This window comes from Ornithinimicrobium sp., assembly GCF_035267225.1.
In the GTDB taxonomy this organism is placed as follows: domain Bacteria; phylum Actinomycetota; class Actinomycetes; order Actinomycetales; family Dermatophilaceae; genus Ornithinicoccus.
Map to the genome: position 1 here is coordinate 1 of NZ_DATFMA010000050.1, position 85,531 is coordinate 85,531.

The following is an 85,531-nucleotide window of genomic DNA, read 5'->3' on the forward strand; positions in this document are numbered from 1 at the left end:
TGGAAGCCGAACCAGGTTCCATCAAGGAGTACAGCTCCCTGGAGGGAGTCCCGATCACCGTGGCGGGGAAGAACTTCACCGAGCAGCTCATCCTGGGCAACCTCATGGCCACCGTGCTCAGCACCGCCGGTGCCGACGTGACCAACCAGAGCAACACCCCCGGCAGCAACGGGGTGCGCGAGGCGCTGCTCAACGGCAACGTCGACATGTCGTATGAGTACACCGGCACGGGCTGGTTGAGCTACCTCGGCCACGAGAAGCCGATCAAGGGTGAGCAGGCCCAGTTCGAGGCGGTGCGCGAGGAGGACAAAGAGAACGGTCTGACCTGGCTGCCCCCGGCACCGATGAACAACACCTACGCCTTCGCCATCCGCGAGGAGAAGGCGGAGGAGCTGGGCATCACCAAGCTCTCGCAGCTCACGAGCCTGGACAAGAGCGAGCTGACGTTCTGCGTGGAGAGCGAGTTCGCCAGCCGCAACGACGGGTTCCCGAACATGCTCAAGGCGTACGACCTGAGCAAGTCCGAGCTGGCCAACACGACCATCCTGGACACCGGCGTCGTCTACCAGGCGACCGCGGATGGGAACAAGTGCAACTTCGGTGAGGTCTTCACCACCGATGGACGGATCCTGGCCCTCGACCTGCGGGTGCTCGAGGACGACCGGGGCTTCTTCCCGCTCTACAACGTCACGCCGGTCATCCAGACCGAGCTGCTCGAGGAACAGCCCGAGCTGAAGGAGATCTTCGGTCAGATCAACCCCAAGATCACCAACGACGTCATGCTGGAGCTCAACGCCAAGGTGGACGTCGACGGCAAGGACCCCGCCGTGGTCGCCAAGGAATGGCTGATCTCGGAAGGCTTGCTCTCGGAGTAGCGGCGGGGCCCACGCACCACGCACTGACGTCCGCCGCAAGGTCGATCGTTGACATGTGACTAATTAGTCACCTAATCTCAACGCATGCAGGACGAGGTGTTCAAGGCGCTGGCCGACCCCACGCGGCGGCTGCTCCTGGATGCCCTGTTCGCCCGCGAGGGCCGCAGTCTGGGCGATCTGGAAGCGGTGGTCGCCGAGAACACCGAGATGACCCGCTTCGGGGTGTCCAAGCACCTGCGCCAGCTGGAGGCAGCCGGTCTCGTGCTCACCCGCAAGCAGGGCCGGGAGAAGCTGCACTACCTCAACCCGGTCCCCATCCAGCTGATCCACGACCGTTGGATCGGTAAGTACACCCAGCGCCAGAGCAGTGCGCTGACTGACCTGAAACGTCAGCTCGAGGAGGAGCCATGACCACGATGAACGAAGACCACAACCGGCCGGATGCCGCGCAGGACTCACCGGATCGCGCCCCGGCGGTCCAGATGTTCGCCATCTATATCGACGCCCCGGCCGAGAAGATCTGGGAGGCCATCACCAGCTCGGAGTTCACCAACCGGTTCGGCTACGGAGGTGACATCGAGATGGACCTCACCCCTGGCGGGGCGATGCGGGACCTCACCACGGCGGAGATGAAGGAGATGGGTATGGGCGACGTCGCCGCCACCGGCACCATCCTCGAGGTCGACCCCCCGCGCCGTCTGGTCCAGACGTGGTCGGCGGTCTGGCACGACGAACCGGAGACGACGTTGACCTACGAGATCACTGAGTACCCCGGCAACGCGTGCTGCCTGACCCTGACCCACGACTGCACCGGTGCACCGAACACCGCCCAAGATGTGCGAGGTGGCGGGGACGCCGGGGCGGGTGGGGGCGGCTGGCCCTGGGTGCTCTCGAGCCTCAAGACGCTGCTGGAGACCCACCGCGTGATGTCGGGTGCGGGGGCCTGAGGCGAATCCAGCGCCCCCCGCTCAGGCCCGAGTGATCGGAGGGTTCAGCCTCGCTGACTCGCCGCGACGGTACAGCTGAGCAGGTCGCCCTCCGTCGGTGGTGGTGCGGCCGGTAGGGCGCAGGAACCCCGGAGCCTGAGTCACCTTGCGGTGGAAGTTGCGAGGGTCCACCGGCCGGCCCCACACCGCCTCGTAGACCGCCCTCAGCTGCGCCACCGTGAACTCCGGGGGGCACAGGGTGGCACCCAGCGAGGTGTACTCCAGCTTGGACCGGGCCCGGTCGATCCCGTCGGCCACGATGCGAGCGTGGTCGAACGCCAGCTGTCCCCGGTCCACGTCGCTCACCGAGCGCCAGGACGCACCGGCGGCGTCACTACCGGCCACAGGGTCGCCGAGAGACGCGGCAAGACCGAGGAAGGCCACCGTCACGGTGGGCCCGCGCGGGTCCCTGCCCGGGGTTCCGTAGCTGCCGAGCTGCTCCAGATGCAGCCCCTCACCGATGGCGGTCTCCTCGGCCAGCTCGCGGTGGGCCGCGTCGACGAGGTCTTCGTCGGTCTCGACGAAACCTCCGGGCAGCGCCCACTGGCCCTGGAACGGCTCCGAGCCACGCTGTACCAGCAGGCAGCGCAGCGCCCGGTCGTGGATCGTCAGCACGACGAGGTCCACGGTCACGGCGAAGGCGGAGGGGCCCATGCGATCAGCGTAGGCCGCTTTTCGTCACTATGACACCGAAACGGAGACTATTGCCGCGCCGGCCGTTGGCATACCGTAGGAGAGGTAGTGACAACGGTGTTGCTTCATCTCTCAGGAGCCGACTATGAGCTCGATCGTCTTGGCCCTCATCGGGATCGCCATGATTCTGACGGGTTATCTGCTGTACTCGAGATACCTGGCCAACAAGGTCTACGTCCTGGAGTCGGCTGCGGTCACCCCCGCTCACGCGCTGAACGACGGCGTCGACTACGTGCCGACCAACAAGTACATCCTGTGGGGTCACCACTTCACCAGCGTCGCTGGTGCCGCGCCCATCGTCGGCCCGGCGATCGCGGTGATCTGGGGCTGGCTGCCGGCCTTCCTGTGGGTCACCCTCGGCACCGTCTTCTTCGCCGGAGCGCACGACATGGGTGCGTTGTGGGCCTCCAGCCGCAACAGGGGGCGCTCGATGGGTGCGTTGTCCGGGCGTTACATCGGCGCGCGGGGGAGCAACCTCTTCCTGGTCGTCATCTTCCTGTTGCTGTTGATGGTCAACGCGGCGTTCGCGGTGGTCATCTCCGGTCTGCTGGTCTCGACACCGTCCGCCGTGATCCCGACCTGGGGGGCGATCGCGGTGGCCCTGGTCATCGGCCAAGCGCTCTACCGCGGGTGGGCCAGCCTGCCTGTGGTCTCTGTGGTCGGGGTGGTCGCCCTGTACGCCCTGATCCTGCTCGGGGACCAGGTGCCCGTGTCGCTCCCGGAGACCGTTCTCGGTCTGCCCGCAGCCTCGGCGTGGATCGTCATCCTGTTCGTCTACGCCGGCGTCGCCTCGGTGCTGCCAGTATGGGTGCTGCTGCAGCCGCGCGACTACATCAACGGGCTACAGCTCTTCCTGGCCTTGGGCCTCATCTACGCCTCGGTCATCATCGCCGCGCCGGACATCGTGGCTCCGGCGGTCAACTCCGCGGTGCCCGAGGGAACTCCGGGCATGATCCCGCTGTTGTTCGTCACCATCGCGTGCGGTGCCATCTCTGGCTTCCACGGCATGGTGTCCTCGGGCACGAGCTCGAAACAGCTGGACAAGGAGACCGACGCGAGGTTCGTCGGCTACTTCGGGGCCGTGGGCGAGGGACTGTTGGCGTTGGGGGCCATCGTGGCCACCACGGCGGGGTTCGCCACCGTCAGTGCGTGGCGGGAGACCTACAACGAGTTCGGCGCCGGGAGCGTGGGTGCCTTCGTCAGCGGAGGCGGAGCCATCGTGCAGGAGGGCCTGGGCCTGCCCGAGACTCTCAGCGCCACCATCCTGGCGACCACGGCCATTCTCTTCGCCGCCACCACCATGGACACCGGGGTGCGCCTGCAGCGGTTCGTGGTGCAGGAGATCGGTGAGGTCATGGGCCTGACCCTGGGCAAGGGGCTTGCCACCGTCATTGCACTGGCCGTCGCGCTGGGTCTGACGTTCGGAGCCGGTGCAGACGGGTCCGGAGGGATGCTGATCTGGCCGCTGTTCGGCACCACCAACCAGCTCATGGCCGGGCTTACCTTGTCGATCGTGGCGATCATGTTGTTGCGCCGAGGCCGGAACGCGCTGGTCGTCATGGTGCCGCTGGTGTTCCTCCTCGCGATGACCGTCTACGCCCTCTTCGTACAGCTCGGCACCTTCTTCAGTGACGAGAACTGGCTGCTGTTCGGGCTGGACCTCGTCATCCTGGTCGCCGCCATCTGGGTGATCGTGGAGTCGGTCAGTGCCATGCGCAGCGCCAAGTCCGACGGCCCCGACCACGACTGGGCCACCGAGATCCAGCGTGAGCGCTCGTCGGCGGGGACGGAATCCTCCGGCACCGCCTCGTGACGCGGGAGCCCGAGGGCTGGGTCCCACCCGGGGCTGGGGCGGCGAACGCTGCCGCGCCCTTCCCGGGGGTGCGGGCGTGGCTGCACGAGGTCTTCGCCGGCCGCTACCGGCATACCTTCGCTCGCGCCCAGCAGGATGAAGAAGACGTTGTCCTCATGCTGGTGCTCAGCGAGTCCTTGGGCGTCCCCAACCCCATGAGCTTCTACGCCGTGGAGCTGATGCCCGTGGTCTACGACCGGTTCCACGCCTGGCACCGGCGCATCGGCCTGCACCGCTCACCGCTGGACCGCATCTCGTGCTGCTAGAGCTCATCGGTGGTCGCGAGGTCGTCTTCGTCGGCGGCAAGGGTGGGGTGGGCAAGACGTCCGTGGCGGGGGCTCTGGCCCTGTCCAGCGCGGAGCACGGCAGGCGTGTGCTCCTGGTCTCCACCGATCCCGCTCACAGTCTCGGTCACCTCTTCGGGATGCCGGTGGGCGACGGCTTCACCGAGGTCGTACCCGGCCTCGATGCCTGCGAGCTGGATCCCGAACGCACGATGGACATCCACCTCGACGCCGCTGAGCGCACCATGCGCCGCCTCATGCCCGAGCACCTCGGCGCGGAGGTCACCAAGCACCTCACACTGGCCCGCGAGGCTCCGGGGGCGGCCGAGGCGGCGGTGCTGGAGCGGCTAGCCGACGTCCTGGAGGGGGCACGGCAGGCCTATGACCGCGTCGTCGTCGACACGGCGCCCTCGGGGCACACCGTCCGACTGCTGGGCCTTCCACAGGTGGTGACCGCGTGGACCTCCGGGCTGCTAGGTCGCCAGCAACGCTCGGCCCGCTTCGCCGAAGCCATGTCCAACCTCGACCGCGGGCACACCGACGCCGACCCGGGTGCCGAGCTCGTGCCTCGTCGAGGTCGTCGCGGCGCCCGGGGACGGCCGAGCGGATCGCCCGAGCAGGAGGACCGGCAGGCCCGGGACGCGGAGATCCGCGACATCCTGCTTCGCCGACAGGCCCGCTTCACCCACCTGCGTTCCCTGGTCACCGACCCGAGCCGCTCGGCCTTCGTGGTGGTGCTGGCCGCCGAGCGGCTGCCCGTGCAGGAGACCGTCGAGCTGCACGAGCACCTCAGGCGCCTTGGGGCGAGCGTGGACGGTCTGGTGGTGAACAAGCGCTCGCCCCGCGGTCAGGGCGAGCTGCTGGATCGGCGTCGAGCCCAGGAGGAGGAGCACTTGAGCACCCTGACCGCCGCCCTGCCGCGGCTTCCCCTCACCCAGGTTCCGCTGCTCGCCGACGATGTCCACGGCGTGGCGAGCCTGCGCCGGCTCGGCGACCTGCTCTGAGAAGGCTCAGCCGAGCAGGGCGAGCAGCGCGAGACCGCCCGGTAGCGCCATCGCCATGATCACGACGATCGCCACCATCCGCTGCCGGTGGGCGCGACGCCGGCGCCACTGCTCCTCGGCGAGGTCATCTGTCCAGCTCACGATCGTGTACTCCCGGTGTCGTCCCGTCCCGGGGAACAGAGTACGGCCTGTGGCGGGTTGCCACGGAGGTGTCCCGCTCTCGCGCCCCGGTCCTGCTCCTCGTCGGAGCCGGTCACGCGCATCTGCACCTGCTCGTCCAGGCCGAGCGGCTCGCGCACGCCGGCTACGAGGTGCACCTGCTTGCGCCATCGGAGTTCCGCTACAGCGGGGTGGCCTCCGCCAGCGCCACGGGCGCCCTACCCGCCGACGCCGGCGCGGTCGACATTGCGGCGCTCGTGGCGTCCGGGCAGGTGCGCCATCACCCCGCCCGCCTCGTCGGGCTCGACCTGGCCGCGCGACGGGCCACGGCCAGTGACGGCAGCACGATCACCTGGGACGTGCTGTCGCTGAACGTGGGCAGCGTTGCCGGGGAGTCGGGGCTGGACGTGGCCGACGGCACCGTGCGCGTCAAGCCCCTGACCGAGCTGGCCGGCCTGGGTCGACGGATCGAGGACGCCGCGGTCGACAGCAGACCCGCCCGCGTGAGCGTGGTGGGGGCGGGTCCGTCGGGCTTGGAGCTGGCGGGCCACCTGTCCGCGCGAGGCGACGCGGAGGTCCTCCTCGTGGAGGCGGACCCGCGGACCCGGGCCGGGCTTCCGCACGGCGCCCACGCCGCGGTGGTCGCCCTGCTGAGAGGGCGGGGGGTCGCGGTGCGCACCGGTGTCGAGGTGGGTCGGGTCGAGAGCTTCCGGTTGGCCATGCGAGACGGAAGTGAGCACCGACACGACGTGGCCGTGCTCGCGACCGGGCTCGTCGCGCCGGCCTGGCTCGCTGACCTCGGGCTGAGCGACCCGGAATCCGCGAATGCCGGCGTTCCCGTCCGGGGCACGCTGCAGCACCGTGACCGGACGGACGTCTACGCCACCGGGGACTGCGCGGACTTCATGCCGCGCGCTCTGCCCAAGCTGGGGGTCTACGGCGTGCGGCAGGGCCCCGTGCTGCTGAGGAGTCTGCTCGCCCGGGCGGCGGGCGAACCGCTTCCCCAGTACACACCGCAACCCACGTCGCTGCAGGTGCTCGACCTCGGCGCCGACGTGGGGCTCGCCGTGCGCGGCAACCTGTGGTGGCTGGGGCGCCTCTCGCTCCGGCTCAAGCGGCACATCGACGGCCGGTGGCTGCGCCGGCTCCGCTGAGCCTCACCGGTTGGCGCGTGTCACGAGGTGCCCGACAACACCCGGAATCCAGCCGGTCTCGCCACGCATCCACCGGGCGGCAACCAGGTTCTCCGGGACGACCATGAACGTCGCCTGTGGCCCCTCGACCAGCCCCAGATCGGTGCCGAACAGGTCGGTGACCAGCGCCCAGCGAAGGTCGGTGTTGCGGTTCAGATGCTCGCCGATCCCGACCGCGTACCGCTGCACGATCTGACTGTGGTCCTCCTGGCGCCGGCTCGACCACTGCGCGTACGCCGCGTCGAGGCCTGCGCTCAACGAGCCGAGGTCGTCGATGTCGATCCCCTCCGCCACCAAGGTGTTCAAGTGCTTGGCCAGGTGGCCGTGTTCTTGTTGGCGCAGCGGCTGGACCGGCGTGGTGGGCAGCCCGTGCTCGTCCAGCTCGGCGGTCGGTGCCACGTTCGGCTCGCGAGGGTCCGCAGTGCTCGGGTCGGGCCTCTTACGGCGGAACAGAGCCATCACGCGAGCCTATGCGACGTCGGCCGGTCGAACGCGGCGGCGCAGCGCCGCGCCGATGGCCGATCCCACGAGTAGTCCGAGGGCGATCGCCACCACCACGCCGACCACGTCGACGCCCGCGGCAAGGACGTCGGGCCGCTCGGCAACCAGCTGGGTGACCCCCAGCAGGCCCAGGCTCCCCGGCACCAACAACCAGAAAGCCGGAAGGAAGAGCACCAGGCGGGCGAGCCGGGGGCGGAACAGCTCCACGGCCGTGGCGCCGAGGCTGGCGGCCACCGCTCCGAAGAAGCCTCCCAACGCGGCTGAGCCGAGAAGATGCCCCGCGGACTGGGCCGCGAAGGCGAGCACCAGCACCACCAGCACCCACGGTGCGGTCGGGGCCGGCACGTGCTCCATCAGGCTGATTCCCACGGTGATCAACAGCAGCCCTACCGGCGCAGCGACCCACCCGAGGGCATCCACCCTGACGTTCACCAGCTGCTCGTCCGGCACTCGCAGCACTGTCGTCGCGGCGAGGAGGCCCAGTGCGAAGAGGGCGAGCTCCACGATGCCGTAGACCAGCCTCGAGGCGCCGGCCTGCATGTGCCCTGCCGCGAGCTCGGACATTCCGGTCACGATGAGTGCGCCCGGCAGCAGCGCGGCCAACGGTGGCAGGACAGTCCTCAGGGGGCCCTCGACGAGCCCGGCATCGGCCAGAGCGAAGACGATCACCGTGACCACGAAGGCGGCGACGGTGGGCAGCAGCGTGCCCAGCGTGCGGAAACGCCGGGAAGCCGCCAGGAGGAAGGCGACCACCACGGCACAACCCCCGACGGCAGCCAGGTTGGCCCATCCCGGCTGCAGGATGAGGCCGATGCCCACCGCCACCACCACGTAGGCGGGCTGGGTCAGCCAACCGGGGTAGCGGGCCTGCCGGACGCGCAGACTCTCGAGCTCCTCCAGCGCCTGGTGGATGTCCAGCACCCCGAAAGCCACCTGGTGGCGGATGCGTCGCACATCCACGGCCTTCTCCAGGCTCAGGCCCCCCTCGACCCGTTGGAACGTCGAGGGCCCCCCGCGGGACAGGGAGAACGTCAGGCTGGTCGGGGCAGCGCCCACCTGAAGGTCCGGGTATCCCCACCGGCGGGCGACTTCGCCGAGCTCCTGCTCGATCTCGTGCACGGGCTGGCCCGTGCCCACCATGGCCGATCCGAGGCTCGCAATCAGCGCGCGCACGGCATTGTCGTCCGCTGTCGACTCCACGCGCTGCACCGGCTCAGTCTGGCAAAGGCAGTGCTCGAGCGACGGGACGAGCGAGGCGGCGACGGACCTGGCCGCGCGGGCTCAGGCGCGCTCGCCGAGCGCCACGATGTGCTCGGGCAGCCGCTCGTTGGAGCCGTAGAGGAAGTGGTTCTCCATGTGCTCGGAGAAGCGGCTCGCCTCGGTGGTCAGGCCGACCGCCTCAGCGACCTCCCGGATGAGCATGGGTGAGGCGCCGCAGCAGATGCCGAGATAGTGCACGCCCGCGGCGTAGGCCTCCTTCGCGAAGGCGCCGATCTCGTACCGGTTGGCCAGCAGCGGGTCCAAGGCGGTCGGGAAGGGTCGCCCATGCGGCGAGGGGACGCTGGCGCGCGGGTCGGTGAGGCTGAAGAAGGTCGGCTCGTCCTCGCTGGTGCGGTAGGGAATCGGCAGTGCGGCCACGTGACACTGCACGGCGGCGCGGATCTGGCTCAGGTAGGGCAGCATCGTCGCCGGACCGCGGAAGCAGTTCATGCCGACGACGTCCGCGCCGCCCTGCTCGAGGCGCTGGCAGGTCTCGACCACGCCGACTCCGTCCATCATCTCGTTGGACGCCATCGGAGCCACCGTGATCACGACCGGCAGCCCGCTGCTCTTGGCCACCTCCAACGCCGCCAGCGCTTCCTCGGCGTAGTAGAACGTCTCCCCGATGATGAGGTCCGCACCTTCCTCCACCGCCCAGCCCACCATCTCGGTGAACATGGCCCGCACCTCGTCCTGCCGGGCGGGGTCGCTGGGGTCCCAGACGTTGCTGTTGGAGATGTTGCCGGCCACGAGGTTGCCGGGCTTGCGGTCGGCCACCTCGCGAGCGATCTGCAGGGCCGCGCGGTTCAGCGGCTCCAGCAGCTCCTCCTTGCCGATGACGCGCATCTTCTCGCGGTGACCGTTGTAGGTGAACGCCTCGACGACATCGCAGCCCGCGCGCTGGAAGTCCAGGTGCAGCGCCCGCAGAGCCTCAGGGAACTCCAGGGCCACCTCGGGGACGAACTCGCCAGCGCTCAGGTAGCCACGTCGCTCCAGCTCGAAGAGGAAGCCCTCCGCGCAGATCACCGGGCCGGCGTCGAGCCTGCTGGTGAGGGACTGCCCGTTCGTGCTCATGTCTGTCTCCTTCGGAAGTCTCGGTGGCCGCCACGCTCGGCGTCACGGGACGAGATAGTCGGCGTCCCGCGCGTCGGTGACGAGCATGTGCCCGGGGGAATGGGTGATCGCCACTTCCGGACACGACTCTAGGACCATAGCCTGCGGGGTCACGCCACACGCCCAGAACACCGGCACATCGCCAGGCTGTAGGGCCGGCGCGTCACCGTAGTCGGGCTCGTCCCACGACTCGATGCCCAGTGCGGCAGGGTCACCCACGTGCACCGGCGCACCGTGCACCGCGGGGTAGCGGCTCGAGATGCGCACCGCATCCGCCACCCGGTCGGCCGGGATGCCCCGCATCGACACCACCAGGGGTCCGGCCAGGCGACCGGCCGACCGGCATCGCAGAGCGGTCCGGTACATCGGCACGTTGCGTCCCGCATCGAGGTGGCGCAGTGGGATGCCGGCGGCCAGCAGGGGGTGCTCGAAGGTGAACGAGCATCCGATGACGAAGGTCACCAGGTCCTCTCGCCATACCGGGCGGGCATCGTCCACCTCCTCGGCCAGCGTGCCCCTGCGGTAGACCCGGTAGCGCGGCAGGTCCGTTCGGATGTCGCTGCCGGGCGCGGAGAACACCGCCCCACCGGGGTCGGCCCGCACCTGCCCGGCGTCGATCACCTCCAGGACGGGGCACGGCTTCGGGTTGCGCTGAGCGAAGACCATCATGTCGAAGGCCAGCTCGCGGGGCAGGGCGATGACGTTGGCCTGCGCGTAGCCCTGGCACCACCCGGATGTCGCAGTCGCCCGGCCGCCGGCGAACCGTGCGCGGGCCGCGGCCGGGCTGAGGGTGGCGACGTCCTCGTCGGGGTCGGCCTGCGCACCGTCGGTCGTGCTCATGACCTCCACCTGAGCATGACCTCCTGGCCCGGGGTCAGCTGAGCAACGCGATCCATGTCGCGAGCAGTGACCACCGCGACCACGGGGTAGCCGCCGGTCACCGGGTGGTCGTTGCCGAAGATCACCGGCTGCCCACCGGAAGGCACCTGTACGCAGCCGCGCACCATCCCTTCGCTGGGGAGCTCGTCGTCGACCCGTCCTTCCACCCGCTTCAGAGCCTGCCCTTCCAGTCGCACCCCGATCCGGTTGCTGCGCTCGGAGACGGTCCACACCCGTTCCCGCAGGGCGTCTGCGGCGTCGAACCAGTCGGCGCGCGGCCCTGGAGTCACCTCCACGTCGAGGCGCCCGGTCGTCGGCACCGGCACCGGCGCGACATCGACGTTGGGGAACGGGCCGTCGTAGTCGGCCACCCCCAGCAGGTCACCGTCGTGGACGGGGGCCGGCCCGAGCCCGGACAGGGTGTCGCTCGAACGCGAGCCGAGCTCGGGCTCCACGTCGAAGCCACCGCGCACCGAGAGGTAGGTGCGCAGGCCCGCGGACGGCACACCGAGCCGCAGCTCCTGCCCGTCGTGCAGGTCCAGCGGGGCGGCATGGGGCACGGCCTGACCGTCCAGCGAGGCGGCAGCGTCGGCCCCGGTCAGGGCCAGGGTGAGCGAGCCGTGGACGCGAGCGACGAAGCCGCCCATCGTCACCTCGAGGGCCGCCCGGCCCGGTCCGTGCGCCACCAGGCGCGAACCCAGCTCGTAGGCCGTGACGTCCGACGCGCCGCAGCGGCCCACCCCGAGAGCGGAGTAGCCGAACCGGCCGTGGTCCTGCAGCAGAGACTGCGGGCCCGCCTGCACGACCTCCAGGCCGCTCACCGCTGCTCCTTGGCGACGAAGCGGACCCGACTGCCCTGGTGAAGGCGGGAAGGGGGGTCGGCGGTGGGGTCCCACATGATCTCCTCGGTGCGGCCGAGCAGCTGCCACCCCCCGGGGGACTCGCGCGGATACACCGCGCTGAACTCCCCGGCCAGGCCGACCGAGCCGGGGGGCACCGAGGTGCGCGGCTCGGAACGCCGGGGTACCTGCAGCGCCTCCTGGTTGCCGACCAGGTAGGCGAACCCGGGAGCGAACCCGAAGAAGGCCACGCTCCAGACGGTCTCGGTGTGTGCGGCGACGACCTCGGCCTCCGACAGGCCGGTGGCCTCGGCGATGTCGGCCAGGTCCTCTCCGTCGTAGATGACCTCGATCGTCACGACCTCCTCTGCGCCCTCACCGGCCGCCTGTGCAGCCGACCGCGGCTCCGGAATCTCGGCGGCCAGAGCCTGCGCCGCCTGGCCCAGGGCGACCAGGTCGACGTCCCCGGACGGCGGGCCGTCCTGGCTGGGGGCGGTTCCGGTCCGCAGCAGAATCGTCCGCGCCGCGGGCACCACGTCGCTCACCTGGCTCCAGCCGGGCTCACCTGCGTCCACCTGGTCCTGGATGGCGGCCGCCAACGCGATCACCCCTGCGAGGTCGTCGAGCTCGAGCAGGATCGCCTCCTCGCCCATGGGAAGCACCTGGGTCGAGATCACCGATCTTCCTCCACGAAGGGGACGAACGAGCTCACGGCGACCCCCGCCTCGCTCAGGGCGCGTGAGACGGCCCGCGCCATCTCCACCGCGCCGGGGGAGTCGCCGTGAGTGCAGATGGACTGCGCCCGCACCTCGACCTCCCCGCCTTCGACGTCGGTGACCACTCCCTCGGTGGCCAGACGCACCATCCGCTCAGCCACCTCCTGCGGGTCGTGAAGCAGCGCGCCGTCCTGGCCCCGCGGCACGAGCCGCCCCTGGGAGGTGTACCCGCGATCCGCGAACGCCTCGGTGATGACCCGCAGGCCGGCCTGCTCGGCAAGCCGCAGTGAGACCGCACCGGGCAGCCCCAGGATGGGCAGGTCGGCGTCGTAGGTCACCACGGCGTCCACCAGCGCCCGTGCCTGGTCCTCGTCCTCGTAGACCGCGTGGTAGAGCGCTCCATGAGGCTTCACGTATCGCACCCGGGTGTCCGCCACCCGGCACATGCCCTCCAGCGCGCCCAGCTGGTACAGGATGTCGGCTCGCAGCTCGGTCGGGTCCATCGCGATGTAGCGCCGACCGAAGCCCGCCAGGTCGCGGTAGCTCACCTGCGCGCCCACGACCACCCCCCGGTCCGCGGCCGCGGCACAGGTGCGTTGCAAGGTCAGGGCGTCGCCGGCGTGAAAGCCGCACGCCACGTTGGCGCTGGAGATGACGTCGAGCATCGCCTCGTCGTCGCCCAGTCGCCAGGTTCCGAAGGACTCTCCGAGGTCGGCGTTCAGGTCGACGGCTGCAGCGCTGTTCACCGCGCCAGTCTGGCACTGGCGGCTCGGCACTTCACCTGGAGAGGTAGGCCTGGTGCGATAACCTTCCTCATGGTCCTGCGAAGGTCAGCGTGAGACCACGGGGCCGGTCGGCCGACGCCGTCCGGTCGCCTCGCCGGGCCCCTCCGTCGGCGAGGCCTGAGCCAGGCTCCCGACTGGCTCGTGTCATAGCGAGTCTGGTGGACAGGCTCCGGCCCGACCAGGTGATCGACGACAAGACCAGCCTGCGCACCTACGAGTGCGACGGTCTCACCGGATACCGGGTGGTGCCAGCCCTGGTGGTGTTGCCCGAGAGCACCGAGGAGGTGGCGCTTGCCGTCCGGCTCTGTGCCGGCCAGGGGGTGCCGTACGTGGCCAGGGGAGCGGGCACCGGCTTGTCCGGAGGGGCCTTGCCGGTGGCCGACGGGATCGTGATCTGCCTGGCGAGGATGCGCGCGGTGCTGGAGGTGGACGTGGCGAACCAGCGCATGACGGTCCAGCCAGGGGTGACCAACGCCGAGATCAGCAAGGTTGTGGCCCAGCACCGGCTCTACTTCGCTCCCGACCCCTCTAGCCAGAGCGTATGCACGATCGGCGGCAACATCGCCGAGAACTCGGGCGGAGCCCACTGCCTGAAGTACGGCTTCACCACCCAGCACGTCTACGCCATGACCGTGGTCCTGCCCGACGGCTCGGTCGTCGAGGTGGGCGGGGGCTTCGCCGAGGGGGTGGGCCCTGACCTGCGGGGCGTGATCATCGGTTCCGAGGGCACGTTGGCGATCGCCACCGCCGTCACCGTCCGGTTGCTGCGCACCCCTGAGGCCGTGCGGACGCTCGTCGCCGACTTCGACAGCGCCGACAAAGCCGGGGAGGCGGTCAGCGCCATCATCGCCGCCGGCATCGTCCCGGCCGCGGCCGAGATGCTCGACGCCCTGTCCATCCAAGCCTGCGAGGCAGCAGTGGGTGCCGGCTTCTCCACCGATGCCGCCGCAGCTCTCCTGGTCGAGCTGGACGGCCCCGAAGCGGACTGTGAGGACGGCTACACCCAGGTGCAGCGCCGGTGCCGGGAGGCCGGCGCCACGCACGTGCGACTGGCCGACACCCCGCACGAGCGGGCCCGGGTCTGGGCAGGACGCAAGGCGGCCTTCGCGGCGATGGGCCGGATCAGCCCGGACTACTTCGTCCAGGACGGGGTGGTTCCCCGGACCCGTCTGGGCGAGATGCTGCGTCGGATGCAGCAGATGGCCGACGATGCGGGGCTGCGTGTGGCCAACGTCTTCCACGCCGGCGACGGGAACCTGCACCCGTTGGTGCTCTACAGCGCCGCGGCCCCCGGCGAGGCCGAACGAGGTGAGCAGCTGTCCACCGCGATCGCGGAGCTCTGCGTCGAGATGGGAGGCTCGATCACCGGGGAGCACGGCGTCGGCACCGACAAGGCGTGCTCGATGCCGAGCATGTTCTCCGAGGAGGACCTTCGCGTCATGCTCCGCGTCCGCACCGCCCTCGACCCCGACGGCATCAGCAACCCCGGCAAGATCTTCCCGACCCCTCGGCTGTGCGGTGAGAAGCCGGGCCCGTACCGACCCCACGCGCTGGAGACCGCCGGCGTCATCGAGAGGGTGTGAGCAGCCGGTGCGGCGTGTCGTGGTGCCGAGCACGCAGGCTCACGATCGTGGCGATCGGGTCGTACGACCGGCCGGCCTCGCCGAGACGGTCGACGCCGTGCGCACGAGCGCTGGATCGGTGCTGGTCCGCGGGGCGGGCACCAAGCAGGACTGGGGTGGCCGCGTCCGCGACCCGGAGCTGGTCCTCGACACCACCGGGATGGACCAGGTGCTCACCCACAACCCCGCAGACATGACGGTGTCCGTCCAGGCCGGCATCCCGCTGCGCCGTCTGCAAGAAGGGGTCGGGGCGCACGGGCAGTGGGTCGCGCTGGACCCAGCGTCGGCCAGAGACGGGGCCACCGTCGGCGGGCTGCTCGCTGCCGGTGACAGTGGGCCGTCGCGACAGCGGTACGGCGGTCTGCGCGACCTTGTCATCGGCGTCACGCTCGTCCTCGCGGACGGCTCCGTGGGGCGCTCGGGTGGCCACGTCATCAAGAATGTCGCCGGCTATGACCTGGCCAAGCTCGTGCACGGCTCGCTCGGGTCACTGGCCGTCATCGGTGAGGTCGTGCTGCGCCTGCACCCGATCGCGCCGAGCCTGATCACCGTGCAGGCGCCGGCTGAGGCGCGCGCGGCCACGGCCGCCGTGCTCGCCCTGGCGGCGGGGCCGTGCGAGCCCTCCCGGGTGGCCTGGGCCGGGGGCAGCGCGGAGGAGGGAAGACTCATGGTCGCAGTGGAGGGCACAGCCGCCGGAGCACCGGCCGCCGCCGAACGGGTCCGCTCGACCTTGGCCGACGCGCGTCTGGACGCAGAGGCTCTGTCGCCGGAGCAGGCCGCCCGCGCCTGGTCCGCACACGACGCCGACCGCAACGGCACCGAGGGCGAGACGGTGCTCGCCGTCAACGGCCTCCCCAGCGAGCTGGCCACGGTCGCGGAGAAGGTGCACCACAATGCCGACCAGGCCGGGGTCAGCGGCGCGCTGGTGTCCTGGGCCGGGGTGGGGATGCATGTGGTCCGGTTCGGCGGTGGCGAGCCAGACCAGCACGTCCGAGCGGTGCGCGCGATGCGTCAGTATGCCGACCGCGCCGGGTGCAGCACCATGCTGCGTCGGCGCCCGAGGCAGGTTGACGACCTCCTCGAGGTGATGGGCACCCCACCACCGTCGGTGGGCATGCTGCGGGCGCTGAAGAACCAGTTCGACCCCGAGCACCGCCTGGCGCCGGGTCGCTTCGGCGGCTGGCTGGGGCGGGACGGTACGCAGCCCCACGGGTCGGGAGGCGGGTCGTGAGCGGCCTCGGCTCCGCCCCCGAAGGCGAGACCGCCGGCGGGGCGGACAGTGGTCCTGTGACGGCAGGCCTGGCTGTCACGGGGGGCGCAGCCGGCCCCTACGCGCCCTTCGACGAGCGCCGGCCTCCTTCACCTGACCTGGTGGCGGACTGCGTGCACTGCGGGTTCTGCCTGCCGACCTGCCCGACGTACGTGCTGCACGGCAACGAGACGAACTCGCCGCGCGGCCGCCTCTACCTGATGAAGATGGCGGACGCCGGTGAGGTGCCCATGGACGAGGAGTTCGTCGCCAGCTTCGACGCCTGCCTGGGCTGCATGGCCTGCGTCTCCGCCTGTCCTTCCGGGGTCAAGTACGACCAGCTGATCGCGGCGGTCCGGCCTCAGATCGAACGCAACTGGGGGCGCAGTCCTGCCGACCGGGCCTTCCGCGCGATCCTGTTCCGTCTCTTCCCTCATCCGAACCGCCTCCGGCTGGTGGCTCTGGCCGCCGCCCTCTACCAGCAGTCCGGTGTGCAGCAGCTGCTGGCCCGCACGGGGCTGATGCGCCTGCTACCTGCCCGTGTGCAGGCGCTGGAGGCGCTCCTACCGCCGGTGGGGCTGAGGAGCGTGGCTGCGCGCCAGCCGGCCTTCACCGCCGCTCTCGGTGCGCGTCGGGCTCGGGTCGGGCTGGTGTCCGGGTGCGTCCAGCGCGTCTTCTTCGGCGACGTCAACGCGGCCACCACCCGGGTGCTCGCGGCCGAGGGCTGCGAGGTGGTGGCTCCGGTGGACCAGCGGTGTTGCGGTGCCCTGTCGAGCCACGCCGGCCGCGAGGACGAGGCCATCCGGGCGGCGCGCCGGCTCATCGATGTCTTCGACGCCGCGGCCGTGGACTACGTCGTCTCGAATGTCGCGGGCTGTGGGTCGGCGATGAAGGAGTACGCCGAGCTGCTGCGCGACGACCCGGCCTACGCCGCGCGGGCGTCGGCTCTCGCGGCCAGGACCCGCGATGTCTGTGAGCTTCTGGTCGAGCTCGGTCCGCGCGCGGAGCGCCAGCCACTTCCGGCGCGCGTCGCCTACCACGACGCCTGTCATCTGCGTCATGCCCAGGGCGTGGTGACCCAGCCTCGTGCGGTGCTCAGCCGGATCCCGCTGCTGGAGGTGAGGGACATCCCGGAGGCGGAGATCTGCTGCGGCTCTGCCGGCATCTACAACCTGGTGCAGCCTGAAGAGGCCCGGGAGCTCGGCAGGCGCAAGGTCGAGCACATCACCACCACGAGGCCAGACATCGTCGTGACCGCCAACGCCGGATGCCTGCTGCAGATCCGGCGCTACCTGACTGACGGTGTGCCTGTGATGCACCCCGTGCAGCTGGTGGACGCCTCCCTTCGCGGCGTCGCGCCGTGACCCGGGGTCATCGCCGGCACAGGATTGCGCGGCGAGAAGGTCAGGGGAGAATGCGGAGGTGACCATGCCCAGGGTGCTCATCGCGCCCGACAAGTTCAAGGGCTCGCTGTCGGGAGCCGAGGTGGCCGCGGCGATCGGGCGAGGACTCAGCCGCCATGGCGCGGCGAGGACCGTCGCTCTGCCGGTCGCCGACGGTGGCGACGGCACCGTTGCCGCGGCCGTCGCGTCGGGGTACCTCGAGGTCCCGGTCGAGGCCACCGGACCCACCGGGCAGCCGGTGGCCACGCACTACGCGCGCCGGGGTGACGTGGCGGTGGTCGAGATGGCTGCGGTCTCGGGTCTGGCACAGCTGCCCGGAGGCCGGCTCGCGCCCATGACGGCCACCAGCCGGGGCACGGGCGAGATCCTGCTGGCCGCCGTCGAGGACGGGTGTCGGGAGATCGTGCTCGGCATCGGAGGCAGCGCCACGACGGATGGTGGTGCGGGGATGGTCCGCGCGCTCGGGGCAGTGTTCACCGACGCGCACGAGCAGCCGCTGACCGACGGGGGCCAGGCCCTGGCGGGCCTGCACCACCTGGACGTCTCGGCGGTACGCGAGCGCATGGACGGTGTCTGCCTCGTCGTCGCCTGCGACGTGGACAACCCGTTGACCGGCCCCCACGGTGCTGCCGCCGTGTACGGGCCGCAGAAGGGAGCGGACGATCTCCAGGTGGCCGAGCTCGACGCGGCGCTCGGCCACTACGCCGACCTGGTCGCCGCCCAGGTCGGCCGGGACGAGCGCGAGGCCCCGGGGGCCGGGGCCGCAGGCGGCGTGGGTTTCGCCGGGCTGGCGCTGCTCGGCGCCCAGCTGCGCCCCGGCGTCGACGTCGTCTTCGACCTCATCGGTTTCGAGGAGGCCCTCGAAGGAGCCGACCTCGTCGTCATCGGGGAGGGCTCACTGGACGAGCAGACCCTCAACGGCAAGGCGCCGGCGGGCGTGGCGGCCGCAGCCGCGCTGCGAGGAGTACCCGTGGTGGCGGTGTGCGGCCGGAGCACGCTGAGCGCCGGGGACCTCCGGCGGGCGGGGATCACGGCGACCTACGCCCTGAGCGACCTCGAGCCCGACGTGGAGCGCTCGATGCGCGACGCCACGGCGTTGCTGGAGCACCTCGGGGAGCAGGTGTCGGAGGATCTCTTCGCCTCTGACAATCACTAGTACAATATTGCAGTCTTACTAGATAGTCGGATACTGCGCTCGAACCCGCCGCGACAGGGCCGATCGCCTCTGTCGAACTCCCGGTCTGCGCCGGCCCAGGCATTTGGAATACTGACCCCGTGGACGCACGCCTCATCGTCGCTCTGTCGATCGTCGGAGTCGTCGTGGTCTACGCGGTCCTGTCCCAGTACTGGACCTCGCGTTCGACCCAGTGGTACGCCTCCCTGCCTCGACCCGGCTGGCAGCCTCCGGACCTCGTCTTCGCGCTCATCTGGCCGCTCAACTTCCTGTTGCTCGCGGTTTCGGGCTGGGTGATGGGCTACACCCAGCCCCGGGTCGCCTCGATCACCTTCGGGGTGACGCTGACCGGCTCGGTGGTGTTCGCGCTGTCCTGGGCTTACCTGTTCTACGTGCCGCACCGCCTGGGCCTCGCGACCGCCTCGCTGACAACGGCCGCGGTCCTGGCGTGGGGCCTGGTGTCGGTAGCGTGGGTCACGGTCGTCTGGGCCGGGGTCATGGTGCTGCCGTACGCCCTGTGGATGACGGTGGCCTCGGCGCTGTCCCTCTCCTACGCCCGGACGGTGCCGGAGGAGATGAGGCAACACCGTCGCGCCCGGGTGCGGTAACCGATCTCGTCCGGCACCGTCAGCCTGGTCGCTCACCCTGCTGCCGTCTGTCAGAGGGTGCCTCGCGCTGAAGGACGTGGGTCAGGACCGGGAAGATCAGCACCGTGGTGGCGCCGGCGGCCACCAGGATGGAAGCGGTAGCGTCCGACATGAGCTCGGTGGACACAGCGACCTGGGTCACCGCGACGATCATAGGCAGCCCGGTGGCGGCGAACATCGCCAGCTGTGCCCGCTCCCGAGGTTGCTCGAGACCCGACCCGGTGTCGGTGAAGCGCTCCGCCAGCCATACCGGGACTCCCCGCACCGCAGCGATGAGCACCACGGCCGCCAGCAGGAACTGAGGCTGCTCGACCACGGCGCCGAGGGAGATCTCCATCCCGGAGACCACGAAGAAGAACGGGACGAAGAACCCGTAGGCCAGCGTCTCGAGCTTGTCCTCGAGATGAGTGTCGTAGCGGCCCTCACCGCTCAGCAACCGCAGGACCGCGCCGGCGGCGAAGGCCCCCAGAACCACGTCCAGCTCGAACGTCTCGGCCAGGGCCATGAACCCGATCAGCAGCAGCATCACGGCGCGCAGCACCAGCTGGCCTGTTCCGTGGCTGCGTTCTTGGAGAAGCCGGGCGAGCCACCTGGCCCGCGGCAGGGTGTGACGAGGCACGATGGCCACGGCGGCGATGGTGGCGAGATATACCAGGAGCAGCAGGACCGAGGCCGCGGGCTTGCGGCTGCTCAGCAGCACGACCATGGCCAGTACCGGAAGAAGCTCCCCGCTCGCACCGTGAGCGAGCACCGCTCTGCCGAGCGGTGTGCCCAGCAGCCCACGGTCCTTGAGGATGGGCAGCAAGGTGCCCAGCGCCGTGGAGCTCAACGCGATCGCGACCGCGACGGCCGCAGTGGCGTCTCTCACGGGCAACGCGAACCAGGCCAGGGCGAAGCCCATCCCGGCACAGACCACCCAGACGACCATCGCCGAGCGCCCGGTACGTGAGAAGAGGAGCTTCGGCTCCAGCTCGTAGCCGGCCAGCAGGAACAACAGCCCCAGACCGAGCTCGCTCACCAGCTCCACGCCGTACTCCACGGTGGCCAGGGAGGACAGGCTCGGGCCCAGCACGACCCCGAGCACCAGGAGCAGGACCACCTCGGGCACCAGGCCGCGGGTGAGCCGCGAGAGCAGTGGTGCCACGAAGAGGACCAGGAGGATCCAGAACGTGGAGAGGATCTGGGTGCTCGTCACCGAGTCCTGCAGGCTGGGTTGCAGCATCTGACGATTGTGACCGACCGCAGCCGCGTCGCGAGAGCATCGCGCGAGGGAGACGTCCACGAGGCGGTGTCGCCTCCCCTGCGCGACCGGTTGCTACGAGCGACAAGGCGGACGGCGGGCTGCTACGTTCGATCGCTATGAGCTCTGACGAGTTGAACCTGCGCCCGGACGCGGGCAAGGCTCAGTATCCCGAGGATGCCGCGGCGCCGCAGCAGGTCGTCGAGGCCGAGGCATTCGTGGCCCGTCACGCCGAGGTGCTGGGTTTCGGGTTGGGCGTGGCGGACGACGGTGACCCGTGCATGATCCTGTTCGCCGAGACCTTCGACGACGACAAGGTGCCCGAGACGCTGGACGGTCTGCCGGTTCGGGTGGAGAAGCCCGGGCCGTTCGCCGAAGGTACCTGAGCAGGCGCGGGCTCAGTCGGCTACGGCTTCGATCTCGCGCATCACTCGCAGGATGTTGCCGCTGGCGATCTTGCCGAGGTCCTCGTCGCTGAACCCTCGCCGGGCCAGGGCCTGCAGGAGGTTCGGATAGCCAGACACGTCTTCCAGCCCCTCGGGTTGCACCGCCACCCCGTCGTAGTCACCGCCGAGGCCGATGTGGTCGATCCCCGCCACCTCGCGCAGGTGCTCGATGTGCTGCACGACGTCGTTCAGCGAGGCTGTCGGCGGGGGGTGCTGCTCGGCGTATCCCTGTGTGAAGGGCTCGAAGCGCTCGAGGTCGGTAGCCTCGATGCCCTCCGCCCTCGCCGCCTGCGCGGCCTGCTGTCGCCAGGCCCAACAGGTGGGGGAGACGAATGCGGGCACGAACGTCGCCATGCAGATCCCGCCCCTGTCGGCCAGGCCGCTCAGCACGTCGTCCGGGACGTTGCGCGGCGACTCGCACACGGCCCGAGCGCCGGAGTGACTGAAGATCACCGGTGCGTGTGAGACCTCCAAGGCGTCGCGCATCGTCTCCGCTGAGACGTGAGACAGGTCCACGGCCATGCCGAGTCGGTTCATCTCCCGGACCGCTCGACGACCGAAGTCTGTCAGTCCCCCATGCAGCCGCTCGCCGGTCGCGGAGTCGGCCCACGGCGTGCTCGTGTTGTGGGTCAGCGTGAGGTAACGCACCCCGAGTCGGTGCAGCGTCCGCAGCACCGGCAGTGACTCGGCGATGCTGTGACCGCCCTCGGCGCCCAGCAGCGAAGCGATGCGACCGGCGGCCATCGCGCGCTCGACCTCGTCCGCGGTGTGCGCCAGCTGGAGGTCGGCGGCATAGCGGCGCACCATCGAGTGCACGGCGTCGATCTGCTCCAGGGTCGCGGCCACGATCCGCTCCGGGGGAAGCGTCGCCGGAACGTAGACCGACCAGAACTGTGCCCCCACCCGGCCGGCCCGCAGCCGGGGCAGGTCGGTCTGGGTCTGCGGGCAACCTCGAGCCAGGTCCAGCGTGTCCCAGTCGTAGGCCGCCAGCTGGCGGGCCTGCCAGAGGAGGTCGTTGTGGCCGTCGGCGACCGGATGGGTGGACAGGACCCGGCTCACCCGGTCACCGATCCCCTCACCCATCGGGCCATCATCGCCGAGGACCGTTCGAGATCGGTAAGGCCCGGGCGCAGGGGGCGGGGCTACGCTCGCTGGGGTGGTCACTGTCCTGGTCGCCGACGACGACGAGACGGTGCGCGAGGTCGTTGCGGCGTACCTGCACCGGGCCGGTCTGCCGACGGTCCAGGCCGGCGACGGGCTGGCTGCGGTGGCGGCGGTCCGCGACGCGGAGCCGGACCTCGTGGTGCTCGACATCATGCTCCCGGGCATCGACGGCCTCGAGGCGCTGCGACGGATGCGCGCCGAGCGTCCGGGCCTGCCCGTGCTTCTGCTCACTGCCCGGAGCACCGAGCAGGAGCGGGTCGCCGGGCTCGAGGTGGGGGCGGATGACTACGTCGTCAAGCCGTTCAGCGCCCGCGAGCTGGTGCTGAGGGTGCAGGCGCTGTTGCGCCGGGTCCAGGCTGGGCACTCCGGTGGGTCGCTGACCCCGGGCAGCGCGGTGCTGCGGGATGCCGACCTGGTCGTCGACCGGGCCGCGCGGACGGTGCTGCGCGGCGAGGAGATCCTGCCCCTGACCGGACGCGAGTTCGACCTCCTGGTCTACCTCATGTCGCACCCGGGGGTGGCCCTGAGCCGCGAGACCCTGATGCAGCAGGTGTGGGGGTGGGACTTCGGCGACAACAGCACGGTCACGGTGCACATCCGCCGGCTGCGATCGAAAGTGGAGCTGGACCCCGCGATGCCACGACGGATCACGACTGTGTGGGGGTCGGGCTACCGCTGGGACCGCAGGGCGTCGTGAAACCGGAGATCGAGGCCATCGCCATCGCGGCCGGAACGGCCGGACTGGTCGGTCTGGTCGGGGCCACGGGCACGCTCGCTCTGGCTCGGCGCTCGGTGCCGGCTGCCACCGCCGTCGGCCCCGCCGTCGTGGTGGCGAGCATGGCCGCGGGGGTCTGGGTCGCCGCCCGCGAGATGTTCCTGTCCGAGCAGGACCTCGCGCTCATCTCCTACATCCTCGGCATCTGCGTGCCGATCGCCCTCGTCTGCGGCTTCCTGCTCTACCGGGCGGTCCGCCGGGTGGACATCGAGGCCGGCCGTGCGCACGCCGCGCGAGAACGCGAGCAGTCGCTCGCCGCCAGCCGCCGCGAGATGATCTCGTGGGCCAGCCACGACCTTCGCTCCCCCCTGGCGGGGATCCGGATCATGTCCGAGGCCTTGGAAGACGGGCTGGCCGCCGACCCTGCGGACTACCACCGACGGATCCGACGCGAGAGCGACCGCATGACGCGAATGGTCGATGACCTGCTCGAGATGTCTCGGCTGAACCAGGGAGACGCGCTGGGAGTGCCCAGCCGGGTGGACCTGCTGGCCCTGACCCAGGATGTGGCGCGCAGCCAGCAGGTGGTTGCCGAGCAGCACGGCGTGCAGGTCCACGTGGAACCCGGAGCTCCCGCAGTCGTCGTCGTCGACCCCGCCTTGGTCGAACGTGCCGTCGCCAACGTGGTCCACAACGCCATCCTGTACACCGCAGCCGGCGGCGCCGTCACGGTCAGCGTGGGCAGGTCCGACGCCGGTGCCGACCCGGGGAGCGAGGGGGGCGCGCGCGCCGTCCTGGCGGTCGAGGACGAATGTGGCGGGGTCTCACCCGAGGAGCTCGAGCGCATGTTCGACCCCGGCTGGCGCGGAAGTACCCACCGCACCCCTCAGAGTACGGCCGGGATCGGGCTCGGGCTGACCATCGCCCGTGCGATCGTCGAGGAGGCGGGCGGCTCTGCCCGGTGCCAGCCTCTCGAGCAGGGGTGCCGCATCACCCTGGAGCTACCCCGAGCCGCAGCAGCGGGGAGCTAGCCGTCGGCCGAGGCTGTTCCATTCTCCGCGGCGCGAGCGATGGCCTCGGCGATCGGGGTGTCGCCGTCGTTGAAGCAGATCGTCCTGCCGGACGTGCGGTCGTCGCGCAGCACGGCGGCGATGGTCGCCGCCACATCGGCGCGAGAGACCTGCCCAGCCTCCTGCGCGCTGGTATCGATGGTGCCGGTTCCTTCGTCATCCGTCAGCGCACTCGGGCCCACGATGGTCCAGGACAAGCCCGGGCTGCCACGCAGGTACTCGTCGGCCGCAGCCTTGGCCTCGGCGTAGGGGAAGAAGGAGCTGTCGCTGGGCACCCCGTGGTCGGGGCCGGCACCGAAGTAGGACAGAAGGACGAACCGGCTCGCTCCGCTGGTACGCGCCGCGTCCGCGCAGGCGATGGCCGCGTCCCGGTCCACGGCGTAGGTGCGATCAGGATCGCCGCCGCCCGCACCCGCGGCGAAGACCACGGCCTGGTGGCCCGTGAACAGCTCGGCGACCTCCTCGGCGCTCATCGCCTCTACGTCGGCCATCTCAGGGGTGGCTCCCGCCGAGCGCACCTCGCTCTCGTGGTCGGGGTTGCGGATGAGAGCAGTCACGGCGTCGCCGCGCTCGGTGAGCAGGCGGGTCAGCTGGAGGGCGATCTTGCCGTGGCCGCCCACGACGGCCACGCGAAGGTTGGTCTCAGTCATCACTGCACCCTACGTGCCCGGGTCCTGCGCCGTGCGGTCAGCGCCGTCGGGACGAAGCGAGTCCAGGAGATCGGGACCCGCCTCGATGACCTGGATGTCGTCGGCCAGCGCGACACCTGCATCGGTGAACGCGGTGACCACCGCCGTGATGACCGCGTGTTGCGCCTCGCGCGTCTCGAGCTGGCGTGCGCCGGACCAGAACCGCAGCTCCAGGGTCAGCTCGCCCTTGTCGACGGTGGTCAGCAACGCCTGGGGCCCCGGATCGTCGGAGACATCGGGGACCGCGGACATGGCCTCGATCGCGACTCGCTGGGCACGGGCCGGGTCAGCGGCCGGGGCGACGCGCACCTCGACGCTGGTGCGCACCGTCTCGTAGCCGGTCTGCACGGTCACGAGGTCGGAGTGCATCACCTGGTTGGGGATGAGCACCTGCCTGCCGTCGAACGTGCGCACGATCGTGCTGTTGAGCGTGATGCCGGTCACCGTTCCCCGGATCTCCCGCACGCCGATCTGGTCTCCGACCCGGAAGCGGCCCTTGGACAGGATCATGATCCCGGCGAACATGTTGCCCAGCACGGTCTGGAAGGCGATGCCGGCAGCGATGGAGACGACGCCCAGCCCGCCGAGGATGTCCACCGGGCGGACGCTGGGAAAGACGACGGTCAGCGCCATCACCACCCCCAGTACGATGAACACCCACTGGAACAGCTGGCTGAAGACCGCGACCGCACTGGGTCCGCGGCCCCGCCAGCTCAGGTACCACGCGACGAGGACCCGCACCGCGAACCCGGCCAGGACGAACCCGGCGAGCAGGCCGAGGCCCACGCCGAGGCCGGTCCAGGACAGGTCGGCCAGGCCGAAGCGGTTGGAGACCTCAGCAGCCTCGTTGGCGGAGGGGGAGACCATCTGGCCGATGCTAGGTCACTCGGTAGAATCAGCGGGTGGTCGGCTCGAGGAGGAAGCCGTGGACCTGACGTGGCTCGTGTGGCTCATCTGCCCTGCCGTGCCCGCGGTCTTCTTCAGCGTGCGGCGTGTTGCTCGCTGGGTCGATGGGCGCCGGCCAGCGGCGCCACGGCCGCGAGCGCACCGGATGACCTCGGGTCTGCCCATGCTCACGCGCGACCAGCCGAGCCTCGAGCGGCTCGTCGGCGACCTGGCCCGGTTGGAGCGGGACTTCCGGCGCATCGAAGCCACGAACCCGCCGCACAAGATGCAGCGCCTGCAGATGGTCAGCCTCGCCTACGACGACGTGCTGTGCGAGTGCTGCCGCACCCTCGGACTACCCGAGCCCACCACGCGCCCGCTGGCCCCGGTGGACCGGATCCAGACCCAGTGCGAGCTCGCTCGACACGGCCTCACGTGGTGATCCGCCCTGTGATACCCATGAGGGATGAGTGATCACACACACCCGAGTCATGACGACTACGACCACGAAGGGCTGGACAAGGTCCGGTCGCTGATGGAGGACATGCCGTTGTGCATGCTGACCTCGGTCGACGCCGACGGCGGGCTGGTCAGCCGCCCGATGGTCGCCCAGGAGGTCGAGTTCGACGGCGACCTCTGGTTCTTCAGCGAGGGCAGCGCCCCGAAGGTCGCCAACGTCACGGCGAACCCGCACGTCAACGTGGCCTTCACCGGTGAGTCCATGTGGCTCTCGCTGAAGGGGCAGGCCGACATCGTACGGAACGTGGCGAAGAAGAAGGCCCTGTGGAGCGGTGGCGTGGCCGCGTGGTTCACCGACGGTCCCGAGGACGACAACATCGTGCTCATCCGGGTCCACGCTGAGTCGGCCGAGTACTGGGACTCCCCCGGCAAGGCCGTCACGGCCATTTCCATGCTGAAGAACCGGGTGACCGGGAGCACCCCGGACGTGGGAGAGAACAAGCTGGTCGACCTGGACTGAGCAGGATGGTCGACCCCGGCCCTCGGCGCGCCGAGCCGCAACCCGAGGCGGTCGATGCCCTCGTGCTGGCCGGCGGGCGTGGTCGCCGCCTCGGTGGTCAGGACAAGGCCGCGATCAGGATCGAGGGGCGCAGCCTGCTCGACCATGTGCTCGCTGGTGTGGCGCGGACGCCGGCCGTGACCCGAACGGTCGTGGTCGGCGACGTCGAGCTCCCGGCCGGAACGCCGGGTGCCGTGCGACAGCTGGTGGAGGACCCACCCGGCTCGGGGCCGGTGGCGGCGATCGACGCCGGGGTGCGCTGGCTCCGCGGTGCCGACTGTGCACCCTGGACGTTGGTACTGGCGGTGGACCAGCCCGGTGCCGGTGCTGTGGTGCCCGCTTTGATCCAGGCGACACGGACCTACGACACCGTGCCGCCGACCGTGGACGCTCTCGTGCCGCGGGACGACGCCGGGCGATGGCAGTGGCTCCTCGCGGTCTACCGCACGGAGTCGCTACGGCGGGCTCTCGACGGGTTGCCTCGCGCGCAGGACGCCGCGATGCGGCGGGTGTTCGGAGCCCTGCGGGTCGGGGACGTGAGCGTCGACACCTCACTCCTCGGGGACATCGACACCCCCGAGGACCTCGCCCGATGGAGCTCACAACCTCCCGCACCCCCAGCCCCGAAACCTGACTGACAGCCGCGAACTCGCGGCTGCCAGTCAGGTTCGGGGCTGGGGGTAGCGATCAGTGGTCGTAGCCGCGCAGCTGCGACAGCATGTGTGGCAGGACCGGCAGCAGGACGTCCATCCCCTCCTGCACCCCCGCCGGACGGCCGGGCAGGTTGACCAGCAGTGTGCCTCCCCGTCCGTCCTGATGGTCGATCACCCCCACCATTCCCCGCGATACGGCGGCATAGGGCGTCTGCTTCGCGCCCTCCCGGCGCAGCATCTCGGCCATCCCCGGAATGTCCCGGGTGATCAGCGTCCGGCTGGCCTCGGGCGTGAGGTCGTGTGGCGCGATGCCCGTCCCTCCGGTGGTCACCACCAGCAGCACCCCGTCGTCCACGGCGTTCTGCACCGCACCAGCCACGGTGTCGACGCCGTCGGGCACCACGACCGGGCCGGAGACCTCGAAGCCCGCTTGGGTGAGCAGCCGCGCCAAGAGCTCACCGGAGGTGTCCTCACGGGAGCCGTCCGAGGCGCGCTGGGAGACGGTGATGGCGCGGGCGCGGCCCATGTTCTGCACGGCAACGTCGGCCTCGCTCTGGTGGTGGTGCTCGTGCTCACCGTGCCCAGCGTGGTGCGCGCCGGTGCGGCCAGTATGGGCCCCCTCAGCCACGACGCATCACGCGCTCGCGTTCGGACCGGCGCAAGCGGGCGGCCCGCTCGGCAGACGGCCACGGTGTTCGGCGACCCACGCGTAGGCCGCGCCGGCCAAAGCGTCGAGCTGGGAGCACAACAACACCCGTCCCAGCGGCCGCCAGAGCGGCAACGAGTGCCGCAGTGCCTGGCCGATGGAGCGGTGCCCGGAGTAGACCGCGCCCGAGGCGGTGACGAACTGGGCCGCTGCGTCGCAGTCCGCTTCGGTCAACCCGTAGGCATGCAGGTCCAGGCGCTGGTACGGGGCGATCGCGTAGGTGACCTTCGGGTCGAACCAGCGGCGCAGCGCCCCGGCACTGCTGGTGCAGAAACCGCAGGCGCCGTCGAAGATGAAGACGGGGCGAGGGGCGCTGGAGCGGTCCGGCACGGCTCCACTGTCTCATGTGCAGGACGTACCCCAGCGGGCACCTAGGCCGGCGTCAGGCGGTGCCGCAGCACGGCGTACGCCGCCCGTACGCCGGTGGTGAGAGTGGGCTCGAGCACCGGGGCGTATCTCGGCGAGTGGTTGGAGGGCACCGGCCCTGCACTGTCCATCACCTCGTCGGCGGTTCCGCCGAAGTGCCAGTAGACCCCCGGAGCGTCGATGGCCTGCGGAAGGTGACCGAAGTCCTCGCTGCCCATCGAAGCGGGCACATACCCCACGCGGCCCTCTCCCAGCTCTGCCGTGAGCACCTCGACCGCCTGCGCCGTCAGTGCCTCGTCGTTGGCCAGCAGCGGGAAGACGTACAGCTCCTCGATGTCGGGCTCCGGCGCGCCGGAGGCCTCCGCTTCGGCGCGGATCACGCGTCGCAGCGCGGCCAGCACACGGTCTCGCACGTCGTCGTCGAGGGTGCGTACGTTGATCGTGAACTCCGCCGTGCCCGGGATGATGTTCTCCTTCAGGCCCGCTCGGACGGTGGCGACGGTGATCACGGCCGGGCTCTGTGCGGCGACCTCCCGGGACACGATCGACTGGATGCGCACGATCATGTACGCGGTGAGCACGACAGGGTCGATCGTGGTCTCGGGTCGGGACCCGTGGCCGCCCCGCCCGTGCACAGTGACCTTCCACGCGTCGGCGCGGGACATGGCCGGGCCGGGAGCGATGTCGATGGTGCCCGCACGGGCGGGCCAGACGTGCTGGCCGTACACCACCTCGGGCCGTCGACCGTCGGGCAGGGCCTTGTCCCAGACGCCGTCCTTCACCATCGCGGCCGCCCCCGCCGCGGTCTCCTCGGCCGGCTGGAAGAGGAAGACCACGCTGCCCCTCCATCCGTCGGTGTCCAGCGCGAGGAGGGTGGCCGCACCGATGGCACAGGTGATGTGCGTGTCGTGGCCGCAGGCATGCATGACCGGCACGTCGCTGCCGTCAGGCAGGGTCCCACGGTCGGTGCTCGCGTACGGCAGGCCGGTCTCCTCCGGTAGCGGCAGGGCGTCGATGTCGGCGCGGAAGGCCACCGCCGGCCCGTCGCCGCGCGTGAGGGTCGCGACCACCCCGGTGCCAGCGCAGGTGCGCACCGTGTAACCCAGGGCCCGCATCCGCTCGCTGACCAGCGCGGCCGTGGCGTACTCGCTGCCGGAGAGCTCCGGGTGGGCGTGCAGATGGCGGTACAGGTCGTGGAGGTCCTCGCGCAGGTCGTCGGGAAGCGGGTCCGGTGTGGTCATGCCCGCATTGTGCCGTCCGATGCCCACCGGGCGGCGGACGCCCAGGGCGGTTGGGCAGGATGGCTCCATGTTGCTCGGCCAGGTCATCGAGACTTCGGCCGCCGTGGCCGCGACTCGCTCGCGCACGGCCAAGGTGACGTTGCTGGCGCAGACGCTGCTGCACGCTGCGCGGGAGCCGGACGTGAGCGCTCGCACGGTCGAGGTGGTGGCGGACTACCTGGCGGGGACGCTGCCCCAGCGCAGGCTGGGGGTGAGCTGGCGCGGTCTGCAGGAGCTGCCGCCGGCCAGCGACGAAGCGCGCCTGACGGTCGAGCACACGGACGCGGCGTTCACGGCTCTGGCGGGCCTCTCCGGCGACGGCGTCGCCGCCCGCCGCCGCCACGCGGTGCACGACCTGTTCGCCCGCGCCACCGCTCAGGAGCAGCGATGGCTCAGCGGCGTGGTCACCGGCGAGCTGCGCCAGGGGGCCAGCGACGGAGTCCTGCTGCAGGCGGTCGCCCGGGCCGCCGAGGTGGACGAGGCCTCGGTGCGGGCGGCCGTGATGCGGGCCGGTGACACCGGCGTCGTCGCTCGGGTTGCGCTGTCGGCGGTTCACCCTCAGGAGGCCAAGGCGGCGCTGAGCGCGGTGTCGCTGCAGGTGGGGCGTCCGCTGCGGCCCATGCTCGCCGGCTCCAGCCCTACCGTGCCGGAGGCGATGAGAGCCGGGCAGAGCGTGGCCGTGGAGCGCAAGCTGGACGGCATCCGCGTCCAGGCGCACCTGTGGGGCGACGGTGAGGAGCGCCAGGTACGCCTCTACACCCGGACGCTGGAGGACATCACCGACCGGGTCCCCGAGGTCACCGAGGAGCTGGCTGCTCTGCCCGTGCGCACGGCGGTGCTCGACGGAGAGCTCATCGCGCTGCGCGCGGATGGCCGCCCGGAGCCCTTTCAGGTGACCGGTGCGCGGACCGCGAGCAGCGCCGACCCCGAGCACCTGCGAGCCACGGTGCCGTTGACCACGGTGCTGTTCGACGTCATGCACCGTGACGGTGAGGACCTGCTGGAGCGGCCCGCGGGCGAGCGCTGGGAGGCACTGATCTCGATCGCTGCGCACCTGACCGTGCCGAGGCTGGTCACGGCCGATCCTGGGGCTGCTCAGGCGTTCTTCGCCGCACAGGTCGCCGGCGGTCACGAGGGCGTGGTCGTCAAGTCCGTGCAGGCCCCGTATGCGGCAGGCCGCCGCGGTGAGGGGTGGGTGAAGGTCAAGCCCCGGCACACCTTCGACCTGGTGGTCCTCGCCGTGGAGTGGGGCAGCGGCCGGCGCACCGGGCTGTTGTCGAACATCCACCTCGCGGCGCGTGACGAGCGCAGTGGGGATCTGGTCATGCTGGGCAAGACGTTCAAGGGGATGACCGACGAGGTGCTGCGCTGGCAGACCGAGCGATTCCTCGCTCTACAGACCCACCGCAGCGGGCACGTCGTGCACGTGCGCCCGGAGCAGGTGGTCGAGGTCGCGGTCGATGGCATCCAGCGCTCGCGGCGCTATCCCGGCGGGATCGCGCTGCGCTTCGCCCGCGTGGTGGGCTACCGCGACGACAAGGGTGTGCAGGAGGCCGACAGTCTGCAGCACGTGATCGCGACCTGCGGGTCCGGGCTGTAGCCACCCGAGCGCTTCGCCGGGCCCACCTACGCTGGGACTCACCCCACGGGCAAGGAGTCCACGATGACCAACCTGGCGCACCACCTCGCCGACACCGCCGCCGCCGACCCGGACCAGCCGGCGGTGGTGCTCGACGAGCACACTGTGACCTACGCCGACCTCGCGCGGTCCGCGGCGCAGATGGCCACCTGGCTGACCGAGGCCGGGGTGGGTGAGGGCGACCGGGTGGCGCTCATGCTGCCCAACCTGCCCGCGTTCCCGGTGATCTACTACGGCGCCCTGCGGTGTGGGGCGGTCGTCGTGCCGATGAACCCGCTGTTCAAGCGCCGGGAGATCGAGCACTACCTCAGCGACTCGGGGGCTCGGCTGATCTTCGCCATGCCCGGAGAGGAGGTGCAGGCGGCTGCCGAAGCCACCGGAGCGACCGTGGTACCGGTCGGCCCTAAGGGCCTCGGCGCCCTGCTGGCCGAGGTCACCGAGCAGGGGGAGATCGTCGCGCGGGAGGATGACGACAGTGCCGTCATCCTGTACACCTCCGGCACCACCGGCCGCCCCAAGGGTGCCGCCCTCACCCACCGCAACCTGGACAGCAACCAGCGCACCACGGTCGAGACGTTGCTGCACCTGGACAGCCAGGACGTGGTGATGGGCTGTCTGCCGCTGTTCCACGTCTTCGGGATGACCTGTGGGATGAACGCCGCGGTAGCAACGGGAGCGACGCTGACCCTCGTTCCGCGCTTCGACCCCGCCACGGCGTTGCAGGTGATCGAGCGCGACCGGGTCACCGTGTTCGAGGGGGTGCCCACCATGTACGGCGCCATGCTCACGGCGGCGCGTCGAGCCGAGAGCCTGCCGGACCTGTCCAGTCTCCGCACGGCGGTCAGCGGTGGCTCCTCGATGCCGGTGGAGGTGCTGCGGACCTTCGAGGAGACGTTCTCGTGCGTGATCTTGGAGGGCTACGGCCTGTCCGAGACCAGCCCGGTCGCCTCGTTCAACCACCCGGACGCCGAGCGCAAGGCCGGCTCGATCGGCACGCCCATCCGCGGTGTGGAGATGATGCTCGTCTCCTCGGACGGAACCCCGACGGCGGAGGGAGAGATCGGTGAGATCGCCATCCGCGGGGAGAACATCATGGCGGGCTACTGGAACAACTCCCAGGCCACCGGCGAGGCGATCGTGGACGGGTGGTTCCGCTCCGGTGACCTGGCCACCCGCGACGAAGAGGGCTACTACACGATCGTGGACCGCAAGAAGGACATGATCATCCGTGGCGGGCTGAACATCTACCCGCGCGAGGTCGAGGAGGTGTTGTACGAGCACGAAGCCGTGGCCGAGGCGGCCGTGGTCGGCGTGCCGCATCGGCAGTACGGGGAGGAGGTGGCTGCCTACGTCGTCCTGCACGAGGGCGCCACCGCCACCGAGGACGAGCTGCGCCAGCATGTCAAGGCGCAGGTGGCGGCCTACAAGTACCCCCGCGAGGTGCACCTGGTGGCCGAGCTGCCCAAGGGCGCGACGGGCAAGATCCTCAAGCGCGAGCTCGGCCCCTCCTGACCCGCACCCCCAGCCACTTCTCTCTACTTCCAGCGTCGAACTTCGCGCTGGAGGTGAGTTTCGAGGCTGGGGGTCACCAGAGGTGTGTGTCGAGGCTCAGGTGGAGCAGATCGACGGGGTCGAGCAGAACGTCACAAACACATCATTCGTCACATCAGCCACACCTTGGGCCGCTCATGATCGGCAAATGATCTGGGCAAGGTAAAGGTTTTCCCTTCAACTAGGCCGCCTCGTGATTTCCCCTTTAGAGTCACCTCCTGTCCCAGCATTACCAAGGAGTTCAGTGTGACCGTAGGGGGTCACGGCATTCGCCGTGCATGTGGTCTGGCCCTAGCTTTGTCTCTGGTCGTCGCGCCATCTGCGCATGCCCAGAACGACGGAGAGCAACCGCCCGACGATCGCGGGTCCACGGGCTCGGCCGGCTCTGGCTCGGCGGGCTCCGCCGGCGAGAGCGGGCAGCCACAGGGCCCCTCGGGCGGTGGCACCACGGGGGACTCGGACAGCAGCGACGCGACGTCCGGCTCCAGCAAGCCGCCGAGGAGTGGCTACGGCGGGCGAGCCACGGGCCCATCGCCGTTACCCCTGCTGCCCGATGACCCCGCATACCCGGTGCCGGCGCCGCCGAAGTCCACTACTCTGCCGGACGAGGTCGACGCGGAGACGCCCTACCAGCGCAACGCCGTGTGCGACCCGGTGGACAAGCCCGGCCTCGAGGCCTTCGCCAACCTGATCGGTGAGCACTACAACCGTCCGGCCTACTCGACCTCCCGGGCGTGCATCGACCAGAAGTCCGACCACTACGACGGACGGGCTATCGACTGGACCCTGGACGCGGGCAACCCCGCGGACCGGCGCATCGGCGACGCGGTCGTGACCTGGCTGACCGACAACGACGGCGAGATGGCCCGGCGGTTCGGGATCCAGTCGATCATCTGGAACGCCCACTCCTGGCGACCCGGTGGTGGTGGATGGCAGGGGTATGTCGGTCAGTCCGCCCACACCGACCACGTGCACTTCTCCTTCACCTGGGACGGTGCCATGATGCGCACGTCCTGGTGGACCGGCGTGGCCGTGGAGGAGATCGACCACGGTCCCTGCTCGGTGGTCGCGGGGCAGTACGCCGCGGTACCCGTGGCGCCCAACCGTGAGCCTTGCCCCGCCACGGTGGTCTCGGCTCCGCAGACGGACTACGCCTCGGTGCGACCCGAGGAGTCCGGTCGGGGTGTCGGGCTGGTCCAACCGCTGCTGGAGGTGCCCCAGACCGGAACCCTCGACCATTCGACTCGCGAGGCGCTGATGCGGTGGCAGACCCAGGCAGGCATCCCGCAGACGGGAGTGCTCGACCAGCTGACCTACGCCGCCGCCCAGGGCCGGGAGCTGCCAGAGATCCCGCAGGCCGCCTTGGCGGTGCCGCGGGAGGACCACATGAGGACCGCCTACTCGCGGCACCACCGCGCGGTCCTGGCCGCCGGGAGCAGTGGGCCCGCCGTCGAAGTGCTTCAGCGGGGGCTCGGCATCGAGCCGGATGGGCAGTTCGGCCCTCAGACAGAGCAAGCGCTGAAGGATTTCACCACGGACCACCCGCTGCTCACCGAGAACACGGAGACCACGGCGCTGCTCTGGCACGTGCTGGAGCTCCGGGACCATCCGACGCTGGCCTACCGGCACCTCACGCTACGTACAGGCGACTCCGGTGCGCCGGTGGCGATGGTCCAGGAGCTGGTCGGCGCCGAGCCCGACGGGGAGTTCGGCAGCCAGACCGAGCAAGCGGTGCGACAGGCCCAGAGCGAGGCCGGGCTCGAGCCGACCGGCGTCGTCAACGGTCCGACGTGGGCGGCACTCGACCCGGGCCGCGAGAAGGTGGCCGCCATCCAGGACCTGCGCGGCGGCCGGATCGCCCCCTCGTCCGTGCGCGACTGACCCGCTCGTACGCGGCCCCCGTCTCGCGCGCTCTGAGCCACCCCTAGGCTGTCCGCCATGGCCCGCCCGCATTTCTCCGCCACCGTGGAGAACGCCTTCTACGCCCATGTCGAGGACGTGTTGCGAGCCCGGGGCTGGCAGGAGCGCCTGATCGGCTACACCGGCTACGGGACCAGCGGTCAGGCACGGGTCCTGGCCCGGGTGCTGCTGAGCCAGGAGCGCAGGGAGCCCGAGGACGCCGAGGCGAGCCCGGCCGCTGCCGCGATGTCGCGGCAGGAGCTGGAGGAGGCCGACCTGACCCGCCGGGGGTGGCGCGCCTTCGTGACGGCGCCGGCAATGAACACGCCGGTGCGGATCCAGGTCGGCGACGCCTCGGTCGTCGCCCGGACCGACCGCGGTGGGTACATCGACACGATGGTGCCCGGGCACGGGCTCGACCCCGGCTGGCACCACGCGGAGTTGAGCACCATCAACGGAGACCGCGTCCACGTCAGCTGTCACATCGTCGACCCCGAGGCCAGGCTCGGCGTGATCAGCGACATCGACGACACGGTGATGATCACCCACCTGCCGCGACCGCTGATCGCCGCCTGGAACACCTTCGTTCGCTCTGAGCAGCGCCGGGAGGAGGTGCCGGGGATGGCGAGCTTCTACCGCTCGCTGCTGGCCCAGGCGCCCGGCACCCCGATCTTCTACGTCTCCACGGGCGCCTGGAACACGGCACCGACCCTGACCAGGTTCCTGCGGCGTCACGACTTCCCCATGGGTCCGCTGCTGCTCACCGACTGGGGTCCGACGAACACGGGATGGTTCCGTAGCGGGCAGATGCACAAGAGCAGCCAGCTGCATCGGCTGGCCAGGGAGTTTCCGCAATGCCGGTGGATCATGGTCGGTGACGACGGCCAGCACGACCCGACACTGTACGGCGACTTCGCCCAAGCGCTCCCGGAGGCCGTCGAGGTCATCGCCATCCGCAAGCTCACGCCGGCTCAGCAGATCCTCTCGCACGGCCTGCCGGTGGCCACCGACGAGCTCGTCCCGAGCCGGTCCCCCACCCCGGTGCCGATGTTGCGGGCGGCGGACGGCTTCACGCTGCATACTCTGGTGCAGAGTGCACGCCAGCGGCTGGGACGCCTCAAGCCGTCTGCGTGGGTGCCTTCGTCCGGACACTGAGGAGGCCGCGATGCCGGAGCTGCCCGAGGTGCAGGCGTTGGTGGGCTTCCTGGCTCAACGGGCGGTGGAGCGTGTGGTCACCGACGTCGAGCTCGGCTCCGTCGCGGTGCTCAAGACCTTCGACCCACCGCCCGACGCGCTCGTGGGCCGACCCCTGGACGGGGTGCGGCGCCACGGAAAGTTCATCGACCTGGACGTCGACGGCACTCATCTGGTCTTCCACCTCGCCCGAGCCGGCTGGCTGCGCTGGTCGGAGGCGCTGTCGACGACGCGCATCCGGCCTGGACGCTCGCCGATCGCCCTGCGGGTGCGGCTCGACGACGGCTCCGGATTCGACCTGACCGAAGCCGGAACGCGCAAGGGGCTTGCCGCCTATCTGGTCGCCGAGCCGACGGAGGTTCCCGGGATCGCGTCGCTCGGCCCGGACCCACTGGCGCCGGGCTTCTCCCGCCAGGTGTTCGCGCAGCTGCTCGAGGGTCGGCGGACGCAGATCAAGGGCCTGCTTCGGGACCAGAAGGTCCTGGCCGGTGTGGGCAACGCCTACTCCGACGAGATCCTGCACGCGGCGAGGCTGTCGCCGTTCGCGCTGGCGACTGCCCTGAGCCCCCAGCAGGTCGACGAGCTGTACCAGGCGATGCAGCAGACCCTGGCCGAGGCGATCGATGTCGCCAGTGGCAAACCGGCGGCTGAGCTCAAGGACGCCAAGCGCTCGGGGATGCGGGTGCACGGGCGCACCGGCGAGCCGTGCCCGGTGTGCGCTGACCGTGTCCGGGAGGTGCGGTTCGCCGACTCGACGTTGCAGTACTGCGCCCGCTGTCAGACCAAGGGCAAGCCGCTGGCGGACCGGGGGATGTCTCGTTTGCTGAAATGAGGACCCCGGTTGCGCGAGGCCGCTCAACTGCCAGGATGGGCAGATGAGTGACGAAGAGAACAACACCCACGACTCCGACCGCAGCGACGACCACGACTCGCACGAGAGTTCAGAGCATGACTCCGGCGAGCGGGCCGAGCACCACGATGAGTCTGACGGCGGGCGGACCGAGCACCACGACAGTGAGCGCTCCGAGCACCACGATGAGTCTGACGGCGAGCGCTCCGAGCACCACGACGACTCCGACGACCACGACTCCGGTGATGAGGTGCCCACCGTCTCGGTCTCCGACCTCGACGACGACGCTCGCATGATCGACGTCCGGGAGCGCCACGAGTGGGAAGCCGGTCACGCACCCGGAGCACGTCTGTCGCCGCTGAAGGACCTCGGGACCAGCCTCGGCAACATTGACATCAACGAGAACATCCCGGTCATCTGCGCGAGCGGCGGACGTTCCAGCCAGGCGGTGGAGTTCCTGCGCAAGGAAGGGTATGACGCGGTGAGCGTGGAGGGCGGAATGAAGGCCTGGGCCGAGGCGGACAAGCCGATGGTCTCCGAGACCGACGAGGAGCCCCGCGTCGTCTGACCCTTCCCCGCGCCACCCCCAGCCACTCCCCGGCACCTCCAGCGCAGAGTTCGCGGCTGGAGGACGATCAGGGGGCTGGGGGTCAGCGGTGGCGGCGAGGAGGCGGAGGCGGAACCGGTTTGCCGGCGACGATCTTGCCTATCGGTATCGCGACCGATGAGCGAGCGGTCAGCACCGTGATCGTGGTCGCCGTTCGCGCTGTGAGCGTCCCGACAACGTCCGTGGCCCGGGCTCCGTCCTCGATGAGGTAGCGCACGACCACTCTGCTGCCCACGGCAGTGTGCGCCAGCCTCTCGAGGGTCACGCCTGCACTCTAGGCGGGTTCTTGGTCGTCCCGGTCAGGGTTGACTCGTCGGATCCCAACCGGTCCTCGTCCGGTGTCCCGGGCTCAGCGCCGGCACCAACCGGCCGCACCAGGGATGATGCGACCTCGGGATGCCGAGGGGCCGCGACGCCCACCACCACTGCGCTGACGGCGAGCGTCACGGCGGCGATGAGGAAGGCCAGGCCGATGGCGTCGACGAAGGACTGCTGGGCGGCGACGATGAGCTGCTCACCCGCGGGCCCCATGCGGCTCAGCTGCTGGGAACCCGCCTCGGTGAAAGCGATGGAGGACTGCACGCGCTCCGCCAGCTCCGGGCTCAGGCCCGCCACGGCCGGCTCCATGCCCTCGCGATAGCCGGCGGAGAGGGCGCTGCCCAGGACGGCGATGCCGAGGGCGCTGCCGAGCTCGCGGGAGACGTCGTTCATCGCCGAAGCCACGCCCTGCTTGTCCCGCGGCAGGGAGCCGGTGATCGCCGAGGTCGCCGGGGTTCCGGCTAGGCCCATCCCGGCGGCGAAGAGCACCAAGGCCGCCGCGAACTGCCAGTAAGCGAAGTCCACCCCGAGGAACGACATTCCCAGCAGGCCGGTGGCGCTCAACGTCAGCCCGAGAGCAGTGACACGGTTGGTGCCGAAGCGGTCGGCGATCCGTGGGGCATTGCGCGCCAACGGGATGAGGGTGAACGGCATCGGCAACATCGCGCAAGCCGCGAGCAACGGGCTGAGCCCGACGACGTACTGCAGGTACTGCAGGGCGATGAAGAAGAAGCCGAAGGCGCCGAAGAACTGCGCGGTCAGGGTCAGCGACCCCATCCCGAACCCGCGTACCCCGAACAGCCGAGGGTCCAACAGCGGCTCAGAGCGGCTCATCTCCCACAGCACGAACCCGACAAGGCCGGCTGCGGACAGCCCGAAGGCCACGACCGTCACCTGGTCGCTCCACCCTCGCTCGGCCCCCTCGATGATGCCCAGGACGAGCCCGACCAGGCCCACCATGGCGAGCAGGGCACCCACCACGTCGAGCCGCGGGGCCTGGTCGTCTCGCGAGGCCGGGACGACGGCCATGGTGCCGATCAGGGCCAGCGTCGCCAGCACCACGTTGAGCGCGAAGAAGGAGTTCCAGGCGAAGAACTCCAACAGGATGCCGGAGGCGAACAGGCCCAGAACGGCACCGCCACCGGCCACCCCGACCCAGACGCCCACGGCACGCCCTCGCTCCTCCTCGGGGAACGAGGTGGTGATGATGGACAGGGTCACCGGCATGACGGCCGCGGCTCCGACGCCCATGACGGCCCGGGTCGCGATGAGCGTGGTGGGGTCCGAGACGAACAGCGCGACCGCGGCGGCGCCGCCGAAGACCACAAGCCCTGCCATCAGGACGCCCTTGCGGCCGAACCGGTCGCCGATCGCCCCGGCGGGGAGCAACAGGGCCACGAAGGCCAGGGTGTAGGCGTCGACGATCCACGTGACCTGAGTCTGCGTGGCGCCCGTGTCGACGGCGAGGTCGGGCAGCGCGACGTTGAGGCCGCTGACCGCCGAGACCACCATCATCAGCGCGAGCGCGATGACTCCCAGCAGCAGCGGACGCTTCGAAGCGGGGCTGACGTCGTTCATGGCTCCTCCTGTATTTCAACGAGCGTGGAATAAGTAATTCTGCACACGTTGAGTTCTTGGTGTCAAGGGACTAGATTGAGGGCGAGGCGCGAAGGCCGTGCCGACGAGGAGGGTGGGTGAGCACATCACCTCGGCGACGCCCGGGTCGGCCAACGGGGTCGGATGGCAGCGCCCGCGCCGCGATCGCGTCCGCCGCCCGCCGGCAGTTCTCGGCGCACGGCTTCGACGGCCCGAGCCTGCGCGGCATCGCGGTCGAGGCGGGCGTCGACCCCTCGCTGGTCAAGCACCATTTCGGTGACAAGCAGCGGCTCTTCCTCACCGTCGTCGACCTCCCGGTCGACTACGAGGTGCTTCTCCCGCGGCTGCTCGATGGGCCCGACTCCGGCATCGGGGCTCGTCTGGCGAGCACGGTGGCCGGCCTGTTCAGCGACGAAGAGACGCGCAGCAGACTGCTGGGACTCCTGCGAGCGGCGTCCTCGCACGCTGAAGCGGCTGCGGTGCTGCGGGAACGCATCACGGACGGCCTGCTCGAGCCCTTGGCGGCTTCACTCGGGCGCGACGAGCCGCGCCTGCGTGCGGCGATGGTGATGTCACAGGTGGTCGGGATGGCGGTGGCGCGACACATCGTGGAGCTCGAGCCGCTGGCGGAGGCGGACGCCGAGGAGGTCGCTCGCCTGCTCGCGCCGGTGCTGCAGCACTACCTGACGGCCGACCTCTTCGCCGGGGCTGCCCCCACGGTCGCGAAACCGTAGGGGCAGCCGCGCTCGGATCCGCCGACACGCTGACCGTTTCTGGCGAGATATGCGACGAGCGCTAGAGAGGCACATACAGTGACATCGTGGATCCTGTGATGAACCCGTATGCGCCTGGCGCGGGGCAGCGGCCGCCCGAGCTGGCCGGACGCGACGAGCAGCTGAAGGCGTTCTCGGTCGTCCTGGAGCGTATCGCCCGCGGGCGCCCGGAGCGCTCGATGGTGCTGACCGGGCTGCGTGGGGTCGGCAAGACCGTCCTGCTCAACGCGCTGCGCTCGGCGGCCGTCCGGGCGAAGTGGGGCACCGGCAAGCTGGAGGCGCGGCCCGACCAACGGCTGCGCAGGCCGATGGCCGCCGCGCTGCACATGGCGGTGCGCGAGCTGGGCCACCCGCGCGGCGAGGAGCTCGACCACGTGCTCGGCGTGATCAAGGCCTTCGCCCAGCGCGAGGCGCCGGGGGCGAGGCTGCGCGACCGGTGGAACCCCGGCATCGACGCTCCCGCGGTGTCCGGCCGCGCGGACTCCGGCGACATCGAGATCGACCTGGTGGAGCTGCTCACCGACGTCGCCGGGTTGGCCGCCGATGTGGGCAAGGGCGTGGCCGTCTTCGTCGACGAGATGCAGGATCTCGGCACCGAGGATGTCTCCGCCTTGTGCGCCGCCTGCCACGAGCTGAGCCAGTCTGCCCAGCCGCTGATCGTGGTGGGTGCGGGCCTTCCGCACGTGCCAGCCGTGCTCTCGGCAAGCAAGTCGTACTCCGAACGCCTGTTCCGGTACTCGCGCATCGACCGCTTGGACCGGGCGCAGGCCGAGCGGGCGCTGCGGACTCCGGCTCAGGACGAGGGAGCGGATTTCGAGCCCGACGCGCTGGAGGCGATGTACTCCGCGACCGGCGGCTATCCCTACTTCATCCAGGCCTACGGCAAAGCGGTGTGGGACCTGGCCCCGCGCTCTCCCATCACCGCCGACGACGTGCGTGTGGGGGCCCCGGAGGCCGAGATCGAGCTGGCGGTCGGCTTTTTCGGATCACGGTTCGAGCGCGCGACCCCGGGCGAGCGAGAGTACCTGCGAGCGATGGCGCATCTCGGCGCACAGCCGCCGCCCGACGAGCACGAGGGGCGCTCGCGGGGAGGCGAAGCGGGCCACAGCGCCGACTCGGTGACCACGGCGGATGTCGCGGCCCACCTCGACCGCACGCCCCAGTCGCTGTCGCCGGCGCGCGACTCCCTACTGAAGAAGGGGCTGATCTACTCCGCCGAGCGGGGGCGGATCGCCTTTACGGTGCCGCACTTCGGGCGTTACCTGCGCGCTCGCTCGTAGTCGGCGCGGCCGAGGACACCCTTCTGCTCGTGCGGAGAACCATCCCAGTTGCGTTTGAGTCATGCAATATATCAACATCATTCATTTGAAGCATAGGTCGGCGGCGGCAACAATGAAGACATGAACGAAACGCAGAACACCACCCGCACCCACAGAGGCCCGGTGACCCGGATGACCCAGGCCGTCCGGGACCACGGCGGCATCATCAAGTCGCTCGATGCGGTCATCGTGCGCGCGCAGAGCTTGGGCCCGGCGATGTCTTCGGCCAACCACAAGGGCCTCCAGCGGCCCTGGACCGACACGCGCGGCCGCTGAGACAGGAGCGCGCGGTTGCCCTCGACCACGCCGCCCCTGCATCTCTCTCGGCTCTCTCTCGACCGGACTCATTGCGCAGCAACGCACGCCATCCCTTGACAGCCTGGTGAGGGACGACCACAGTTGTCCCATCGCTCACACGGCAGAACTCTTGCTCATCTGAGCGGTACGGTGGGTTTCCTCCCGCCGTGCAGGAGGAGACGGTGTGGTCTGACCATCGTCGCGCCCTGGGCCGCGACGAGGAGGTGCGTCGACGCCGTCTTCCACGGGTGACAGGCGGGAGTTGAGTCGATGCAAACCGTGCGCCGCGTGGTCGCTGCAGGATCGGCGTTGGCCGTTCTGGCGGGCACTGCTTCCTGTGGCGGTGGGGACAGCTCAGGGCAAGGTGACCAGACCCTGACCATCGCCGCGGTCAACAACGCCGACCTCGACCGGCTGCGCGACCTCAACCAGAACTTCCTGGACCAGCACTCGGGGGTGAACATCGAATGGGTGAGCCAGAGCGAGAACGAGCTGCGGGAGACGGTGTCGACCGATGTCGGGACCGAGGGTGGACGGTTCGACGTGGTCACGGTGGGGACCTTCGAGGCGCAGATCTGGGCCGAGGAGGGCCTGCTCGAGCCGCTCACGGACATGCCCGACGGCTTCGAGGCCGGCGCCTTCGTGCCCAGCATCCGCAAAGCCCTGACGCCCGAGGACGAGATGCTGGCCGCGCCCTTCTACGGGGAGTCCTCCTTCACCATGTACCGCACGGACCTCTTCAAGGAGGCCGGGGTGGAGATGCCGGACCAGCCGACGTGGAGCTTCATCATCGATGCGGCGAAGAAGATCTCGGAGGAGACGAGCGCGGACGGCATCTGCCTGCGAGGCAAGCCGGGCTGGGGCGAGAACATGGGCTTCGTCACGGCCATGGCGCACTCGTACAGCGCGCGCTGGTTCGACGAGGACTGGCGAGCGCAGCTGGACAGCGACGCCTGGCTGGAGGCCACGGCCGACTACCTGGAACTGGCCGAGTACGCCCCGTCCACGGTCACCCGCAACGGCTACCAGGAGAACCTCAAGCTCTTCCAGGACGGGGAGTGCGGCATCTGGGTGGACGCGACGATCGCGGCCTCCTCCGTGACGGACTCCGAGGAGTCCAGCGTGGCCGACTCCGTGGACTTCGCTCCCGCGCCCGGAGCAGGTGAGAACGGCTCGAGTAACTGGCTGTGGGCGTGGTCGCTGGCGATCCCCTCCGGATCGGAGCACAAGGACCTGGCCAAGGAGTATGTCGCCTGGGCCACGTCTGCGGAGTACATCGAGCTTGCCGCCTCGGAGTACGGCTGGGCGAACGTCCCCGCTGGAGCGCGATCTGACCTGTACGAGAACTCCAAGTACACCGACGCCGCGCCCTTCGCCGACCTCGTGCAGCAGTCGATCGACAGCGCCGACCCCACGAAGCCGACCTCAGAGCCCGTGCCCTACGAAGGCATCCAGTACGTGAACGTCGCCGCGTTCCAGAGCATCGGGAACGCGGTCGGGCAGCAGATGACCGACGCCATCTCCGGGGAGATCTCGGGGGAGCAGGCGCTCGAGAACTCGCAATGGGTCGCGGACCGCGTGATCGAGCGCGTCCGGTTGCTCGAGGACCAGCAGGGAAGCGACTGAAGGGACGGTCATGGCTAGATCAGTAGAGGAGATCGACCGGGAGATCAAGCAGACAGACGAGGAGCTGCTGCCGGTCGCTGACCACGAGCGTCATGGGGCGAAGCACTTCCTCGGGCTCTATACCGCCGAACACGTCGCCGGCACCGAGTTCGTCTTCGGCGCCACGTTCGTCATCCTGGGCGCCGGAATCTACGACATCCTCATCGGCCTGGTCATCGGCAACACTTTGGCCATTCTGAGTTTCTGGTTGATCACCACGCCGATCGCCCGAGGGGCCCGGGTGAGCCTGTACAGGTATCTGGACATGATCGGTGGAGATGCCGTGTCCAAGCTGTACAACGCCGCCAACACCATCATCTTCGGCGCCATCGCCGCCGCGATGATCACGGTCTCGGCCACCGCAGTTCGCCGGGTGGTCGGCTTCCCGGCGCAGACCGAGGGTTACCCGACCCACATCGGCTTCATCGTCCTGGCCGTCATCTTGGCCGCCGTCACCGTGCTTGTGGTCGCCTTCGGCTTCAACGCCCTCGCGGAGTTCGCCACCATCTGCGGGCCGTGGCTGATGGTCATGTTCACGGCGGGTGGACTCGTGCTGCTGCCCGCCCTCGCAGAGTCGGTCACCGGCGTCACCACCATCGACGGCTGGGGGGAGTTCGTCGACATCGCGGGCGCGACGGTGTTCACCGGCATCACCCCCGAGGGAGAGCCTGGGATCGGCTTGTGGGAGGTCGCGGGCTTCGCCTGGGCGGCGAACGTGTTGACCCACTTCGCCCTCATCGATATGGCGTGGCTGCGCTACGCGAAGAAGAACATCTACGGTCTGTGCACGGCCACCGGCATGATGTTCGGGCACTACGTCGCCTGGATCTCGGCCGGCTTCATGGGCGCCGCGACCGCCGCGATCACGCTGCAGAGCATCACCGTCCTGGCGCCGGGTGATGTGGCCTGGTACGCCCTCGGATGGGCCGGCTACATCACCGTCATCGTGGGTGGCTGGACGACGGCGAACGCCTGCCTGTACCGCGCGGGCCTGGCGGCGCAGGGCGTCTTCCCCTCCATGCCCCGTTGGAAGACCACCCTCATCGTGGGGATCGGGGTCATCGTCGCCGCCTGCTTCCCCTTCGTGTACAGGAACTTCCTGCCACTGGTGACCTACGCCGGGGTGGCCCTCGTGCCGATCGGTGGCGTCATCTTCGCCGAGCACCACCTGTTCCACCGCATGGGGCTCACCAAGTACTGGTCGCGGTTCAAGGGTGTCGTCAACTACCCGGCCATCATCACGTGGGGGCTCTCGTTGGCCTTCGCGGTCGGCATCGACACCCTGGGCTTCCCCTACTACTACCTCTTCCTGCCCACCTGGGCATTCTCCATCGGCGTGTATCTCTTCCTCGCCCGGCGGGCTGGGGCCGGCGGTGACTTCACTGAAGAGCAGAAGGAGGAGGACCTGTGGAACGAGCGGGCACTCTTGGCCAAGGAACGCGCGGCTGAGGAGCGGCCGCCGGTGGAGGTCAGGGATACGACGACACTGAGCCGCGCGCTCCGCGCGATCTGGATCGTGACCTGCTTGGTGATGCTGACCTACTCGTTCATCGTGCTGTTCGACAGCCCGGACATCTTCACGTATCTGCAGCATCGCGAGACCTGGTACACCATCGCCATCACGGGCACGGTGATCTACTTCGGCACTGCCTACTGGGAGCTGCAGCGCGGTAAGCAGATCGCCAAGAGGGCCGAGCGGGAGCACCGCGCGGAGGAGGGTCAGAAGGACGAGGACCAGAGCGAGGACGCGAAGGTGAACGCCTGACCGAGGGCGCTCACTCCTCGCGCAGCCCGCGCACCAGCCGGAGAGCCTCTTCGGCGCGAGAGAACGGCACGAAGAGATGGTCGTGGTGCCGTGCGGCCACGACGTTGGCGCTGATGCCGGCGTCGGCCAGCCGGGTGCTCATGGCCGCCGTCAGCCCGACGGCGTCCAGGGCCGAGTGCACGGTGAGGCTGATCCACGCGGTGACGAGCTCATAAGACAGGCCCTGGGCGTCGGCGTCCTCGCGTCGGACCACCGCGGACAGGCCCTCGCTCTCCTGGAAGGTGGCCAGCGCGGCGATGCCGGTGGGGAGGCCGTCCACGGTGACGAAGACCCACTCACCCTCCTCCAGGCGAGGCTGAAGGGTGCGCAGCAGCGTCGCGAGGTCGCGCTCTCCCCGCCCCCGCGGACTCACCGGTCCCGAGACGGCGGGTCCTCGTCCTCGTCCAGCAGCACCGAGCTGTCCCGTTCCTGGAGCTCCTCGCCGCTCACCTCACCCTTCATGTGCGCAGCGGTCAGCTTCGTGTGGCCTGGGTAGCGGACATCCTCGATCAGCTGCTGCATGACCGGGGAAGGCTTGGTGGTGAACTGGGAGACCACGATGGTGACGGCGAAGTTGATCAGCATGCCGACCGTGCCGAATCCGGTCTCCGGGATGCCGAAGATGCCGTCACTGTTGCCGTAGATGTCGATGGTCCAGATCTGGTAGGCCAGCGTGGTGCCCAGCCCGGCGACCATGCCCGCCGTGGCCCCGGCCGCGGTGCAGTTCTTCCAGAAGATGCCGAGCACGAGGATGGGGAAGAAGCTCGCCGCCGCCAACCCGAACGCCAGCGCCACCACCTGGGCCACGAACCCCGGCGGGTTGATGCCCAGGTAGCCGGCCAGCAGGATCGCGCCGGCCATGGCGATGCGCCCGACGAGCAGCTGCTCCTTGTCCGAGGCCCGAGGGTTGATCTTCTTGTAGTACACGTCGTTGGCGACCGAGGACGAGATCACCAGCAGCAGCCCCGAGGCGGTGGACAAGGCGGCGGCGAGGCCACCCGCGGCGACCAGGCCCACGATCGGAGCCGGCAGCCCGGCGATCTCGGGCGCGGCCAGCACCACGATGTCGTTGTTGATCACCAGCTCGTTGGCGGCGCTCCCGGCGGCGGCGATGTCGATGATGCCGTCACCGTTGGCATCGGTGAACTCGATCAAGCCCACGTCGCGCCATGTGGAGTACCAGCCCGGCGCCTGGGACTCCGGTGTACCGGAGAGCTGGTTGAGCACGTTGAACTTGCTGAACGCCCCGATGGCGGGGGCCGTGGTGTACAGCAGCGAGATGAAGAACAGCGCCCACAGCGCCGAGTAGCGCGCTGCCCGCACCGACTTCGCCGTGTAGAAGCGCACGATCACGTGCGGTAGCCCAGCGGTGCCGAACATGAGGGCGCCGGTGATGAGCACCATGTTCAGCCGGCTGGTCTGGGTGAAGGCCTCGGTGTAGGCCGCGATGCCGAGGTCGCGCTGCAGGCCGTCGAGCTGGTCCAGGATCTCGCCGAAGCCGATCTGGGGGAACGGGTTGCCGGTGAGCTGGTTGGAGATCGCCACCGCCGGGATGATGTAGGCGATGATCAGCACCGTGTACTGCGCCACCTGCGTCCAGGTGATCCCCTTCATCCCGCCGAGCACCGCGTAGAAGAACACGATCGTCATCCCGATGAGGATGCCGACCGTGTTGTTCACCTCGAGGAACCGCTGGAACACCACGCCGGCTCCGGCCATCTGGCCGGCGACGTAGACGAACGAGACGACGATGGCACACACCACGGCCACCATGCGCGCGCTCTCGGAGTACCGGTCGCCCACGAAGTCGGGCACCGTGTACTTGCCGAACTTGCGGAGGTACGGGGCCAGCAGCAGGGCCAGGAGCACGTAGCCGCCCGTCCACCCCATGAGGTAGACCGACCCTGCGTACCCGTTCTGGGAGAAGGCGACGATGCCGGCGAGGGAGATGAACGACGCGGCGCTCATCCAGTCGGCCGCGACCGCCGCCCCGTTGGCCGGGGCCGGGATGCCGCCGCTGGCCACGTAGAAGCCGGCGGTGTCGCTGACCCGGCTGGCGTAGGCGATGTAGATGTAGAGGGCGAAGGTGATGACGACGAAAACGGTGGTCCAGAGCTGGATGTCACTCATCAGTGGCGCACCTCGCTCTCGTACTCCTCGATGCCGTACTCCTTGTCCAGCCGGTCCATCCGCCACACGTACACCGCGATGAGCACCACGAAGGTGATGATCGAGCCCTGCTGGGCGAACCAGAAGCCGAGCGGGACTCCGAGGAACGAGACCTGGTTGAGCACGTCGACGAGGAGGATGCCGCACCCGAAGGAGACCAGTGCCCAGATGGTGAGCAGGACGGCCATGAGCCGCAGGTTCCGCCGCCAGTACTGCTGCCGTTGCTGGGAGTCCATCTGCTTGTCCTCCTGAGAGTTCGGGCTTTGCCTGTCGCGAACCTGAGTGTCTCCTGAATATGCCAGAAGCAGCGGGGACAGCAAAGAGTAGGGTCGCGTGTCGTGGGTAAGCGGGCGAGCGGCCAGCGCCGCCTGCTCGTGGCGTCCCTGCTGCTCGTCTTCGGAGGTTGGCTTCCGTGGCTGTATACCGGGGTCGGCACGGTCAGCGGAGCCCGGGGGGCCGGGCTCTGGGTCTTCTACGCCGGTCTGCTGGCCTTGGCCGGGGCTCTGCTGCCCCCACGCTTCTCGACCGCCTCGCTGGTCCAGGCGCTCGTCGTCGCCGCGGCGGGTATGGCGCTGCCGGCGTGGCAGGTGGCTCGGATGCTGGCTCTGGTCGGGATGCAGGGCTGGCTGCCGGGACCGGGTCTGGTGATGAGCTTCTTCGGCGGGGTGCTGTGCGCGCTCGCGGCCCGAGACCTGATGGAGGGTCGCTCGGCCCAGCGCGCCGGTCCCCCGTGAGCGCGGCCGAGCACACGACGGCGACCCCGGCGTGCGGTCGCCCCTGCCTACGATGACCTGGTGCACGAGTCAGCAACCGGCTCCGACAGCCGCCCGGCGATCATCCTCGTCTCCGAGCATCGCGGGGACTTCCTGCGCGACGAGTTCGACCGTTACGCCCGCGACTACTACCTGCGCACCGCCCGGACCTGCGCCGAGACGTGTGTCGTGCTGCGCGGGCTGCTGGAGGCCGACCGTCCGGTCGCGTTGTTCGTGACCGAGAGCCGGCTGCCCGACGCGAAGGTGCTGGACGCGTTGACCACCTGGCGTCAGCTGGTGCCCACGGCTCGCGGAATGATCGCCGCCCACCACGAGCACTTCCTGCGCGACGCCTCGGACCTCCGCGAGGGGATGGCCCTGGGCACCTACGACGCGTACCTGCTCATGCCGCGAGGCGTGCGCGACGAGGAGTTCCACACGGCCGTCGCCGAGCTGCTCTCGGACTGGGGGTCGACGGTCGCGGCCCCGGTGGTGGAGAGCGTGCGGATCGTCACCCCGGAGCCGGACGGGCTGGTGATGCAGATCCGGGACTTCCTCGACCGGATGGGCCTGCCGAACGGGGTCTACCCGCCCGACAGCGAGATCGGTGCCGAGATCCTGGCCCGCTGCACCGTCGCGAACAGGTTCCCGGTCGTGGACCCGGTGCGGGGCGACCCCTTCGTTCCGGCCACGGTCCGCGAGCTGGCAGCCACCGTGTTCGGCACTCCCGACCGCGTGAAGCTGGACCGCGTGCTCGACGTCGCCGTGGTGGGTGCCGGGCCGGCGGGCCTGGCCACGGCGGTCTACGCCGCCTCCGAAGGGCTGAGCACCGTCGTCGTCGAGGCCGAGGCCGTGGGTGGCCAGGCCGGAACGAGCTCGATGATCCGCAACTACCTCGGGTTTCCCCGGGGGGTCTCCGGCATGCGGCTGGCCCAGCGCGCCCGCAACCAGTCCCTACGGTTCGGCACCGAGTTCGTGACCGGGTGGGAGGTCACCTCGGTAGACGTCGGCGACGGCGACCAGCCGCACGTGCTGCATACCGACGGCGGTGACCTGCGCGCCCGGTCAGTGGTCATCGCGACGGGCGTGGCCTACCGCCGGCTGGGTGTATCCGCCCTCGAGGCGCTGATCGGCAACGGCGTCTACTACGGGGCGGCGATGACCGCGGCGCGAGAGATGGAAGGAGGCGACGTGTACGTCGTCGGCGGGGGCAACTCGGCCGGGCAGGCGGCGGTCCACGTCGCGAGGTTCGCCAGCACGGTGACCATCGTGGTCCGCCGGGACGGCCTGGCCGACACCATGTCGCAGTACTTGGTCGACGAGATCGAAGCCAACCCGAAGGTCACCGTCCTGCCTCACACGGTGGTGGCCGACGGTGGGGGAGAGGGCCGACTGGAATGGCTGGAGCTGCGCGACCGCGTCCATGGCTCTCCTTCGCGAGTGCCGGCTCGGGGGCTGTTCCTGCTCCTGGGAGCAGAGCCCCACTGCGAGTGGCTGCCGCCCGAGGTCAGGAACGACGATCGCGGGTTCGTGCTGACCGGACGGGACGTACCGCGAGAGGACTGGTCCGACGATGTGCCGCCGGCCAACCTGGAGACCAGCGCGCCCGGGGTGTTCGCCGTGGGCGACATCCGGTCCGGTTCGATGAAACGAGTCGCCGCGGCCACCGGCGAGGGAGCCTCGGTCGTGCCCCTCATCCACACGCACCTGGCTGGGCTGACCATGGGCCAGTGAGGCCTCAGGCGTGGGTGGCGGGCTCGTGCTCGGCGTGGCTGGGGGTCTCCAGCTGGAAGGTGCAGTGGGCCACGTCGAAGTGTCCATCCAGGCACGCGCGCAACCGGTCCAGGGTGGCGCACTCGACCTCCCAGTCGATGCGGTCGACGTCGAGGACGATGTGCGCCGAGAGCACGGGCACTCCGCTGGTGATCGTCCAGGCGTGCAGGTCGTGCACGCCGATGACGCCGGGGACAGCGAGCACGTGCCGCCGGACGGTCGGCAGGTCCACCCCCTGGGGTACGCCCTCCAGCAGCACGTGTACGACGTCACGCAGCAGCGAGACCGCACGCGGCAGGATCATCAGCCCGATGGCCAGTGACGCCAACGCGTCGGCCCGCACCCAGCCGGTGGTCAGGACGACCACCGCGGCCACGATGACGGCCAGGGAGCCCAGCAGGTCCCCCAGCACCTCCAGGTAGGCCCCCCGCATGTTCAGGCTCTCACCGCCGGCGCGGAAGAGGATCACCAGCGACACCCCGTTGGCCACGGCACCGACCACCGCGACCCAGAGCATCAGCCCACCGTCGATCTCGGGCTCCGAGCCCCACCGCGCCACACCCTCGCGCAGGACGAGCACCCCGACACACGCCAGGATGAGGGCGTTGACCAGCGCGGCCAGCACCTCTGCGCGCTGCCACCCGAAGGTCCGCTCGTCCGTGCTCGGCCGCATCGCCAGAGTCGCTGCCACGAGCGCGATCAACAGCCCGGCGGCGTCGGTCAGCATGTGGCCGGCGTCTGCGAGCAGAGCCAGCGACCCCGAGACCCAGGCCCCGACGGCTTGGAACACCATCACGCAGGCGGTGAGGGCGAGGACGAACACCAGACGCCGCCGATGGCGCCCGGTCGCCGTCTGGCCGGCCCCGTGGCTGTGTCCTCCACCTTTCCCGCGTCGGTGCCGCTCAGGGGTTCCGGGCAGGTGATCGTGAGGCTCGTGGGTCCCCCCGTGGCCGCCGTCCTGCGAGTCCATGCCTCCACCGTATGCCGAACCTCGGCGCCGGACGGGGCCACCTGACTGGCGCTGCAGCACGCGCAGCCCTCGGCCTGTGGCCGGATCGGTACTAGGTTTCGTGGTACATGCCCATCGACAGGAGGCGTTCATGCCGTTGACCCCCGGCCCGGAGCACAAGTTCTCCTTCGGCCTGTGGACCGTGGGTTGGACCGGCCAGGACCCCTTCGGCCCGCCGAGCCGGCCGGCGCTCGAGCCGGCCGAGTACGTGCAGGGGCTGGCGGACGCCGGCGCCTGGGGCGTCACCTTCCACGACGACGACGTCGTGCCGTTCGGCACGGGCGATGAGGACCGCGCGGCACGCATCCGCCGGCTCAGCGAGGCGGTGCAGCGCTGCGGTCTCGTCGTGGAGATGGTCACCACGAACACCTTCTCCCACCCTGTCTTCAAGGACGGGGCCCTCACCGCGAACGACCGTGGGGTGCGCCGCTTCGCGCTGCGCAAGGTGCTGCGCAACGTCGACCTCGCGGCCGAGCTCGGCGCCCGGATCTTCGTGATGTGGGGTGGACGCGAAGGGACCGAGTTCGACGGGTCCAAGGACCTGCACGCTGCGATGAGCCGCTACGCCGAGGGCATCGACACGGTGGCGAGCCACATCAAGGAACAGGGGTATGACCTGAGGATCGCGCTGGAACCGAAGCCGAACGAGCCTCGCGGCGACATCTTCCTGCCCACCGTGGGCCATGCGCTCGGGTTCATCGCCATGCTCGAGCACCAGGACATCGTGGGTCTCAACCCGGAGACGGGCCACGAGCAGATGGCCGGGCTCAACTTCACCCACGGCCTCGCCCAGGCGTTGTGGGCAGGGAAGCTCTTCCACATCGACCTGAACGGGCAGCGCTCCATCAAGTACGACCAGGACCTCGTGTTCGGCCACGGCGACCTCACCTCGGCGTTCTTCACCGTCGACCTGCTCGAGCACGGGTTCCCGGGGGGCGGCCCGCGCTACGAGGGGGCGCGGCACTTCGACTACAAGCCGGCCCGCACCGAGACGCTGAAGGGCGTGTGGGAGTCGGCGCGGGCGAACATGGAGTCCTACCTGATGCTCGCCGAGGCCAGTGCGTCCTACCGCAGTGACCCCGACGTGGCCGAGGCCTTCGCCCGTGCAGGCGTGTTGAGCCTGGGTGAGCCTACGCTGGGGCCACACGAGCGGGTGGGTGACCTGCTGGCCGACCGGTCCGCCTACGAGGACTACGACCCGGACGCGGCGGCCGAGCGCGATCCCGGCCTGGTCCATCTCAACCAACTGGCGTTACGCCACCTGATCGGAGGACGCAGATGAGCACACTGGTCGCCGGTATCGACTCCTCGACCCAGTCCTGCAAGGTCGTGATCCGCGACGCCGAGACCGGCGAGCTCGTGCGATCCGGGCAGGCATCACACCCCAACGGCACCGAAGTGCACCCGGACCACTGGTGGGACGCCTTGCGGGAAGCCGCCGAGAAGGCCGGCGGCCTGGGCGACGTCGAGGCGGTGGCGGTGGGCGGGCAGCAGCACGGCCTGGTCGCGTTGGACTCCTCCGGCGAGGTGATCCGCCCCGCGCTGCTGTGGAACGACACCCGCAGCGCCTCGGCAGCCGCACAGCTCACCGAGGAGCTCGAGGGCTCCGACGAGGAGGGGCGCTCGGTGTCCTGGGCCTCGGAGACGGGCTCGCTGTTGGTGCCCTCGATCACCGTGACCAAGCTGCGCTGGCTCGCGGACGAAGAGCCCGACCACGCCGCCGCCGTCGCCGCCGTGGCCCTGCCGCATGACTGGCTCACCTGGAAACTGCTCGGTGCCGGGAGCCTGGACGCCCTGGTGACGGACCGGTCCGACGCCTCCGGCACCGGGTACTTCGACCCCGCGGGCGGCGACTACCGCCGAGACCTGCTGGCCATGGCGCTGCGGCGCGACGATGCCAGCGACATCGTGCTGCCCAGGGTGCTCGGTCCGGCGGAGTCCGCCGGTCAGGCTGCCGCGGCCGGGCTGCCCTCCTCCGCGCTGGTCGGTCCCGGCGCCGGCGACAACGCCGCTGCCGCACTGGGGCTGGGGATGAAAGCTGGCGATCTCACGCTGTCGATCGGGACCTCGGCGGTGGTCTCCGCGGTGGCGGCCGAACCCGTGCAGGACCCCCAGGGCACCATCAACGGCTTCGCTGACGCCACCGGTCAGTTCCTCCCCTTGGTGGTCATGCTCAACGGCTCACGCGTGCTCGACGCCACGGCCGCAGCTCTGCAGGTCGGACACGAGGAGCTCGCCGACCTGGCCCTGAAGGCCGAGCCGGGAGCGGGCGGGCTGACGCTGGTGCCCTACCTCGACGGCGAACGCGTCCCCGACCTGCCCGAGGCCAGCGGCTCGCTGTGGGGTATCACCCGGGACAACCTCACCCCCGAGAATCTGGCTCGGGCCGCGGTGGAGGGCATCCTGTGTGGGCTCTCCCGCGGGATCGAGGCCCTGTCCGAGCACGGGGTGCCGGTGCAGACCCTGCACCTCGTCGGCGGCGGCGCCCGCTCCCGCGCCGTGCAGGAGGTCGCTCCGGTGGTGTTCGGCCGGCCGGTCAGCGTGCCACCGGCCGGCGAGTACGTCGCCGACGGTATGGCCCGTCAGTCGGCGTGGGTGCTGGCCGGGACGGACTCCCCTCCGCAGTGGTCGGAGCAGGAGCCGGCGCGCCACGTCGAGGGGGAGCACCATGAGCACATCCGCCAGACCTACGATGCGCGCGCTGCCGTGGTCGCCTCTGCGTGGTGAGCCGTCGCGGCGCCGGGGGCCGGTCGCAGCGGTGAAGGCCGAGGCGACGGGGTGGGTGACGTGTCGTACCTGCAGCTGAACCACGGCCGGTACACCGCCCGCGTCTCACCGAGCGGCGCCGCGTTGGCCGCGCTCACCTACGACGGCGCCGATATCGTGCTGCCCGTTCCGGACGGTGAGGTTGCGACCGGCTTTCAGGGCAAGACGCTGGCACCGTGGCCGAACCGCATCCACGGTGCCAGCTATCGCGTCTACGGCAGACGTGAGCGACTGGCCGTGACCGAACCCGAGACCGGCCACGCGCTGCACGGCCTGGTGTGCTGGCAGGAGTTCACGGTCATCGCGCACTCCCCTTCCCAGGCGCGGCTGGTCACCCGCATCCTCCCCCAGCCGGGCTACCCCTTCACGATGCGTCTGCTGGTCAGCTACACGCTGAACGACCGGGGCCTGCACGCCTCCGCATCTGTGATCAACCAGGGTGACCGCAGTACGCCGTACGGTATCGGCGCCCATCCCTACCTGCGGTGCGGACCGGCGCCCCCGGACCGCTGCCATCTCGAGCTGCCGGCCGGGGCACGGGTGCGCCTGGGCGCGGTCGAGGACGAGCTCGACGTGGCCTCGCTCGTGAGGGCCGAGGGCACGCCGGTGCTCCTGGACCGGAGTCGGGTGGACCACGCCTTCACGGGCATGGACCAGCACTGGAGCGTGCGGCTGCATGATCGACGGGCGGGGCTGTGGTCGCGACTGTCCGCCAACAGCAGGTGGATGCAGATCTACACCGGAGACCGACTGGGACGGGCCGGTGTGGCCGTGGAACCGATGACGTGCCCACCCAACGCCTTCAACACCGGTGTCGACCTGCTCTGGCTGCGCCCCTCCGGCTCGCACGTGTTCACCTGGAAGCTGGACGCCGGCTACAGCAAACGGGGATGAGCGGGAGAATGCCGCACATGGCTGGTCCGTCCCCGATCGTCCGCGACGCCGACCCGGTGTCCGACGCCGCGGCGTGCGCGCAGATCTACGCTCCGTACGTGCGCGAGACCGTCGTCACGTTCGAGGAGGTCGAACCGGAGGCCACCGACTTCACCACCCGCATCCGCACCGCCCAGCGCCAGCACGCCTGGCTGGTGGCCGAGCTCTCGGGCCGCGTCGTCGGATACACCTACGCCGGCCCCTACCGGCCCCGGGTCGCCTACCGGTTCTCCTGCGAGACCAGCGTCTACCTCGACCGTGCGGAACGAGGGAAGGGGCTCGGTCTCACGTTGTACGGGGCCCTGCTCGAGCGGCTCACCGCGATGGGCTACCGCACCGCCGTGGCCGGGGCCACGCTGCCCAACGCCGCCAGCGAGCGGCTGCACGAGACTCTGGGCTTCCAGCGGGTCGGCGTGTTCAACCGGGTGGGGTACAAGTTCGGCCGGTGGTGCGACGTGGCCTGGGTGCAGTGCGACCTCGGCGGGGACGTCGGCGCAGGCTCTGCATGATGTGAGCCGCCGGACCGTGCATGCGCCAGGTCCAGCCGGGTGCGCATGTGGGGCGCCACCGGTGAGGATGTCGCCGTCACTCCGGTCCGGTCTCCGGGCCGCAGCGGGGCTACGTACCTGACCCTGGCTCCGACCCAGGGCTGGCGAGGGTATCGGGGCGAGAAGAACGCCGGGGTGTGATGGACTACCCTGCGTGACGGCGCTCGGAGAGCACGACCTGCATCCCCCGGAGGTGCCCGGTCAGGCGGTCGAGACGGTGCGCGAGGTGCTGGCCGACCTTCCGGCGCACCGCCGACGGACCTTCTGGCTTCGCGTGCAGCGCTGGTGGCCCGAGCTTCTCGAGCCGCTCGACCTCTACCCCGACGCGCGTCAGGTGGCCGGGCGGGCCCTGGTGCTCGCCGCCACCGCCTTCGCCGGGCGCTCCGAGGACCTGCACCTGCTGGACGAGCGACGGACGTTGGAGCCGGACTGGCTGCAGCGGCCCTCGATGACCGGCTACGCCGCCTACGCTGAACGGTTCGCCGAGCCGGGGACCGGGCTGGCCGGAGTCGCCCAGCGGGTGGGGCACCTGCGTCACCTGGGTGTCACCTACCTGCATCTGATGCCGCTGTTGCTGCCCCGGCCCGCGCCCAACGACGGAGGGTACGCGGTCGCCGACTACCGTACGGTCCGGCCGGACCTGGGTACCGCCGAGGACCTGGGGGACCTGGCCACCGTGCTGCGCGACAACGGGGTCAGCCTGTGCCTGGACCTGGTGCTGAACCACGTGGCCCGCGAGCACCCGTGGGCCAGCGCCGCCCGAGCGGGGGACTCGCACTACCGGGACTACTTCCACGTCTTCGCCGACCGTCGCGAGCCCGATGCCTACGAGGAGACCCTGCCGGAGGTCTTCCCGACGTTCGCGCCGGGCAACTTCACCTACGACGAGGAGCTGTCGGGCTGGGTCTGGACGACCTTCAACGCCTGGCAGTGGGACCTGAACTGGGCCAACCCGGACGTGTTCTGCGAGATGGCCGACGTGATCCTCTACCTGGCGAACCTCGGCGTGGAGATCCTGCGCCTGGACGCCATCGCGTTCACCTGGAAACGCCAGGGCACCAACTGTCAGAACCAGCCGGAGGTGCACGCCCTCACCCAGGCCCTGCGCGCCGTGGCCCGCATCGCGGCCCCCGCGCTCGCCTTCAAGGCCGAGGCCATCGTGGGCCCGGACGACCTGGTCTCCTACCTCGGTCGTGGGGTGCGCCACGGAAAGGTCAGCGACCTGGCCTACCACAACGGGCTCATGGTGCACATCTGGTCGATGCTGGCCAGCCGGGACGTGGCCCTGGCCGCGCATGCCCTGTCCCGCATCCCGGCGATCCCGAGCTCGACGGCGTGGATCACCTACCTGCGGTGTCACGACGACATCGGCTGGGCGATCGACGACCGGGACGCGGCAGCGGTGCAGCTCAACGGTTTCGAGCACCGCAGCTTCCTGTCCGAGTTCTACGCCGGTGAGTTCGAGGGTTCCTTCGCCGACGGTCTGGTCTTCCAGCACAACCCCGACACCGGCGACCGGCGGATCAGCGGCTCGGCGGCCAGTCTGGCGGGTGTGGGCGCGGCAGCGCAGTCCGGGGAGTCCGTGCGGCTCAGCGACGCGGTCGGACGAGTCCTCGTCGGCTATGCGCTCATCCTGGGTTGGGGCGGCATCCCGGTGATCTGGTCCGGGGACGAGATCGCGACGCTCAACGACTCGGACTGGCAGCGGGTGCCTCAGCACGCCGACGACAACCGCTGGGCCCACCGGCCGGCGCTGGACTGGGACGTGGTCGCCTCGCTGGATGGCGCGCCCACCTCAGCGGCGGCGCGGGTCTTCGACGGGCTGCGCTCGATGATCCGGATCCGCTCCGGGCTGGTCCATTTCCACGCCGCGGTGCGGGCGCGGCCTCTGCCGACGTCCGCCCCGGGTGTGCTGGGCGTGACACGACGACATCCGGTCGGCCCCCTGGTCGGTCTGTACAACATGACCGAGTACGAGCGCTACGTGCCCGGCTGGTGGCTGCGCGAGCAGGGGCTGGACCCGTACCAGGTGACCGACCATCTCGGTGGGGGATCGCCGGTGGTCACCGAGCACGAGGACATCCTCCTCACCGCCTACCAGGCGGCCTGGCTGACCGCTCGCTGACATTCGGAGCGCCGACCGCCGGACTAGCCTGTCCGTATGCCCAAGCACCTGTTCTCCCAAGTGGACGTCTTCTGCGGAGAGCGGCTGCGGGGCAACCCGGTCGCGGTGGTCCACGACGCGTTGGACGACGACGGTGCCGAGATCGATGCCGGACTCATGCAGGCGTTCGCCCGGTGGACGAACCTGTCGGAGACGACGTTCCTGCTGCCGCCCACCGATCCCGGCGCCGACTACCGGCTGCGTATCTTCACCCCCGCCCACGAGCTGCCGTTCGCCGGGCACCCCACGCTGGGCAGTGCCCGAGCGTGGCTCGCCACCGGGGGTGTCCCGAGGACGGCAGGCGTGGTGGTGCAACAGTGCGGCGCCGGCCTGGTGCGGGTCCGCCGTCGCGAGGGGGCCCTGGCCTTCGCCGCGCCCGCCCTTCTACGCAGTGGGCCACCCGAGAACGCGCTGCGCCGCGCGGTGACCGCAGCCCTGCGGGTCGAGCCGTCCGCGGTCGTGGACTCCTCGTGGCTGGTGAACGGGCCGCGGTGGCTGGGACTCCTGCTCCGCGATGCCGCCACCGTCCTCGCGTTGCGTCCCGACTTCGGGGCGATCGAGGCCATCGGTGAGGTCGAGGTCGGTGTCATCGGCCCGCACGGCCCGGAGGCCGAGGCCGACTACGAGGTGCGTGCGTTCTGCCCCGGGGCGGGAGTGGACGAGGACCCGGTCACTGGAAGCCTCCAGGCCGGGCTGGCTCAGTGGCTCACCGCTTCGGGACGGGCGCCCGACCGCTACGTCGCGGCTCAAGGAAGCGTCGTCGGGCGAGCGGGCCGGGTGAGCGTCGAGCTCGACCGGGACCCTGGTCAGGGCCGGGATGTCGTGTGGGTCGGTGGGGAGACGGTCCTGCGCGTCGCCGGAGCCGTGGACCTCACCTGAGCTGGGTTCAGGTGCCGTCGCGCAGCGCCTCGATGAGGTCGCCCTTGTTCATCCGCGACCGGCCCCGGACGTTCAGCTCGGCAGCCCGGCGGCGCAGCTCCTGCACGGTCCAGTCTTCGTAGGACCCGGCCTTGCCGCCCCGCTTGCCGACCTGCTCGCGCGAGTCACGAGCCGAGGCGTTCGCGATCGCGGCCGCCTTGGCCTTGCTCGCGCCGTCCTCGCGCACCGCGTCGTAGACCTCACGGTCCTTGATCGAGGGCTCCTGGCCCCTCTCGTCGTTCCCAGCCATGGTCCCAGTGTGCCAAGGATGTCGGCCCACGCGCCCGCTGGCGCCTTCAGGAGGCTGTGAGACGGTCGTACCTATGGACTCCGCCGCCTGGGATGAGAGGTATGCCGCCAGCGACGCCCTGTGGTCGCGAGCACCCAACCGCTGGGTCGAGCAGATCGTCTCGGAGATGGAGCCCGGCTCCGCGCTCGACATCGCCGCAGGGGAGGGCCGGAACTCGCTGTGGTTGGTGGAGCAGGGATGGACGGTGCGGGCCACCGACTTCTCGCCGGTCGCGCTCTCCCGCCTCCGCGAGCGAGCAGAGAGCCTCTCGCCGGAGCAGCAACGGCGGCTGAGCTGGGAGGTCGCCGACGCCACGGGGTGGATCATGCGCTCGGAGCGCGACGCCTACGACCTGGTGCTGCTCTGCTACCTGCACCTGCCCCCGGTCGGGTGGGCGAAGGCTCTGCGAGGCGCCGTCGCCCGGACCCGTCCCGGCGGGCACACGCTCATCGTCGGCCACGCCGGGATGAACCTGACCCTCGGCGTCGGCGGCCCGCAGCGGCGGGACCTGCTCTACGACCCGAGCGAGATCCTGGCCATCGTGGACGACCTGCCGGCGCATGCTGTCGTCGCAGACATCTGGAAACGCGAGGTGCCGGACGAGATCCGCGCGGCGCTGGACACCGTGGCTCTTCTGCAGCGGACACCGCCGCAGGGCCGGGCCGGACGCTGGTGGGGCGCAGGGTAGGCCACCGTCACAGCGGACCGACTCCCGCCGCCCTCCCGCGCTTCGCTAATCTGGCGTCAGAAGTTCCATGCGGCACGACGAGACAGCAAGGCCCCACGTGACTGACACGACGCACGTTCCTCACGACGACGGCTCCGCTGGCGTCGCGTCCTCGCGGCAGGTGCTCAGCTCGTTGCGCGCGGTGGTGAGCGCCATGCAGATGTACGCCGACGGTGTCGGGCACGATCTCGGGCTGCACCGCAGCGACCTCATGGCGATGAACCTCATGTCGCAGGCCGCCGCCCGGGGAACCTCGATGACGCCCTCCCAGGTGGCTCGGAGCATGAGCATGTCGGCCGCGGCCGTGACCGCGCTGGTGGACCGCTTGGAGCGCGTCGGTCACCTCGAGCGGCACCCCGACCCCACGGATCGCCGACGAGTCAAGCTCGACGTCAGCCGCCAGGCCGAAGACGTCAGCCGCACCATGTTCCGACCGATGAACGACGAGCTCGTCGAGGTGATGAGCCACTACACCGAGGACGAGCTCGAGGTGGTGGACCGGATGCTGACCGAGTTCACCCGCGCGGTGATGCGTGCGCGCGAGCACAACCCGGCAGAGGACGGGGACTCGGGTCTGGCCGCCCGTCCGCCTACGCTGGGCCACCATGCGACTGGGTGAACTGACCGCCGAGCTGGAGGCTGCGACGACCTCCGCCGCAGCTCCAGACGACCCCGAGGTCACCTACGTGACCCACCAGGCGGACTGGGTCCGGCCGGGGGAGGTCTTCGTCGCCGTCGCGGGAGCCCGTTTCGACGGGCACGACTTCATCGCGGACGCGGTCGAGCGCGGGGCCGTGGCCGTCCTGGGTGAAGGACTGCCGGCACGGACGCCGTGCCCGGTGCCCTACGTGCAGGTGCCGTGCGCCCGCGCCGCCCTGGCCGACGCGGCCGCCGCCCTGGCCGGACACCCCAGTCGCTCGATGACGGTCCTCGGCGTCACGGGGACGGACGGGAAGACGACCGTGTCCTGCCTGACGCGTCACCTCCTGCGGGGGGCCGGACGATCGGTCGGCTTGCTGTCGACCATCGGCTACGAGCTCAGCGATGGAGTGCTGCGGCAGCCGCCGACGCACTTCACCACCCCCGAGGCGCCACAGGTGCAGCAGATCCTGGCTGACATGCGCGCCGACGGCGTCGAGATCGTCGTGGTGGAGACCTCCAGCCACGCGTTGGCCTTGGACCGTGTTCGCGGTGTCGACTTCGACGTCGCCGTGTGGACCAACCTGACCGCCGAGCATCTCGACTTCCACGGGACCATGCAGGGCTACTTCGAGCACAAGTCACTCCTGGTCTCCCGCGCGCGCGCATCCGTGCTCAACGCGCAGGACCCCTGGACCCCTCAGCTCGTCCCGCTGGCCTCCTCACCGGTCTTCTACGCCGCCGAGGAGGGGGAGGAGGTGATCGCCGGGATCGAACCTGGATGGTGGGTCACCGATGTCGTGGAGGGCCCGCGGGACCTCCGCTTCACCGTGCACAGCCCGGATGGCGACCATCCTGCCCTGCTGCCCATGATCGGGCGGTTCAACGTGGCGAACGCGGTCGCCGCGCTGGCCGCGGGCACCCGCGCAGGTGCACCGATCGACAGCCTCTTGGCGGCGCTGTCCCGCTTCCCCGGCGTCGCGGGCCGAATGCAGATGACGACCCGCCAGCCGGGGCAGCCGCGGGTCATCGTCGACTTCGCCCACACTCCACCGAGCCTGGGCAAGGCGCTGCAGACAGTGCGGGTCACCACACAGGGCCGGCTCTGGGTGGTCCTCGGCTCCGCCGGCGGGCCTCGGGACCCGGGCAAGCGAGCGCCGTTGGGTGAGGTGGCCTCGGCCTACGCCGACCATGTGGTCCTCACCGAGGAGGACCACCGGGACACCCCGCTGTGGGACATCCTGGGCGAGATGAAGCGGGGCGCGCGCGACGCGGGCCGGGACAACGTGGTCTGCGTGCCCGACCGGAGGGAGGCGATCCGGTATGCGGTCTCGGGTGCCGGTGAACACGACACGGTGCTGCTTGCCGGCAAAGGCCCCGAGGAGACGCTGGAGCGGGACACCGAGACCATCCCCTGGAACGAGATGGCTGAGGCCGAGGCGGCTCTGACGGCGTGTCACCCCGCGGCGGCAGCCCACTCCGGCTGAGTCTCGTCGCGGCGACTTCCTCGCCGCGGAGCGCCCCTGGCCTCACTCGAACGCGGCGTGGACCTCCTCCGCGCTGACCTCGCTGACCTGACCGTGCGACCATTGCGGCGCTCGGTCCTTGTCGACCAGCTGGGCGCGCACCCCTTCGGCGAAGTCCGGGTGGGCGATGATCCTGGCGGCGAGGGTCAGGTCCTGGGCGAGCACCTGCTCCAGGCTCATCGTGCGGGCGCGTCGCACTGCCTCGAGCGTCACCGCGACCGAGTACGGCGAACGGGTCTCGATCTGGTGCGCCGCCTCGGCGGCAGCCGGGTCGCCGTGCCCGCGCAGCCGCTGCAGGATCGTGGGCGCATCCCGCCCGGCGTAGCACTCGTCGACCCAGGTTCGTTGCGCGGCCAGGCCTGACTGCTGACCGGACACCGCGTGCTCCGGGCCGGGCACGCACCAGGAGAACGGGTGAGCGTCGGCCTCGCGTGCCTGACGCCGGAGGTCCGCGAACACCTCGTCGCGGTCGGCCGAGGAGACCAGCGCGTCGGCGAGCCCGACGGCGACCGCGTCCGCGCCGTCGATCGTGACGCCGGTGAGCGCCAGGTGCGTGCCCAGCTCGCCCGGTGCGCGAGCCAGCAGCCACCGGACCCCGACGTCCGGAAAGAACCCGATGATGGTCTCCGGCATCGCCACCCGGGTGGCCTCGGTGACCAGCCGGTGCGAGCCGTGTCCCGAGATGCCGAGCCCGCCGCCCATCACCACCCCGTCCATCCACGCCACGTACGGCTTCGGGTAGCTCGCGACCAGCGCGTTGAGGGCATACTCCTCGCCGAAGAACTGCAGCGCTGAGTCGGGGTCACCGGCGCACACGGCCTCCCGCACCGCTCGGATGTCCCCTCCCGCGCAGAGCCCCTTGTCGCCGGCGCCGCAGAGCCAGACCGCCTTCACCGAGTCCTGCTCGGCCCACTCCTCCAGCGACCGATGCAGGCTGCGGATCATGTCCTGGTCCAGGGCGTTGAGGGCCCGTGGGCGGTTCAGCATGATGACCCCCAGGCCATCGGAGGTCCAGGACCGCAGGGTGGGCTCGACCGAAGGGCTCATGACGCGAGGCTAGCGGGACGGGTGCCGCGAGGTCCGGACGTAGACTGCGGCGCCATGGGCAAGGCATCCCGACGCAAGCGCGAGCATCGCAGCCCCGGACCTCGGGCCGAGCCGGGCCGCGGACCCGCCCCACACGTTGCGCGACCCTTCGAGGGGCTGGCCGACGAGACCGAGTGGGTGGCGATGCGCGAGATCGTGCCCAGCGCGACGGCCGTCGTCACCGCCGCCCTGCCCGGTGCGGGCCCCCGAGAGGTGACCGTGGCCACCGTGCTTCCGGGCGGGATGCCGGCTCTGCACCGCGCGGACGGGGAGCTGCTCGTCGCGCTGCAGTCGCGCACCTCCAGTGGCGACGCCAGCCGGGACCTGGCTCAGGCCCTGGTCGCCGCGAGCAACCTCGAGCCCGGCTCACCGTTGCCCAGCGTGCGCCCGGCCACCCTGGGTAGTCCCCGGCTGCAGGACCTGCTGGCGGACCAGCCACTGAGCGTGCGTGTCCACGAGGACTTCTCGTTCTGGGCCGGTGGGGAGGAGGGGAAGGACGACGCGGCCCGCGCTCTGGAGCAGGCTCACGAGACCGCCGTGCCGACGGTCAAGCTCGAGGAGCTGCCCTCGGCCTACTGGTGTCAGATGGGCGAACGTGCCTACATCCGCTGGGTGCTGGCTCAGGACGAGGACGAGGCCACCATGGCCCTGGCCCGGCTGCAGGCCGCCGACGAGCACACGCTCGGAAGCGGAACCACGCTGCTGGGGGCGTTCCGGGCGGCCGGGCTGCTCGTCCCCGTCTTCGAGGTGGACCCGGCTGCTCGCCCCGAGGAGCACACGGTGTCACTGGTGGCGATGGCCGGCCGTTATGCCGATGCGCTCGCGGTCTCCGACACCTTGACTCCGCAGGAGCGACGAGCCCGGGACGGCCTGGTCAGCCGGCAGGTGACGCTGCGCTGACCCGTGCCGTGCGGCCCCTGGCGGTGACGCACAGTACCGCCCCGGCCGCGAGCGTGAGCCCGGCGGCGACCAGCGGTACCCCGGGGCGGTTCGCCAGGCCGCCGAGCACCCAGGCGGCAACCAGCGCCGACGCGCACGCGTGCATCACGGGGTAGTCCCACAGGGCCTTCAGGGCGTGGTGCAGTGCGGAGCGCCGAGCCAGCACTGCGTACGACCACAGTGCCAGGCCCAGCAGCACCACCCAGGGCGCCGGGCCCTGCGTCATGACCTCCACGGCGGCGCTGACCCGGTCCATGAACCCGTCCCAAGCCTTGCCGTCCAGCGCCTGCTGCACCATGCGGCCGAGGGTCGTGCGCTCGCCTGCCGGGCGCATCCAGTCCGCCACCATGACCACGCCCACCACCGCGCCCACGACGAGCAGCGACAAGAACACCGACGAGGCAGCGACGCGGCGTCCCGCTGTCGCGGTGGCGAGCAGGAACGTGGCGACCAGCAGGGCGGGGGCCCCACCCACGTCGGCGCCGGCGTCCGGCGCCGCCACGACGAAGGTGGCCGCAAGACCGATGAGGACGGCGGCGATCACCGGCAGCCCGCGTGGCCGTCCTCGACGGATGAGCAGGGAGGCCAGGCAGGCGCTGAGCAGGATCGCGGCTGAGGCGAGGAAGCCGAAGGTCAGCGTACTGAGGCCGTAGAAGCGTCCTGTCGCCAAGGGCCTCAGGCCGAAGGCGGAGACCAGGCCCAAGCTGGCGCCACGCATCACGTCCACCCCGATGACCAGCACGGTGAGCGACGTCACCACTCCGACGGGTGCCAGCCGATGCCGGACCCACCAGACCCAGGGCGCCCATGCCGCCGCCAGCACCACCGCCCCGGCCAGCACGGTGGCCACCAGGAGGGCCAGGAGCGGGAGGCCGAGCCCGACGGTCCGCGGGTCGGTCGTGGGGTCCGTACCCACCCGCCACCACGGCAGCCACGCGGCGGCATAGCCGGCGACGCCCAGAGCGGCCAGCGCCGACCCGGCCAGCGAGACCAGCGCCCGGCTGCTCGCGGCAGCGGAGGGCCGGCCGGGCCAGCGCGCCCACGCGGCTAACCCGAGGAGCGCGATCCCGAACACCGAGCCCAGGGCGACCAGGTAGCCGGTGGTGACGCGCGGGACCAGGGTGAGGGCCATGGCCAGGTCCCGGTTCATCTCGGAGGGGTCGGCACCGTCGCTGGAGACCTGCGTCATCTCGGCTCCGCCCAGGCTCGTCGGTGCGGCGGCCCCGGTTATGGCCACGGCGGTAGCGACCAGGTCGGCCGGCCGCACCAGACCCGGCTGCCGTGTCGAGGCCGACCGCACGAACGTTCCCGCGCCGGTCGCCTCCGTCGAGGCCCGACCCCCCTGCGTGACCAGGACCGGGTGAACCTGAGCCATCTCGCCTGCGCGGGAGTATCCGGTCAGGACCAGCAGGGTTCCCTCGGGCAGAGAGCCGGCGAGGCGGGCGGCGCCCTGCTCGAGCCCGGCCACATCCAGGCCTTGCGCGCGGACCAGGTGGACCGGGCACGGGTCACCGCGGACCGACGCGGCAGCCCGAGCAGGGCGGGCAACCTCGGTCACGCAGGAGCCTTGGGACTCCAGAGTGCGGCGGAGCACTCTCATCTGGCTCAGGAAGGACCCGCCGGCGGGGTCGGCGCCGTCGACGGTCGTCCCACCCCGGTCGACCGTCGATCCCGACACTGCGGTGTCCGCCAGCCTCCGCAGAGTCGGGGTGGACTCGTCGACGTCGGCCCAAGACCAGCCCGGCACCCCGACGATCACCATGCGTTGGACGCCGCGCCCGTCCAGGCCGCCCGCTACCGGGGCACCGGCGGTCTCCTTCGGGGTGGCCCAAGAGGTCAACGCCACGACGCCCAGCGTGAGGAAAAGCAGTGCGTTGGCCAGGATGCCCGCCCGGTCCAGCCTCATCCGGCACACCCTAGAGGGCGCGGCGCGGATCACCACGGAGCACACGGCATAGGCTCCAGACGTGAGCTCACCTGGAGTCTGGGGCCTGGTCGCCGTGGTCGCGGCCGTGCTGGCGCTCGTCGCGCTCGCCCTGACGTTGCGGGTCCACCGGAGCGTCAGGGCCATGCAGCGCAGGCAGCGCGCGGTCCTCCTCGGCGACGACGCAGATGCGTCCGCGGCGCTGCTCGGTCTGAGCGAGGCGCTCGCGGCCGAGCGCGCCCGAGTCTCGACGCTCGAGGAGACTCTGTCCACGGTGCGGAGCGGGCTGGAGCAGAGCCTGCAGCACGTCGCCGTGGTGCGCTACGACGCGTTCGGCGACATGGGCGGGCGAATGTCCTTCAGTGCGGCCATCGTGGACGACCGGGGTGACGGGATGGTCTTCAGCTCGATCCACGCCCGCAGCGAGAGCCGGACCTACGCCAAGGGCGTCGTGGACGGGCGAAGCGACGTCACCTTGAGCCCCGAGGAGCGTCACGCGCTCGACGCCGCCCGGTCGGGGCGGGCCGAGTAGCCCTAGCGCTGCCCGCTCTGCTCCTGGGGGAGCCGCACGACGAGGCTTCCCGGGTTGGCCTGCACGTCCATGGTGACCGCGCTGCCCACGGGGTCTCCGTCGACCTGGACCTCCACCGGCTTCGAGGAGCGCACCCGGATGCGACGGGAGGACAGGTGCTTCAGCCGGGGCTGCGGCCCGGGGAAGTCGCGTTTGGTGACCAGGCGCCGAGCGATGGAGGCCCACCCGAACAGCCCTCGGGGGTAGAGCAGCAGCGCGGTGACGAGCCCGTCGTCCGAGCGGGCCTCGGGCAACAGCTCGAAGCCCCCTTGCAGCTTCCCGACGTTGCCACAGATCACCGACCGCACGCGGCGGTGTTCGTGGTGTCCCTCGGCGAGGCGAACGTCGACATCGAACTGGGGGCCCTGCAGGTGCTGTGCGCCCGCCAGGACGTAGGCCCCCCAGCCGATCTGCGCCTTGAGGTCCTCCGGGGCGGTGGCCATCACCTCGGCGTCGAAGCCCAGCCCGGCCATGACCAGGAACACGTACCGTTGCTCGCTCGGCACTTCGGGAGGAGTGTCCGTGGCGTCGGCGAAGTCCACGTTGCGGGCTCGGTCCCCCGGGTCCTCCCGGCGCTCCTCGAGATCCTGGCTGTCCGGACGGGTCAGGGTCACCGTGCACGTGTCGATAGGGGCGTCGCGGCCGGACAGGACCACCGCCATCGAGCGGCGCAGCGAGTCCACGGGCAGCTCGAGGTTGCGAGCCAGGAGGTTCCCGGTGCCCCCGGGCAGCAGTCCGATCGGCACCCCTGTCTCGACCAGCGCCGAGGCGACCGCACGCACGGTGCCGTCCCCACCCAGCGGGCACACGACATCGACCCCCGCCTCGAGCGCCTGCCGGGCCTGACCGCCACCCGGATCCTCGACCGTGGTCTGCAGCCACAGCGGGTCGGCCCACCCTTCGGTCGCGCACATCCGGCGCAGCATCGCCCGCACCTCGTCGATGTCCTCGAACTTCGTCGGGTTGACGATCACCGCCGCGCGGGGCCGCTCCTGCTCACCGCGGTGACCGGTCCGGTGCTGGCGCCGACGGTCGGCCCGGTGCTGGCCGCTCTTCGACGCCCCGCCGGCCAGACCTGTGGCTTCCACGGCTTCGGCTTCGGTGCGCGCGAAGTACCAGACGAGGGCGATCAGCAGCACCACCACCAAGGCCGAGACGGTCAGGTAGACCCAGCTGAGATCGGACGGCATGCCCACACGCTAGGGGATGGGGTGCAGGGCGGCGCGGCATGGCACCACCAGGCCCGACCGTCTGACGTCGGGCTAGGGGCTGTCGCCGGCGGACTGGTCCAGCGTGGTCGCGGCGAGATCCGCCGGCACCCGCGTGTACCGCAGGACCTCACCGCGCGAGTCACGAACCGCCGCCACGAAGCGCGCGGCCCAGGTGTTCTCGAACGCGATGATCAGAGCGGAGCTGTGGGCCGGCAGGTCGTCGCTGATCTCCGCAGTGTCCTCGATGCCCAGAGCGCCCGGCTGCAGCACCTCGAGCTCCGGAAGCCCGGACGGTCCGTCGTGGCCGAGCTCGGCCGCGGTCACGGCCGCGACACTGCCGTCGGCCTCCTTGCGCACGAAGACCAGGTCGACCACCCGCACCGTGCCCGCCTCGGACAGGCGCGCGATCTCGGGCGCGATGTCGCCGGAGAACTCGTTGCCCTCGAAACCGATGACCAGGATGTCCAGTGGAGCAGGTCCAGCGTGTGATGCCTCCATGACGGCACGGTAGCAAGACGAGCGCGGGTCCGGCGGGCTCGACTGCGACGGATGCGGCCCTGCTGAGCCGGCCCGCACACCCCCTAGGCTGGCCGGGTGATCGATCTACGGTTGTTGCGCGACGACCCCGATCGGGTGCGCGCCTCGCAGCGCGCCCGGGGTGAGGACGAGTCGGTCGTCGACGCGGCGCTGCTGGCGGACGAGACCCACCGCGCCTCACTCTCGGAGTACGAGCGCCTGCGTGCCGAGCAGAAGTCCATCGGTCGGCAGGTGGCGGCGGCCAGCGGCGACGAGAGATCTGCGCTCTTGGGCCAGGTCAAGCAGACCGCGGCGCGGGTCAAGGATCTGGACCGTCAGGCCTCGGCCGCCGAAGCGGAGCGGGACCGGCTGGTGCGCACCATCGGAAACGTCATCGTCGATGGTGTGCCCGCCGGTGGCGAGGACGACTACACGCTGATGGAGCAGGTGGGCACGCCCCGCGACTTCATCCGTGAAGGCTTCGAGCCCCGTGACCACCTCGACCTGGCCAGTGCGCTCGGTGCGGTGGACATGGCCCGTGGTGCCAAGGTCAGCGGTGCCCGCTTCTACTACCTCGCCGGAGTCGGCGCCCGGCTGGAGACGGCACTGCTGCTGCTCGCCCTGGAGCGGGCCCGCGAAGCCGGCTTCACCCAGCTCAAGGTGCCGACCCTGGTGACGCCCGAGATCATGGCCGGAGCCGGCTTCCTGGACGCGCACGCCGACGAGGTGTACCGGTTGGAGGCCGACGACCTCTACCTCACCGGAACCTCCGAGGTCGCTCTGGCGGGCTACCATGCCGACGAGATCCTCGACCTCACCCACGGGCCCAGGCGGTACACAGCCCTGTCGACCTGCTTCCGTCGTGAGGCCGGGAGCCACGGCAAGGACACGCGGGGCATCATTCGGGTGCACGAGTTCCAGAAGGTGGAGATGTTCGCCTACTGCCGCCTCGAGGACGCCGAGGCCGAGCACGAGCGCATGCTCGGGCTGGAGCGGTCGATGCTCGACAGCATGCAGATCCCCTACCGGATCATCGACACCGCTGCCGGCGACCTTGGCGGACCAGCAGCGCGCAAGTACGACTGCGAGGCCTGGATCCCCACGCAAGGGCGATACCGCGAGCTCACCTCGACCTCGAACTGCACGACCTTCCAGGCGCGCCGCCTGCACACGAGGGAGCGTGATCCCGGGGGGACGGGCACCCGCACGGTAGCCACCCTCAACGGCACCATGGCTACCACGCGCTGGCTTGTCGCGATCCTGGAGAACCACCAGCAGGCCGACGGGTCGGTGGTGGTGCCTGAGGCGCTGCGCGACCACGTCGGCGAGTCCGTCCTGCGACCGGCCTGAGCGCGGACTCGCGGCGCTCGGGTCGCGCCAGCGCGACTCGAGAGACGCGAAGAGGCGACAGGACCAGGCAGGCCGCCCTCGGGGGCCGGGCGGAGCCTCACAGCCGGGGCGCGCACACTGGACAGGGTGAGCGAGCCGGAGCCCGAGCCGCGCAGCTACCGCAGCCGCGTGGTGACCGAGCTCGCGATCTACGCGATGTCGATCGTGGTCGTGTGCTACGTCCTCGCGGCCGGCTGGTGGATGAACGCGTCGTTGACCGGGCAGGTCTCCCCGACCCAGGCGGCTTGCGGAGTCATCGTCCTCGGCCTCGCGGCCCCGGTCTGCCCGTGGGCCCTGCGGCACGCGGTGCGGCTGCAGGCCAAGCAGTCGAGGCGCACCACGGAGGGGGCCTTCGGTGCCCTCGCGTGGAGGTCGGGCCCGGCGCTTCGGCGTACGCGTGACGCGCTCTCAGTCCCCTGGAGCGGCTTGAGACCTCGCATCTCGCCGGAGCGTGCCCGCGACGTGGCCATCGCGGCCTTGAGCATCGCGGCGTTCTGGGCCTTCTTCACCGGGTCGCTGGTGGCGGCCGCGATCGTCCCGGTCACCGTGCACTGGCTTCGCCGTCGGCGAGAGTGAGAGGCCACCGTTCGGCGGAGGTCGTCACCGCCCCGAACTCCTCCGAACGACGGAGTCGCACGCGGCAGGACCACCCCTAACCTGGAGGAGTGCTGGTGCTGTCGCGTCTCGAGCAGCTGCTCGGCGTGGAAGAGGACTGGGAACGGCCCGGGCCCTCCCGTCCGGAGCGCGTGGCGGATGTGTGGATCGCGGCGGCGTTCTTCGCGCTGGCGGCCCTGGGCAGCGAGCTGTTGCGCTCGGTCGGAGCCTTCGCCGAGTCCTCGGCCGGGGTCGCCGAACAGTACGCAGCAGTGGGCAGCGCCGCCGTCCTGCTCGTCTGGCGACGTTCGCATCCGGTGGCGGTGGCACTTGCGGCCACCGCCCACCTGCTCATCGTGGGATCAATGGTCCCGCCGGTGGTCTCCAGCCTGCCGATGCAGGTCATCTACTTCTTCGCCATCTACACCGGGGTGGCCTGGGCCAAGGACCGGCGGGTCGCCGCATACGTGGTGATCGGCTTGACGGTCGCGCTCTTCGCATGGCTGACCTGGTTCTTCGCGCTGAGCACCGGTATCTCCGAGCTCACCGGGGAGGCGGCCGAGGAGGGTGAGGGGCCCGTGCCCGCGGTGGTCGGCGTGGCCGGCTGGGTCATCGTGAACAACCTGCTCTACTTCGGTGGCGCCGTGCTGCTCGGCCAGGTCGCGTGGCGCGCCGCGCGGCGGACCGCCGAGGTCGTGGACCAGGCCCGCACCATCTCCGCACAGACGCAGCGTCTGCGAGACCAGGCCATCGTCGCGGAGCGGCTGCGCATCGCGCGCGAGCTGCACGATGTCGTCGCTCATCACATCTCGGTGATGGGCGTGCAGGCGACCGCCGCGCGCCGGGTCCTCGACACCGACCATGAGTCCGCAGCAGAGGCCCTGCAGGCCATCGAGGGCTCGTCGCGGGACGCGGTCGCCCAGATGCGGGACCTGCTGGGCACGTTGCGCACCGGGGAGGTCGAGGCCGACGGGCCACGAGAGCCCGGGGCGGGTGGGACCGCAGGCGAGCTTCCCGGGCCCGGCCTCGAGGAGCGGGTGGACCGCTCACCGCAGCCGGGCCTGGCCGACCTGCCCGACCTGGTTGCCCAGGCGAGCACGCCGGCGTGCGTAGCCACCGTGCGGCTGCTGCCCGACGACCAGCATGCCGTGAGCGGCGTCGCCGCCCCGGTGCAGCTCTCGGCCTACCGCATCGTGCAGGAGGCGCTGGCCAACGTCCGCAGACACTCCACGGCGGGCGCCGTGCGCGTCGTGGTGCGACTGGATCCCGAGGCCAACCGGTTGGAGGTGGAGGTCGTCGACTCCGGCTCTCCCCGCCGCGGCACCAGCGGCACAGGGCTGGGCCAGCTCGGGATGGCAGAACGAGCGCGTCACCTGGGAGGTGGCCTGGAGGTGGGGGTGCGCCCCGGCGGGGGCTACCGGGTCCGGGCCTGGTTTCCCATGGACGGCGTGGTCCCGCAGCCGGTGGCCCGCACGTGAGCGCGCCGCGCCCGACGGTCAGCGTGGTGCTGGTCGACGACCAGCCGTTGCTGCGGTCGGGATTCTCGATGATCCTGTCCACCGAGCCCGGTATCGAGGTGGTCGGCACGGCCGCCGACGGAGCGCAGGGGCTGTCGGTGGTGCGGCAGCGGCGACCTGACGTGGTGCTGATGGACATCCAGATGCCGGTCCTCGACGGCATCGAAGCCACCCGGGAGATCCTCTCCCAGGCGGCGGCGGATCGTGTCGCCCCACCCCGGGTGGTCATGCTGACGACCTTCGACCGCGACGACTACCTCTTCGACGCGCTCGCCGCCGGGGCCAGCGGGTTCCTGCTGAAGAACGCGGACGCCGAGGAGCTCGTGCAGGCCATCCGCACCGTTCGTGACGGCCACGCGCTGCTGGCTCCCGAGGTGACACGGCGGGTCATCGGGGCCGCCACCCAGCAGGCCGGGGAGCAAGAGCGGGTGCCGAGCGAGGAGGCCAGACGCGTCGGTGACCTGACCGCCCGGGAGCGGGAGGTCCTGGCCCATCTGGCCGGCGGCCAGTCGAACGCCGAGATCGCCAGGACGCTGTACCTGTCGGAGGCCACGGTCAAGACCCACGTGTCGAACGTGCTGTCCAAGCTCGGCGTGCGCGACCGCGTGCAGGCGGTGGTCGTGGCCTACCGCAGCGGCCTGGTTCCCCCGCACGGATGAGCTCGGCGCGCATCGAAGATCCGCCGCGGGGCCGATGACCCCTGGATGCCGGGTTCCTAGCCTGGGTGGTGACCGGCACGCCCTCCACGAAGGAGCCACCATGCTCGAGATCGATGCGGTGACCCGCACCTACGCAGACATCACGGCGGTGGACTCGGTGTCTTTCGCGGTGCCCGCCGGGGCCATGGTCGGTTTCGTCGGCGGCAACGGTGCCGGCAAGACGACCACGATGCGGATCATCATGGGCATCCTCGCCCCCGACAGTGGGAGCGTCCGATGGCGAGGTCAGCAGCTGAACCCGGCGATCCGCAGCCGCATCGGATACATGCCCGAGGAGCGCGGCCTGTACCCCAAGCAGCCGCTGCTGGAGCAGCTGGTCTACCTGGCTCGCCTGCACGGCATGTCGCAGCGGCAGGCGCGCGAGCGCATCACCGCACTGCTGCAGCGCTTCGGTCTGGGCGACCGGCGCGCCGACAAGGTCGAGACGCTGTCGCTGGGGAACCAGCAGCGAGGGCAGATCATCGCGGCCGTGCTCGGCGAGCCGGTCGCGCTCGTGCTGGACGAGCCGTTCTCCGGCCTGGACCCCGCCGCCGTGGACCAGATGTCCGCGCTGCTGCGCGAGTACACGGCGGCCGGAGTGCCGGTGTTGTTCAGCTCGCACCAGCTCGACCTGGTCGACCGCCTCTGTGACTCCATCGTGGTGCTGCACGACGGGAAGGTGGTGGCCAACGGAACCTCGGCCGAGCTGCGCGAGACCGGGCAGATGCGCTACCGCCTCACCGTCGGGGACGACGCCGGGTGGGTGCGTGGACACGGCGGGGTACGTGTGCTCGACCTCGACGGACCGAGCGCGGTCGTCGAGATCGAGGCCGCCGACGAGGCCATCGCCCAGCAGCTGTTGCGTGAGGCCCTGGGTCGCGGCAGCGTGCAGGAGTTCAGCCCGGTGCGGCCCAGCCTCAGCGAGATCTACCGTGGGGTCGCGGCATGAGCCTGGAGACACGCCCACCTGGAGAGGCCAGCGACGACGCAGCTGCCTCGCAGGCCGGGGCCCTGGCTCCGGACCACCGAGACTGGGCGCTGGTCGCCTCGCGCGAGATCCGGGTGAAGCTGACCGACCGGAACTTCCTCGTCTCCACCGGGATCACTCTGGTCCTCATCATCGGGTTGCTGGGCCTGCAGGCCTTCATCGCCGCGAGGAGCGGCGCTACGGAGTACTCGGTGGTCGTCTCCTCAGCGCAGGGTGAGGCGATCGTCGGGCAGGCGGAGGCGGTGCTGCAAGCCCAGGAGGACGACGCGTCGGTCTCGGTCACCAGGGTGGGAGACGCGGCAGCCGGCGAAGCGCTCGTCACCGAAGGCGACGCCGATGGGGCACTGACGCAGCGGCAGGGCGGCTGGACGCTCCTCAGCGACGGAGGTGGCCCGGCGGAGCTGGAACGAGCCCTGGCCGATGCCGTCCGTCAGGCCGCCCTCACGGCGAACGCCGAGGCGGCCGGAACCTCCGTGCCGGAGCTGCTGTCGGGCGCCGAGCTGACCACCGAGGACGTCTCGGGTGAGGACGCTGCTGAAGAAGTGGTGCAGATCGTCGCCGGCATTCTCTTCGGCGTGCTGTTCTACATGGCCTCGCTGACCTACGGGATCAGCATCGCGAACAGCGTGGTCGAGGAGAAGCAGTCGCGGATCGTGGAGATCCTGGCCGCGGTCATCCCGGTCCGTGCGCTGCTGACCGGGAAGGTCCTCGGCAACACGCTGCTCGCCTTCGGCCAGATGGCGCTGCTCGTCGGCGTCTCCCTGATCGGGTTGAGCTTCACCGAGTTCGACCGGTTCCTGCCGATGATGACCGAGCCGCTGCTGTGGTACCTGCCGTTCTTCGTGGCGGGGTTCGTGGCGCTGGCCTGCATGTGGGCCGCCGCGGGGGCGCTGGCCTCACGCACGGAAGACCTGCAGAGCACCACGTTGCCGTTGACCCTCACGCTGGTCCTCGTCTTCGTGGTGGCGCTCAACCTGGAAGGAGCGGCACGCACGGCAGGCTCCTTCGTCCCGGTGATGTCCACCATCCTCATGCCCATGCGCCTGCTGGAGGGCGGGGTCGGCTGGTGGGAGCCGGTGGCCGCCCTCGCCGCCACGGTGGTGTTCGGCTACCTCACGATCCTCGTGGGCAGCACGCTCTACCGTCGAGCCCTCATGCAGACCCAGGGCCGGGTGACGCTGCGGCAGGCGATGAGGCTGAAGGGGTGAGCTGGGAGGCCGCCCCGTAGGCTGACAAGCGTGCAGCACCAAGCCCGCGTCGGCGAAGACTCATCCCGGATGCCTCACGGGGCTCCCTTGGTGGCGCTGGACATCGACGGCACCATCGTGCACCACGACGGCTGGCTCAGCCCCCGCGTGGCTCGGGCCATCCAGGCGCTGGCAGACTCCCAGGCGACGGTGATGATCGCGACCGGGCGTTCGGTGTTGGCCACGATGCCGCTGCTGCGTGAGCTCGGCCTCGTGCGCGCAGGCTGGTATGCCGTGTGCTCCAACGGAGCCGTGACCCTGGCGCTGGACCCGGGCGCCAAGGACGGGTACCGGCTGCACGAGGTGGTCACCTTCGACCCCAAGCCCGCTGTGCGGATCCTGCAGCGTCTGCTGCCCGAGGCGATCATCGCGGTGGAGGACGTCGGGGTCGGCTTCAAGGTGAACCGGCTCTTTCCCGAGCCCGACCTGGCCGAGCGCCAGACGGTGGTGACCGTGGAGGAGCTGGTCAGCAAGCCGGTGCCACGGGTGACCTTCCGCGACGTCAGCGACCGGCCACAGGACTTCTCCACGATGCTCGACGGCATCGGTCTACACGGCGTCAACTACGCCATCGGATTCAGCTCCTGGCTGGACCTGGCTCCCGAAGGCATCTCCAAGGCGTCCGGGCTGGAAGCCGTGCGCGAGGCCCTCGACGTGGACCATGCGCACACGGTCGCGGTGGGGGACCAGCGCAACGACATCGAGATGCTGCAGTGGGCGGCCCGCGGCGTGGCCATGGGTCAGGCGCCGCCGGAGGTCGTGGCCGCGGCCGACGAGGTGACGGCGGACGTCGCCCGTGACGGCCTGGCGCTGGTGCTGGAGGACCTGCTGACGCGCGTGGACCGGGTGGCGTGAGCGCATCCGGTCAGCCGCCGGTGATCACCTCGCCCGCGAACCCCCGGCTGAAGGCCCTGGCCGCGCTGCGCCGTCGGCGCGTTCGAGACACCGAGGGACTGACCATCGTCGAGGGTTTCGAGGAGCTGCAGCTCGCGTGTCGCTCGGGGGTGGTCCCTCGGTCGCTCTACTTCTGCCCCGAGCTGACCCGTGCCGGTGAGGAAGGGGCGAGCCTGGTGCGGCAGGCGGCCGCGGCCGGCGCGGAGGTCTTCGAGGTGGGTCGGGCCGCCTTCGAGCGGGCGGCGTACCGCGAGGGTCCGGACGGCTTCCTGGCCGTGGTGGCCACCAGCCGTCGTCGATGCACCGACCTCACGCTCCCCGAGAACGCCCTGGTCCTGGTGTGTGAGGGGGTCGAGAAGCCAGGCAACCTCGGTGCCATGCTGCGCAGCGCGGACGCAGCAGGGGTGCACGCGGTCATCGCCTGCGACCCCGTGACCGACTGGGGCAACCCCAACGTCGTGCGCTCTTCCAAGGGCACGGTCTTCACGGTCCCGGTGGCCACCGACCCTGCCCTCGCGACCCTGAGCTGGCTGGCCGACCAGAGCGTCGCCGTCGTGGCCTCCACACCGGACACCGACGTCGCGCACACCGACGTCGACTACACCGGCGCGGTGGCGATCGTGGTGGGTGCCGAGAAGGATGGGCTGACCGCGGGCACGCTCGGTGCGGCCGACCACCGCGTCCGCATCCCCATGGCCGGGCAGGCCAACTCGCTCAACGTCTCGACCTCCGCGGCCGTCCTGCTCTACGAGGTGGTGCGGCAACGCCGGGTGCTCGGCGACTTCTGAGGCCCGGCAACGGCGCCGGGAGGGTGTGGTCATCGGGCCCCGTGATCTGTGTCACGATGAAGGCTATGCGTATCGATCACGTCTGTTATGCAGCCGGACCCGAGGGCATGCGCGAGACCGCCGCCAGACTGGCCGAGCAGCTCGACACCACCGCTTTCGACGGCGGGGTGCATCCGCGGTTCGGAACGCGCAACATGGTGCTTCCCCTGGCCGACGGCCGCTACCTCGAGGTGGTCGAGGTGCTCGACCACCCGGCGTCGGACAAGGCGCCGTTCGGGCAGGCCGTGCGCGCGCGCTCAGAGCAGGGCGGGGGATGGATGGCCTGGGTGGTGGCCGTCGAAGATCTCTCGGACATCGAGGAGCGCCTGGGCCGCCCGGCCGTCCCCGGCAACCGGCACACTCCGGAGGGTGTCGAGCTGACCTGGCAGCAGATCGGGATCAAGTCGCTCATCGCAGACCCGCAGCTGCCGTTCTTCGTGCGCTGGGACTCTCTGGACCATCACCCGTCACGTCTGGGCGACGGCGAGGTCAAGCTGGTCGGCCTGCACATCGCCGGGGACCCGCACAAGATCCGCGAGTGGCTGGGGGTGAGCGAGCCGGCGGGAACCTGGGAGAAGGACATCGACGTCGAGTTCGACGACTCCCACACCCCGGCTCTGGAGTCGGTGGTGTTCGCGACCCCGGCCGGCACGGTGACCATCTAGCGCCGGCTCAGTCCGCGAACCGGCGCAGCCGGAGGCTGTTCAGCACCACCAGCACACTGGACGCCGCCATCGCGGCGCCCGCGATCATGGGGTTGAGCAGCCCGAACGCAGCCAAAGGGATAGCCGCGGTGTTGTATCCGAAGGCCCATCCGAGGTTCTGCTTGATCACCGTCAGGGTTCGACGGGACAGCGCCACCGCGGTGCCCACCGAGTGCAGGTCGGCGCGCATCAGCACGATGTCCGCGGACTCAGCGGCCACGTCGGTGCCCGAGGCCATGGCCAGCCCCAGGTCGGCCTGCGCCAGAGCCGCGGCGTCGTTGACGCCGTCGCCGACCATGGCCACCACCCGGCCCTGCTGCTGCAGCGCGGCGACGTAGGCGTGCTTGTCCGCCGGGAGCACCCCGGCGGCGATCTGCCGGGCCGGGATCCCCACCTCGCCGGCGATGACCTTGGCTGTCTGCTCGTTGTCACCGGTGAGCAGATGTGGTCGCAGCCCCAGGTCGCTCAGCTCCTGGACGGCCGCCGCACTGGAGGGTCGCAGCTGGTCGGTGACGGTCAGCGCGGCACGAGCCCGCCCCGACCAGCCCACGAGCACGGTGCTGCCCGGAGCGGTCAGAGTGGCGCGCAGGGGCTCGGGGACCTCCTCGAACAGCTCCGCCTTGCCCACCACCACCTCGGTGTCCTTGATCCGTGCCCGGACGCCCTGGCCGGGCAGGGCGACGAAGTCCGAAGCCGAGGGCACCGCGAGGGAACGCTCCTGCGCAGCCTGCACGATGGCCCGGGCAAGGGGGTGCTCGGAGCCGCTCTCGACGGCGGCAGCCGCGGTCAGCGCCGCATCCTGCGTGAGCCGGCCGTGCGTCGTGACCTCGGCCAGGCTCGCCTCACCGGTGGTGAGGGTCCCGGTCTTGTCCAGCACGACGGTGTCGACGGCGCGGGTGCTCTCCAGGATCTGCGGGCCCTTGATCAGGATGCCGAGCTGAGCGCCTCGGCCCGTACCGGTCAGCAGTGCGGTCGGGGTGGCCAGCCCGAGCGCACAGGGGCAGGCGATGATGAGCACGGCCACGGCCGGGGCCAGGCTCGTCCCCACGTCGTGCCCGGTCACCAGCCACCCGAGGAAGGTCGCGGCGGCGATGACCAGGACCACCGGGACGAACACCGCGGAGACGCGGTCGGCGAGGCGCTGGACCGGAGCCCGACCGGTCTGTGCGTCCTCGACCAGGCGGGTGATCTGGGCCAGGGTGGTCTCCGACCCCACACGGGTCGCCTGCACCACCAGTCGGCCGTGAGCGTTGACGGTGGCCCCGGTGAGGCTCATGCCCGGCTCCACGTCCACCGGCACGGACTCACCGGTGACCATGCTGGTGTCCACGGCGCTGCGTCCTTCGAGGACCTCCCCGTCGGTGGCGATCTTCTCCCCCGGCCGCACCACGAAGCGGTCCCCGACGGCGAGGTCGGAGGTGGGGATGCGGTCCTCGCGCCAGGCTCCGGTCCGGGGGTCGTGCCGGAGCACGGCGACCTCCGCGGCACCCAGCTCCAGCAGCGAGGTCAGCGCCGAGCGTCCGGCTGCCTTGGCCCGGGACTCGGCGTAGCGCCCGATGAGGAGGAAGGCCGTGACGATGGCCGCGGTCTCGAAGTACAGGTCTGCCGTGAACCCGGTGAGCACCGCCACCACCGACCAGCCGTAGGCGGCCGTGACCCCGATCGAGACCAGGGTGTCCATGGTGGAGGCCAGGTGCCGGGCGTTGACGGCGGCTGCGCGGTGGAACGGCCAGGCGGCCCAGAGGTACACCGGGGTGGTCAGCACCAGCTGCAGCCACGGCCCCGCCGTCCCCACGGCGTTGCGCACCGGCGGCACCATCGCCAGCACCAGGACCACCAGGGCCAGCGCCGAGGCGATCGCGGCCCGGGTGCGCAGGGCTCGGTCACCCATGACCTCGTGGTTCATGTGGTCCGCCGCGCTGTCGTCACCGTCATTCGGGTGACCGTCATCGAAGTGGCCTGTGCCGCCGTGGCGCGAGCCTTGCGCTGGGACGTGGGCCGACGAGGCCGACTGACCTGACCGCCCGCGCCCTGCCAGTGGCTGCGCCGTGTACCCGGTGGTCGCGACGGCGGCCACGAGGTCGTCGACGGTCCGGGGCTCGGCGTAGCTGACGCGCGCCTTCTCGGTCGCGAGGTTGACGGTGGCCTCCACGCCGGGGAGCTTGTTCAGGCTGCCCTCCACGCGGGAGACACACGAGGCGCACGTCATCCCGCTGATGGCGAGGTCGACCTGGTGGGACTGGCTGGTGGGGGTGGACATGGCTCCTTCGCGGATGCTCGGTGGCGGACGGCTGGCTAGCGGCGGACGAGACGGGCGATGGCGGCACTGGCTTCGGCGACCTTCACGTCGGCCGCCTCGTCGGACTCGCGCGCCGCCTCCACGACGCAGTGCCCGATGTGCTCCTCCAACAGCGACAGGCTGACCGCGTTCAGCGCCTGCGTGGCTGCGCTGACCTGGGTGAGCACGTCGATGCAGTAGGCGTCCTCCTCGACCATCCTGGCGATGCCACGGACCTGACCCTCGATCCGGGCCAGGCGGGTGAGCTGGGCCTGTCTGGTGTCGTGGTAGCCGGGCTGCGTCACCGCTCCATCATACCCTGAGGGGGTATGTGCGAGGTCATACGTCGAGATGGTCCACCAGGTCGGGGGCCAGCCCCACGTAGCCGTCGGGAGTGAGCGCGGCCAGCCGCTCCTCGACCTCTGACGGCAGTCCGAGCTGGCGCACGAAGGCACGGAGGTCCGGCCCGGAGACACGGCGGCCCCGCGTCAGCTCCTTCAGCCGGTCATAGGGGTTGGCCATCCCTTCGTGGCCGGCTGCAGCCAGAGCCCGCATCGCGGACTGCACCGGCTCGGCCAGGACCTCCCAGTTCGCCTCGAGGTCGGCGGCCATGGCCTCGGGCGAGGCGTCCAGCCCGTCGAGGCCACGTCGTACGTTGTCCAGCGCCAGCAGGGAGTGGCCCAGTGCCGTGCCCACGTTGCGCTGCATCGAGGAGTCGGTGAGGTCGCGTTGCAGGCGCGAGGTCACCAACGTCGAGGCCAGCACGTCGAGCAGCGAGTTGGACACCTCGAGGTTGGCCTCGGCGTTCTCGAAGCGGATCGGGTTCACCTTGTGCGGCATGGTCGAGGAGCCGACGCTGCCCTGACCGCGGACCTGGGCGAAGTACCCCATCGAGACGTAGGACCACACGTCCGTGCACAGGTTGTGCAGCACGCGGTTGAACCGGGCGAGGTCGGCGTACAGCTCCGCCTGCCAGTCGTGGCTCTCGATCTGCGTGGTCAGGGGGTTCCAGGTCAGACCCAGTCCGGTGACGAACTCGAGGCTGACCCGCTGCCAGTCCGCCTCCGGCACCGCTGCCAGGTGCGCCCCGTAGGTGCCGGTGGCGCCGTTGAACTTGCCGAGATACCCGGCCTGCTCGACCCGGCGCAGCTGACGGGTCAGGCGGTGGGCGGACACCGCGAGCTCTTTGCCCATCGTGGTGGGGGTCGCGGCCTGTCCGTGGGTGTGGGCGAGCATCGGCAGGTCGGCGAGATGGCGAGCCATCTGTGCGACCTGGGCGACCAGCTGCCGGGCGGCAGGCAGCCACACCTGCTGCACGGCGCCGCGGACCATCAGGGCATACGCGAGGTTGTTGATGTCCTCCGAGGTGGCAGCGAAGTGCACCAGCTCGGCCAGATCACCCCGGTCGTCGAGACGGTCGGTCAGACGCCGCCGCAGGAAGTACTCCACGGCCTTGACGTCGTGCACGGTCTCCGCCTCGATGGTCGCGAGCTCGCCGATCGCGGCGGCGTCGAACTCCTCGACCAGGGCGCGCAGGCTCGCCTGCTCCTGCGGGCTCAGGCTCCCGGCCCCGGGGACGACGTGATGCTCGGTCAGGTGGATGAGCCACTCGATCTCGATGTGCAGTCGCTGCCGGTTCAACGCGGGCTCGGACAGGTGCTCGACCAGGGCAGAGACCACTCGCCGGTAGCGACCGTCCAACGCTCCGAGCGCGATCGGCGGGGAGATGTCCTGCAACGACGCCATGGCGCCATCCTCCCAGAGCGGGACGGTGGCGCTGACCGGTCGCGGAGAGGAGGGCTAGCCCTTCTTGTCGGGGTCCTTCTTGTCGGCGTCCTTCAGCGTCTCCATCTGGGCGTCGCGCTTCTCGCGGGCGGCGAGCACCGCCTGCTCGGCGCGCTCCTCCAACGCCCGGGCGCGGCCTTCGGCCCGGTCGGCCTCGTCCTGGAGCCGGTCGGCCTCGGCGCGGGCGTCGGCGGCCTCCTGCTGCAGCTCGGTCGAGGTCTTCTCCCGCTCGCCGATCCGCCCCTCGTCCTGAGAAGCCTGCTTCCGCAGCTCGGCCGCCTTGGCGCGGTTGGCGCGCCGCCGCACCGCCAGCGCGGCGAACACGAGGAGCGCCACCACCACGACGGCGATGACCACCCAGATCCATACGTTGTCGCCCATGTCCCACTCCTCGTGTGCGTGAACCGTCGGCCTCAGGCTAGGCCCAGCGGCACCGTGTTGACCACAACACCCCGTCGCAGCGTGGCCGAGGGTTCGCTCACCGCCCGGTGCGGCCGCTCACCGCGACGGGACAGGCCCCCGACAGGTCGCGCGGCAGCGCCTCGTGACTCACCGTGAGGATGGCACGGGCGGGGTCAGCGGACGTCCGGCTCAGCAGGTCGACCTGGTCGCGGTGACGACGGCGCAGGGCGCGCAGACGTGTGCCGCTCTGCCAGGCCACCAGCGCGGCGCCGGGGCACAGGCGTAGGGAGGTCTGGGGCACCAACAGGCGGGGCGCGACCACGGTCATCAGGACGGCCACGAGGGCGAGTGCAAGCGTGGGCAGGGCGGGCATGTCGGCGCGCGGCTCAGCGGTGGCGTCTCTCGACCTCGGTCAAGGCGTCCCGCAGGTCTGCGAGCTCGCCGGCGTCGGACTGGGCCAGGAAGTGGAGCATCGCGGCGCGACGGTCACCGGTGTCCAGGGTGTCCAGCCCGCTGCGCATCGAGGCCGCGGTGAGCTCCTCCCGGGACGCTGCCGCCGTGTAGCGGAAGGCGCGGCCGTCGCGGCGGCGCCGCGCGAGGTCCTTCTTGGCCAGCCGGTCGAGCACCGTCATCACCGTGGTGTACGCGAGGCTGCGGCCTTCGTTCAGCGCACCCATCACCTCGCGCACGCTCTGGTCCGGGCCGTGGTCCCAGAGGACGGTCATCACGGCCCGTTCGAGATCGCCCAGGTCACGGGACCGGGTGTTCGGCATACCGTGATGGTACGTCCCGGCCCTGCGCAGCCGGTTCCAGAGTGTCGAACGGGAGCTCGCAGGGCGGATGCTGCGGTCGAAGGGCCGGACTGGGCGACCAGGAGAAACCGGGAGTTTCGTGACAGCCTCCACCTCGGGCGCGGCGCTCGTCGGCAACCTCCTTCTCGCTGACCTCCCGGTGGCAGCGCTGGGACTCGTGCGTTGCTTCACCGCCGGTGCCGTCACCGCCTCCCTCGCCATCGAAGTGCTTCCCAAAGCCTTCAAGAAGGTCGAGGAGACGACGGGGATCGCCGTCGCGCTCGGCGTCGTCGTGGCCGTCGGACTGAACCAGCTGGGGTGAGCCGAGGATGAGCCGGCTGGCCTGGGGCGCTCACGCCACGGCACGCGGCTGGACGCCCTCTGGGTCTCAGGAGTCCGGGTAGCCGTGCGGGTTGGCCTGCTGCCATCGCCAGGTGTCCGCGCACATGTCCTCGACCGAATGCTTCGCCCGCCAGTCGAGCTCGGACTGTGCCTTGGCGGGGTCGGCGTAGGAAGCCGCGATATCGCCAGGACGTCGCGGGCCCACCGCATACGGGATCTCCCGGCCGCTCGCCCGGGCGAAGGCCTCGACGATCTCCAGCACGCTCGTGCCCCGCCCGGTGCCCAGGTTCCAGGTCGAGACAGCCCGGTCGTGCTCGCGGATCCACGCCAACGCGGCCAGGTGACCGGCGGCCAGGTCCTCGACGTGGATGTAGTCGCGCACCCCGGTCCCGTCGTCGGTGTCGTAGTCGCCGCCGAAGACCGACAGCTTCTCGCGACGACCCACGGCCACCTGGGCGACGAAGGGCATGAGGTTGTTCGGGATGTCACTGGGGTCCTCGCCGATCCGCCCCGACCGGTGGGCACCCACGGGGTTGAAGTAGCGCAGCAGCGCGATCCGCCAGTCGGGCTCGGCAGTGGCGAGGTCGGTGAGGATCTGCTCGATCATCACCTTGGTCCAGCCGTAGGGGTTGGTGGCTGAGGTCGGCAGGTCCTCGGTCATCGGCACCGGGGCGTCGGGACCGTAGACGGTGGCCGAGGAGGAGAAGACCAGGTGCCGGACGTCGTGTCGGCGCATCGCCTCGACCAGGGTCAGAGTCGCACCGATGTTGTTGCGGTAGTAAAGGATCGGCTTTGCCACCGACTCACCCACCGCCTTCGACCCGGCGAAGTGGACGACCGCGTCGAGCTGCTCGGAGCCGAAGACCTCGTCCACCGCAACGGGGTCGGTGAGATCGAGCTCGCGCAGGGTGGGGGCGGCTCCGCCCAGGTCGGCGATCCGTGGCAGGACCGAGGGCTTGGAGTTGCTGAAGTTGTCGGCGATGACCACGTCGTGCCCGGCCGCCAGCAGCTGCACGCTCGTATGGGACCCGATGTACCCGGCGCCTCCGGTGACCAAGACTCGCATGACAGGCAGTCTGCCCGGGTCCGGTGCTCCCGGCCAGAGTCCGGGAGGGGAACCGCTAGGTTGCCCCTGGCTTCCGGCCGCCGGAGTCTTGTGGGCTGGAAGTCCGGACCCAGAGCCGGGCCCAGGTCCGCCGCACCGGCCGCTGTGTCGCCAGCACGGTCGTGCCCACGACGCAGGCGAGGGCCACCAGCACCAGCATCTGCGAGCGTCCGACGACGGGGATGAGTGCTCCCATTCCGGCCGGCATGACGATGGAGGTGATGGCGCCGATCACCAGGGCGACCGTGAAGGCCTCCCCGGGGCGATCGGGGACGACCTGAGCCGTCCAGATCGCCAACAGCGAGGATCCGACCATGAACCCCATCCCGGACAGGACCGCCGAGAGGAGGATCAGCGTGAGCGAGGAACCCGCGGAGGCGAGCACCACCAGCGAGGTGCTGACCAGGGACACACTGCTGATTCCGAGCCAGGTGGGGCCCAACCGGTAGGTCAGGCTCCCGGTGCCGACCGCGACCAGTCCACCGAGGCCGAGCATCGCGAACAGCAGGGATGCGCTGGCCGGGGGCAGCCCGCCTCCGCGCCCGACCTCTCCGGCGTAGGTGAAGTACACGGTGGTGGCGGTGAAGTACAGCACCGCATAGACCAGCGGCGGGACCATCCGGCGGCGCCACGGAGAGCGTGGGCTCCCTTTCGAGGTCGCCCGCCGAGCCGCCAGGCGTGGCACCTCGCGAAGGTTCAACATGGTGGCCACCACGGCGAACACCGCGATCCCGATCCAGGTGAGTCGCCACGACTCGAACACGGCGAGCAACCCGAGCGCGGCGAGTCCCATCAGGCCGACACTGGTGCCCGTGGTGATGATCGCCAGCACGGTCGCCTGATGTCGTTGGGGAACGACCCTGGTCACGATGTCGGAGTACGGGGCCCACACCCAGCCGGCCGCGCTGCCGCTAACGACGGCACCCGCGGCCAGGACGGCGGCGTTGGGCGCCAGCGCCACGGTCGCGGCACCCAGAACCCCGCACACCCCGCCCACGGTGGTGGGGGCGCGCAGACCGAAGCGGGACTCCAGCACGGGCACGCACAACAGGCCGAGGAGGTATCCCGCGAAGGTGCTGCTGGCGATCACCCCGAGCAGGAGCTCCGAGAGCCCGAACTCCTCGCGCACGTCCGGCAGGGTGAGCCCGTAGGCGTAGCGGCTCATACCGAAGGCGACGCTGACCACGGCCGTGCCGCCCAGACCCACCCCGATCGTCTGCTTGTCCACGATGGAAGGATGCCACCTCCCCCGGCCACCCGGAGGGGTGGTGCTCCGCCTTCGTTCTCGCAACGCCACCTGCTCTCGGCCCCTCACCAGCAGGTGCGGTGAGTGACCCGCCGGGGCTATGACAACCTGGGCCGATGGGCCCGTGGAGGATCGAACCGACCGGAGTGGGTCTGGCCACGTTGACCTGGGACGACCGCGAGAAGTGGTGGACGCAGGCCCAGGCCCCGGCCGCGCTGCGCGAGCTGCTCCACGCCCAGTTCGCGGCGGGGGTGCAGCGCGTGCAGGCAGAAGCGCCCCGGGGGGAGGTCGAGCTCCGCCGCGCGCTGCAACGGGCTGGCCTGCGACCGGAGGGCATCGCCCGCGGTGCCCAGGTCGACTCCGAAGGGTCGCGAGTCGACGTCATCCGCCTGGCTCGGCTGGCCGACGACCCCGCGCCCGACACCCGCGAGGGCTTCCTGGCCATGCTCAACGCCACCCTGCCGACGAAGCGGGTGATCGCTCAGGGCCTGATCCGCAACGAGGCCGACGAGGTGCTGATGTGCCAGCTCACCTACAAGAAGGAGTGGGACCTGCCCGGTGGGGTGGTCGACCCGCACGAGTCCCCCGCCGCGGCGTTGGCGCGAGAGGTGACCGAGGAGCTCGGCGTCGAGGTGAGCGTCGGAGCGCTGCTGGCCATCGACTGGCTCCCGCCCTACCGTCAGTGGGACGATGCGGTGCTGCTCGTCTTCGATCTGGGCCGACACCCGGAGCTGGCGGCCCAGGCTGACCTCCAAGCCACGGAGATCGCCGCCGTCACCTGGTGCGACCGGGCCCTCGCCGGCGAGCGGTGCGCTCCGTACGTCGTGCGTCTGCTGCAGCATCTCGGTGATGCCCAGCGGACCGCGTACCTCGAGGACGGAGTGCCCCTGGCTGCGACCTAGGAGAGGACCGGCATGAGCCCGCACGTCCATCACCACGCCGGAGCGTGCGGCGGTCCGGACCACCACGACGGCACCTACACCCCGTCCCAGCAACGCGACCTGGACCTGGTGCTGGCCTTCAACCGGCGGATGAGCGAAGCCATCAACCAGGGGCTCGACGTGTCCGACACCGAGGCGGCCCTGGACCCCGACCCGCTGCGCTACATGTGGGTGGACGAGGGACAGGGCCGTATCGAGGCTCAGCTGGCCGCAGCACAGACCGTGCTGGACGCCGCACCCCGTCTGCCCGGCGACCCGCGCGACGGCGTGCAGTGGGTGGAGGAGTCGGCCCGAGCCGCCCGTCCGTCGGTGGCCACCGGTGCGGACGGGGTGAGCCTGAACGTA

At 70.6% G+C, this 85,531-nt stretch carries 89 protein-coding genes; 54 read left to right on the top strand and 35 right to left on the bottom strand.

Annotated elements, in window-relative coordinates:
* The 3 genes from VJ976_RS03310 to VJ976_RS03320 form a co-directional block, all read left to right on the top strand.
* On the top strand, positions 1–875 hold an 875-nt coding region (locus VJ976_RS03310; RefSeq protein WP_324098684.1), incomplete at its 5' end, for a glycine betaine ABC transporter substrate-binding protein.
* An 84-nt stretch (positions 876–959) separates the two neighbouring features.
* Positions 960–1,286, top strand: coding sequence for a metalloregulator ArsR/SmtB family transcription factor (locus tag VJ976_RS03315; RefSeq protein ID WP_324098685.1), 327 nt, complete (start codon positions 960–962; stop codon positions 1,284–1,286).
* Complete coding sequence (locus VJ976_RS03320; protein WP_324098686.1) at positions 1,283–1,822, top strand: SRPBCC domain-containing protein; 540 nt, start codon at positions 1,283–1,285, stop codon at positions 1,820–1,822. Before VJ976_RS03315 ends, VJ976_RS03320 begins: the two co-directional genes overlap by 4 nt.
* 21 nt (positions 1,823–1,843) lie before the next feature.
* Here the strand turns inward: VJ976_RS03320 and VJ976_RS03325 are convergent, their stop codons facing one another.
* Positions 1,844–2,515, bottom strand: coding sequence for an NUDIX hydrolase (locus VJ976_RS03325; RefSeq protein ID WP_324098687.1), 672 nt, complete (start codon positions 2,513–2,515; stop codon positions 1,844–1,846).
* Positions 2,516–2,639: 124 nt separating this feature from the next.
* On the opposite strand from VJ976_RS03325, the gene VJ976_RS03330 reads away from it, so the two are divergent.
* The 3 genes from VJ976_RS03330 to VJ976_RS03340 are packed head-to-tail and all read left to right on the top strand — an operon-like array spanning position 2,640 to position 5,694.
* Entirely contained in the window at positions 2,640–4,367 is a 1,728-nt protein-coding gene (locus VJ976_RS03330; protein WP_324098688.1) for a carbon starvation protein A, read from the top strand.
* The gene (locus VJ976_RS03335) at positions 4,364–4,672 is read left to right on the top strand and encodes a cory-CC-star protein (protein WP_324098689.1); all 309 of its coding nucleotides are present in this window, start codon (positions 4,364–4,366) and stop codon (positions 4,670–4,672) included. Before VJ976_RS03330 ends, VJ976_RS03335 begins: the two co-directional genes overlap by 4 nt.
* Positions 4,663–5,694, top strand: a complete 1,032-nt coding sequence (locus VJ976_RS03340) for an ArsA family ATPase (RefSeq protein WP_324098690.1) — start codon at positions 4,663–4,665, stop codon at positions 5,692–5,694. Before VJ976_RS03335 ends, VJ976_RS03340 begins: the two co-directional genes overlap by 10 nt.
* A 6-nt stretch (positions 5,695–5,700) precedes the next feature.
* Here VJ976_RS03340 and VJ976_RS03345 read toward each other — a convergent pair whose 3' ends face one another.
* Positions 5,701–5,835, bottom strand: a complete 135-nt coding sequence (locus VJ976_RS03345; RefSeq protein ID WP_324098691.1) for a hypothetical protein — start codon at positions 5,833–5,835, stop codon at positions 5,701–5,703.
* 68 nt (positions 5,836–5,903) lie between these two features.
* On the opposite strand from VJ976_RS03345, the gene VJ976_RS03350 reads away from it, so the two are divergent.
* Positions 5,904–7,007 (top strand): NAD(P)/FAD-dependent oxidoreductase, encoded by a 1,104-nt coding sequence (locus VJ976_RS03350; RefSeq protein ID WP_324098692.1) that lies wholly within the window; start codon positions 5,904–5,906, stop codon positions 7,005–7,007.
* 3 nt (positions 7,008–7,010) lie between these two features.
* Here the strand turns inward: VJ976_RS03350 and VJ976_RS03355 are convergent, their stop codons facing one another.
* The 7 genes from VJ976_RS03355 to VJ976_RS03385 form a co-directional block, all read right to left on the bottom strand.
* Entirely contained in the window at positions 7,011–7,505 is a 495-nt protein-coding gene (locus VJ976_RS03355; RefSeq protein WP_324098693.1) for a hypothetical protein, read from the bottom strand.
* Positions 7,506–7,514: 9 nt separating this feature from the next.
* Positions 7,515–8,756, bottom strand: a complete 1,242-nt coding sequence (locus tag VJ976_RS03360) for a threonine/serine ThrE exporter family protein (protein WP_324098694.1) — start codon at positions 8,754–8,756, stop codon at positions 7,515–7,517.
* A gap of 72 nt (positions 8,757–8,828) precedes the next feature.
* Positions 8,829–9,881 carry a homocysteine S-methyltransferase family protein gene (locus tag VJ976_RS03365; RefSeq protein WP_324098695.1) on the bottom strand — a complete coding sequence of 351 codons (1,053 nt, stop codon included), beginning with the start codon at positions 9,879–9,881 and terminating at the stop codon, positions 8,829–8,831.
* Positions 9,882–9,923: 42 nt separating this feature from the next.
* Complete coding sequence (locus tag VJ976_RS03370; RefSeq protein WP_324098696.1) at positions 9,924–10,760, bottom strand: putative hydro-lyase; 837 nt, start codon at positions 10,758–10,760, stop codon at positions 9,924–9,926.
* The gene (locus tag VJ976_RS03375) at positions 10,757–11,620 is read right to left on the bottom strand and encodes a biotin-dependent carboxyltransferase family protein (protein ID WP_324098697.1); all 864 of its coding nucleotides are present in this window, start codon (positions 11,618–11,620) and stop codon (positions 10,757–10,759) included. The genes VJ976_RS03370 and VJ976_RS03375 overlap by 4 nt, the downstream gene beginning before the upstream one ends.
* Positions 11,617–12,315 (bottom strand): allophanate hydrolase subunit 1, encoded by a 699-nt coding sequence (locus VJ976_RS03380; protein ID WP_324098698.1) that lies wholly within the window; start codon positions 12,313–12,315, stop codon positions 11,617–11,619. Before VJ976_RS03380 ends, VJ976_RS03375 begins: the two co-directional genes overlap by 4 nt.
* Entirely contained in the window at positions 12,312–13,100 is a 789-nt protein-coding gene (locus VJ976_RS03385) for a 5-oxoprolinase subunit PxpA (protein ID WP_324098699.1), read from the bottom strand. The genes VJ976_RS03380 and VJ976_RS03385 overlap by 4 nt, the downstream gene beginning before the upstream one ends.
* 197 nt (positions 13,101–13,297) lie before the next feature.
* On the opposite strand from VJ976_RS03385, the gene VJ976_RS03390 reads away from it, so the two are divergent.
* The 5 genes from VJ976_RS03390 (at position 13,298) to VJ976_RS03410 (ending at position 19,195) form a co-directional block, all read left to right on the top strand.
* A complete protein-coding gene (locus VJ976_RS03390; protein WP_324098700.1) occupies positions 13,298–14,722 on the top strand; it encodes an FAD-linked oxidase C-terminal domain-containing protein in 1,425 nt (474 codons plus the stop codon).
* 22 nt (positions 14,723–14,744) lie between these two features.
* Entirely contained in the window at positions 14,745–15,992 is a 1,248-nt protein-coding gene (locus VJ976_RS03395) for an FAD-binding oxidoreductase (RefSeq protein WP_324098771.1), read from the top strand.
* A gap of 56 nt (positions 15,993–16,048) precedes the next feature.
* The gene (locus VJ976_RS03400) at positions 16,049–17,374 is read left to right on the top strand and encodes a (Fe-S)-binding protein (RefSeq protein WP_324098701.1); all 1,326 of its coding nucleotides are present in this window, start codon (positions 16,049–16,051) and stop codon (positions 17,372–17,374) included.
* 64 nt (positions 17,375–17,438) lie between these two features.
* Positions 17,439–18,569 (top strand): glycerate kinase, encoded by a 1,131-nt coding sequence (locus tag VJ976_RS03405; protein ID WP_324098772.1) that lies wholly within the window; start codon positions 17,439–17,441, stop codon positions 18,567–18,569.
* Positions 18,570–18,688: 119 nt separating this feature from the next.
* On the top strand, positions 18,689–19,195 hold the full coding sequence (locus tag VJ976_RS03410) for a TspO/MBR family protein (protein ID WP_324098702.1): 507 nt from the start codon (positions 18,689–18,691) through the stop codon (positions 19,193–19,195).
* A gap of 19 nt (positions 19,196–19,214) precedes the next feature.
* On the opposite strand, the gene VJ976_RS03415 is transcribed toward VJ976_RS03410, so the two are convergent.
* On the bottom strand, positions 19,215–20,456 hold the full coding sequence (locus tag VJ976_RS03415; protein WP_324098703.1) for a cation:proton antiporter: 1,242 nt from the start codon (positions 20,454–20,456) through the stop codon (positions 19,215–19,217).
* A 137-nt stretch (positions 20,457–20,593) separates the two neighbouring features.
* Between VJ976_RS03415 and VJ976_RS03420 the strand changes: the two genes are divergently transcribed.
* Positions 20,594–20,860, top strand: a complete 267-nt coding sequence (locus VJ976_RS03420) for a hypothetical protein (protein ID WP_324098704.1) — start codon at positions 20,594–20,596, stop codon at positions 20,858–20,860.
* 12 nt (positions 20,861–20,872) lie between these two features.
* Here the strand turns inward: VJ976_RS03420 and VJ976_RS03425 are convergent, their stop codons facing one another.
* Complete coding sequence (locus VJ976_RS03425) at positions 20,873–22,003, bottom strand: dipeptidase (protein ID WP_324098705.1); 1,131 nt, start codon at positions 22,001–22,003, stop codon at positions 20,873–20,875.
* Between the two features lie 73 nt (positions 22,004–22,076).
* Here VJ976_RS03425 and VJ976_RS03430 point away from each other — a divergent pair, with 73 nt between their 5' ends.
* The gene (locus VJ976_RS03430; protein WP_324098706.1) at positions 22,077–22,781 is read left to right on the top strand and encodes a response regulator transcription factor; all 705 of its coding nucleotides are present in this window, start codon (positions 22,077–22,079) and stop codon (positions 22,779–22,781) included.
* Entirely contained in the window at positions 22,778–23,830 is a 1,053-nt protein-coding gene (locus tag VJ976_RS03435) for a HAMP domain-containing sensor histidine kinase (protein WP_324098707.1), read from the top strand. The genes VJ976_RS03430 and VJ976_RS03435 overlap by 4 nt, the downstream gene beginning before the upstream one ends.
* Here the strand turns inward: VJ976_RS03435 and VJ976_RS03440 are convergent.
* Together VJ976_RS03440 and VJ976_RS03445 are read right to left on the bottom strand one after the other, a co-directional pair.
* Positions 23,827–24,519, bottom strand: coding sequence for an SDR family oxidoreductase (locus VJ976_RS03440; protein WP_324098708.1), 693 nt, complete (start codon positions 24,517–24,519; stop codon positions 23,827–23,829). The genes VJ976_RS03435 and VJ976_RS03440 overlap by 4 nt on opposite strands.
* Positions 24,520–24,528: 9 nt before the next feature.
* Positions 24,529–25,425, bottom strand: coding sequence for a mechanosensitive ion channel family protein (locus tag VJ976_RS03445; RefSeq protein ID WP_324098709.1), 897 nt, complete (start codon positions 25,423–25,425; stop codon positions 24,529–24,531).
* 58 nt (positions 25,426–25,483) lie between these two features.
* On the opposite strand from VJ976_RS03445, the gene VJ976_RS03450 reads away from it, so the two are divergent.
* Genes VJ976_RS03450 through mobA form a run of 3 tightly spaced genes read left to right on the top strand, consistent with a single transcriptional unit; the run spans position 25,484 to position 27,099 of the window.
* Positions 25,484–25,885, top strand: coding sequence for a hypothetical protein (locus tag VJ976_RS03450; protein WP_324098710.1), 402 nt, complete (start codon positions 25,484–25,486; stop codon positions 25,883–25,885).
* 24 nt (positions 25,886–25,909) lie between these two features.
* Positions 25,910–26,422, top strand: a complete 513-nt coding sequence (locus VJ976_RS03455; protein WP_324098711.1) for a pyridoxamine 5'-phosphate oxidase family protein — start codon at positions 25,910–25,912, stop codon at positions 26,420–26,422.
* A 5-nt stretch (positions 26,423–26,427) separates the two neighbouring features.
* On the top strand, positions 26,428–27,099 hold the full coding sequence (mobA, locus tag VJ976_RS03460; protein WP_324098712.1) for a molybdenum cofactor guanylyltransferase: 672 nt from the start codon (positions 26,428–26,430) through the stop codon (positions 27,097–27,099).
* Positions 27,100–27,148: 49 nt separating this feature from the next.
* On the opposite strand, the gene VJ976_RS03465 is transcribed toward mobA, so the two are convergent.
* The 3 genes from VJ976_RS03465 to VJ976_RS03475 are packed head-to-tail and all read right to left on the bottom strand — an operon-like array spanning position 27,149 to position 29,427.
* Positions 27,149–27,742, bottom strand: a complete 594-nt coding sequence (locus VJ976_RS03465; protein WP_324098713.1) for a MogA/MoaB family molybdenum cofactor biosynthesis protein — start codon at positions 27,740–27,742, stop codon at positions 27,149–27,151.
* 6 nt (positions 27,743–27,748) lie between these two features.
* On the bottom strand, positions 27,749–28,150 hold the full coding sequence (locus VJ976_RS03470) for a thiol-disulfide oxidoreductase DCC family protein (RefSeq protein ID WP_324098714.1): 402 nt from the start codon (positions 28,148–28,150) through the stop codon (positions 27,749–27,751).
* Positions 28,151–28,191: 41 nt separating this feature from the next.
* Positions 28,192–29,427, bottom strand: coding sequence for an amidohydrolase (locus VJ976_RS03475; RefSeq protein ID WP_324098715.1), 1,236 nt, complete (start codon positions 29,425–29,427; stop codon positions 28,192–28,194).
* 67 nt (positions 29,428–29,494) lie between these two features.
* Between VJ976_RS03475 and VJ976_RS03480 the strand changes: the two genes are divergently transcribed.
* From VJ976_RS03480 to VJ976_RS03505, 6 genes are all read left to right on the top strand, one after another.
* Positions 29,495–31,066 (top strand): ATP-dependent DNA ligase, encoded by a 1,572-nt coding sequence (locus VJ976_RS03480; RefSeq protein WP_324098716.1) that lies wholly within the window; start codon positions 29,495–29,497, stop codon positions 31,064–31,066.
* 63 nt (positions 31,067–31,129) lie between these two features.
* On the top strand, positions 31,130–32,617 hold the full coding sequence (locus VJ976_RS03485; RefSeq protein WP_324098717.1) for a long-chain fatty acid--CoA ligase: 1,488 nt from the start codon (positions 31,130–31,132) through the stop codon (positions 32,615–32,617).
* Positions 32,618–33,226: 609 nt separating this feature from the next.
* Positions 33,227–34,537: a peptidoglycan-binding domain-containing protein gene (locus VJ976_RS03490; protein WP_324098718.1), complete on the top strand. Its 1,311-nt coding sequence runs from the start codon at positions 33,227–33,229 to the stop codon at positions 34,535–34,537.
* A 57-nt stretch (positions 34,538–34,594) separates the two neighbouring features.
* On the top strand, positions 34,595–35,710 hold the full coding sequence (locus VJ976_RS03495; protein ID WP_324098719.1) for an App1 family protein: 1,116 nt from the start codon (positions 34,595–34,597) through the stop codon (positions 35,708–35,710).
* Positions 35,711–35,720: 10 nt separating this feature from the next.
* Positions 35,721–36,581 carry an Fpg/Nei family DNA glycosylase gene (locus tag VJ976_RS03500; protein WP_324098720.1) on the top strand — a complete coding sequence of 287 codons (861 nt, stop codon included), beginning with the start codon at positions 35,721–35,723 and terminating at the stop codon, positions 36,579–36,581.
* 43 nt (positions 36,582–36,624) lie between these two features.
* Complete coding sequence (locus tag VJ976_RS03505) at positions 36,625–37,167, top strand: rhodanese-like domain-containing protein (RefSeq protein WP_324098721.1); 543 nt, start codon at positions 36,625–36,627, stop codon at positions 37,165–37,167.
* An 82-nt stretch (positions 37,168–37,249) separates the two neighbouring features.
* Here the strand turns inward: VJ976_RS03505 and VJ976_RS03510 are convergent, their stop codons facing one another.
* Positions 37,250–37,471, bottom strand: coding sequence for a hypothetical protein (locus VJ976_RS03510; RefSeq protein ID WP_324098722.1), 222 nt, complete (start codon positions 37,469–37,471; stop codon positions 37,250–37,252).
* On the bottom strand, positions 37,468–39,102 hold the full coding sequence (locus VJ976_RS03515) for an MFS transporter (protein WP_324098723.1): 1,635 nt from the start codon (positions 39,100–39,102) through the stop codon (positions 37,468–37,470). The genes VJ976_RS03510 and VJ976_RS03515 overlap by 4 nt, the downstream gene beginning before the upstream one ends.
* 116 nt (positions 39,103–39,218) lie before the next feature.
* Between VJ976_RS03515 and VJ976_RS03520 the strand changes: the two genes are divergently transcribed.
* From VJ976_RS03520 to VJ976_RS03540, 5 genes are all read left to right on the top strand, one after another.
* Positions 39,219–39,854, top strand: coding sequence for a TetR family transcriptional regulator (locus tag VJ976_RS03520; RefSeq protein ID WP_324098724.1), 636 nt, complete (start codon positions 39,219–39,221; stop codon positions 39,852–39,854).
* An 86-nt stretch (positions 39,855–39,940) separates the two neighbouring features.
* On the top strand, positions 39,941–41,173 hold the full coding sequence (locus VJ976_RS03525; RefSeq protein ID WP_324098725.1) for an ATP-binding protein: 1,233 nt from the start codon (positions 39,941–39,943) through the stop codon (positions 41,171–41,173).
* Between the two features lie 120 nt (positions 41,174–41,293).
* A complete protein-coding gene (locus VJ976_RS03530) occupies positions 41,294–41,488 on the top strand; it encodes a hypothetical protein (protein WP_324098726.1) in 195 nt (64 codons plus the stop codon).
* A 291-nt stretch (positions 41,489–41,779) separates the two neighbouring features.
* Positions 41,780–43,135: a sugar ABC transporter substrate-binding protein gene (locus tag VJ976_RS03535; protein ID WP_324098727.1), complete on the top strand. Its 1,356-nt coding sequence runs from the start codon at positions 41,780–41,782 to the stop codon at positions 43,133–43,135.
* Between the two features lie 10 nt (positions 43,136–43,145).
* A complete protein-coding gene (locus VJ976_RS03540) occupies positions 43,146–44,939 on the top strand; it encodes a hypothetical protein (RefSeq protein ID WP_324098728.1) in 1,794 nt (597 codons plus the stop codon).
* 10 nt (positions 44,940–44,949) lie between these two features.
* On the opposite strand, the gene VJ976_RS03545 is transcribed toward VJ976_RS03540, so the two are convergent.
* From VJ976_RS03545 to VJ976_RS03555, 3 genes are read right to left on the bottom strand one after another with little or no spacing between them, the layout of a single operon-like run.
* On the bottom strand, positions 44,950–45,351 hold the full coding sequence (locus VJ976_RS03545; protein ID WP_324098729.1) for an ACT domain-containing protein: 402 nt from the start codon (positions 45,349–45,351) through the stop codon (positions 44,950–44,952).
* A complete protein-coding gene (locus VJ976_RS03550) occupies positions 45,348–47,108 on the bottom strand; it encodes a sodium:solute symporter family protein (protein WP_324098730.1) in 1,761 nt (586 codons plus the stop codon). The genes VJ976_RS03545 and VJ976_RS03550 overlap by 4 nt, the downstream gene beginning before the upstream one ends.
* Positions 47,108–47,383 (bottom strand): DUF4212 domain-containing protein, encoded by a 276-nt coding sequence (locus VJ976_RS03555; protein ID WP_324098731.1) that lies wholly within the window; start codon positions 47,381–47,383, stop codon positions 47,108–47,110. Before VJ976_RS03555 ends, VJ976_RS03550 begins: the two co-directional genes overlap by 1 nt.
* Positions 47,384–47,485: 102 nt before the next feature.
* Here VJ976_RS03555 and VJ976_RS03560 point away from each other — a divergent pair, with 102 nt between their 5' ends.
* Together VJ976_RS03560 and VJ976_RS03565 are read left to right on the top strand one after the other, a co-directional pair.
* Positions 47,486–47,881: a hypothetical protein gene (locus tag VJ976_RS03560; protein WP_324098732.1), complete on the top strand. Its 396-nt coding sequence runs from the start codon at positions 47,486–47,488 to the stop codon at positions 47,879–47,881.
* A gap of 60 nt (positions 47,882–47,941) precedes the next feature.
* Positions 47,942–49,633: an FAD-dependent oxidoreductase gene (locus VJ976_RS03565; RefSeq protein ID WP_324098733.1), complete on the top strand. Its 1,692-nt coding sequence runs from the start codon at positions 47,942–47,944 to the stop codon at positions 49,631–49,633.
* Positions 49,634–49,637: 4 nt separating this feature from the next.
* On the opposite strand, the gene VJ976_RS03570 is transcribed toward VJ976_RS03565, so the two are convergent.
* On the bottom strand, positions 49,638–50,642 hold the full coding sequence (locus VJ976_RS03570) for a cation diffusion facilitator family transporter (protein WP_324098734.1): 1,005 nt from the start codon (positions 50,640–50,642) through the stop codon (positions 49,638–49,640).
* Between the two features lie 130 nt (positions 50,643–50,772).
* Between VJ976_RS03570 and xylA the strand changes: the two genes are divergently transcribed.
* The 6 genes from xylA (at position 50,773) to VJ976_RS03600 (ending at position 57,971) form a co-directional block, all read left to right on the top strand.
* A complete protein-coding gene (gene xylA / locus VJ976_RS03575) occupies positions 50,773–51,963 on the top strand; it encodes a xylose isomerase (RefSeq protein WP_324098735.1) in 1,191 nt (396 codons plus the stop codon).
* Complete coding sequence (gene xylB, locus VJ976_RS03580; protein ID WP_324098736.1) at positions 51,960–53,408, top strand: xylulokinase; 1,449 nt, start codon at positions 51,960–51,962, stop codon at positions 53,406–53,408. The genes xylA and xylB overlap by 4 nt, the downstream gene beginning before the upstream one ends.
* 60 nt (positions 53,409–53,468) lie before the next feature.
* Positions 53,469–54,341 (top strand): hypothetical protein, encoded by an 873-nt coding sequence (locus tag VJ976_RS03585; RefSeq protein WP_324098737.1) that lies wholly within the window; start codon positions 53,469–53,471, stop codon positions 54,339–54,341.
* A gap of 17 nt (positions 54,342–54,358) precedes the next feature.
* On the top strand, positions 54,359–54,889 hold the full coding sequence (locus VJ976_RS03590; protein WP_324098738.1) for a GNAT family N-acetyltransferase: 531 nt from the start codon (positions 54,359–54,361) through the stop codon (positions 54,887–54,889).
* A 193-nt stretch (positions 54,890–55,082) separates the two neighbouring features.
* A complete protein-coding gene (locus VJ976_RS03595; RefSeq protein ID WP_324098739.1) occupies positions 55,083–57,053 on the top strand; it encodes an alpha-amylase family protein in 1,971 nt (656 codons plus the stop codon).
* A 36-nt stretch (positions 57,054–57,089) separates the two neighbouring features.
* Positions 57,090–57,971 (top strand): PhzF family phenazine biosynthesis protein, encoded by an 882-nt coding sequence (locus VJ976_RS03600; RefSeq protein WP_324098740.1) that lies wholly within the window; start codon positions 57,090–57,092, stop codon positions 57,969–57,971.
* Between the two features lie 7 nt (positions 57,972–57,978).
* On the opposite strand, the gene VJ976_RS03605 is transcribed toward VJ976_RS03600, so the two are convergent.
* The gene (locus VJ976_RS03605; RefSeq protein WP_324098741.1) at positions 57,979–58,260 is read right to left on the bottom strand and encodes a DUF7218 family protein; all 282 of its coding nucleotides are present in this window, start codon (positions 58,258–58,260) and stop codon (positions 57,979–57,981) included.
* Positions 58,261–58,333: 73 nt separating this feature from the next.
* Between VJ976_RS03605 and VJ976_RS03610 the strand changes: the two genes are divergently transcribed.
* The 3 genes from VJ976_RS03610 (at position 58,334) to VJ976_RS03620 (ending at position 61,152) form a co-directional block, all read left to right on the top strand.
* Positions 58,334–58,987, top strand: a complete 654-nt coding sequence (locus VJ976_RS03610) for a class I SAM-dependent methyltransferase (protein WP_324098742.1) — start codon at positions 58,334–58,336, stop codon at positions 58,985–58,987.
* 97 nt (positions 58,988–59,084) lie between these two features.
* The gene (locus tag VJ976_RS03615; RefSeq protein ID WP_324098743.1) at positions 59,085–59,645 is read left to right on the top strand and encodes a MarR family winged helix-turn-helix transcriptional regulator; all 561 of its coding nucleotides are present in this window, start codon (positions 59,085–59,087) and stop codon (positions 59,643–59,645) included.
* Positions 59,632–61,152 carry a UDP-N-acetylmuramyl-tripeptide synthetase gene (locus VJ976_RS03620; RefSeq protein WP_324098744.1) on the top strand — a complete coding sequence of 507 codons (1,521 nt, stop codon included), beginning with the start codon at positions 59,632–59,634 and terminating at the stop codon, positions 61,150–61,152. The genes VJ976_RS03615 and VJ976_RS03620 overlap by 14 nt, the downstream gene beginning before the upstream one ends.
* Before the next feature lie 42 nt (positions 61,153–61,194).
* Here the strand turns inward: VJ976_RS03620 and VJ976_RS03625 are convergent, their stop codons facing one another.
* Complete coding sequence (locus VJ976_RS03625) at positions 61,195–62,238, bottom strand: enoyl-CoA hydratase/isomerase family protein (protein WP_324098745.1); 1,044 nt, start codon at positions 62,236–62,238, stop codon at positions 61,195–61,197.
* A 54-nt stretch (positions 62,239–62,292) separates the two neighbouring features.
* Between VJ976_RS03625 and VJ976_RS03630 the strand changes: the two genes are divergently transcribed.
* On the top strand, positions 62,293–63,177 hold the full coding sequence (locus tag VJ976_RS03630) for a DUF5926 family protein (RefSeq protein ID WP_324098746.1): 885 nt from the start codon (positions 62,293–62,295) through the stop codon (positions 63,175–63,177).
* On the opposite strand, the gene VJ976_RS03635 is transcribed toward VJ976_RS03630, so the two are convergent.
* Positions 63,152–65,122 (bottom strand): hypothetical protein, encoded by a 1,971-nt coding sequence (locus VJ976_RS03635; protein ID WP_324098747.1) that lies wholly within the window; start codon positions 65,120–65,122, stop codon positions 63,152–63,154. The genes VJ976_RS03630 and VJ976_RS03635 overlap by 26 nt on opposite strands.
* A 61-nt stretch (positions 65,123–65,183) precedes the next feature.
* Here VJ976_RS03635 and VJ976_RS03640 point away from each other — a divergent pair, with 61 nt between their 5' ends.
* Positions 65,184–65,672 carry a DUF4446 family protein gene (locus tag VJ976_RS03640; protein ID WP_324098748.1) on the top strand — a complete coding sequence of 163 codons (489 nt, stop codon included), beginning with the start codon at positions 65,184–65,186 and terminating at the stop codon, positions 65,670–65,672.
* Positions 65,673–65,674: 2 nt separating this feature from the next.
* Here the strand turns inward: VJ976_RS03640 and VJ976_RS03645 are convergent, their stop codons facing one another.
* Positions 65,675–66,901 carry a diacylglycerol/lipid kinase family protein gene (locus tag VJ976_RS03645; protein ID WP_324098749.1) on the bottom strand — a complete coding sequence of 409 codons (1,227 nt, stop codon included), beginning with the start codon at positions 66,899–66,901 and terminating at the stop codon, positions 65,675–65,677.
* Between the two features lie 72 nt (positions 66,902–66,973).
* Complete coding sequence (locus tag VJ976_RS03650; protein WP_324098750.1) at positions 66,974–67,420, bottom strand: DUF6325 family protein; 447 nt, start codon at positions 67,418–67,420, stop codon at positions 66,974–66,976.
* 96 nt (positions 67,421–67,516) lie between these two features.
* On the opposite strand from VJ976_RS03650, the gene serS reads away from it, so the two are divergent.
* The 9 genes from serS (at position 67,517) to VJ976_RS03695 (ending at position 76,257) form a co-directional block, all read left to right on the top strand.
* Positions 67,517–68,788, top strand: a complete 1,272-nt coding sequence (serS, locus tag VJ976_RS03655) for a serine--tRNA ligase (RefSeq protein WP_324098751.1) — start codon at positions 67,517–67,519, stop codon at positions 68,786–68,788.
* A gap of 126 nt (positions 68,789–68,914) precedes the next feature.
* Positions 68,915–69,403 carry a hypothetical protein gene (locus VJ976_RS03660; RefSeq protein ID WP_324098752.1) on the top strand — a complete coding sequence of 163 codons (489 nt, stop codon included), beginning with the start codon at positions 68,915–68,917 and terminating at the stop codon, positions 69,401–69,403.
* Between the two features lie 95 nt (positions 69,404–69,498).
* Positions 69,499–70,899 (top strand): sensor histidine kinase, encoded by a 1,401-nt coding sequence (locus VJ976_RS03665; protein WP_324098753.1) that lies wholly within the window; start codon positions 69,499–69,501, stop codon positions 70,897–70,899.
* Entirely contained in the window at positions 70,896–71,597 is a 702-nt protein-coding gene (locus tag VJ976_RS03670; RefSeq protein WP_324098754.1) for a response regulator transcription factor, read from the top strand. The genes VJ976_RS03665 and VJ976_RS03670 overlap by 4 nt, the downstream gene beginning before the upstream one ends.
* 100 nt (positions 71,598–71,697) lie before the next feature.
* Positions 71,698–72,585: an ABC transporter ATP-binding protein gene (locus tag VJ976_RS03675; RefSeq protein WP_324098755.1), complete on the top strand. Its 888-nt coding sequence runs from the start codon at positions 71,698–71,700 to the stop codon at positions 72,583–72,585.
* Entirely contained in the window at positions 72,582–73,832 is a 1,251-nt protein-coding gene (locus tag VJ976_RS03680) for an ABC transporter permease (RefSeq protein ID WP_324098756.1), read from the top strand. The genes VJ976_RS03675 and VJ976_RS03680 overlap by 4 nt, the downstream gene beginning before the upstream one ends.
* Positions 73,833–73,862: 30 nt before the next feature.
* The gene (locus VJ976_RS03685) at positions 73,863–74,726 is read left to right on the top strand and encodes an HAD family hydrolase (RefSeq protein ID WP_324098757.1); all 864 of its coding nucleotides are present in this window, start codon (positions 73,863–73,865) and stop codon (positions 74,724–74,726) included.
* Positions 74,723–75,553, top strand: a complete 831-nt coding sequence (locus tag VJ976_RS03690; protein WP_324098758.1) for an RNA methyltransferase — start codon at positions 74,723–74,725, stop codon at positions 75,551–75,553. Before VJ976_RS03685 ends, VJ976_RS03690 begins: the two co-directional genes overlap by 4 nt.
* Before the next feature lie 65 nt (positions 75,554–75,618).
* Positions 75,619–76,257, top strand: coding sequence for a VOC family protein (locus VJ976_RS03695; RefSeq protein WP_324098759.1), 639 nt, complete (start codon positions 75,619–75,621; stop codon positions 76,255–76,257).
* Between the two features lie 7 nt (positions 76,258–76,264).
* Here VJ976_RS03695 and VJ976_RS03700 read toward each other — a convergent pair whose 3' ends face one another.
* From VJ976_RS03700 to VJ976_RS03725, 6 genes are all read right to left on the bottom strand, one after another.
* Positions 76,265–78,556, bottom strand: a complete 2,292-nt coding sequence (locus VJ976_RS03700; RefSeq protein ID WP_324098760.1) for a heavy metal translocating P-type ATPase — start codon at positions 78,554–78,556, stop codon at positions 76,265–76,267.
* A gap of 35 nt (positions 78,557–78,591) precedes the next feature.
* A complete protein-coding gene (locus VJ976_RS03705) occupies positions 78,592–78,879 on the bottom strand; it encodes a metal-sensitive transcriptional regulator (protein WP_324098761.1) in 288 nt (95 codons plus the stop codon).
* Positions 78,880–78,913: 34 nt separating this feature from the next.
* Positions 78,914–80,320 carry an adenylosuccinate lyase gene (gene purB / locus VJ976_RS03710; RefSeq protein ID WP_324098762.1) on the bottom strand — a complete coding sequence of 469 codons (1,407 nt, stop codon included), beginning with the start codon at positions 80,318–80,320 and terminating at the stop codon, positions 78,914–78,916.
* A 54-nt stretch (positions 80,321–80,374) separates the two neighbouring features.
* Entirely contained in the window at positions 80,375–80,740 is a 366-nt protein-coding gene (locus VJ976_RS03715) for a hypothetical protein (protein WP_324098763.1), read from the bottom strand.
* A gap of 97 nt (positions 80,741–80,837) precedes the next feature.
* Positions 80,838–81,101: a hypothetical protein gene (locus tag VJ976_RS03720; protein WP_324098764.1), complete on the bottom strand. Its 264-nt coding sequence runs from the start codon at positions 81,099–81,101 to the stop codon at positions 80,838–80,840.
* Between the two features lie 46 nt (positions 81,102–81,147).
* On the bottom strand, positions 81,148–81,534 hold the full coding sequence (locus VJ976_RS03725) for a BlaI/MecI/CopY family transcriptional regulator (RefSeq protein WP_324098765.1): 387 nt from the start codon (positions 81,532–81,534) through the stop codon (positions 81,148–81,150).
* Between the two features lie 118 nt (positions 81,535–81,652).
* Here VJ976_RS03725 and VJ976_RS03730 point away from each other — a divergent pair, with 118 nt between their 5' ends.
* Complete coding sequence (locus VJ976_RS03730) at positions 81,653–81,874, top strand: hypothetical protein (RefSeq protein WP_324098766.1); 222 nt, start codon at positions 81,653–81,655, stop codon at positions 81,872–81,874.
* A 66-nt stretch (positions 81,875–81,940) separates the two neighbouring features.
* Here the strand turns inward: VJ976_RS03730 and galE are convergent, their stop codons facing one another.
* Together galE and VJ976_RS03740 are read right to left on the bottom strand one after the other, a co-directional pair.
* Entirely contained in the window at positions 81,941–82,960 is a 1,020-nt protein-coding gene (gene galE, locus VJ976_RS03735) for a UDP-glucose 4-epimerase GalE (protein WP_324098767.1), read from the bottom strand.
* A 55-nt stretch (positions 82,961–83,015) separates the two neighbouring features.
* Positions 83,016–84,227, bottom strand: a complete 1,212-nt coding sequence (locus tag VJ976_RS03740) for an MFS transporter (protein WP_324098768.1) — start codon at positions 84,225–84,227, stop codon at positions 83,016–83,018.
* A 134-nt stretch (positions 84,228–84,361) separates the two neighbouring features.
* Between VJ976_RS03740 and VJ976_RS03745 the strand changes: the two genes are divergently transcribed.
* Both VJ976_RS03745 and VJ976_RS03750 read left to right on the top strand, forming a co-directional pair.
* Entirely contained in the window at positions 84,362–85,147 is a 786-nt protein-coding gene (locus VJ976_RS03745; protein WP_324098769.1) for an NUDIX hydrolase, read from the top strand.
* 12 nt (positions 85,148–85,159) lie between these two features.
* A partial coding sequence (locus tag VJ976_RS03750) for a hypothetical protein (protein WP_324098770.1) occupies positions 85,160–85,531 on the top strand: 372 nt, incomplete at its 3' end.

Bases quoted from the DNA above. Each gene is read 5' to 3' on its own strand.
- VJ976_RS03620 (WP_324098744.1), top strand. From the start codon at position 59,632: ATGCGACTGGGTGAACTGACCGCCGAGCTGGAGGCTGCGACGACCTCC.
- VJ976_RS03495 (WP_324098719.1), top strand. From the start codon at position 34,595: ATGGCCCGCCCGCATTTCTCCGCCACCGTGGAGAACGCCTTCTACGCC.
- galE (WP_324098767.1), bottom strand. From the start codon at position 82,960: ATGCGAGTCTTGGTCACCGGAGGCGCCGGGTACATCGGGTCCCATACG.
- VJ976_RS03625 (WP_324098745.1), bottom strand. From the start codon at position 62,238: ATGAGCCCTTCGGTCGAGCCCACCCTGCGGTCCTGGACCTCCGATGGC.
- VJ976_RS03610 (WP_324098742.1), top strand. From the start codon at position 58,334: ATGGACTCCGCCGCCTGGGATGAGAGGTATGCCGCCAGCGACGCCCTG.
- VJ976_RS03600 (WP_324098740.1), top strand. From the start codon at position 57,090: ATGCCCAAGCACCTGTTCTCCCAAGTGGACGTCTTCTGCGGAGAGCGG.
- VJ976_RS03485 (WP_324098717.1), top strand. From the start codon at position 31,130: ATGACCAACCTGGCGCACCACCTCGCCGACACCGCCGCCGCCGACCCG.
- VJ976_RS03700 (WP_324098760.1), bottom strand. From the start codon at position 78,556: ATGTCCACCCCCACCAGCCAGTCCCACCAGGTCGACCTCGCCATCAGC.
- VJ976_RS03570 (WP_324098734.1), bottom strand. From the start codon at position 50,642: ATGGACTCGCAGGACGGCGGCCACGGGGGGACCCACGAGCCTCACGAT.
- VJ976_RS03680 (WP_324098756.1), top strand. From the start codon at position 72,582: ATGAGCCTGGAGACACGCCCACCTGGAGAGGCCAGCGACGACGCAGCT.
- VJ976_RS03325 (WP_324098687.1), bottom strand. From the start codon at position 2,515: ATGGGCCCCTCCGCCTTCGCCGTGACCGTGGACCTCGTCGTGCTGACG.
- VJ976_RS03420 (WP_324098704.1), top strand. From the start codon at position 20,594: ATGAGCTCTGACGAGTTGAACCTGCGCCCGGACGCGGGCAAGGCTCAG.
- mobA (WP_324098712.1), top strand. From the start codon at position 26,428: ATGGTCGACCCCGGCCCTCGGCGCGCCGAGCCGCAACCCGAGGCGGTC.
- VJ976_RS03695 (WP_324098759.1), top strand. From the start codon at position 75,619: ATGCGTATCGATCACGTCTGTTATGCAGCCGGACCCGAGGGCATGCGC.
- VJ976_RS03455 (WP_324098711.1), top strand. From the start codon at position 25,910: ATGAGTGATCACACACACCCGAGTCATGACGACTACGACCACGAAGGG.
- VJ976_RS03650 (WP_324098750.1), bottom strand. From the start codon at position 67,420: ATGGAGGCATCACACGCTGGACCTGCTCCACTGGACATCCTGGTCATC.
- VJ976_RS03505 (WP_324098721.1), top strand. From the start codon at position 36,625: ATGAGTGACGAAGAGAACAACACCCACGACTCCGACCGCAGCGACGAC.
- VJ976_RS03645 (WP_324098749.1), bottom strand. From the start codon at position 66,901: ATGCCGTCCGATCTCAGCTGGGTCTACCTGACCGTCTCGGCCTTGGTG.
- VJ976_RS03745 (WP_324098769.1), top strand. From the start codon at position 84,362: ATGGGCCCGTGGAGGATCGAACCGACCGGAGTGGGTCTGGCCACGTTG.
- VJ976_RS03605 (WP_324098741.1), bottom strand. From the start codon at position 58,260: ATGGCTGGGAACGACGAGAGGGGCCAGGAGCCCTCGATCAAGGACCGT.
- VJ976_RS03540 (WP_324098728.1), top strand. From the start codon at position 43,146: ATGGCTAGATCAGTAGAGGAGATCGACCGGGAGATCAAGCAGACAGAC.
- VJ976_RS03445 (WP_324098709.1), bottom strand. From the start codon at position 25,425: ATGGTCTCCCCCTCCGCCAACGAGGCTGCTGAGGTCTCCAACCGCTTC.
- xylA (WP_324098735.1), top strand. From the start codon at position 50,773: ATGCCGTTGACCCCCGGCCCGGAGCACAAGTTCTCCTTCGGCCTGTGG.
- VJ976_RS03440 (WP_324098708.1), bottom strand. From the start codon at position 24,519: ATGACTGAGACCAACCTTCGCGTGGCCGTCGTGGGCGGCCACGGCAAG.
- xylB (WP_324098736.1), top strand. From the start codon at position 51,960: ATGAGCACACTGGTCGCCGGTATCGACTCCTCGACCCAGTCCTGCAAG.
- VJ976_RS03405 (WP_324098772.1), top strand. From the start codon at position 17,439: ATGCCCAGGGTGCTCATCGCGCCCGACAAGTTCAAGGGCTCGCTGTCG.
- VJ976_RS03715 (WP_324098763.1), bottom strand. From the start codon at position 80,740: ATGGGCGACAACGTATGGATCTGGGTGGTCATCGCCGTCGTGGTGGTG.
- VJ976_RS03590 (WP_324098738.1), top strand. From the start codon at position 54,359: ATGGCTGGTCCGTCCCCGATCGTCCGCGACGCCGACCCGGTGTCCGAC.
- VJ976_RS03320 (WP_324098686.1), top strand. From the start codon at position 1,283: ATGACCACGATGAACGAAGACCACAACCGGCCGGATGCCGCGCAGGAC.
- VJ976_RS03475 (WP_324098715.1), bottom strand. From the start codon at position 29,427: ATGACCACACCGGACCCGCTTCCCGACGACCTGCGCGAGGACCTCCAC.
- VJ976_RS03365 (WP_324098695.1), bottom strand. From the start codon at position 9,881: ATGAGCACGAACGGGCAGTCCCTCACCAGCAGGCTCGACGCCGGCCCG.
- VJ976_RS03555 (WP_324098731.1), bottom strand. From the start codon at position 47,383: ATGGACTCCCAGCAACGGCAGCAGTACTGGCGGCGGAACCTGCGGCTC.
- VJ976_RS03675 (WP_324098755.1), top strand. From the start codon at position 71,698: ATGCTCGAGATCGATGCGGTGACCCGCACCTACGCAGACATCACGGCG.
- VJ976_RS03330 (WP_324098688.1), top strand. From the start codon at position 2,640: ATGAGCTCGATCGTCTTGGCCCTCATCGGGATCGCCATGATTCTGACG.
- VJ976_RS03515 (WP_324098723.1), bottom strand. From the start codon at position 39,102: ATGAACGACGTCAGCCCCGCTTCGAAGCGTCCGCTGCTGCTGGGAGTC.
- VJ976_RS03535 (WP_324098727.1), top strand. From the start codon at position 41,780: ATGCAAACCGTGCGCCGCGTGGTCGCTGCAGGATCGGCGTTGGCCGTT.
- VJ976_RS03355 (WP_324098693.1), bottom strand. From the start codon at position 7,505: ATGGCTCTGTTCCGCCGTAAGAGGCCCGACCCGAGCACTGCGGACCCT.
- VJ976_RS03530 (WP_324098726.1), top strand. From the start codon at position 41,294: ATGAACGAAACGCAGAACACCACCCGCACCCACAGAGGCCCGGTGACC.
- VJ976_RS03630 (WP_324098746.1), top strand. From the start codon at position 62,293: ATGGGCAAGGCATCCCGACGCAAGCGCGAGCATCGCAGCCCCGGACCT.
- VJ976_RS03315 (WP_324098685.1), top strand. From the start codon at position 960: ATGCAGGACGAGGTGTTCAAGGCGCTGGCCGACCCCACGCGGCGGCTG.
- VJ976_RS03425 (WP_324098705.1), bottom strand. From the start codon at position 22,003: ATGGGTGAGGGGATCGGTGACCGGGTGAGCCGGGTCCTGTCCACCCAT.
- VJ976_RS03415 (WP_324098703.1), bottom strand. From the start codon at position 20,456: ATGCTGCAACCCAGCCTGCAGGACTCGGTGACGAGCACCCAGATCCTC.
- VJ976_RS03725 (WP_324098765.1), bottom strand. From the start codon at position 81,534: ATGCCGAACACCCGGTCCCGTGACCTGGGCGATCTCGAACGGGCCGTG.
- VJ976_RS03500 (WP_324098720.1), top strand. From the start codon at position 35,721: ATGCCGGAGCTGCCCGAGGTGCAGGCGTTGGTGGGCTTCCTGGCTCAA.
- VJ976_RS03550 (WP_324098730.1), bottom strand. From the start codon at position 47,108: ATGAGTGACATCCAGCTCTGGACCACCGTTTTCGTCGTCATCACCTTC.
- VJ976_RS03370 (WP_324098696.1), bottom strand. From the start codon at position 10,760: ATGAGCACGACCGACGGTGCGCAGGCCGACCCCGACGAGGACGTCGCC.
- VJ976_RS03480 (WP_324098716.1), top strand. From the start codon at position 29,495: ATGTTGCTCGGCCAGGTCATCGAGACTTCGGCCGCCGTGGCCGCGACT.
- VJ976_RS03635 (WP_324098747.1), bottom strand. From the start codon at position 65,122: ATGAGGCTGGACCGGGCGGGCATCCTGGCCAACGCACTGCTTTTCCTC.
- purB (WP_324098762.1), bottom strand. From the start codon at position 80,320: ATGGCGTCGTTGCAGGACATCTCCCCGCCGATCGCGCTCGGAGCGTTG.